This is a genomic window from Ectopseudomonas composti (genome assembly GCF_900115475.1).
Taxonomy (GTDB): domain Bacteria; phylum Pseudomonadota; class Gammaproteobacteria; order Pseudomonadales; family Pseudomonadaceae; genus Aquipseudomonas; species Aquipseudomonas composti.
The window spans coordinates 55,836-169,482 of sequence record NZ_FOWP01000010.1; the positions used below are offsets into that span (position 1 = coordinate 55,836).

The 113,647-nt window shown below is 62.6% G+C and carries 110 protein-coding genes (2 of these 110 only partly in view); 63 read left to right on the forward strand and 47 right to left on the reverse strand.

From position 1 onward, the window contains the following. The 4 genes in view from BM059_RS17565 to rpoE are tightly spaced (at most 30 nt apart) and all read right to left on the reverse strand, a layout consistent with a single transcriptional unit that may run on beyond the window. Positions 1–197 carry the start of a SoxR reducing system RseC family protein gene (locus BM059_RS17565; RefSeq protein ID WP_037001379.1) on the reverse strand. It extends 259 nt beyond the left edge of the window, so the window shows 197 of its 456 coding nt (coding positions 1–197); its start codon is at positions 195–197; the stop codon falls past the left edge of the window. After that, the gene (locus BM059_RS17570) at positions 194–1,141 is read right to left on the reverse strand and encodes a MucB/RseB C-terminal domain-containing protein (RefSeq protein WP_074940547.1); all 948 of its coding nucleotides are present in this window, start codon (positions 1,139–1,141) and stop codon (positions 194–196) included. Before BM059_RS17570 ends, BM059_RS17565 begins: the two co-directional genes overlap by 4 nt. 15 nt (positions 1,142–1,156) lie before the next feature. Continuing rightward, positions 1,157–1,729 (reverse strand): sigma-E factor negative regulatory protein, encoded by a 573-nt coding sequence (locus BM059_RS17575; protein ID WP_037001377.1) that lies wholly within the window; start codon positions 1,727–1,729, stop codon positions 1,157–1,159. Between the two features lie 30 nt (positions 1,730–1,759). Then, a complete protein-coding gene (gene rpoE, locus BM059_RS17580) occupies positions 1,760–2,341 on the reverse strand; it encodes an RNA polymerase sigma factor RpoE/AlgU (protein ID WP_037001376.1) in 582 nt (193 codons plus the stop codon). Between the two features lie 506 nt (positions 2,342–2,847). Here rpoE and nadB point away from each other — a divergent pair. After that, a complete protein-coding gene (gene nadB / locus BM059_RS17585; RefSeq protein WP_074940550.1) occupies positions 2,848–4,479 on the forward strand; it encodes an L-aspartate oxidase in 1,632 nt (543 codons plus the stop codon). Here the strand turns inward: nadB and BM059_RS17590 are convergent. Both BM059_RS17590 and BM059_RS17595 read right to left on the reverse strand, forming a co-directional pair. Continuing rightward, positions 4,433–4,900 carry a protein YgfX gene (locus tag BM059_RS17590; RefSeq protein ID WP_074940552.1) on the reverse strand — a complete coding sequence of 156 codons (468 nt, stop codon included), beginning with the start codon at positions 4,898–4,900 and terminating at the stop codon, positions 4,433–4,435. The two genes, nadB and BM059_RS17590, sit on opposite strands and share 47 nt — an antisense overlap. Next, positions 4,884–5,138: an FAD assembly factor SdhE gene (locus BM059_RS17595; RefSeq protein WP_017677771.1), complete on the reverse strand. Its 255-nt coding sequence runs from the start codon at positions 5,136–5,138 to the stop codon at positions 4,884–4,886. The genes BM059_RS17590 and BM059_RS17595 overlap by 17 nt, the downstream gene beginning before the upstream one ends. A gap of 145 nt (positions 5,139–5,283) precedes the next feature. On the opposite strand from BM059_RS17595, the gene ygfZ reads away from it, so the two are divergent. The 3 genes from ygfZ to BM059_RS17610 all read left to right on the forward strand — a co-directional run bounded on the left by ygfZ (position 5,284) and on the right by BM059_RS17610 (position 7,929). Then, positions 5,284–6,225 (forward strand): CAF17-like 4Fe-4S cluster assembly/insertion protein YgfZ, encoded by a 942-nt coding sequence (ygfZ, locus tag BM059_RS17600; protein ID WP_074940555.1) that lies wholly within the window; start codon positions 5,284–5,286, stop codon positions 6,223–6,225. Positions 6,226–6,271: 46 nt separating this feature from the next. After that, positions 6,272–7,108 carry an HDOD domain-containing protein gene (locus BM059_RS17605; protein ID WP_037001372.1) on the forward strand — a complete coding sequence of 279 codons (837 nt, stop codon included), beginning with the start codon at positions 6,272–6,274 and terminating at the stop codon, positions 7,106–7,108. A 65-nt stretch (positions 7,109–7,173) separates the two neighbouring features. Then, the gene (locus tag BM059_RS17610) at positions 7,174–7,929 is read left to right on the forward strand and encodes a substrate-binding periplasmic protein (RefSeq protein ID WP_074940558.1); all 756 of its coding nucleotides are present in this window, start codon (positions 7,174–7,176) and stop codon (positions 7,927–7,929) included. Here BM059_RS17610 and BM059_RS17615 read toward each other — a convergent pair. Continuing rightward, entirely contained in the window at positions 7,912–9,309 is a 1,398-nt protein-coding gene (locus BM059_RS17615; protein ID WP_074940561.1) for a sensor histidine kinase, read from the reverse strand. The genes BM059_RS17610 and BM059_RS17615 overlap by 18 nt on opposite strands. Next, the gene (locus tag BM059_RS17620) at positions 9,306–9,998 is read right to left on the reverse strand and encodes a response regulator (RefSeq protein ID WP_218880014.1); all 693 of its coding nucleotides are present in this window, start codon (positions 9,996–9,998) and stop codon (positions 9,306–9,308) included. The genes BM059_RS17615 and BM059_RS17620 overlap by 4 nt, the downstream gene beginning before the upstream one ends. Positions 9,999–10,245: 247 nt before the next feature. Between BM059_RS17620 and BM059_RS17625 the strand changes: the two genes are divergently transcribed. The 9 genes from BM059_RS17625 to BM059_RS17665 all read left to right on the forward strand — a co-directional run bounded on the left by BM059_RS17625 (position 10,246) and on the right by BM059_RS17665 (position 20,449). Then, positions 10,246–11,511 carry an OprD family porin gene (locus BM059_RS17625; RefSeq protein ID WP_074940790.1) on the forward strand — a complete coding sequence of 422 codons (1,266 nt, stop codon included), beginning with the start codon at positions 10,246–10,248 and terminating at the stop codon, positions 11,509–11,511. Positions 11,512–11,543: 32 nt separating this feature from the next. Continuing rightward, positions 11,544–12,524, forward strand: coding sequence for a Bug family tripartite tricarboxylate transporter substrate binding protein (locus BM059_RS17630; RefSeq protein WP_074940563.1), 981 nt, complete (start codon positions 11,544–11,546; stop codon positions 12,522–12,524). Between the two features lie 90 nt (positions 12,525–12,614). Next, on the forward strand, positions 12,615–13,058 hold the full coding sequence (locus BM059_RS17635) for a tripartite tricarboxylate transporter TctB family protein (protein WP_037001366.1): 444 nt from the start codon (positions 12,615–12,617) through the stop codon (positions 13,056–13,058). A gap of 1 nt (position 13,059) precedes the next feature. Beyond that, positions 13,060–14,580 (forward strand): tripartite tricarboxylate transporter permease, encoded by a 1,521-nt coding sequence (locus BM059_RS17640; RefSeq protein ID WP_037001365.1) that lies wholly within the window; start codon positions 13,060–13,062, stop codon positions 14,578–14,580. After that, complete coding sequence (locus tag BM059_RS17645; protein ID WP_037001363.1) at positions 14,564–15,586, forward strand: AbrB family transcriptional regulator; 1,023 nt, start codon at positions 14,564–14,566, stop codon at positions 15,584–15,586. The genes BM059_RS17640 and BM059_RS17645 overlap by 17 nt, the downstream gene beginning before the upstream one ends. Positions 15,587–15,675: 89 nt before the next feature. Next, complete coding sequence (locus BM059_RS17650; RefSeq protein ID WP_074940566.1) at positions 15,676–16,611, forward strand: LysR family transcriptional regulator; 936 nt, start codon at positions 15,676–15,678, stop codon at positions 16,609–16,611. Between the two features lie 133 nt (positions 16,612–16,744). Further along, positions 16,745–18,199, forward strand: a complete 1,455-nt coding sequence (tcuA, locus tag BM059_RS17655) for an FAD-dependent tricarballylate dehydrogenase TcuA (protein ID WP_074940569.1) — start codon at positions 16,745–16,747, stop codon at positions 18,197–18,199. After that, complete coding sequence (gene tcuB, locus BM059_RS17660) at positions 18,186–19,370, forward strand: tricarballylate utilization 4Fe-4S protein TcuB (RefSeq protein ID WP_279626477.1); 1,185 nt, start codon at positions 18,186–18,188, stop codon at positions 19,368–19,370. The genes tcuA and tcuB overlap by 14 nt, the downstream gene beginning before the upstream one ends. A gap of 104 nt (positions 19,371–19,474) precedes the next feature. Then, positions 19,475–20,449 (forward strand): Bug family tripartite tricarboxylate transporter substrate binding protein, encoded by a 975-nt coding sequence (locus tag BM059_RS17665; protein ID WP_074940571.1) that lies wholly within the window; start codon positions 19,475–19,477, stop codon positions 20,447–20,449. Positions 20,450–20,517: 68 nt separating this feature from the next. On the opposite strand, the gene BM059_RS17670 is transcribed toward BM059_RS17665, so the two are convergent. Further along, positions 20,518–21,399: an RluA family pseudouridine synthase gene (locus BM059_RS17670; RefSeq protein WP_074940574.1), complete on the reverse strand. Its 882-nt coding sequence runs from the start codon at positions 21,397–21,399 to the stop codon at positions 20,518–20,520. Positions 21,400–21,525: 126 nt separating this feature from the next. Here BM059_RS17670 and BM059_RS17675 point away from each other — a divergent pair, with 126 nt between their 5' ends. After that, positions 21,526–22,185: a COG3650 family protein gene (locus BM059_RS17675; RefSeq protein WP_074940577.1), complete on the forward strand. Its 660-nt coding sequence runs from the start codon at positions 21,526–21,528 to the stop codon at positions 22,183–22,185. A gap of 64 nt (positions 22,186–22,249) precedes the next feature. Here BM059_RS17675 and BM059_RS17680 read toward each other — a convergent pair whose 3' ends face one another. Continuing rightward, positions 22,250–23,179, reverse strand: a complete 930-nt coding sequence (locus tag BM059_RS17680; RefSeq protein WP_074940580.1) for a LysR family transcriptional regulator — start codon at positions 23,177–23,179, stop codon at positions 22,250–22,252. Positions 23,180–23,295: 116 nt separating this feature from the next. Here BM059_RS17680 and BM059_RS17685 point away from each other — a divergent pair, with 116 nt between their 5' ends. The 4 genes from BM059_RS17685 (at position 23,296) to BM059_RS17700 (ending at position 27,748) form a co-directional block, all read left to right on the forward strand. Beyond that, positions 23,296–24,060 (forward strand): 3-oxoacyl-ACP reductase family protein, encoded by a 765-nt coding sequence (locus tag BM059_RS17685; protein ID WP_074940583.1) that lies wholly within the window; start codon positions 23,296–23,298, stop codon positions 24,058–24,060. A gap of 78 nt (positions 24,061–24,138) precedes the next feature. Beyond that, on the forward strand, positions 24,139–24,741 hold the full coding sequence (locus BM059_RS17690) for an NADPH-dependent F420 reductase (protein WP_074940794.1): 603 nt from the start codon (positions 24,139–24,141) through the stop codon (positions 24,739–24,741). Between the two features lie 32 nt (positions 24,742–24,773). After that, positions 24,774–25,970: an MFS transporter gene (locus BM059_RS17695; RefSeq protein ID WP_244154424.1), complete on the forward strand. Its 1,197-nt coding sequence runs from the start codon at positions 24,774–24,776 to the stop codon at positions 25,968–25,970. A 164-nt stretch (positions 25,971–26,134) separates the two neighbouring features. After that, positions 26,135–27,748, forward strand: coding sequence for an NAD(P)/FAD-dependent oxidoreductase (locus BM059_RS17700; protein ID WP_074940585.1), 1,614 nt, complete (start codon positions 26,135–26,137; stop codon positions 27,746–27,748). Here the strand turns inward: BM059_RS17700 and BM059_RS17705 are convergent. From BM059_RS17705 to BM059_RS17780, 16 genes are all read right to left on the reverse strand, one after another. Next, entirely contained in the window at positions 27,745–28,137 is a 393-nt protein-coding gene (locus BM059_RS17705; RefSeq protein ID WP_244154425.1) for a hypothetical protein, read from the reverse strand. The two genes, BM059_RS17700 and BM059_RS17705, sit on opposite strands and share 4 nt — an antisense overlap. A 17-nt stretch (positions 28,138–28,154) precedes the next feature. After that, complete coding sequence (locus BM059_RS17710; protein ID WP_037001352.1) at positions 28,155–28,667, reverse strand: GNAT family N-acetyltransferase; 513 nt, start codon at positions 28,665–28,667, stop codon at positions 28,155–28,157. A gap of 176 nt (positions 28,668–28,843) precedes the next feature. Beyond that, positions 28,844–29,182, reverse strand: coding sequence for a Na+/H+ antiporter subunit G (locus BM059_RS17715; RefSeq protein ID WP_037001384.1), 339 nt, complete (start codon positions 29,180–29,182; stop codon positions 28,844–28,846). 12 nt (positions 29,183–29,194) lie between these two features. Next, positions 29,195–29,464: a K+/H+ antiporter subunit F gene (locus BM059_RS17720; RefSeq protein WP_074940588.1), complete on the reverse strand. Its 270-nt coding sequence runs from the start codon at positions 29,462–29,464 to the stop codon at positions 29,195–29,197. Next, a complete protein-coding gene (locus tag BM059_RS17725; RefSeq protein WP_074940591.1) occupies positions 29,449–29,946 on the reverse strand; it encodes a Na+/H+ antiporter subunit E in 498 nt (165 codons plus the stop codon). Before BM059_RS17725 ends, BM059_RS17720 begins: the two co-directional genes overlap by 16 nt. Next, positions 29,943–31,454: a monovalent cation/H+ antiporter subunit D gene (locus BM059_RS17730; RefSeq protein WP_074940594.1), complete on the reverse strand. Its 1,512-nt coding sequence runs from the start codon at positions 31,452–31,454 to the stop codon at positions 29,943–29,945. Before BM059_RS17730 ends, BM059_RS17725 begins: the two co-directional genes overlap by 4 nt. Beyond that, on the reverse strand, positions 31,451–31,780 hold the full coding sequence (locus BM059_RS17735) for a Na+/H+ antiporter subunit C (protein WP_037001348.1): 330 nt from the start codon (positions 31,778–31,780) through the stop codon (positions 31,451–31,453). The genes BM059_RS17730 and BM059_RS17735 overlap by 4 nt, the downstream gene beginning before the upstream one ends. A gap of 1 nt (position 31,781) precedes the next feature. Next, positions 31,782–34,574, reverse strand: coding sequence for a monovalent cation/H+ antiporter subunit A (locus tag BM059_RS17740; RefSeq protein WP_074940596.1), 2,793 nt, complete (start codon positions 34,572–34,574; stop codon positions 31,782–31,784). A 296-nt stretch (positions 34,575–34,870) separates the two neighbouring features. Next, the gene (locus BM059_RS17745; protein ID WP_037001346.1) at positions 34,871–35,332 is read right to left on the reverse strand and encodes an outer membrane lipoprotein; all 462 of its coding nucleotides are present in this window, start codon (positions 35,330–35,332) and stop codon (positions 34,871–34,873) included. A gap of 113 nt (positions 35,333–35,445) precedes the next feature. Then, positions 35,446–36,579, reverse strand: coding sequence for a glycerate kinase (locus BM059_RS17750; RefSeq protein ID WP_074940599.1), 1,134 nt, complete (start codon positions 36,577–36,579; stop codon positions 35,446–35,448). A 229-nt stretch (positions 36,580–36,808) separates the two neighbouring features. Further along, entirely contained in the window at positions 36,809–38,176 is a 1,368-nt protein-coding gene (locus BM059_RS17755) for a GntP family permease (RefSeq protein ID WP_074940600.1), read from the reverse strand. A 185-nt stretch (positions 38,177–38,361) separates the two neighbouring features. Beyond that, positions 38,362–39,489 (reverse strand): sugar diacid recognition domain-containing protein, encoded by a 1,128-nt coding sequence (locus BM059_RS17760; protein WP_074940603.1) that lies wholly within the window; start codon positions 39,487–39,489, stop codon positions 38,362–38,364. Positions 39,490–39,704: 215 nt separating this feature from the next. Continuing rightward, positions 39,705–40,232: a ProQ/FinO family protein gene (locus BM059_RS17765; protein ID WP_074940605.1), complete on the reverse strand. Its 528-nt coding sequence runs from the start codon at positions 40,230–40,232 to the stop codon at positions 39,705–39,707. A gap of 142 nt (positions 40,233–40,374) precedes the next feature. Further along, the gene (gene pdxH, locus BM059_RS17770; RefSeq protein ID WP_037001341.1) at positions 40,375–41,022 is read right to left on the reverse strand and encodes a pyridoxamine 5'-phosphate oxidase; all 648 of its coding nucleotides are present in this window, start codon (positions 41,020–41,022) and stop codon (positions 40,375–40,377) included. Positions 41,023–41,103: 81 nt separating this feature from the next. Then, entirely contained in the window at positions 41,104–41,757 is a 654-nt protein-coding gene (locus BM059_RS17775) for an OmpA family protein (RefSeq protein WP_037001340.1), read from the reverse strand. A gap of 82 nt (positions 41,758–41,839) precedes the next feature. Continuing rightward, complete coding sequence (locus BM059_RS17780; RefSeq protein WP_074940608.1) at positions 41,840–42,985, reverse strand: serine hydrolase domain-containing protein; 1,146 nt, start codon at positions 42,983–42,985, stop codon at positions 41,840–41,842. 239 nt (positions 42,986–43,224) lie between these two features. Here BM059_RS17780 and mbhE point away from each other — a divergent pair, with 239 nt between their 5' ends. Genes mbhE through mnhG form a run of 6 tightly spaced genes read left to right on the forward strand, consistent with a single transcriptional unit; the run spans position 43,225 to position 48,985 of the window. After that, a complete protein-coding gene (gene mbhE / locus BM059_RS17785) occupies positions 43,225–45,945 on the forward strand; it encodes a hydrogen gas-evolving membrane-bound hydrogenase subunit E (RefSeq protein ID WP_074940610.1) in 2,721 nt (906 codons plus the stop codon). Further along, positions 45,945–46,349 carry a sodium:proton antiporter gene (locus BM059_RS17790; protein WP_074940613.1) on the forward strand — a complete coding sequence of 135 codons (405 nt, stop codon included), beginning with the start codon at positions 45,945–45,947 and terminating at the stop codon, positions 46,347–46,349. Before mbhE ends, BM059_RS17790 begins: the two co-directional genes overlap by 1 nt. Continuing rightward, positions 46,346–47,842, forward strand: a complete 1,497-nt coding sequence (locus BM059_RS17795) for a proton-conducting transporter transmembrane domain-containing protein (protein WP_037001332.1) — start codon at positions 46,346–46,348, stop codon at positions 47,840–47,842. Before BM059_RS17790 ends, BM059_RS17795 begins: the two co-directional genes overlap by 4 nt. After that, complete coding sequence (locus BM059_RS17800; protein ID WP_074940616.1) at positions 47,842–48,339, forward strand: Na+/H+ antiporter subunit E; 498 nt, start codon at positions 47,842–47,844, stop codon at positions 48,337–48,339. Before BM059_RS17795 ends, BM059_RS17800 begins: the two co-directional genes overlap by 1 nt. Continuing rightward, the gene (locus BM059_RS17805) at positions 48,336–48,647 is read left to right on the forward strand and encodes a monovalent cation/H+ antiporter complex subunit F (protein ID WP_017361651.1); all 312 of its coding nucleotides are present in this window, start codon (positions 48,336–48,338) and stop codon (positions 48,645–48,647) included. Before BM059_RS17800 ends, BM059_RS17805 begins: the two co-directional genes overlap by 4 nt. Next, positions 48,644–48,985, forward strand: coding sequence for a monovalent cation/H(+) antiporter subunit G (gene mnhG, locus BM059_RS17810; protein WP_037001328.1), 342 nt, complete (start codon positions 48,644–48,646; stop codon positions 48,983–48,985). Before BM059_RS17805 ends, mnhG begins: the two co-directional genes overlap by 4 nt. 1 nt (position 48,986) lies before the next feature. Here mnhG and dinG read toward each other — a convergent pair whose 3' ends face one another. Then, positions 48,987–51,131: an ATP-dependent DNA helicase DinG gene (gene dinG, locus BM059_RS17815; RefSeq protein WP_074940620.1), complete on the reverse strand. Its 2,145-nt coding sequence runs from the start codon at positions 51,129–51,131 to the stop codon at positions 48,987–48,989. A 138-nt stretch (positions 51,132–51,269) separates the two neighbouring features. On the opposite strand from dinG, the gene BM059_RS17820 reads away from it, so the two are divergent. Continuing rightward, complete coding sequence (locus BM059_RS17820) at positions 51,270–51,734, forward strand: CopD family protein (RefSeq protein ID WP_074940623.1); 465 nt, start codon at positions 51,270–51,272, stop codon at positions 51,732–51,734. 49 nt (positions 51,735–51,783) lie between these two features. On the opposite strand, the gene BM059_RS17825 is transcribed toward BM059_RS17820, so the two are convergent. From BM059_RS17825 to BM059_RS25850, 4 genes are all read right to left on the reverse strand, one after another. Beyond that, the gene (locus BM059_RS17825) at positions 51,784–52,545 is read right to left on the reverse strand and encodes a hypothetical protein (protein ID WP_037001324.1); all 762 of its coding nucleotides are present in this window, start codon (positions 52,543–52,545) and stop codon (positions 51,784–51,786) included. Then, entirely contained in the window at positions 52,538–52,837 is a 300-nt protein-coding gene (locus BM059_RS17830) for a DUF1145 domain-containing protein (protein ID WP_074940625.1), read from the reverse strand. The genes BM059_RS17825 and BM059_RS17830 overlap by 8 nt, the downstream gene beginning before the upstream one ends. A gap of 151 nt (positions 52,838–52,988) precedes the next feature. Beyond that, positions 52,989–53,723, reverse strand: a complete 735-nt coding sequence (locus BM059_RS17835; RefSeq protein ID WP_074940627.1) for a PA1041 family peptidoglycan-binding anchor lipoprotein — start codon at positions 53,721–53,723, stop codon at positions 52,989–52,991. Between the two features lie 141 nt (positions 53,724–53,864). Further along, positions 53,865–54,497: an OmpA family protein gene (locus tag BM059_RS25850; RefSeq protein ID WP_037001321.1), complete on the reverse strand. Its 633-nt coding sequence runs from the start codon at positions 54,495–54,497 to the stop codon at positions 53,865–53,867. Between the two features lie 163 nt (positions 54,498–54,660). On the opposite strand from BM059_RS25850, the gene BM059_RS17845 reads away from it, so the two are divergent. The 3 genes from BM059_RS17845 (at position 54,661) to BM059_RS17855 (ending at position 56,828) form a co-directional block, all read left to right on the forward strand. Further along, a complete protein-coding gene (locus BM059_RS17845; RefSeq protein WP_037001320.1) occupies positions 54,661–55,158 on the forward strand; it encodes a DUF6231 family protein in 498 nt (165 codons plus the stop codon). Positions 55,159–55,162: 4 nt separating this feature from the next. Then, positions 55,163–55,645, forward strand: a complete 483-nt coding sequence (locus BM059_RS17850) for a YchJ family protein (protein ID WP_074940630.1) — start codon at positions 55,163–55,165, stop codon at positions 55,643–55,645. Between the two features lie 67 nt (positions 55,646–55,712). After that, entirely contained in the window at positions 55,713–56,828 is a 1,116-nt protein-coding gene (locus BM059_RS17855) for a hypothetical protein (RefSeq protein ID WP_074940633.1), read from the forward strand. 70 nt (positions 56,829–56,898) lie between these two features. On the opposite strand, the gene BM059_RS17860 is transcribed toward BM059_RS17855, so the two are convergent. Beyond that, a complete protein-coding gene (locus tag BM059_RS17860) occupies positions 56,899–57,453 on the reverse strand; it encodes a hypothetical protein (RefSeq protein WP_074940636.1) in 555 nt (184 codons plus the stop codon). A 192-nt stretch (positions 57,454–57,645) separates the two neighbouring features. On the opposite strand from BM059_RS17860, the gene BM059_RS17865 reads away from it, so the two are divergent. The 4 genes from BM059_RS17865 (at position 57,646) to BM059_RS17880 (ending at position 61,585) form a co-directional block, all read left to right on the forward strand. Further along, positions 57,646–58,143, forward strand: coding sequence for an LEA/WHy family protein (locus BM059_RS17865; RefSeq protein ID WP_122950736.1), 498 nt, complete (start codon positions 57,646–57,648; stop codon positions 58,141–58,143). A gap of 17 nt (positions 58,144–58,160) precedes the next feature. Continuing rightward, positions 58,161–58,355 (forward strand): SEC-C metal-binding domain-containing protein, encoded by a 195-nt coding sequence (locus BM059_RS17870; RefSeq protein WP_037001315.1) that lies wholly within the window; start codon positions 58,161–58,163, stop codon positions 58,353–58,355. A gap of 7 nt (positions 58,356–58,362) precedes the next feature. Then, positions 58,363–58,827, forward strand: a complete 465-nt coding sequence (locus BM059_RS17875; protein ID WP_074940639.1) for a DUF2489 domain-containing protein — start codon at positions 58,363–58,365, stop codon at positions 58,825–58,827. Between the two features lie 244 nt (positions 58,828–59,071). Further along, entirely contained in the window at positions 59,072–61,585 is a 2,514-nt protein-coding gene (locus BM059_RS17880; RefSeq protein ID WP_074940642.1) for a penicillin acylase family protein, read from the forward strand. A gap of 320 nt (positions 61,586–61,905) precedes the next feature. Here BM059_RS17880 and BM059_RS17885 read toward each other — a convergent pair whose 3' ends face one another. Next, positions 61,906–62,598, reverse strand: a complete 693-nt coding sequence (locus BM059_RS17885) for an NUDIX hydrolase (RefSeq protein ID WP_074940645.1) — start codon at positions 62,596–62,598, stop codon at positions 61,906–61,908. Positions 62,599–62,739: 141 nt separating this feature from the next. Here BM059_RS17885 and BM059_RS17890 point away from each other — a divergent pair, with 141 nt between their 5' ends. The 3 genes from BM059_RS17890 to nadE are packed head-to-tail and all read left to right on the forward strand — an operon-like array spanning position 62,740 to position 65,418. Beyond that, positions 62,740–63,384: a nicotinamidase gene (locus BM059_RS17890; protein ID WP_074940648.1), complete on the forward strand. Its 645-nt coding sequence runs from the start codon at positions 62,740–62,742 to the stop codon at positions 63,382–63,384. Continuing rightward, complete coding sequence (gene pncB, locus BM059_RS17895; protein ID WP_074940651.1) at positions 63,381–64,580, forward strand: nicotinate phosphoribosyltransferase; 1,200 nt, start codon at positions 63,381–63,383, stop codon at positions 64,578–64,580. The genes BM059_RS17890 and pncB overlap by 4 nt, the downstream gene beginning before the upstream one ends. Before the next feature lie 10 nt (positions 64,581–64,590). Further along, a complete protein-coding gene (nadE, locus tag BM059_RS17900; RefSeq protein ID WP_074940654.1) occupies positions 64,591–65,418 on the forward strand; it encodes an ammonia-dependent NAD(+) synthetase in 828 nt (275 codons plus the stop codon). Between the two features lie 125 nt (positions 65,419–65,543). On the opposite strand, the gene BM059_RS25430 is transcribed toward nadE, so the two are convergent. The 3 genes from BM059_RS25430 to dcd form a co-directional block, all read right to left on the reverse strand. Further along, positions 65,544–65,720: a hypothetical protein gene (locus BM059_RS25430; protein WP_167364584.1), complete on the reverse strand. Its 177-nt coding sequence runs from the start codon at positions 65,718–65,720 to the stop codon at positions 65,544–65,546. 75 nt (positions 65,721–65,795) lie between these two features. Further along, positions 65,796–66,350 (reverse strand): hypothetical protein, encoded by a 555-nt coding sequence (locus BM059_RS17905; RefSeq protein ID WP_244154426.1) that lies wholly within the window; start codon positions 66,348–66,350, stop codon positions 65,796–65,798. A 70-nt stretch (positions 66,351–66,420) separates the two neighbouring features. Beyond that, positions 66,421–66,987 (reverse strand): dCTP deaminase, encoded by a 567-nt coding sequence (gene dcd / locus BM059_RS17910; RefSeq protein ID WP_004423764.1) that lies wholly within the window; start codon positions 66,985–66,987, stop codon positions 66,421–66,423. Positions 66,988–67,288: 301 nt separating this feature from the next. On the opposite strand from dcd, the gene BM059_RS17915 reads away from it, so the two are divergent. Then, complete coding sequence (locus BM059_RS17915; RefSeq protein ID WP_004423761.1) at positions 67,289–67,498, forward strand: cold-shock protein; 210 nt, start codon at positions 67,289–67,291, stop codon at positions 67,496–67,498. A 329-nt stretch (positions 67,499–67,827) separates the two neighbouring features. Here BM059_RS17915 and apbC read toward each other — a convergent pair whose 3' ends face one another. After that, entirely contained in the window at positions 67,828–68,916 is a 1,089-nt protein-coding gene (gene apbC, locus BM059_RS17920) for an iron-sulfur cluster carrier protein ApbC (RefSeq protein ID WP_074940657.1), read from the reverse strand. A 161-nt stretch (positions 68,917–69,077) separates the two neighbouring features. On the opposite strand from apbC, the gene metG reads away from it, so the two are divergent. The 10 genes from metG (at position 69,078) to BM059_RS17970 (ending at position 79,234) form a co-directional block, all read left to right on the forward strand. Beyond that, entirely contained in the window at positions 69,078–71,114 is a 2,037-nt protein-coding gene (metG, locus tag BM059_RS17925) for a methionine--tRNA ligase (protein WP_074940660.1), read from the forward strand. A gap of 21 nt (positions 71,115–71,135) precedes the next feature. Next, entirely contained in the window at positions 71,136–71,903 is a 768-nt protein-coding gene (locus tag BM059_RS17930) for a DUF4349 domain-containing protein (RefSeq protein WP_074940663.1), read from the forward strand. Positions 71,904–72,036: 133 nt separating this feature from the next. After that, positions 72,037–72,621, forward strand: coding sequence for an electron transport complex subunit RsxA (gene rsxA / locus BM059_RS17935; RefSeq protein ID WP_037001303.1), 585 nt, complete (start codon positions 72,037–72,039; stop codon positions 72,619–72,621). Continuing rightward, positions 72,618–73,193, forward strand: a complete 576-nt coding sequence (rsxB, locus tag BM059_RS17940) for an electron transport complex subunit RsxB (protein ID WP_037001301.1) — start codon at positions 72,618–72,620, stop codon at positions 73,191–73,193. The genes rsxA and rsxB overlap by 4 nt, the downstream gene beginning before the upstream one ends. Next, a complete protein-coding gene (gene rsxC, locus BM059_RS17945; protein ID WP_394328012.1) occupies positions 73,190–75,679 on the forward strand; it encodes an electron transport complex subunit RsxC in 2,490 nt (829 codons plus the stop codon). Before rsxB ends, rsxC begins: the two co-directional genes overlap by 4 nt. A gap of 150 nt (positions 75,680–75,829) precedes the next feature. Beyond that, entirely contained in the window at positions 75,830–76,861 is a 1,032-nt protein-coding gene (locus BM059_RS17950) for an RnfABCDGE type electron transport complex subunit D (RefSeq protein ID WP_074940666.1), read from the forward strand. 2 nt (positions 76,862–76,863) lie between these two features. Next, positions 76,864–77,499: an electron transport complex subunit RsxG gene (gene rsxG / locus BM059_RS17955; RefSeq protein ID WP_074940669.1), complete on the forward strand. Its 636-nt coding sequence runs from the start codon at positions 76,864–76,866 to the stop codon at positions 77,497–77,499. Next, on the forward strand, positions 77,496–78,203 hold the full coding sequence (locus tag BM059_RS17960) for an electron transport complex subunit E (RefSeq protein WP_074940672.1): 708 nt from the start codon (positions 77,496–77,498) through the stop codon (positions 78,201–78,203). The genes rsxG and BM059_RS17960 overlap by 4 nt, the downstream gene beginning before the upstream one ends. Before the next feature lie 101 nt (positions 78,204–78,304). Continuing rightward, on the forward strand, positions 78,305–78,943 hold the full coding sequence (gene nth, locus BM059_RS17965) for an endonuclease III (protein ID WP_037001297.1): 639 nt from the start codon (positions 78,305–78,307) through the stop codon (positions 78,941–78,943). Between the two features lie 111 nt (positions 78,944–79,054). After that, positions 79,055–79,234 (forward strand): PA3496 family putative envelope integrity protein, encoded by a 180-nt coding sequence (locus BM059_RS17970; RefSeq protein ID WP_017677837.1) that lies wholly within the window; start codon positions 79,055–79,057, stop codon positions 79,232–79,234. Positions 79,235–79,291: 57 nt separating this feature from the next. Here BM059_RS17970 and gloA read toward each other — a convergent pair whose 3' ends face one another. The 3 genes from gloA to BM059_RS17985 form a co-directional block, all read right to left on the reverse strand. Further along, positions 79,292–79,684 carry a lactoylglutathione lyase gene (gloA, locus tag BM059_RS17975; protein ID WP_074940675.1) on the reverse strand — a complete coding sequence of 131 codons (393 nt, stop codon included), beginning with the start codon at positions 79,682–79,684 and terminating at the stop codon, positions 79,292–79,294. 68 nt (positions 79,685–79,752) lie between these two features. Continuing rightward, positions 79,753–80,970 carry an argininosuccinate synthase gene (locus BM059_RS17980; protein ID WP_037001295.1) on the reverse strand — a complete coding sequence of 406 codons (1,218 nt, stop codon included), beginning with the start codon at positions 80,968–80,970 and terminating at the stop codon, positions 79,753–79,755. A gap of 117 nt (positions 80,971–81,087) precedes the next feature. Then, positions 81,088–82,035, reverse strand: a complete 948-nt coding sequence (locus BM059_RS17985) for a flagellar protein MotY (RefSeq protein ID WP_074940678.1) — start codon at positions 82,033–82,035, stop codon at positions 81,088–81,090. Between the two features lie 152 nt (positions 82,036–82,187). On the opposite strand from BM059_RS17985, the gene pyrC reads away from it, so the two are divergent. The 3 genes from pyrC to BM059_RS18000 all read left to right on the forward strand — a co-directional run bounded on the left by pyrC (position 82,188) and on the right by BM059_RS18000 (position 85,072). Beyond that, a complete protein-coding gene (gene pyrC / locus BM059_RS17990) occupies positions 82,188–83,234 on the forward strand; it encodes a dihydroorotase (protein ID WP_074940680.1) in 1,047 nt (348 codons plus the stop codon). Beyond that, complete coding sequence (rnt, locus tag BM059_RS17995) at positions 83,231–83,905, forward strand: ribonuclease T (RefSeq protein WP_037001291.1); 675 nt, start codon at positions 83,231–83,233, stop codon at positions 83,903–83,905. Before pyrC ends, rnt begins: the two co-directional genes overlap by 4 nt. A gap of 948 nt (positions 83,906–84,853) precedes the next feature. Next, positions 84,854–85,072 carry a bacterioferritin-associated ferredoxin gene (locus tag BM059_RS18000; protein ID WP_036998964.1) on the forward strand — a complete coding sequence of 73 codons (219 nt, stop codon included), beginning with the start codon at positions 84,854–84,856 and terminating at the stop codon, positions 85,070–85,072. Between the two features lie 80 nt (positions 85,073–85,152). Here the strand turns inward: BM059_RS18000 and BM059_RS18005 are convergent, their stop codons facing one another. Both BM059_RS18005 and BM059_RS18010 read right to left on the reverse strand, forming a co-directional pair. Beyond that, positions 85,153–85,521 carry a DUF5064 family protein gene (locus BM059_RS18005; protein WP_074940683.1) on the reverse strand — a complete coding sequence of 123 codons (369 nt, stop codon included), beginning with the start codon at positions 85,519–85,521 and terminating at the stop codon, positions 85,153–85,155. A 96-nt stretch (positions 85,522–85,617) separates the two neighbouring features. Beyond that, positions 85,618–85,935: a DUF2288 domain-containing protein gene (locus BM059_RS18010; RefSeq protein ID WP_074940686.1), complete on the reverse strand. Its 318-nt coding sequence runs from the start codon at positions 85,933–85,935 to the stop codon at positions 85,618–85,620. Positions 85,936–86,230: 295 nt separating this feature from the next. On the opposite strand from BM059_RS18010, the gene BM059_RS18015 reads away from it, so the two are divergent. The 6 genes from BM059_RS18015 to BM059_RS18040 all read left to right on the forward strand — a co-directional run bounded on the left by BM059_RS18015 (position 86,231) and on the right by BM059_RS18040 (position 92,236). Next, positions 86,231–87,352, forward strand: a complete 1,122-nt coding sequence (locus BM059_RS18015; RefSeq protein WP_036998959.1) for a branched-chain amino acid ABC transporter substrate-binding protein — start codon at positions 86,231–86,233, stop codon at positions 87,350–87,352. A gap of 119 nt (positions 87,353–87,471) precedes the next feature. Then, positions 87,472–88,395, forward strand: coding sequence for a high-affinity branched-chain amino acid ABC transporter permease LivH (gene livH, locus BM059_RS18020; protein WP_036998957.1), 924 nt, complete (start codon positions 87,472–87,474; stop codon positions 88,393–88,395). 8 nt (positions 88,396–88,403) lie between these two features. Next, positions 88,404–89,663, forward strand: coding sequence for a high-affinity branched-chain amino acid ABC transporter permease LivM (locus tag BM059_RS18025; RefSeq protein ID WP_036998966.1), 1,260 nt, complete (start codon positions 88,404–88,406; stop codon positions 89,661–89,663). Next, on the forward strand, positions 89,660–90,427 hold the full coding sequence (livG, locus tag BM059_RS18030; protein ID WP_074940689.1) for a high-affinity branched-chain amino acid ABC transporter ATP-binding protein LivG: 768 nt from the start codon (positions 89,660–89,662) through the stop codon (positions 90,425–90,427). Before BM059_RS18025 ends, livG begins: the two co-directional genes overlap by 4 nt. 3 nt (positions 90,428–90,430) lie before the next feature. Further along, positions 90,431–91,132 carry an ABC transporter ATP-binding protein gene (locus BM059_RS18035; protein WP_036998952.1) on the forward strand — a complete coding sequence of 234 codons (702 nt, stop codon included), beginning with the start codon at positions 90,431–90,433 and terminating at the stop codon, positions 91,130–91,132. A 243-nt stretch (positions 91,133–91,375) separates the two neighbouring features. Then, positions 91,376–92,236 (forward strand): DUF6279 family lipoprotein, encoded by an 861-nt coding sequence (locus tag BM059_RS18040; RefSeq protein WP_074940693.1) that lies wholly within the window; start codon positions 91,376–91,378, stop codon positions 92,234–92,236. A gap of 94 nt (positions 92,237–92,330) precedes the next feature. Here BM059_RS18040 and ung read toward each other — a convergent pair whose 3' ends face one another. Then, positions 92,331–93,020, reverse strand: a complete 690-nt coding sequence (gene ung, locus BM059_RS18045) for a uracil-DNA glycosylase (RefSeq protein ID WP_074940696.1) — start codon at positions 93,018–93,020, stop codon at positions 92,331–92,333. Between the two features lie 147 nt (positions 93,021–93,167). On the opposite strand from ung, the gene BM059_RS18050 reads away from it, so the two are divergent. Continuing rightward, entirely contained in the window at positions 93,168–93,983 is an 816-nt protein-coding gene (locus BM059_RS18050; RefSeq protein WP_074940699.1) for an HDOD domain-containing protein, read from the forward strand. A 114-nt stretch (positions 93,984–94,097) separates the two neighbouring features. Here the strand turns inward: BM059_RS18050 and BM059_RS18055 are convergent, their stop codons facing one another. Next, positions 94,098–94,973: an AraC family transcriptional regulator gene (locus BM059_RS18055; RefSeq protein ID WP_036998945.1), complete on the reverse strand. Its 876-nt coding sequence runs from the start codon at positions 94,971–94,973 to the stop codon at positions 94,098–94,100. A 131-nt stretch (positions 94,974–95,104) separates the two neighbouring features. Between BM059_RS18055 and BM059_RS18060 the strand changes: the two genes are divergently transcribed. The 6 genes from BM059_RS18060 (at position 95,105) to mmsB (ending at position 102,268) form a co-directional block, all read left to right on the forward strand. Next, positions 95,105–96,601: a CoA-acylating methylmalonate-semialdehyde dehydrogenase gene (locus BM059_RS18060; RefSeq protein WP_074940702.1), complete on the forward strand. Its 1,497-nt coding sequence runs from the start codon at positions 95,105–95,107 to the stop codon at positions 96,599–96,601. Positions 96,602–96,698: 97 nt separating this feature from the next. Beyond that, positions 96,699–97,946 (forward strand): ABC transporter substrate-binding protein, encoded by a 1,248-nt coding sequence (locus BM059_RS18065; RefSeq protein ID WP_074940705.1) that lies wholly within the window; start codon positions 96,699–96,701, stop codon positions 97,944–97,946. A gap of 6 nt (positions 97,947–97,952) precedes the next feature. Then, the gene (locus BM059_RS18070; protein ID WP_074940708.1) at positions 97,953–99,116 is read left to right on the forward strand and encodes an acyl-CoA dehydrogenase family protein; all 1,164 of its coding nucleotides are present in this window, start codon (positions 97,953–97,955) and stop codon (positions 99,114–99,116) included. A gap of 56 nt (positions 99,117–99,172) precedes the next feature. Then, positions 99,173–99,991, forward strand: a complete 819-nt coding sequence (locus tag BM059_RS18075; protein ID WP_036998939.1) for an enoyl-CoA hydratase — start codon at positions 99,173–99,175, stop codon at positions 99,989–99,991. A 159-nt stretch (positions 99,992–100,150) separates the two neighbouring features. Further along, positions 100,151–101,254: an enoyl-CoA hydratase/isomerase family protein gene (locus tag BM059_RS18080; protein ID WP_074940711.1), complete on the forward strand. Its 1,104-nt coding sequence runs from the start codon at positions 100,151–100,153 to the stop codon at positions 101,252–101,254. 132 nt (positions 101,255–101,386) lie between these two features. Further along, complete coding sequence (gene mmsB, locus BM059_RS18085) at positions 101,387–102,268, forward strand: 3-hydroxyisobutyrate dehydrogenase (RefSeq protein WP_074940713.1); 882 nt, start codon at positions 101,387–101,389, stop codon at positions 102,266–102,268. A gap of 33 nt (positions 102,269–102,301) precedes the next feature. Here the strand turns inward: mmsB and BM059_RS18090 are convergent, their stop codons facing one another. From BM059_RS18090 to BM059_RS18100, 3 genes are all read right to left on the reverse strand, one after another. Beyond that, a complete protein-coding gene (locus BM059_RS18090; protein ID WP_139220761.1) occupies positions 102,302–103,639 on the reverse strand; it encodes an HlyD family type I secretion periplasmic adaptor subunit in 1,338 nt (445 codons plus the stop codon). Between the two features lie 10 nt (positions 103,640–103,649). Beyond that, complete coding sequence (locus tag BM059_RS18095) at positions 103,650–105,806, reverse strand: type I secretion system permease/ATPase (protein WP_074940719.1); 2,157 nt, start codon at positions 105,804–105,806, stop codon at positions 103,650–103,652. Between the two features lie 111 nt (positions 105,807–105,917). Continuing rightward, on the reverse strand, positions 105,918–107,270 hold the full coding sequence (locus BM059_RS18100; protein ID WP_036998930.1) for a TolC family outer membrane protein: 1,353 nt from the start codon (positions 107,268–107,270) through the stop codon (positions 105,918–105,920). A gap of 335 nt (positions 107,271–107,605) precedes the next feature. Between BM059_RS18100 and BM059_RS18105 the strand changes: the two genes are divergently transcribed. Further along, the coding region annotated (locus tag BM059_RS18105) for a retention module-containing protein (RefSeq protein WP_139220764.1) crosses the window boundary (this coding region is incomplete at its 3' end): on the forward strand, positions 107,606–113,647 show 6,042 of its 8,037 nt. 1,995 nt of the annotated region lie beyond the right edge of the window.

Sequence of the window (113,647 nt, forward strand, 5' to 3'; positions counted from 1 at the left end):
ACGGTGTCACCAACTGCCAGCGGCGCTTGACTGAGGGCGCGAACGTAACCACGCTGCCGACCGACACCCAGGCGATCCATCAGCCCTTGGCCACAGGCCGCATTGGCCGAGCAGCTCGAGCAGGTGCTCTTGCGCAGCGTTTCGACCCAGACGGCGCCTGACTCGAGCGCCACTACACGCCCCTGCTCTTCGATCATTTGCTCGCCTGTTCAGGCACTCCAGCACGCATGGACAGAGCAATGCGCTCGGCAGTACCCAGAGGAATTTCACCCACCACGGTGACCATTACATCACCAGAATCGGTACTCATCCGCCGCGAAACAGCAACGGTCGGCCCCAACTGACTGCGCGCGTCTTCAACGACGCTGCCGTTTAGGGGTTCGAGGAAAACCGAGAATCGCGCCAGACCATCGTCATACATCAGGTAAGTGACAGAATCATCGGCAGAGCTCCCCCGACGCAGCTGTGCGGTCGTCAGGGTGAAACCCGGCGGCAGCCAGTCCGACCGCCAACTGCCTTCGGCCATGCTATCAGCAGTGCGCAAACGCACTGGACGACAGCCAGAACTCGGCTGGATGGCGGTTTCTCCGGGCGCAGAAGTGTCCAACTGGGCGAACTGGAACCGCTCCAGAAGCTGGCCACGCTCGTTCAACAGCAGGGATTTCAGCGGCAGACCGGTTTCCCGATCAAGATGCAGCTCGAAGCCGTAGCGATGCTGATCCTTGGGCGCCAGCACCAGAACGTCTGCAGCTCGATTGGCGATGCGCGACTGACCTGCGACACGAATGTCATACCAGTTGCTCAGTTGCTCGGCGTCCAGCTGACGAGCAGGCCAGGCTTGCCCTTCGCTGACCTGATCGGCAAGCACACCACTGACGCACTGGGCCAGACCATCGACCTTCAGTACTTCATGGGCAGGACCATCGAGCTGCAGAAGGCGCTCGCGAACTTCGCCCCCCTCCTCTATCCGATGCCAAACGGCATGGGTAGAGAAACTCCCGTTGCGCTCATAGATGAACGTACCCTGGAAGCTTTGCTGACGCTCTGCCGCAGCGAGGCGACCGAGCAAGTCTTGCACCTCGGAGGCCTGAACTGGCAACGCCAGCAGACCCCCGAGAAGATAGAGGGGAATCGCGCGCATGTGACTCCTTAGCGCTTAGCGGTTTTCCAAACTAGCAGCCCGGGCATAGGGCAGTGCAGTTTCACCGGTACCCATGACGGCTTCCTGCGCATGCTGGCGCAGGTAGTTCGGCAGGCGTTGCTCATGCCAGCTGGCAGTGCCAGCCTCGGCAGGCTCGCCGACTTCCTCGCTGCTGTTGTAACCGGCCAGCAGTGCAGGACCCTGCACCTGCGGTACCGAGAGTACCGGAGAAGCATCCTGCTGGGCGACTTGAGCGCCAGTCAGGTCGTCCTGATTGTAAAAGCGCACACCCGCCAGCACTGCAACAGTCACCGATGCAGCCACGGCCACACGCCCAACGCTACGCCAGATTGGCGCCTTGCGTGCTGGAGTGGCCTCGTCGGCCAGCGCCGCGGAAACCGCAGATGCGATGTCCAGCTGCGGCACCAGCAACTCACGGTGCATGGCTGCACGGGCGACTTGGTAACGCGACCAGGTGCCACGCAGTTCGCCATCCTCGCTGGCTGCAAGCACGCGCCGCAATTCCAGTTGGTCCGCTTCGTTATCCATCACCGCGGACAGCGATTCCTGCAGGGTTTCACGACTCATGGTGTTCCTCTCTTGGCTGTCGCCGCTGCCTTAGGCATCCTGCAACAGAGGTTGCAGGGACTTATCAATTGCCTCACGTGCGCGGAAAATCCGCGACCGTACCGTACCTACCGGACACTGCATGACGCTGGCAATGTCCTCGTAGCTCAGACCTTCAAACTCACGCAAAGTCAGAGCAGTGCGTAAATCATCCGGCAGCTGGGCGATGGTTCGATGCACGGTGGCTTCGATCTCGTCGCGCAGCAATGCCCGCTCCGGTGACTCGATGTCCTTGAGGGCATGGTCGCCATCGTAGAACTCCGCGTCATCGCTACTGACATCACTATCTGGCGGCCGCCGACCGCGGGATACCAGATAGTTTTTCGCCGTGTTGATGGCGATGCGGTACAGCCATGTATAGAACGCGCTGTCACCGCGAAAGTTTCCAAGCGCTCGGTAAGCTTTTACAAACGCTTCCTGAGCAACATCCTGAGCCTCGTGGGTGTCGTGCACGAATCGCACGATCAAACCGAGGATCTTGTGCTGATACTTCAGCACCAACAGATCGAAGGCACGCTTGTCACCACGCTGCACTCGCTCGACCAGCTGCTGATCATCTTCCTGGGTTAGCATGCACTCTCCTCATGAGGCTTGGAGGAGGCTTGCGCCCAAAAGCGAATCAGCTTGCCAAGATAGACTCGGGCCTTACGCAAAAGTTCTCCCCTCCAAGCAAGCTTCCCGCAGAGATTTCTTTTCTCTGCCTGGAATGGCGCAAGCGAAACCTTTTCCGCTTGCGCAAATAATCTTATCGCCGCTCATTTCCACACCCTCCGCTTACTTCAGATGCAGGCACGCGCGAGCGCTCTCCCTTATATGGGCGACCGTCTATGGAACCTTAAAGACTAAAAAAGTTCCTGAGCACCACGGTCGGTCATAAGAGCCGCCTCGGTATTCGCGAGCTAGAGCACTGCAGAGCTAAGACAAGCGCGGACGCGAAATTTACAGCTGTAAATGAGCAGTCCGAGCTGGCTTCAACGCAGCAGGGCCGACACGTAGCAAATACTGATGTGACTCTGGCCGGCTATTGTGCCGCTGCCCCTCTCTATATACTAGGGCTCGCTTTCACGCGGAACTCGGACATGAGCCAACACTTCCAGCACGACGTTCTGGTTATCGGCAGCGGCGCCGCCGGCCTGACCCTCGCCCTCACCCTCCCTACCCATCTGCGCATCGCGGTCTTGAGCAAAGGCAACCTGGCCAATGGCTCGACCTACTGGGCGCAAGGTGGCGTAGCAGCCGTGCTGGACGATACCGACACGGTCGAATCCCACGTTGCCGACACCCTCGATGCAGGCGCCGGTCTGTGCCGTGAGGATGCCGTGCGTTTCACGGTAGAACACAGCCGCGAAGCCATCCAGTGGCTGATCGACCAGGGCGTGCCTTTTACCCGTGACGATGAAACCGCACGTGAAGATGGCGGCTTCGAGTTCCACCTGACCCGCGAAGGCGGCCACAGCCATCGACGCATCATTCACGCTGCCGACGCCACCGGCGCGGCCATTTTCAACACGCTGCTGGAGCAGGCCCGGCAACGCCCGAATGTCGAACTGCTGGAACAGCGCGTTGCCGTCGACCTGATCACCGAACGCAAGCTCGGCCTGGACGGTGAACGCTGCCTGGGCGCTTACGTGCTGGACCGTGCCCGTGGCGAAGTGGATACCTTCAGCGCACGCTTCGTGATTCTCGCCACCGGCGGCGCCGCCAAGGTCTACCTCTATACCAGTAACCCGGACGGCGCCTGTGGCGATGGTATCGCCATGGCCTGGCGCGCCGGCTGCCGCGTCGGCAACCTGGAATTCAATCAATTCCACCCCACCTGCCTATACCACCCGCAGGCCAAGAGTTTCCTGGTGACCGAAGCCGTGCGTGGCGAAGGCGGCCTGCTCAAGCTGCCCAACGGTGAACGCTTCATGCAGCGCTTCGATGAGCGCGCCGAACTGGCGCCACGCGATATCGTCGCTCGCGCCATCGACCATGAAATGAAGCGCTTAGGTATCGACTGCGTCTACCTGGACATCAGCCACAAGCCGGCCGACTTCATCAAGAGTCACTTCCCCACTGTTTATGAACGCTGCCTGGGGTTCGGCATCGACATCACCAAACAGGCCATTCCCGTCGTACCAGCCGCGCACTACACCTGCGGTGGCGTAGTCGTCGATCAACATGGACGCACCGACGTTCCCGGCCTGTACGCCATTGGCGAAACCAGCTTCACCGGCCTGCATGGCGCCAATCGCATGGCCAGCAACTCACTGCTCGAATGCTTCGTCTATGCGCGCTCAGCCTGCGCCGACATCGCTCAGCAACTGGCCGCCATCGACATGCCCAGCGACCTGCCGGACTGGGACGCCAGCCAAGTGACCGACTCGGACGAGGACGTGATCATCGCCCACAACTGGGATGAGCTGCGCCGCTTCATGTGGGACTACGTCGGCATCGTGCGCACCAACAAACGCCTGCAGCGCGCGCAGCATCGCGTACGCCTGCTGCAGGACGAGATCGATGAGTTCTACTCGAACTACAAGGTCAGTCGCGACCTGATCGAGCTGCGCAACCTCGCTCTGGTCGCCGAGCTGATGATCAGCTCAGCCATGCAGCGCCATGAAAGCCGCGGGCTGCATTACACCCTCGACTACCCGGAGCAACTGGCCGAAGCTCGCGATACTATTCTGACGCCACTGCCCCAGGCTCAGCCCAGCGTCGCCTGCTGAACTTCAGACGCAAACGCAGGCGCCGATGCTGCTCAGGTGCCAATGCATCACGCGGAATGCACACCCCGCGACTTAGGCGCTGACCCGGCAAGCGGTAACGCAGCACGACGGCCAGTGGCAAGGCCAGGCTGTCAGGGCGTAGCTGCACCGCCTGCCAACCTGCTGCGGTGCTGTACAAATGCCAGCCAGATGCATCACGACGCAAACCCGTGACCGCCCGTGGCGCAGTCAGCAGCACATGCCGCGGCAACACCCAGGCCGCATGCGCCAGGCACACCGCGAGCGACAGCAGTTTCGACCAGAGGGGAACGTCGGCCAGCCAGGGCGCCAGCAGGGCGAGCACCATGACCGACAGATAGAGCGTCAGCAGCCTGCGAGAGGGCTGCCAACGGCACTCGAAGGCCTCACTTGGGTTGGACACGATCCAGAATCATGCGCACGATGTGGCGCAGATCGGCGTCCTCGGGCTCGCCACGCTGCATGAACCAGCCAAACATGTCCTGATCCTCGCACTCCAGCAGCTTGCGATAGCGCGCCTGGTTCTCGGCATCCAGGCTCGGGTACACCTCCTTGACGAAAGGCACCAGCAGTACGTCCAGCTCCAGCATGCCACGACGGCTATGCCAGAACAGGCGATTCAGTTCACTTTGCTCAACCATGCAACGGACTCCTCGAACAAGGGCGGCAGTATAACGGCGAATTGCCTAACTGTTCACCGCACCGCTGCGCAATTGCGCTGACAAGGCCCTACCACGCCCACTATGATGATGCCCCTGACCTTTATTCAGCGATTCGATTTGCATCATGGCCGATAGCGCTTACTTCACTCTCCTTGATCACGAAGGCCTGCTCGCAGTACGCGGCGCGGACGCAGCCAAGTTTCTGCAGGGCCAAGTGACCTGCAACCTCAATTACCTGAGTGCCAGCCAGTCCAGCCTTGGAGCCCGCTGCACGCCCAAGGGACGCATGTTGTCGAGCTTTCGCATCGTACCGGTGGAAGACGGCTACCTGCTGGCCATGGCACGCGAGCTGATCGAGTCGCAGCAAGCCGACCTGCAGAAATATGCGGTGTTCTCCAAATCCAAGCTCAGCGACGAAAGTACCGCCTGGGTCCGCTTCGGTCTGGCCGGCGGCGATGCTGTCCTGAGCGAACTTGGCCTGCAGTTGGGCGCCGCCAGTGATTCTCTGGCCAGCAGCGGTCAGTTGCTCGCCGTGCGCCTCAGCGATGGCCGCGCCGAGCTGTGGGCACCATCTGCCGACGCCGAAAGCCTGCAAAGCCTCCTGGCCGCCCAGCTGCCGCAGGCACCGTTGAACGACTGGCTGCTGGCTCAGATTCGTGCCGGCGTGGGCCAGGTGTTCGGCGCCACCCGTGAGCTGTTCATCCCGCAGATGATCAACCTGCAAGCCCTGGGCGGCGTGAGCTTCAAGAAAGGCTGCTACACCGGCCAGGAAATCGTCGCGCGCATGCAGTACCTGGGCAAGCTCAAGCGCCGCCTGCAGCGCCTGCGTCTGGTCGGCTCTGCGCTGCCGGCCGTCGGCGCCGAATTGTTCTCCCCGGTGCATGGCTCCAGCGTTGGCGAAGTGGTGCTGGCAGCCCAAGCCGGCGACGCCCTCGAGCTGCTCGCCGTGTTGCAGGAAGACGCCGTGAACGATGGCCGCATTCATCTCGGCAGCAGTGAAGGGCAGACGCTAACCCTGCTCGACCTGCCTTATCAGCTGGATGCCGACCAGGAAATCCAGCGCTGACTAAACTTCCCTGGCGCCGTATTGGATCGCCTAAGAGAGCCACTTCATGAGCAAGCTTGCCGAAAAAGTCCTACAGGAACTTATCCACGCCATCGAGAACGATGAGCTGGTGCTGCCCACCCTGCCCGAGGTGGCGCTGAAGGTTCGCGAAGCCGCGGAAGATCCCGACGTGGGCATCCCGCAGATCAGCAAGGTAATCGGTAACGACGCCGCCCTCACCGCGCGCATCATCAAGGTGGTCAACAGTCCTCTGCTGCGCAGCAACAAGGAAATCACCGACCTGCAGATGGCCGTCAGCCGTCTGGGCATCAACTACACCTGCAACCTGGCCACGGGTCTGGCCATGGAGCAGATGTTCCAGGCCACCAGCGACGTGGTCGACCGCAAGATGCGCGAGGTGTGGAACAAGAGCACCGAGATCGCCGGTATCTGTCACGTACTGTGCCGTCACTACACCCGCCTGATGCCGGACCAAGCCACCCTCGCCGGCCTGGTGCACCAGATCGGCGTGCTGCCAATTCTCACCTACGCCGAAGAACACAACGAGCTGCTGGCCGACTCCATCAGCCTCAACCACGTGATCGAGCAGATTCACCCGATCATCGGCGACAAGATCCTGCGGACCTGGGAGTTTCCCGAGCCCATCGCCATCGTGCCAAGCCAGTACCTGGATTTCACGCGCGACTCGGCCAAGGTCGATTATGTCGATATCGTCCAGGTCGCCACGCTGCAGAGCTACCTGGGCAGCGAGCACCCCTACACCCAGCTGGACTGGAGCAAGGTACCGGCGTTCGCCAAGCTTGGCCTTGACCCGCAGGTCGACATGCAGGCCGACGAAGACCTCTCCGCCGCCATGGAAGCGGCCATGAGCATGCTGCAATAAAAGCACCTCGCCACGGATGGCAAAATGCCTCTACACTCGAGCCATTCGCCTGAGGAAGTAGAGCCATGCGTTACGCATTCGTCCTGCTCGTCCTGTTGTTCGGCAGCACCCAGGCTGCCGAACAGGTTCGCCTGACCAACGGCGAATGGCCGCCCTACCTCGGTGAAACCCTGCCTCATCATGGCGTGGCCTCACGTATCGTCGCCGAGGCGTTTGCGCTGCAGGGAGTCGAGGTGCGGTGGGAATTTCACCCCTGGGCACGCTCACTGAAGATGGCCGAGCAGGGCCAGCGTGACGGCAGCGCCGTCTGGCTTACCAACCCCGAACGCGAGCAGCGCTTTCATATCAGCGAACCAGTGGTCGAAAGCGGCTACTACCTGTTTCATCGCAAAGCTCATGCATTTGATTGGAACACCGTCGAAGACCTGCGCGGTCTGCGTATTGCCGCCACACGCGGTTATGACTACGGCGAGGACTTTCAACGTGCTGAAGCTGCAGGTGAACTTGAGGTCGTGCGCCTGACCGGTGATGAGCAGGGTCTCCGCCAGTTGCTGGCCGGACGCATCGACCTGTTCCCGGTGGACAAGGTGGTGGGCTTCGATCTGCTGTATCAGAAATTCAGCGCGGCAGAGCGCCAGCGCCTGAGCTTTCATCGCAAGCCCCTGCGCAGCGACAGCCTGCATCTGCTGCTGTCGCGAGAGGTACCGGGCAACGCAGAGCTGATGCAGCGCTTCAATCGCGGCCTGAGCCAGTTACGCGACAGCGGCAAGGTGTCCCGCTACCTGCTGGAGATTCAGCAGCCGTTAAGCCTCAACCACTGAAGGCGGAAACTCGACACAAACCCGCAGGCCATGCGGCTGCGCCTGATGCAGGCTGATTCGAGCCTGATGGGCGCGACAGATTTCGCCAACGATGGCCAGCCCCAGCCCCGCACCACTACCCAGATTGCTACGTCGATAAAAACGCTCGAAGACCTTCTCGCACTCAGCTTCGGGGATTCCGGGGCCATCGTCCTCTACCTCCAGCACTGCCGAGGTCAAGACGCGAATGATCAAATTGCCGCCGGCCGGTGTGTGCGCCAACGCATTGTCCAACAGGTTGTTCAGCAGCTCATTGAGCAGCGTCGGCTCACCGTCGATCCACACCGGCTGCTGAGCCTCCAGCGCCAGCGCGACACCACGGGCATGAGCCAGCGGGGCCATGGCCAAACCCAGCTCGCGCGCCAGTGAGCTGAGGTCGATACGCTGCGCGCCCCCCTCGGTGATGGCCCGCGCACCACTCTCGATACGCGCCAGGGACAGCAACTGATTGGCCAACGAAGTCAGACGATCGCCTTGCTGCGCCACCTGCTCCAGAGTGCTGCGCCATTCCTCGGGCTGATCGGCGCGTAAGCCCAGGGTGATACGTGCCTTGAGCGCCGCCAGCGGCGTACGCAACTCATGCGCCGCATCGGCAATGAACTGTGACTGTCGCTCGAACAGCCCCTGCAAGCGCTCATTGAACTGGTTCAGCGTTTCCACCAGCGGCAGCACCTCGCGCGGCAACCCCCCATCTGGCAGCGGCCGCAGGTCGTCGCTGGCGCGCTCGGCCACTTCACGGCGCAGCGCTTCGAGTGGGCGCAAGGCCAGATTGACGGCCAACCACACCAGCAGCAGCGCGCTGATCGACAGCAACCCCATGCGCCACAAGGTGCCAATCAACAGCTCGCGGGCCATGCGCTCGCGTGCGCCCTGGGTTTCCGCCACGCGGATTTCAGCAATACCGTTGAGCTGCGGCTCACTGACCGGCTGCAGAAAGCTGACCACGCGCACGCCCTGATTGCGGTACTCGGCATCGTAGAAGTGCGCCAGCGCCGGGTAATCATCGGTGCGCGGCGTACCCGCTGGTGGCGGCGGCAGATCCTCGTAACCGGAAACCTGATTGCCTTGCAAGTCGAGCACCTGGTAGTAGATGCGCCCAGCACTATCGTAGGCGAAGGTATCCAGTGCCACATAGGGAATATTGGCGCGCAGCCGGCCGTCCTCGGCATAGAGACCATCGGCGACCGCCCGCGCCGATGCCAACAGCGTGCGGTCATAAGCAGTGTCAGCAGCGCGGCGTGCACTCCAGTAGGCACTGAAGCTGCTCAGCAGCAGGATCAGCGACAACAGCAGCGCCAGGCGCCGCAGCAGGCGCCCGCGCAAGCTGACGCCACGGCTCATGCCTCGACTGCCTCCAGCAGGTAACCCAGCCCGCGAAAGGTGACGATACGTACGGCGCTGCCCTCGAGTTTCTTGCGCAGGCGGTGAATGTAGATCTCGATGGCATCCGGGCTGGCATCCTCGTCCAGACCGAACACCTGCGAGGCCAACTGCTCCTTGCTCATCACCCTACCCGGCCTGGCGATCATCGCCTCCAGCACGGCCTGCTCACGCGCAGTCAGGCTGAGCGCTTCGTCTTTGAGACTGAAACGGCGCGCGCCAATGTCGTAGACCAGCTCGCCGCAGCGCTGCAACTGCTCGCCACCGAGCACGCTGCGCCGTAACAACGCCTTGACCCGCGCTTCCAGCTCGGTCAGCTCGAAAGGCTTGGCCAGGTAGTCGTCGGCCCCGAGATTGAGCCCATGCACGCGGTCCTTCACTTCACCACGCGCAGTCAGCATCAGCACTGGCAGGGTCTGGCCGCGGTCGCGCAAGCGCGACAGCACCGCGAAACCGTCCAGGCGTGGCAGGCCGATATCGAGAATCGCCAGGGCATACTCTTCGCTGCAAAGCGCAAGGTCAGCGGCAACGCCATCGTGCAGCACGTCCACGGTCCAGCCAGCGCCTTTCAGCGCCTGGGCCACGCTTTCCGCCAATTGCGGATGGTCTTCGACCAGCAGAATCCGCACCGCCACCTCCAACTGCAGCATCGTTAAAGGCGCGCAGTGTAGCGCCGCCACGGCTGCTGTGAATTGCTCAAATGCCAGAGCAGCATCTGTTTGTTGCCTCGCGTGACCTGCCCGAACGCAACAACACACCGCCATAAAAATCTTTCGTTCATGAAAGCCTAGTGAAAGCTTGCGCTCATAGCATCGCTGCAAGGTGGCTCGATCCACCTGCTCAAGCGACCTGGCAGTGGTGCCAGGTGGCGACAAAAACAAAAACGGAGACCACATGATGCTCGCAGCCTCACGCCAGGCCCTGCCGCCTGTCCGCCTGCTCTGCCTGGCCATCGCCGCTACCGGCGCTGCCCCACTCGCCAACGCCGCCTTCATCGAAGACAGCACCGCCAGCCTCACTGCCACCAATATCTACCTGAATCGCGATTTCCGCGAAGATTCGGGACAGAACAAACGTGAAGAATGGGGACAGGGCTTTCGTCTCGACCTGCAATCGGGCTTCACCGAAGGTACCGTCGGCTTCGGTGTCGACGCCATGGGCCTGCTCGGCATCAAGCTCGACTCTGGCCGCGGCCGCACCGGCACCGATCTGCTGCCCGTACACGACGATGATCGCTCTGCCGACGAGTTCAGCCGCTTGGGCCTGACCGCCAAGGTCAAGGTCTCCGCCACCGAGTTCCGCTATGGCTCGCATGTTCCCGAGCTGCCGGTGGTCAAGGCCAGCGACAGCCGCCTGCTGCCGCAAGTGTTCGAAGGCGGCCTGCTGACCTCTTCCGAACTCGAAGGGCTGACCTTCACGGGCGGCCGCCTGGACAAGGTCATCGACCGCGCCTCGACCGACGAAGAGGACATGGTGCTCAACAGCAAGAACCGCCGCTTTGCCGGTGGCGTCAGCGCTGATCATCTGGACCTGGCCGGCGTCGACTACAAATTTACCCCCGGTATCACCGGCCGCTACTACTTCGCCGACCTCGACGACATCTATCGCCAGCACTTCCTTGGCCTGCTCACCAGCCACAAGATCGGCCCTGGTACCCTGAGCAGTGACCTGCGCCTGATCTACAGTAGCGACAGCGGCGCCGCCAAGGCCGGCAAGGTCGATAACCGCGCCATCAACGGCATGGTCAGCTACGGTCTGGGTGCACACAAATTCGGCCTGGGCTTCCAGGACATGAGCGGCGACACCGGCTTTGCCTACATCGATGGCGGCGATCCGTTCCTGGTCAACTTCGTGCAGATCAACGACTTCGCCAACGCCGACGAGCGTTCCTGGCAGGCGCGCTACGATTACAACTTCGCCAGCATCGGGGTTCCCGGTCTGACCTTCATGACCCGCTACATCCGTGGTGACGATGCCCGCATCGCCGGCTCCGATGACCGTGGCGGCGAATGGGAACGCGACATCGAGTTCAAATACGTGGTGCAGACCGGCCCGCTCAAGGACCTCTACGTACGTGTGCGCAACGCCAGCTTCCGTTCCGACTTCGCCCGCGACGCGGACGAGAACCGCGTCATCGTCGGCTACACCCTGCCGATCTGGTAAACAACAACAAGACTCACGAGGAATCATTCATCATGAAATCCGTCCTGACCCGTGCCGCACTGGCAACTGCCTGCCTGGCTTTCGCCAGCCAACTGCTGGCTGCCGAGCCCAAGCGCCCCGAATGCATCGCCCCGGCCAAGCCCGGCGGTGGTTTTGACCTAACCTGCAAACTGGCCCAGAGCGGCCTCAAGGATGAAGGTCTGCTCAAGGCGCCGATGCGCGTCACTTACATGCCCGGCGGCGTCGGTGCCGTAGCCTATAACGCCGTGGTCGCCCAGCGCGCCAAGGACCCAGGCACCATCACCGCCTTCTCCAGCGGCTCGCTGCTGAATCTGGCCCAGGGCAAGTTCGGTCGCTATGACGAGAACGCCGTGCGCTGGCTGGCTGCGGTCGGTACCGACTACGGCGCGATCACCGTGCGTGCCGACTCTCCGTACAAGAACCTCGATGATCTGGTCCAGGCTTTGAAGAAAGACCCGTCCAGCATCGTCTTCGGCGCGGGTGCCACCATCGGTGGACAGGACTGGATGCAGACCGCCCTGATCGCCCGCCTGGCCGGGATCGATCCGAAAAACCTGCGTTATGTCGCCTTCGAAGGCGGCGGCGAGACCCTCACCGCGATGCTTGGCGGCCACGTGCAGGTCACTAGCAGCGGCCTGGGTGAAGTCACCCCGCAGCTGGAAGCGAAAAAAGTGCGCATCCTCGCGGTGCTGTCCGATGAGCGTCTGCCTGGCAAACTGGCCGAAATCCCCACCGCCAAGGAGCAGGGCTACGACATCACCTGGCCGGTGATCCGCGGCTTCTACATGGGCCCAGAAGTCAGCGACGAGCAGTTCAACTGGTGGAAACAGCAGTTCGATACCCTGCTGGCCAGCGAAGACTTCGCCAAGCTGCGCGAACAACGTGACCTGCTGCCGCTGTCGGTCACGGGCGATGAACTCAAGGCCCTGGTGTTCAAACAGGTCGCTGAGTACAAGACCCTGGCCGGTGAATTCGGCCTGATGCAGGAATAAGTGCATCGGCAGGTTCGGCGTCCCCCGATGCCGAACCTGCAGTTGAGTGGTTCGCCGCTCGATCCTGTCCCAACGCAAGAGACCACTGCTATGTATGTTCGCCTGTTCGCTGTGATCTGGCTGCTTTTGTGCGCCTTTCTCGCAGTCATCGCCTGGGGTTTCCAGGCACCCTTCGCCTACGACCCTGTTGGCCCAAGGGCCTATCCGCTGCTGCTGCTGGTACTGATGGCTGCTGGTGCAGCCTGGCTGGTATTCAAGCCGGGTCCGCAGACCGAGGCGCTCAGCCGTCACGCGCTGCAGCGTGCAGGCTTGTGCATCCTCACCCTGCTGGCCTATGCCCTGCTGTTCGAGCCGCTGGGTTTCGTCCTGAGCACGGCCGTTGCGGTTTTCGTACTGGGCCTGCTGTTCACGGGTCGTGTGCTGCCGTGCCTGATTAGTGGCGTCCTGATGGGCGTGCTGCTGTATGCATTGTTCGATTATGCGCTAGACGTTCCGCTGCCACTGGGCGTGTTCGAAGCGTTGGTGGAGAGCTGAGATGGAAACATTACATTTTCTGATGCAGGGATTTGACGTCGCCACCCGGCCGACCAACCTGCTGGTTGCACTGTTCGGCGCCTTCGTGGGTACCATCGTCGGCCTGCTGCCGGGCCTGGGCCCGATCAACGGTGTCGCCCTGCTGCTGCCGCTGGCCTTCGCCCTTGGCCTGCCGCCGGAGACCGCACTGATTCTGCTCGCCGCCGTGTACCTGGGTTGCGAGTACGGCGGCCGTATTTCCGCCATCCTGCTCAACGTACCGGGCGATGCTGCCGCCGTAATGACCACCCTCGACGGCTACCCGCTGGCGCGTCAGGGCAAGGCCGGTATCGCGCTGTCGCTGTCGGCAGTGAGTTCCTTCACCGGCAGCATGATCGCCACCTGCGGCGTGGTGCTGTTCGCGCCGATCCTGGCGAAGTGGGCAGTGGCCTTCGGCCCGGCCGAGTACTTCGTGCTGATGATCTTCGCGATTGCCTGCCTCGGCGGCATGGTCGGCGACAAACCGGTCAAGACCCTGCTATCGGCACTGATCGGCTTGGCCCTGGCCACGGTCGGGGTCGACTCCACGACCGGGGTCTATCGCTTCACCTTCGACAGCGTCAGCCTGTCCGACGGCATCCAGTTCGTCATCGTGGTGATCGGTTTCTTCAGTGTCAGCGAAATTCTGCTGATGCTGGAAAACACCCACAACGGTCAGAAAGCCGTGAAAGCCAGCGGCCGTGTGCTGTTCAACTTCAAGGAATACTGCTTCACCTTCTGGACCATGATTCGCAGCTCGGTCGCTGGTTTCGTCATTGGTGTACTGCCGGGTGCCGGTGCGACCATCGCCAGTGCCATGACCTACATGACCGAAAAACGCCTGGCCGGTGACAACGGCAAATTCGGCGAGGGCGATCTGCGCGGCCTGGCAGCTCCCGAGTCGGCCAATAACGCCTCGGCCTGCGGCTCGCTGATCCCGATGCTGACCCTTGGCGTACCTGGTTCGGGCACTACCGCGGTGATGATCGGTGCGCTGACCCTGTACAACATCACGCCCGGCCCGCTGCTGTTCGAGCAGCAGCCAGACGTGGTCTGGGGCCTGATCGCCTCGCTGTTCATCGGCAACGTCATCCTGCTGGTGATGAACATCCCGCTGGTCGGCCTGTTCTCGCGCATGCTCAGCGTGCCGAACTGGGTGCTGGTGCCCGCCATCACCGTGATCAGCATGGTCGGTGTCTATGCCGTGCACAGCACCACCTTTGACCTGGTGCTGATGATTGCCCTGGGTGTATTCGGCTACATCCTGCGCAAGCTGGACTTCCCACTCTCGGCGGTGATCCTCGGCTTCGTACTGGGTGAAATGATGGAGGACAACCTGCGTCGCGCCCTGTCGATCTCCGCTGGCGACCTGGGCATCCTCTGGGGTAGCCCGATCACCCTGGTACTGTGGGCACTTGTCGTACTGATGCTGGCCCTGCCGGGCATACGCTGGATGCGTCGACGCAAGCAGATCAAGGCTCAGGCTGATGCATCTGCCGCGTGATCTATGGGTAACGCCGCTGACCGGAGCGGTCGGCGGTTACCTGGCCAGCCTTGCCGGCTGGCCTTTGCCGTGGATGGTCGGATCCTTGCTGGCGGTAATCGCCGTACGCTGCCTGGCCAATCGCGCCTTCAGTGAGTTGCCGGGCGGGCGCAAGACCGGCCAATGGCTGGTGGCCAGCGGCATCGGCCTGCACTTCACCAGCGATGTGCTGGAACAGGTACTCAGCCATTTGCCCGTGATCGTGATGGGCGCTATCGGCACCCTCCTGCTCAGCCTGATCGGCATCGCCATTCTGCGCCGCGCCGGAGTCGACCGCGCCACGGCATTCTTCGCCAGCATGCCCGGCGGCGCCAGCGAGATGGTCAACCTGGCCCTGCGCCACAATGCTCAACCCGCACTCGTGGCGGCGGCTCACAGCCTGCGCTTGCTGCTGGTGGTGCTGCTGATTCCGGCGCTGTTCACCTGGGGTCTACCCGACGCCGACGCACCGGCTCGTGCGCCAGTGGACTGGACCTGGCTGATCGTCCTGCTCGCCGCTGGCGCCGTGCTAGCGATGTTCTGGGGACGCCTGAAACAACCCAACCCCTGGATGCTCGGCCCACTGACCGTCTGCGCTGTGGCCAGTGCCGGTTTCGACCTGCATCTGGGCTTGCCACAAGGCCTTGGCCAGTTCGGCCAATGGCTGATTGGCTGCGCCCTGGGCTGCCACTTCGACCGCGCCTTCTTCCGCAGCGCACCGCGCTTTCTCGCCCGCGTGCTGCTGTTCACCCTGCTGGCGATGCTCGTCGCTGCCGCACTGGGCGAAGTGCTCGGCTGGCTGGCCGGCGAAGACCACTTGTCACTGATGCTGGGCATGATGCCCGGCGGTATCACCGAGCTGTGCCTGACCGCCGAAGCGCTACAGCTATCGGTCGCCCTGGTCACGGCCTTGCAAGTGCTCAGACTGTTTCTGGTGATGTTCCTCGCCGAACCCTTATTCAAGCTCTGGTGCAAGAGCCACGTTTAGCCCGCCTTGTGCGGGCTTTTTTTACCCTCGCCTTTTCTTCTTGGGCCAGGTCACTATCCTCGACACACCCCTCCGATGACGGAAAGACGATGGAACTGAGACAACTGCGCTACTTTCTCAAGGTCGTCGAGCATGGCAGCCTCGGCCGTGCGGCTCTGGAGCTGAACGTGGGGACCTCGGCTCTGAGCCAGCAGATCAGCAAGCTGGAAAACGAACTCAGCACCCGGCTGCTGACGCGCAGCAGCACCGGCGTGTCCCCCACGCCCGCCGGCATAGCGTTCCAGCATCACGCCCAGCTCACCCTGCGCCAGGCGGAAAACGCCGCTCAGGCCGCGCAAAGAGAACGCATGAGCGGTTACGTGAGCCTGGGCTTTGCGCCCAGCACCTCCTCCGTGCTTGCCCTGCCCCTGATCGCGGTGATGCGTCAGCGCTACCCGAACATCCAGTTGCATCTGGTAGAGATGTTGTCCGGCTATCTGACCAGTCAGCTGTATGCCCGCCAACTCGACCTGGCGATCCTCTTTCACAGCGACCCGGGCAGGCGTTGCCGCGTCAGGCCGCTGCTCGATGAAAAGCTGTTTCTGATCTCGGCTGCCAGCCTGCAAGGTGTACCTGCGGGTGAACACGTCAGGCTCGAGCAACTGACACAGGTGCCGCTGGTGCTGCCCAGCGGGCAGCACGGGCTGCGCAGCACCATCAACAATGCCTTCGCCCAGTCACGCTGCGAGCCCAACGTAGTGATGAATGTCGACGGCCTGGCGTTGCTGATGGATACGGTCAAGGCCGGTTACGCTGCGACCATCCAGCCAGGCGCAGTGGCGGCCAGAGCCGGCGAACAGGGCCTGAACGTGGTGCAGATCGCCGATGCCCACGCCGGTCGGCGCAACCTGCTGGTGTCGCTGCCTGACGATGAATTGTCCCCTGCAGCGCTGGCCGCACGTGTGGCCATCCTGGATACGACGCGCGAACTGGTCGCCAGCGCTCGCTGGCCAGGCGCCCAACTCTTGGACGAACACGCTATCTGACACGTCCCTGGGTGTTTAGAAATACTGAATACCCCCCGGCATTCCTGGTCTTTCGAGCCCCACAAGCGCCTCTTAAAGTCTCCATCCACAGGGGAGCTATCAGCTAGTGCTCCTCTGCAAACGAGGAGACGAGATGATCGATGTTCTGGTTATAGGCGGCGGCAACGCAGCCTTGTGCGCAGCCCTGATGGCCCGTGAAGCAGGCGCCAGTGTGCTGCTGCTGGAGGGCGCTCCCCGCAAGTGGCGTGGTGGCAATTCCCAGCACACCCGCAACTTGCGCTGCATGCATGAAGCCCCGCAGGACGTCCTCATCGACGCCTACCCCGAAGAAGAGTTCTGGCAAGACCTGCTCAAGGTCACGGGCGGGCAGACCGACGAGCACCTGGCGCGCCTGGTCATTCGCGCCTCATCGTCATGTCGTGATTGGATGCGCAGCCACGGCGTGCACTTCCAGCCGCCTTTGTCGGGCGCCCTGCACGTGGCACGCACCAACGCCTTTTTCATGGGTGGCGGCAAAGCCCTGGTCAACGCCTACTACCGCAGCGCCGAACGCCTGGGGGTGCAGGTCCGCTACGACGCGCCGGTCGACGACATCGAGCTGGACGGCGACCGCTTCGTCGCAGCGCACATCCCCGCGCGGCAGATCGATGGCAAGCAGCATCCGGCCGAGCGCATCGAAGCGCGCACCTGCGTGCTGGCAGCCGGTGGCTTCGAATCCAATCGTGAATGGCTGCGCGAAGCCTGGGGCGTCAACGAACGCGGTGAATGGCCGGCGGACAACTTCCTGATTCGCGGCACGCGCTTCAACAACGGCGTGCTGCTGCGCAAACTGATCGATGCCGGCGCCGACACCATTGGCGACCCGACCCAGGCGCACATGGTCGCGATCGACGCTCGCGCCCCGCTCTACGACGGCGGCATCTGCACCCGCATCGACTGCGTATCGCTCGGCGTAGTGGTCAACTGCGAGGGTGAACGCTTCTACGACGAGGGCGAGGACTTCTGGCCCAAGCGCTACGCCATCTGGGGGCGACTGGTCGCACAGCAACCTCGGCAGACAGGCTTCTCGATCATCGATCAGAAGGCCATCGGGCGTTTCATGCCGCCGGTGTTTCCCGGGACCACGGCCAACAGCCTGGAGGAGCTCGCCGGCAAACTCGGCCTACCGCTCGAAACCTTCGTGAAGACTCTGCACGCCTACAACAGCGCCTGCGTGGGCGGCGACTTCGACCATACCAGCCTCGACGGCTGTCGCACCGAAGGCGTGACGCCCGCCAAGACCAACTGGGCGCGCCCCATCGATACCCCGCCCTTCTATGGCTACCCGCTCAAGCCAGGCGTGACCTTCACCTACCTTGGCCTGAAGACCAACGACACCGCCGCCGTCCACTTCGCCGACAAGCCCAGCGCGAACCTGTTCGTCGCCGGGGAAATGATGGCAGGCAACGTCCTCGGCAAGGGCTATACGGCCGGCGTCGGCATGTCCATCGGCACGGCCTTCGGCCGCATCGCCGGTACTCAGGCTGCCGCGGCAGCCGGTCATGGCCCCACCACAACAAGCGCTGGAGAGTCCCGTGCAATCGCCTGAAATCATACACGCCGCCTCTCCAAGCCAGAGCGCGGCGCAGCAAGACCTGATTCCCCTGCTGAACGTGCATGAAGCCGAAGTCGATCGGCAGATGCATATCTGCAACGCCTGCCGTTACTGCGAGGGGTTCTGCGCAGTCTTCCCGGCCATGACCCGCCGACTGGACTTCGCCAAGGCCGACGTGCATTACCTGGCCAACCTCTGCCATAACTGCGGGGCCTGCCTGCATGCTTGCCAGTACGCCGCGCCGCATGAGTTCGCCGTGAACGTGCCGCAGGCCATGGCCAAGGTTCGTCTCAATACCTATGTCGAGTACGCCTGGCCAGGCAGGCTCGGCAAACTCTACGAACGTAACGGCCTGACCCTGTCGCTCGCCCTGGCAGCCTCGCTGGCACTGTTCCTGCTGCTGACCCTGCTGGTCAAAGGCACGCTATTTCCCGGCCCGCTGGCCGGTAACTTCTACGCGATATTCCCGCACAACACGCTGGCGCTGATGTTCGGCGGCGCCTTCGGTTTCGCCATCCTGGCGTTGGCCATCGGTGTCACCCGCTTCTGGCGGGCGATCAGCCCCGCCGATGCACAAGCGCTGGCCAGCGGGGTCGCCATTGCGGAGGCCTCCGGGGCGGTGCTCAAGCTCAAGTACCTCGACGGTGGTCATGGCGAAGGCTGCAACAACGAGAGTGACCGTTTCACGCTCTGGCGTCGTCGCTTCCACCACTTCACCTTCTACGGCTTCATGCTGTGCCTCGCCTCCACCAGCGTGGCCACGCTTTACCACTACCTGCTCGGTCTGCAGGCGCCCTATCCGCTGCTCAGCCTGCCGGTGGTGCTCGGCACACTGGGCGGTATTGGTCTGCTGATCGGGCCGGCGGGGCTGCTGTGGCTCAACTATCGCCGTGACCCGGAACATGGTGATCGCGCTCAGGCCCCCATGGATCGTGGCTTCATCGTGCTGCTTTTCTTGATCAGCCTGACCGGCCTGGCCTTGCTGGCCTGGCGCGATAGCGGCGCGATGGCCCTGCTGCTGGCGGTCCATCTCGGCACGGTGATGGCCTTCTTCCTGACCATGCCTTACGGCAAGTTCGCCCACGGCATCTTCCGCAGCGCGGCGCTGCTCAAGCACGCAATCGAGAAGCGCCAGCCGGACAACCTCAAGCTCGGCAGTGACTGAACCACCCCAAAACAGGCGGGATGCACAGTGCGTCCCGCTCGTTGCCGTCGACGCCGCCAGCGGTGTCTCAGCCTGAACCACAATAAAACTCCACAGGAGAACACATGAACAATCGCCTCACCTACGCAGCGCTGCTGACCTCAGGCCTGCTTGCAGCCGGCATGGCACTTGCCGAACCCAAACGCCCCGAATGCATCGCGCCGGCAAAGCCCGGCGGTGGCTTCGACATCACCTGCAAGCTCGCGCAGGGCGGCCTGAAGGATGCAGGCCTGCTCAAGGCTCCAATGCGCGTCACCTATATGCCCGGCGGCATCGGTGCCGTCGCGTACAACGCGGTGGTCGCTTTACGCCCCAAAGCACCAGGCGTTATCACTGCTTGGTCAAGCGGCTCGCTATTGAATCTGGCGCAAGGTAAGTTTGGTCGCTACGACGAAAAAGCCGTTCGCTGGCTGGCCGCCATCGGCACGGATTACGGTGCCGTTATCGTTCATCGTGACTCCCCCCTGCAGACCTTCGATGAGCTGATTACACGACTCAAACAGGCGCCTTCGGAGCTGGTGATAGGCGCAGGCGGCACCGTCGGCAGCCAGGATTGGATGCAGGCCGCGCTGATCGCACGCAGTGCCGGCATCAAGCCAGAGAAGCTGAGGTATGTAGCCTTCGAAGGAGGCGGCGAACCGATGACAGCACTGTTCGGCGGACATGTTCAGGCGATCGTGAGCGGCTTCGGCGAGGCGACTGCGCAGCTCGATGCCGGCAATGTTCGTATTCTCGCGGTGCTGTCCGAAGAGCGGCTGCCTGGAAAGATGGCCAATATTCCCACGGCCAAGGAACAAGGTTATGACGTTGTCTGGCCTATCGTCAGAGGCTTTTACATGGGCCCTGAAGTCAGTGATGAAAACTTCAAATGGTGGCAGGAGCGCTTCGAAACGCTACTCGTTGATGACGGCTTCAACGCCAAGCGCGAGCAGTTCGATCTGCTGCCACTCTCGAAGACCGGGGCGGAGCTGGAACAGTTCGTCTATGAACAGGTAGCCGAGTACAGAAAACTGGCTGATGAATTCGGACTGATTCAGTAGCACTGATGCTGAAACTTGGCCCGCCTTGTGCGGGCTTTTTTACAACCGCTTTCAGGTGCGCGCCGCTGCTACCACTGCAACTGCAGCTGACTGGCGAACTCACGTGCCTGTCCACTGAGCGGGTCGACGAAGCGCAGGCTGCGCGCCAGCAGTTTGAGTGGTTTGCTGTAGTCATCCGGCTGGTTGCGCGACTCCAGCAGGTGCGGATAGAAATCGTCGCCAACGATTGGCGCGCCGAGCCCGGCCAGATGCACGCGCAGCTGATGCTTGCGCCCGGTCACCGGCGACAGCCCATAGCGCCACAGCTCGGCGCGGCGCTCCAGCACGTCGATGCGCGTTTCGCTGTTGGCTTCACCCGACACCTCCTGCATGCGGAAGAACGGCTCGCCCTCGACCATGCGCGACCGATGCAAGTAGGGAAACCGCAGCTGCGCCAACGCCGGGGCGATGGCCTCGTAGCACTTCTCCACCGCACGCTGACGAAACAGCGCCTGGTATTGGCCACGGCTGGCCGGATCGACCGAGAACAGCACCAGGCCGGCGGTCAAACGGTCGATACGGTGGATCGGCACCAGATCGGGATTGCCGGTGCGCTTGATCAGGCGCGCCAGCAGCGTCTGCTCGACGTACTCACCGGCCGGCATCACCGGCAGAAAATGCGGCTTGTCCGCGACCAGCAGATGCGCGTCCTGCCACAGCACCTGCTCGTCGAAGGGGATTGGTGTCTCGTTCGGCACCTCACGGAAATAGCGCACCTTGAGACCGACTCGATAGGGATGCTCTGCACCGATGGGCTCACCCTCAGCACCCAGCACGCGACCGCGTGCCATGCGCTGCAACCATATGCCGCGATCGATGGCGGGAAAGTGATCGCACAGGCAATCGAGCACCGTCGCCCAGTCGCCCTGGGGCAAATGAAGCGTGCTGGGGCGCATGACAGGGCTGGGCATTGCAGAAAGTGCTCGATAGGTGATGGACGGGCGAATTAGGCCGCACTCGCGCGGCTCAGTCAAAGCAAACGGCTTGAGCCAAGGTCGCGCTGTGGCTATGGTGGCCGCTCGTATCTGGAGAGACTCATGTCCATCACCCGCTCCCTGCTTACCAGCGTCGCCCTGCTCCCACTGCTGGCCGCCTGCCAGGTCTACACCGGCAAGCCGGAAGGCCCACCACCGGCAACCCGCCTACAAGGACAGGTACAGGTCGAAAATGGCCAGTTGGTCTTCACCCCTTGCCAGGAGCAGCGCCGTTTCGTGCTGGTTGATGGCGATAACACCGGTATCGAGCGCGAAGCCAGTCAACTCGGTAGCGACCTGTTCGCCGATCTGGCTGGGCGCCTGGGCGGCAGCCAGGGCAAAGGCAGCGATGGCCGCTTCGAGGTCAGCAAGATCTATCGCCTGCAGAGCGAAGGCCATGGCTGCGAGGATCTCAACTTCAAGCGTCTGACCCTCCGCGCCAGCGGCAACGAGCCGTTCTGGCAACTGGAAGTCGGCAGCAAGGGCCTGGTACTCAACCGCCCCGAGCAGGAGCCGCTGGCCCTGCCCTATCTGGAAGAACAGCTGCCAGATGGTCGCCTCAACTTCAGCAGCGAAGCCAACGGCCAGCACCTTGATCTGTGGGTAGCACCGCAGCGCTGCGTCGATGGTATGAGCGGCACGGTCAATCACCTCAGCGCCGAACTGCGCCTCGACGGCCAGGTGCTGCGTGGCTGTGCGCATTTCGGCGCCATGCGTAATTGACCATCAGCCATGCCGGTGACGCTGAGTGGCGTCACCGGCACGAAACGTTCGACGGCACGGAGCGCTAGCCCAAACTCCCGGCAAAACGCCGTGCATAGTCTTCACGCTGGAAGGTCTCGACCACGAAGTCGATGAAACTGCGCGTCTTGCCCGGCATCAACTGACGGCTGGGGTAATACAGTGACAACGCGCCGGCATCCGCCCACCAGCGCGGCAGCAGCCGCACCAGCTCACCCGACTCCAGCCAGGGCAGTACATCGGGTACGGCAAGCATCGCTACCCCCAGGCCTAATCGCGCGGCCTCTCGCACAGCAGTTGGATCGTTGACCACCACGGTCTCACGCATCGTCGCGATCACTTCATCGCCCTGTGCGTTGCGCATGTTCCAGGTACGGATACGACCCGACGACAACGAGCGCATGACGATGCAGTCCAGCTCGATCAAGCCTGATGGATCGGCTGGCAACCTGTGCCGAGCCAGATAAGCGGGAGAGGCAAAGGCAACAACGTGCAGTGGCGCCAGTGTACGGGCGACCACGCCGCTGGCCAGCTCGAAACCACCGCCGATGGCGGCATCGTAGCCCTCGGATATCAGGTCGACCGTACGGTTCTCGAAATGCCACTCAGGGCGAACGCGCGGATAACGCTGCAGGAACTCGGGCAACAAAGGCAGTAGGTAACCGGTTCCGAAGGATGGCGCCACGCTGATCTTGAGCACACCGGCCGGCTGGCCATCATCGGCTGATACGGCGGCGATGGCGTTCTGCAGGGACTCCAGGTTGTCGCCAATAGCATTGAGGAACGTCTCTCCGGCCTCGGTCAGCGTCAGCTTGCGAGTCGAGCGCTGGAATAGCCGTACACCCAGGTTGCGCTCCAGCATAGCGACGTTGCGGCTCACCGCTGCCGGCGTCAGAGCGAGGCGGCGTGCGGCTGCCGAGAAGCTGCCGGTCTCGGCGCTGCGCACGAAGGATTCAAGATTGGTGAGCGTTTCCATGGCGATATCTTAAATAAATACTTGAAGATAATCCAAATGATTAACCGCTAATCAAAGAGCAATAAAAACACGATAGTCACTCCACCGAATGTCTCGGCAATCAAACGGAGTGAACCATGAGCAACGTAATCTCTTCCCACCCCCTTCCTCTGGCCAGCAAAACGGCTCTCGTAACAGGCGGCTCTCGCTCCATCGGCGCAGCTATCGCCAAACGCCTGGCCGCCGACGGCGCCCAGGTGGCCTTCACCTACAATGGCTCGCCCCAACAGGCCAAAGAAACTGCAGCGGCCATCGAGTCGGCAGGCGGTCGCGTGCTGGCGATCCAGGCCGACGCAGCCGATCCCGAGGCCGTGCGTACCGCCGTCGCGCAGACGGTAGAAGCGTTCGGCGGCCTCGACATTCTGGTGAATAACGCCGGTATCGGCGTGTTCAGTCAGTTCGAAGAAACCAGCTTCGAGGATTATCAGAAGATGCTCGCGGTCAACGTGACCGGTGTGTTCGTCGCCACCCAGGAAGCGGTAAGGCATATGCAGGCAGGCGGCCGCGTCATCCACATAGCCAGCTCGGTCACCAAGTACGCCGGTGTGCCCGGACTTGCCGCATACAGCCTGACCAAAGGCGCCGTCGCCGGTTTCAACCGCAGCCTGGCACATGATCTGGGACCACGCGGGATCACGGTCAACAGCATCCACCCAGGGCCAGTGAACACCGACATGAACCCGGCCGATAGCGAGGTTGCCCAGCTCCTGACACCTCGCATGGCAGTGGGTCGCTATGGAGAGCCACACGAAATTGCCAGCCTCGTGGCATTCATTGCCAGCCCGCAAGCCTCGTTTATCACCGGTGCGGACATCCTCGCTGACGGCGGGTTGACCTCCTGAGTACGCCGGGGCAGGTCAGTCAGCCTGCCCCATGGTTTTCCGCCACCTCAGGTCTCAAGGAGTCCCAGCATGAGCAAGTTGCTCTCCATCGGCATCATCGGTGCCGGTCATATCGGCGCGGCCTTTGCTCGCGCTCTGGCGCGTCGGAACATTCCGGCAATCCTCGCCAACAGCCGCGGGCCAGAGAGCCTGCAAGCCCTGGTACAATCCATCGGCCCAAGCATCCGTGCCGGCACCCGCGAGCAGGCGGCAGCGCAGTCCATCGTGCTGGTCGCGGTGAACTGGTCGAAGCTGCCAGCCGCGCTGTCCGGGCTTGCCGACTTCGCCGGGCGTGTCGTCATCGACAGCAACAACCCGATCGAAGCGCCGCTGTTCAATCCCATCGATCTGCATGGCCGCACCTCAAGCGAGGTGTTTGCCGACCTGGTACCGGGCGCCCATGTAGTGAAGGCGTTCAATCATCTGCACCCCACACTGCTCATCGCCGATCCCGCCGAGCGCGGCGGCCGGCGTGTGCTGTTCCTGGCAGGTGATGACAACCGCGCGAAAAGCCAGGTCAGCGCACTGATCGATGAACTGGGCTTCGCTGCTATCGACCTTGGCGCGCTGACCGAAGGTGGGCGCCTGACGCAATTCCCCGGTGGATCGTTGCCCTCGCTCGAACTGGTGCAGTTCGGCTGAGCTACCGGGAGACAAAAATGAAGGATTCCATCATGCCCCATACCGATTCATCTGCTGCTGACACCCGATCCATGTCTGCTGCGTGGTGGGCCGTCATCTCTCTTGCCCTGGGCGCCTTCGGCCTGGTCACGGCGGAATTCCTGCCGATCAGCCTGCTGACGCCGATGGCCGCCGACCTGGGCGTATCCAACGGTGCGGTGGGCCAGGCCATCACCGCCACCGCCGTGGTCGCTGCATTCGCCGGGCCGCTGGTGGTGCTGTTCTCGGGCCGCCTGGATCGGCAGAAGATCGTCTGGGGGTTGATGGGCATGCTGGTGTTCTCCTGCATCCTTTCGGCCTATGCCTCAAACATCACGGTGTTGCTGATCGCGCGCGGGCTGCTGGGCTTCGCCCTCGGCAGCTTCTGGGCCATGATGGCAGCGCTTGCCCTGCGCCTGGTGCCCCCGGACAAGGTGCCGCGTGCCATTTCGATAATCATGATGGGCATTTCGCTCGCAACCATCTTCGCTGCCCCGCTGGGTGCCTATCTGGGAGAACTGTGGGGCTGGCAGGCAACTTTCCTGGCCGCGTCCGGTATTGGCGTGGTGGCGCTGGTGATTCAGATGCTGACCCTGCCCAAACTGCCGGCCACAGCAGCGCCAGGCCTGGCCTCCTTCAAGACAGCGTTGACGCGGCGTGCGGTCGTCGTCGGCATCTGCACTGGGCTTCTGGTCATTTCCGGGCACTTCGCCGCTCTGACCTTCATTCGCCCCTTCCTCGAAGAGGTTCCCCGCCTGGATGTCGAGACCGTCTCGCTTGCCTTGCTGGCCTTCGGTGTCAGCGGTTTTTTCGGCAACCTTGCCGGCGGCGCCGTCGCCGCGCGCAGTCCAGCCTGGGCAGTCAGCAGTTGCTCGTTCCTGATCGCTGCCGTTGCACTCACGCTGATCCTGTCCGGCACACAAGCTGACGTTGCCTTCGTCGCGATTGCGCTATGGGGCTTCGCCTTCGGCGCATTCCCGGTATCGATCTCGATCTGGAACGCGCGCGCCGCCGCCGATCACGCGGAAAGCGCTGGCGCCCTGCTCTCATCGACCTTCCAGGTCGCCATTGCCGCAGGTGCGGTTCTAGGGGGACTGATCATCGACAGCCTCGACTCGCAAGCTGTGATTGCCTATGCCGCGACAGCAGCCTTCGCGGGCGCTGCCCTGATGTTCATTCGGGGGCGCGCGATCGAACGCCAGCGTGGCTGAGCCCGTACTCGCGCAGCGTTGAAGACATCGTTCACCTACGCTCAACGGAGCAAAGCCGTCAGTCGTTCGAGAATGCCGGCCTCCTCCATCCGGGCAGCGAATCCCGTACAATCGCGGCCCTCTTCACGCTGCCGGATCACCACCGGCCAACCAGGACACTGCCCATGCTTCGCCTGACCGAACTGAAACTGCCCCTCGACCACCCCGAGGAAGCGCTGCGCCCGGCCATCGTCCAGCGCCTGGGCATCGCCGACAGCGACCTGCTGGCCTTCAGCGTGTTTAAGCGCAGCTACGATGCGCGCAAGAAGTTCGGCGACATGCCGTTCATCTATACGATCGATTGCGAGGTAAAGGACGAAGCGGCGCTGCTCGCTCGCCTGAACGGTGACAAGCATATCGGCCCGTCACCGGACATCACCTACAAGCCAGTCGGCAAGGCCCAAACGCCGTTGGACGAACGCCCCATCGTCGTCGGTTTCGGCCCTTGCGGCATCTTCGCCGCATTGATCCTGGCCCAGGCTGGCCTGCGCCCCATCGTGCTGGAACGCGGCAAGGAAGTGCGCCAGCGCACCAAGGACACTTGGGGCCTGTGGCGCAAGAACGTGCTCGACCCCACGTCCAACGTACAGTTCGGCGAAGGCGGCGCCGGCACCTTCTCCGACGGCAAGCTGTACAGCCAGATCAAGGACCCCAACCATTACGGACGCAAGGTGCTGGAAGAGTTCGTCAAGGCCGGTGCGCCGGACGAAATTCTCTACGTCAGCAAGCCGCATATCGGCACCTTCCGCCTGACCGGCGTGGTCGCCACCATGCGCGAAGAGATCAAGGCCCTGGGCGGCGAAGTGCGCTTCCAGGAACGCGTCAGCGACCTGCTGATCGAAGACGGCCAACTCACCGGCGTGGTGCTGGAGAACGGCGAACAGCTGCTCAGCCACCATGTGGTGCTGGCCCTCGGTCACAGTTCGCGGGACACCTTCCGCATGCTGCATACCCGTGGCGTGTACCTGGAAGCCAAGCCCTTCTCGGTCGGTTTCCGCATCGAACACCCGCAATCGCTGATCGACCGCGCGCGCCTGGGCAAGTACGCCGGCCACCCAAAACTCGGCGCTGCCGACTACAAACTGGTACACCACGCCAGCAACGGCCGCTCGGTCTACAGCTTCTGCATGTGCCCAGGCGGCACCGTGGTCGCGGCCACTTCTGAACCAGAGCGCGTGGTGACCAATGGCATGAGCCAGTACTCGCGTAACGAGCGCAATGCCAACGCCGGCATCGTCGTCGGCATCACCCCCGAGCAGGACTATCCGGGCGGCCCATTGGCCGGCGTGGAACTGCAGGAGCGCCTGGAGTCGCATGCCTACGTGCTCGGCGGGCGTAACTACGAAGCACCTGGGCAACTGGTCGGTGACTTCATCAAGGGCACCCCATCCACCGCTCTGGGCGAGGTGCAGCCATCCTACAAGCCGGGGGTGAAGTTGGGTGATCTGGCGCCGTCGCTGCCGGACTTTGCCATCGAAGCCATCCGCGAGGCGCTGCCGGCCTTCGGCAAGCAGATCAAGGGGTTCGACCTGGCCGACGCAGTACTGACCGGCATCGAGACGCGCACCTCCTCACCGGTACGCATCACCCGTGGTGACGACCTGCAGAGCCTCAATCTCAAAGGCCTGTACCCGGCGGGTGAAGGCGCAGGCTACGCTGGCGGCATTCTCTCTGCTGGCGTCGACGGAGTTCGCGTGGCAGAGGCTGTGGCGAAGAATATGCTGGGGTTGAATCGCTAAGCAGCGCTGCCCGGCCGGACGTCATCGACTAGACCCGGCCCTCTGAAGCGAAGCAACAACACCAGTAGCGGCATCGTCAACACCAACGTACCGACCCCGACCACCAGCAGGCTGCGATACGGCATGCTGGCGAAGGTATTGGCCCAGAATGCCGTCCAGAACAGCAGGCAGATGCCAAAACCGATCAGACCGCTACGCCGGCTACGGCAACTGAGCAGCCAGGCAGCGTTGCCCAGCGCAAGAGCGCCGAAGAGATACAACGAGTGGTTTAGCTGCAGGCCATAACTGATATCGCGGCGAACGCTGCCGAACATCCGTCGATAGGCCTCGAAAGCGCTGTGGTAAAGCACAAACGCCAGCAGAATCTGCACGCCGGCCAGCAAAGCCATGGCCAGCAGTCGCTGGATTATTGCCTGGCCCGCAGGCAGCACAGCGTCGAACGCCCTGAGCCATTGGGGCGCCGGGCTGGATCGGCATAAGTCAGCAGCTCGGCGAAACCGGCCTTGCGCATCATGCCTGCCGACGCAGCGTTCTCTTCATGGCGATCGATATAGATGTCGTACACGCCCAGGCGCCAGAAGTCCTGCACCGCCTCGTCCAGCAGGCGAGCCCCCAGCCCGCGCCCCGCGCAGTCGCGGTGCACCACGGCCTCACAGATGTAGCCATGCTGGTGCCTGGCGCGTGCAACCGGTTGGTGGGCAGCGAAATGTTTGGTCAGGCGATAGCTGACGAACCCCTGCTGGGTTCCATTCTCCTCGGCCACGACCGCCAGGGTCGTACCTGCGGCTATCCCGTTCAGGTGCTCGCGCACCTCGGCTTCAGGCAGATGATTCCAGGGGTTGGGGCCGTGTTCGAGAATCAGCGCGCAAAGCGCTTCGATATCCTCATCACGGGCCTGGCGAATGACCAGCTGACTCATTTCCTGACGCTCTCCTCAATCCATGGATGTTGCTTGGCAGTAACGCCGAGAAGGAGCGAAGTGATGGGAGCTGCCACCAGCAACCGCTTCTCGCCTGACGAACGAAGGAACAGTCTACCGGGGGGCAGCTACCTGAGGACAGCTACAGTCAGGCTCGAGAAACGCCTGGCAGTGCGTCAGTGATCATCTTCCCAGGGCTGTCCACGGGTTTGCTCGGTCAACTGCACCTTCTGCTGCATCGCTGCCTTGGACAGGATGTGCGCACTGACCGGCGCCGTCAGGAACAGGAACAGGGTGATCAGCAGCTCATGCAGACTGAGGCTGCCGGTGTGGTGGGCGAAGAACAGCATCGAGGCGATCAGCGTACCGCCGACCCCCAGCGTCGTGGCCTTGGTCGGGCCATGCAGACGCGTGAAGAAGTCCGGCAGGCGATACAGCCCGATGGCACCGACCAGGGCGAACAGACTGCCCAGAATCAGGCAGGCGCAAATCAACAGTTCCAGCCAGAACGGCATGGTCATTCCCCCTTAATCGATGATGTCGCCGTGCAGCAGGTGCTTACCTACCGCGACCGTGCCGACGAAACCCATCACCGCGATCAGCAGCGCGGCTTCGAAGAACAGATCCGATGCCAGCCAGATGCCGAACAATACGATCAGCGCCAATGCGTTGATGTACAGGGTATCCAGCGCCAGCACGCGGTCGACCATGCTCGGCCCTTCGACCAGACGCGCGACATTGAGCAGCATGGCCAGTGTGATGATGCCCATGCACAGAAAGACTACGTTCTCGAGCATTCGAAAATCTCCAGCAGCGGCGTTTCGTAACGGTTCTTGACCGTGGCGATCAGCTCGTCGTGATCCGGCACGTCGAGCCCGTGCAGCAACAGGGTCTTGTGGTCGGAGCTGAGCCCCGCGGAAACGGTACCGGGGGTCAGCGAAATGATGCAGGCCAGAGTCGACAGGACGAACTCATCCTCGATCTCGACTGGCACCTCGACGAATGCCGGATTGAGCCGTGACTTCGGCCCCAGCACCAGCTTCACCACCTGCAGATTGGCCACCACGATGTCGTAGAACACCTTGCCGATGAACAGCAGCAGCCCCAAGGGTTTGCGCACCTTCGGCACGGTCAGCAGGAAAGTGCCGCAGAGGTGCACGATTGCCCAGCCCAGGAACAGCCCGAGCAGGATGTGGCCAAGGTTCAAGGTGTTGACCAGGAGCAACCAGAGCACCGCCAACAGCAACGTCATCCGCGGGTGTGGGAAAAAACGCTTCATGCCGCACCTCCGGTGATGATCGACAGGTAGGGTTGCAGATCGAGCAACTGCGCCGCGGCAGCCTCCAGATACGCCATTATCGGAGCGGCAGCGATCATCAGCAGCGGGCTGGCCAGCAACAGGCCCAGCGCAGCCAGGAGGCTCACCCGCTCAGCCGGCTCGGCAGTCGAAGGTTTGCCATCTGCCTGCTGACCCAGCCAGAACAGGCTGGTACCGGCGCGGCTCAGAGCCACCAGCGTCAGCAGACCGCCGATCAGTACCACAGGCCACAGGCTCCAGGCCTGCCAGCCCGGCTCTGCCGCGCGCAGCAGCAGCATCTTGCCGAGGAACCCGGAGAACGGCGGCAGACCCGCCACGGAAATCGAGGCGAAGAAGAACATGCAACCCAGCACCAGTGGCTGGCGCAGCACGCGCTCCTGCTGCAGATCACCTCCGGCGCTGTCACGCTGGGCAACCACCAGGCCCGCCAGCAGGAACAGCGCGGCGCTGATCAGCGTGCTGTGCAACATGTAGTAAAGCGCGGCGCTCAAAGCCGCCGGGCTACCGATGGCGAAACCAGCCATCAGCGTGCCCACCGAGACCAGCACCAGATACGCCAGCAACGCCTGCAACTGACGCGCACCCAGGGCACCGATCACACCAAAAGCAATGGTCGGCAGTGCCAGCCACCAGAGCAGCTCATGGCCAAGATTGGCCAGCGGCCCAGCCTGCTCGCCGAACACCAGGGTGAACACGCGCACGATGGCGTAGAAGCCTACCTTGGTCATGATCGCGAACAGCGCCGCCACCGAAGCAGGCGCCGCGGCGTAGGCACGCGGCAACCAGAAGCACAGCGGCAGCACGGCGGCCTTGAGACCGAAGACGATCAGCAGCAGATAGGCGGCGGCCTTGAGCAGCGGCGCGTCAGCGACATTGGCGCTGGCCACGCGCGCAGCCAGGTCCGGCATGTTCAGGGTGCCGGTCAGGCCATACAGCAGGCTGACGCCGATCAGGAAGAATGACGAACCCAGCAGGTTGAGCACCACGTAATGCACGCCAGCCTTGACCTGGCTGGCGCGGTTGCCATGCAGCAGCAGCGCGTAGGACGAGATCAGCAGTATCTCGAAGAACACGAACAGGTTGAACAGGTCGGCGGTGAGGAACGCACCGTTGATGCCCAGCAGTTGAAACTGGAACAACGCATGGAAGTTCGGCCCACGCTCGTCCTCGCCACGGCAGGCGTAGATCAGGGCGAAGCCGGCCAGCACCGAAGTCAGCAGCAGCAGCGCCGCATTGAAGCGGTCGAGCAGCAGCATGATGCCGAACGGCGGCGCCCAGTTGCCCAGGGCATAAACCTGCAGTTGCCCGGTCCCGGCCAGTTGCACCAGGTACAGACAGACCGGCAGCAACGCCAGGCAACCGACCAGGGAGATACCCCGCTTGACCTCGCGCGACCAGCTGTGACCGACCAGCAACAGCGCACCGAAGAACATCGGCAGCAGGATGGGGAGGATGATGGCGTGACTCATGCGCGCGGCTCCTCGCCATCGACGTGATCGGTTTTCAGCTCACCCATGCCACGTAGCGCCAGCACCACCACGAACGCTGTCATGGCAAAGCCAATGACGATCGCAGTCAGCACCAGAGCCTGCGGCAGTGGGTCACCGTACTCGGCGCTCTTGCCGATCACGGCCGGCACGCCTGTACCGAGGCGGCCCATGGAGAAGATGAACAGGTTGACCGCGTAGGAGATCAGGGTCAGCCCCATCACCACCGGAAAAATACGCGCCCGCAGCAACAGGTAGACGCCGCTGGCGGTCAGTACCCCAAGGGTGATTGCGAATACAGCCTCCATATCAGATGACCTCCTTGCACGACTCGTCCTGACTGACATGGCCGAGGTTGGAAAGAATCAGCAAGGTGGCGCCGACGACGGCCAGGTACACCCCGAGATCGAAGAGGATGGCGGTGGCCAGTTCGATTTCACCGATCAGCGGGATATGGAAATGACCGAACGCCGACGTCAGGAACGGCGAGCCGAAGGCCCAGCTGCCCAGACCGGTCAAACCGGCGATCAGCACACCCCAACCGGCGGTGGCGTGATAGCTGAACTTGAGGCGTTCCTGAGTCCAGGTCACGCCGTGGGAGATGTACTGCAGAATCAGCGCCACCGAGGTGATCAGGCCGGCAATGAAGCCGCCACCCGGCAGATTGTGGCCACGCAGGAAAATGAACGCCGAAATCAGCAGCGCCATCGGCAACATGGCACGCGCCAGGTTGTCGAGGATCATCGGGTGCGCATCGGTGGACCACGGGCGACCATTCTTGTCGTGGGTCGGATGCGGCAGGTGCAGGCCATGCAGCAGCGCGTAGATGCCGATGCCAGCGATTGCCAGCACGGTGATCTCGCCCAGGGTATCGAAACCGCGGAAGTCCACCAGGATCACGTTGACCACGTTGGTACCGCCGCCCCCGGAGACGCTGTTCTCGAGAAAGTACGAGGAGATGCTCTCGTAGGGACGCGTCAGCACGGCGTAGGTCAGCATGGAGACCATGGTGCCGCTGCCCAGCGCCAGGACCATATCTCGCAGGCCGCGCAGGCTGCTGGACTCTGCCGGTGTACGATCGGTCATGAAATACAGCGTGAGCATCAGCAGGATAATGGTCACCACTTCGACCGACAGCTGAGTCAGCGCCAGGTCCGGAGCGGAGAAACGGGCGAAGGCCAGCGCCACCATCAGGCCGGCGCCGCTGAGGATCATCAACGCGACCAGGCGACGGCGATGGAAGACCACGGTCAGCACCGCTGTCACCATCAGAATCAGCATGCCAACCGTTGTCAGCGGATCGATCGGCGTCATCTCCACGCTACCGGTCAACTGCTCGAGAGGCGACAGCGCGATCACCACCAGGGTCAGAGCACTGCCGAGCATCCAGGCCAGGTAGCGCTGCAGCGAACCGCACTCCAGAAACGCGGTGATGCGTACGGACAGACGCGTCGTGTAGCGCACCACCTGGTCGAAGGCGTCCTTGGCATCGAGGTTGGGCAAACCTTCATACCAGCGGAACAGCGGCTTGCGACAGGCGTAGACGATGATCCCACCAAACAGAGCGACGAAACTCATCAGTAGCGGTAGGTTGAGTCCGTGCCACACCGCCAGACTGTACTCGGGCAGCTCACCGCCGAGGGTCGAAGACGCGGCGGCAGCCAGTAGTGGTGCCACCGTGTAGGCTGGAACCACGCCCACCAGCAGGCAGAGGAATACCAGCACCTCGACCGGCACCTTCATGTAGCGCGGCGGCTCATGCGGCGGGTACTTGGGCAAATCGATCGGCTCGCCGTTGAAGAACACGTCGTGGATGAAGCGCAGCGAATAGGCCACCGAGAACACCCCGGCCAGGGTCGCAGCGGCAGGAATCACCCAGTTGAAACCGCCCAGCAGGTGCTGGTGCAAGGTTTCTGTGAAGAACATTTCCTTGCTCAGGAAGCCGTTGAGCAGCGGTACACCGGCCATGGCCGAAGCCGCGACCATTGCCAACACTGCCGTATGCGGCATGTACTTCCACAAACCGTTTATTCGTCGCATGTCGCGGCTGCCGGTTTCGTGGTCGATGATGCCGGCCGCCATGAACAGCGAGGCCTTGAAGGTCGCATGGTTGATGATGTGGAACACCGCTGCGACCGCGGCCAGTTGGGTATCCAGGCCGAACAGCAGGGTGATCAGGCCCAGGTGACTGATGGTCGAATAGGCCAGCAGCCCCTTGAGGTCGTGCTGGAACAGCGCCATGCACGCCCCCACCAGCAGCGTGGTCAGGCCGGTCAGGCTGACCATGTAGAACCACCACTCGGAACCAGCCAGCGCCGGGTACAGACGCGCCAGCAGGAATACCCCGGCCTTGACCATGGTCGCCGAGTGCAGATAGGCCGATACCGGGGTCGGCGCGGCCATGGCGTGCGGCAGCCAGAAATGGAACGGGAACTGCGCCGACTTGGTGAACACGCCCAGCAGCACCAGCACCAGCGCCACTGGATACAGCTCATGCGCGCGGATCGCGTAGCCAGCGGCCAGTACCTGAGACAGCTCGAAGCTACCGGCGATGTGGCCGATCAGCAGGATACCGGCGAGCAGCGCCAGACCACCGCCGCCAGTGATCGCCAGCGCCATGCGCGCGCCCTTGCGAGCATCGGAGCGCGAGCCCCAGAAACCGATGAGCAGGAACGACGAGAGACTGGTCAGCTCCCAGAACATCAGCATCAGCAGCAGATTTTCCGACAGCACCACGCCGAGCATGGCGCCCATGAACAGCAGCAGGAAGGCGAAGAAACGCCCCATTGGCTCGGTTTTGGCCAGGTAATAACGAGCGTAGAGAATCACCAGCAAGCCGATGCCGAGAATCAGCAGGGCGAACAGGAAGCCCAGACCATCGAGGCGTAGACTGAGATTCAGGCCCAGATGCGGCAGCCACTCCAGTTTGACTCGCAGCACCTCACCCGCGAACACCGCTGATTGATGATTGAACAGCAGCACCAGCGCCAAGATGGGCGCTATAGCCGCAGCAGCGGCGCAGGCAGAGCGTCCGAGCCGGTCGGCCAGCACCGGCAGAAACAACCCAAGAAATGGCAAGGCGACAATCAGCGCAAGCGCCATCGGCAAAACCCCTTATGCAGGCACGTCGGGCTTGCAGACCCAACGACGAGAATTGGAGTCGCAACTCCCTGACGGTGATATTCCATGCACCACAACGGATCAGCTAAGTCGTTGTCGGCACAAGCATAACGGCCGATTATCCATAACTATCAACGCAACGTCATGCATTGAACTAGCGTAAAACACACTTGGTAACATGCGAACAGCCCGGAGTGCCTCCGGCAACCGTCCATCACTATAGCGATGGCCACAAAAAAGCCGGAGCAACCCAAGCTGCTCCGGCCTGCTTGCATCGATCAGTGAGTAACGCGGCTGGTACCGTTGACGGTCATGATGCGCACGCGCTCACCGACGCGGAATACCTGATTCGGCTCGACTTCCTGCACGTAGGCACGCATGGTGCCATCGTCTTCGCGTACGGTGATTTCCACGCCCTGGGTACGGGTCAGGCCTTCTTCAGCGGCGGCGCCGAGCAGACCACCGGCGACGGCGCCGACTACCGCCAGAACCGCGCTACCACGGCCGCCACCGAGACCACTGCCACCGATACCGCCGACCACAGCACCGGCACCGGCACCGATTGGCGTCTTGGTACCTTCGATCTTCACTGGACGCAGTGACTCGATGGTACCCATGCGCACCGTTTGCACCGCTCGGGCCTCGTCGCGGCTGTAGGTGTCGCCGGTCAGGCTGGACTGGCAACCGCCAAGGGCCAGTAATGCGGCCAGCGAGGTGATGAGCAGAGTGGGTTTACGCATAGCAATTCCTCCAGAGGTATCTCGATCCATTAGACGCCGGGGACGAGCAACTGTCACGACCGAGTCTGAACAATAATAGTTTCAGACAGACCGAGTTCAGCTAGGTTCGTCCATCAGGCCCGCGCGAGGCGCCAGAGTCGAGCGATATCCGTGGTACGTGCCTGCAGCTCGCCCGCTGCGCCAGCCATGGCCTGCTCCAGCGACAGCGGCCCGGGGGCCAGGCTGAATGCAGCCTCGATACCGGCCTCGTACAGCGCCTGATAGTTGTCGCCCAGACTACCGGATAACGCGATGACCGGCACCCCGGCGGCGCGCGCAACGCGCGCCACACCGACCGGCGTTTTGCCATGCAGGGTCTGGGCATCCATGCGCCCTTCCCCGGTGATGACCAGGTCGGCGCCTTCGACGGCGGCAGCAAGGCCGGAGAGCTCGGCCACCAACTCGATACCTGGGCGGAAGCTCGCCTTGAGGAAGGCGCGAGCGGCGAAGCCAAGGCCGCCAGCGGCGCCAGCGCCCGGAAACTCGGCATGATCCTCGCCCAGTGTCGCCGCAACGATACGAGCGAAGCGACCGAGGGCCGTGTCGAGCTGCGCGACATGCTCAGGCGTCGCGCCCTTCTGCGGACCGAACACAGCGGAGGCGCCGCGCGGCCCACACAAGGGGTTGTCGACGTCAGCAGCCACCTCGACCTGCACGTTGAGCAGGCGCGCATCGAGATCACCCAGATCGAGCTGATCGAGATCGGCAAGAGCGGCGCCCCCCGGCGCCAGCTCACACCCTTGAGTGTCGAGAAAACGTATCCCCAACGCCTGCAGCAGGCCCATGCCAGCGTCGTTGGTGGCACTGCCGCCCAACCCAAGGATGATACGTGTAGCACCGGCGTCCAGCGCCTCGCGGATCAGCTCGCCCGTGCCGAAGCTGCTGGCCAGGCGCGCATCACGCTGCTCATGCGGGACCCAGTGCAGGCCGCTGGCAGCCGCCATCTCGATCACTGCAGTGCCCTGCCCCAACCAGCCCCAATGCGCCTTGACCGGCTCACCCATAGGGCCACACACCTCACACTCGCGGCGCTCGCCGCCGACGGCAGCCAGTAGCGCATCGACCGTACCCTCGCCGCCATCGGCCATTGGCCGCAGCAGGCACTCGGCCTCGGGAAACACCTGCTGCCAACCGCGTGCGATGGCAGCGGCCACATCGGGCGCGCTAAGGCTCTCCTTGAAGGAGTCGGGAGCGATGACGATTTTCATGATAGGAACCTCGAAAGGAGGCAGGCGACCTTCTGGTCGCCTGCGGTTACAGACCGTTGAAAAACGTAGGCGAGGCAGTCAGTGCAATACCGATGGCGGCCCCGCAAAAACAGGCGAAAAACGGTCGGAGTCGCGCTCGACTTTACGAGCGGTAAATGAGCATTTTGAGCCTGTTTTTAACGTAGCAATGGCAACGCAGGTAGTTTTTGAACGGTCTGTTAAAGCGGGATTACAGCAAAACCAGGCTCAGCAGCCACACAGCGGCCATACCGGCAATACCCTGGATCAGGGTCGCCATGGTCTGGGCACGGTAAGCGGTCGCCACCTTCATGCGGCTGAACTGGGTCACCACCCAGAAGAAGCTGTCGTTGGCGTGGGAAACGGTCATGGCGCCTGCACCAATGGCCATGACCGTCAGCACGCGGCCCATCTCGCTATCGAGCCCCAGGTTGCCGAGCAGCGGCGCGACCATCGCCGAGGTAGTGACCAGCGCGACGGTGGAAGACCCCTGAGCACTCTTCAGCGCAGCAGCTACCAGGAACGGCATGAACAAGCCGATGCCCAGGGCAGACAGGGTGTCACCCAGATAACCAGTCAGTGCGGTGGCCTTGAGGATGGCCCCGAAGGCACCACCGGCACCGGTGATCAGCAGGATCGGCGCCGCCTCTTTCAGGCCATGAGCCACGTGATCATGGAACTGCTGACGCTTGCCCTCGCCCTTGAGCAGCGAGCACGCCAGCACCAGGCCGACCAGCAGCGCGGCAACCGGCTGACCGAGGAAACTCAGCACATCGAAGAAAACACCAGTACCGAAAGGTTTACTCGGGAAAGCCGCGACCGAACCGAGGCAGATCAGGATGATCGGCACGAAGATCGGCGAGAACGCCTGCCAGGCGCTGGGCAGCTTGCCGTAGCGAGCACGCAGCGCATCGAAGTCGACGTTGTCGGCCAGCAGTTCGCTCGGCGCCTCTTCCAGCAGTTCGTGATCGTTCTGTTTGAGGAAACAGTTGGCCCACAGCATGCCGGCAAACGCGGTGACAGCTGCGACCAGCAGACCGACCAGGATTACCAGGCCCAGCGAAGTCTCCAGTCCCAGGTTACCTGCAGCGGCAATCGGCCCTGGAGTCGGAGGAACGAAGGTGTGGGTGGCGTACAGGCCAGTCGCCAAGGCAACGCTCATGGCCACCACGGACACCTTCATGCGCGCAGCCAGGGCATTTTTCAGCGAGTTGAGAATTACGTAGCCGGAGTCGCAGAACACCGGAATCGATACCAGATAGCCGATGATCGACATGGTCAGCGTGGGGAAACGCTGTCCCAGCAGACGAATGACCGTTTCAGCCATGGTGATGGCAGCGCCACTGCGCTCGAGGATCACCCCGATGATGGTGCCGAGAACGATGACGATGCCGATGTAACCGAGAATGCCGCCGAAGCCGGCAGTCATGGTCTTGATGATTTCGCCGCTGGGCAGCTGGTAGACGAAGCCAGCAATCAGCGCAGCGGCCAGCAATGCCAGGAAGGGGTGCAATTTCAAACGGGTAGTGGACAGCACGATGAATGCAATCAGTGCCACCAGGATCAGGACCAGGCCCATGACCAGTCTCCTCATTGTTGTTATGGCGGGCGCGTGGCCCGGATTGGAATGCCGACAGGCGCCACATTGTGGCTCAGCCCGTCGCGCCTAGCCCTGTGCACCAGCACCAAAATAACCAGCACCAAGCAAAGCAGCCTGTGCAGCCGCACAAAGCCTTATTTCCACCTGGTTCAGCCTGACAAGCCTCACCGAGTACTCGACGGCACGACCTCGGGCTCGAGCAGGCCCAGGCCCAAGGATAGCTGCAGACGCTGATCCAGCCGATTGAGGTCCAGGCCACTGAGTTCGGCTATGCGTTCCAGACGGTAGCGCAGGGTATTGCGATGAATGCCCAACGCCTGGGCACAGGTCTGTACCTGGCCGTCGTGGGCGCACCAGGCCTCCAGGGTCGCACGCAGCGTGCCTTGCGGGTCCTGCGCCAGCACCTGGCGCAAGGGTGCCAGCCAGCCCTGCAGCAGCCAGCTATGGCGCTGAGCGTAGAGCAACGTCGGCAAACGCAACTCATCCAGGCGCAACAGGCGACGCTCGGGAAAGCGTGCCTGGCCATAGGCCTGCAGATCACGCAGGACCAGGCTGGCCTGCCGCAGCTCGGTCAGATCATGCAGCCGATCACTGAGCGCCAGCGAGCGCACGCCCCACTCGCGCTCGTCGGCCTGCTGCAACCAGGCGCGATCATCGCGCGTGACGCTGTAGGGCCGGCACCAAAGCAGCTCGTGGCGTCCGAGTGGTGCGATCAGGTGCTCGCTCTTGCCACCCAACGCCGCCAGCAGGCGGGCCTGGCGTGGCAGTGGGTCGCCCTCAGCGCTCAGTTGCAGCAGACATATCTGGCGCGGCCAGGTGAGCTGCAGACCCAGGCGCTCGGCATCGGCCTCGAGACTGGACAGACGCAACTGCGAGTCGAGCAGTTGGCGCAACCAGGCCTCCTGCTGATGCCGCTGCCAATGCCGCTCGGCCTGCAACACGCGGTGCTCGACCAGCATTTCGGCGGCCATGCGCACCAACTCCGCATAGGGGCGCACGATTTCAGGATCACCGGTGATGCCGAGCACGCCGATCAGGCGCTCGGCATGCAGCAACGGCAGGTTGACGCCAGGCTTGACCCCACGCAGGCAAGCCGCCGCCTGCGCGTCGATCTCCACGACGCGACGGTTGGCCAGCACCAGTTGCGCGCCTTCATGACGGGTGTGCAAACGGCTGGGGTCGCCGCTGCCGATGATCATGCCCTGCGCATCCATCACGTTTATGTTGTGCGGCAGAATGGCCATGGCGCGGTCGACGATATGCTGCGCCAGGGTGGAGTCGAGTTCGAGCATCGGAAGCGGCCTCGCGGATGAGGCCGCTATTGTAGGCGTGTCAGCGGCGCCTCACGAAGTACCCTTCGCGGCGCCGACGAAACCTTCGGGCAACCAGAGAAACGCTGAAAAACCGTCATTCCCGCACCAGGCAATAATCCAGAGCCGGCAAATCACCTGGGCTCCCGCCTTCGTGGGAGTGACGATAAATGGCTTCTTCAGGACATCCCTGGGATTTACTCCGCAGCAGGCGCTGCAGCGCTCTCGGCGGCCTTGTCGTCTGCCGGCGCTTTCGCCTTGGCCTGGTTACGCCGCGCTTCCATGCGATGCCGCCTGGCCTGCTGCTTGGCATGCAATGCCTGAGCCGCCGTCACCGCGCCAACCGGTTGGCCTTGCAGGTCCAGGCGCGGTGCATTCTCGGTCATCGCCGACCAATAACGCCCGCCCCGGCACCAGGCAGCAATGCCCAGTTTGAGCTGCTCGAGGTTGATACCCAGCAGCGACAGATGCTGCTCGGCGTCCTTGAGAATGCCCTCCTTCAAGGGCACCTTGGGTGCCGGATTGACCGGGAAAGCCAAGGGGAAGTGCTTCTGCAACCTCCAGATCGCCTCGACGGCTGGATCCTGCTCGCGCAGCTTGGCTTTGGGCGCTTGCTTGCGCTTTTGCGGCTTCGCGCTTTCGGTTTTTACCTGCTGTACCTGCTCTACCTGCTTTTTCTCGGCCCGCAGGCGGTCACGTAGCTCGGCTAATTGTTCAAAACCCATCGTTCGGTTCGCAGCGTCCTGGTTGGTTCGTGGCGCAAGGTTATCTTATGTGCTCGTTTCGTACAGCCCCATCGGCTGCTGACATGTTCGGTGGCAGGTGATGGACAAGCCGTGAAAACAGTCCCGTCAAGACGTTTGCCCATTAAGGCGCCAGACGTTCGCGAAGCCAGGCCTCGCCCTGCAGGCGATAGTTGAGGCGGTCATGCAGACGGCTCGGTCGTCCCTGCCAGAATTCGATGCGCTCCGGCAGCAGGCGGTACCCCCCCCAATGCGGCGGGCAATGTGGTGTCTGGTTGAGGAAGCGTTTTTCGGTCTCGGCAAGCAGGCCTTCGAGCTCGGCGCGATCACGAATCACCTTGCTCTGCGGCGAAGCCCAGGCACCGATACGGCTGCCCAAAGGACGCACCTGGTAGTAACCATCGGATTCGGCAGCCGTCACGCGCTCGATGCGGCCTTCGATGCGCACCTGACGCTCCAGACTGGGCCAGAAGAAGGTCATCGCGGCAAAGGGACGAGCCGTCATCTGGCGACCCTTGGCACTGTCGTAGTTGCTGAAGAAGGTGAAGCCTCGCTCATCGAGGCCCTTGAGCAACAGCACACGGCAATGAGGGCGGCCCTGTTCATCGACAGTAGCCAGGCTCATGGCGTTGGGTTCGACCGGCAGTTGCTCGGTCTTGACCGCGTCATCGAACCACTGACGAAACAGGGCAAAGGGCTCCAGCGGGGCCTGGGCTTCGCTCAGGCCGTCACGGGTGTAGTCGCGGCGCATATCGGCCAGGGTTTGGGTCATGGCAATTCCTCAGGGCAGAGCAAGAAACCAATCCGTACGGTTTCTAGTGCCTGCCCGCGCAGGGTGGAAATGCCCGCAAGCTTACTCCGACTTGCCCTGCTTTCCTTGATCTACAGCAGCTACCTTGGGCGCGTCTTTCAGCTCTGCCTTGGCCGGCTGACTGTATTTGGCGATCAGCCCCTGCATGGTGTCACGCGAGGTCAGGAGGATTTCCACGCGGCGGTTGAGCGCACGACCGGCAGCACTGTCATTGGCGGCGCGTGGTGCGTCAGACCCCAGGCCCATGACCTGTAGGCGGTTCTGCTTGAGACCACTGAGACGGAAAATCGAGGTCACGGCTCGTGCACGCTGCTGGCTGAGTTCGCGGTTCTTCCCGTCGTCGCCGCTGCTGTCGGCATGACCGAGCACGACCACGGCGATGTCCTGGTCGGTTTCCAGCAGTTTGGCCACGCGAGTGATCGGGCCCAAGCTGACCGGCAACAGCATCTGCGGACGATCCGGGTTGAAGGAACCCTGCACTGGCGCAGTGACGACCAGCAGGTTCTCGCGGCGCTCGAACTCGAAATGGCTGCCCTTCACGGCCTCACGCAGCTTCGGCTCGTACTCGTCAAGCCAGGCGCGGGTTACCTGGGGCGGTGGCATGACTGCCGGCTTGGCGACTTCCTTCTTTTCCGAGCCGGCGCAGCCCGCGATCAGCAGGCAGCAGGTAAAGGCAAAAATCTTGTTGGCACGCATGTAGCCCCCGGGGTCACACAAATCTAATGGTCGGTTCGTTATGGTTGATACTGAACGGCTGGCGCAAGTTTAGCCGTTTCAATCAGATACAGTCCGCAATCTGTCGTGCAAGTTTCTGCGCGCGGGGGTCCATCAAGACGAACGGTCCTAGATTGTTGGTAACGAAACCGAATGCGAGGTCCCGTTCCGGGTCGGCAAAACCACTGGAACCACCGGCACCGGGGTGCCCGAAGGCCTTTGCCCCCATGCCGTAGGTGGCATTGGCCACATCGGACTGGTCGAGCATGCAGCCCAGGCCGAAACGCGTGCGGGTCAGCAGGGTCTTGTCATCCCCTAAACTGTGCTCACGGGTCATTTCACCGAGCAAGTCGGCATCGAGCAGGCTGCCGTCGAGCAAACCGGCGTAAAAACCCGCCAGGCTACGCGCGTTGCCATGACCGTTGGCGGCAGGCTGCTGCATACGCCGCCATTCCGGCTTGTTGGTGCTGGTCATGATCGATGGCGGGTTGGTGAACGAGCGCGTGCTCATGGCGCTGGCATCGCTCATCATCACCTTGAGCAGGCGTTGCGCTGCCGCATCGCCGAGATTGCCCTTGCCGCGAGCGATATGGGCAACGCGATCAAATTCGCTATCGGCCAGGCCGACATGGAAATCCAGCTGCAACGGTTTGGCGATGCGTGCGGCGATACTATCCCCCGGCCCGCGCTGTTCCACGCGGCGAATCAGCTCACCGATCAGCCAGCCATAGGTGATGGGCGCATAACCATGGCCATCGCCCAGCGGCCACCAGGGTGCTTCGGCCGCCAGTGCGCGGGTCATGATCTGCCAGTCGTACAGCGCTTCGGCGGGCAGCGCCTGACGCAACGCCGGCAACCCGGCCTGATGGCACAGCAGGTGACGCACGCTGATGCGCCCCTTGCCGGCCGCCGCGAACTCGGGCCAGTAGCGTGCTACCGGCGCATCCAGGTCGAGCTTGCCCTCGCCCACCAGTTGCAAAGCCACCACCGCAGCAAAGGGTTTGGTGCAGGAGAACAGGTTGGCGATAGTGTCGCTGTGCCAGGTCTGCTGGCCATCCTTGTCCATCACACCGGCCCACAGGTCGATCACGGTTTCACCGCCGACCTTCACGCACAGGGCCGCGCCGCGCTCCTGCTTATCGTCGAACAGAGCGGCGAACGCATCTCTTACCGCCTCGAAGCGCAAGTCGAAATAGCCCTGAATCTGCACGTTGTTCTCCCGTTTCGCTGCTTGACCGAAGGCTGCCCATGCTGGCAGCCGCCTATCATGCAATGTTCTGAAACTTCATAAAATAGCGGCCTTCGATTGGTTTTTTCTATGCTGAAAAAAGCGCGGCCTGATATGACCTATACGCCATGCATCCCGTTTCAGCGCGGAATACGCCAGCTGTAGCTGAGCACAAGGTCTATCGGCAGCCCTAGATCCGATGCTCGGCACAGGAGAAGCGAGTGTTTTACCTACTGTCCCTGATTGCCCTGGCTGCCATCATGGCTCCCGGCCTGACACGTCTATTGGGCGCTCGCACCGGCTGGCTGCTGATGCTGGCGCCACTGGCAGCGTTCATCTGGTTCGTGCTGCAGGTTCCGCTGATCGCCGACGGCGATTCGATCATGCAAAGCGTGAGCTGGATTCCGGCGCTGGATATCAACCTGAGCCTGCGCCTGGACGGTCTCTCGTTGCTGTTCGCCCTTCTGATCAGCGGCATCGGCAGCCTGATCGTGCTGTACGCCGGCAGTTATCTGTCCAGCCACGCCCACCTCGGTCGTTTCCACGCCTATCTGCTGGTGTTCATGCTGGCCATGCTCGGCCTGGTGCTGGCCGACGATCTGGTGGCGATGTTCGTGTTCTGGGAGCTGACCAGCATCGCCTCCTTCCTGCTGATCAGCTTCCAACACGAAAAAGCGGTATCGCGTCGTGCGGCGCTACAGGCGCTGCTGATCACCGGCGGTGGCGGCCTGGCACTGTTGGCAGGGCTGATCCTGCTCGGCGGCGCTACCGGCAACTGGCAGTTTTCCGATCTCAGTGCCGAGCAGATCGAAGGCCACGTGCTGCTGCCAGCGATCATCGGACTGGTGCTGCTGGGCTGCTTCACCAAATCGGCGCAGGTGCCCTTCCATCTCTGGCTGCCCAACGCGATGAACGCGCCAACACCGGTTTCGGCCTACCTGCACTCGGCGACCATGGTCAAAGCCGGTATCTATCTGCTGGCCCGCCTCAACCCGGTACTCGGCGGCTCCGTCGGCTGGGGCACGCTGCTGATTACTTTCGGTGCAGCCACTGCTGTACTGGGCGCCTTCCTCGCCTTCCGCCAGACCGACCTCAAGCGTCTGCTGGCCTACACCACGGTCACCGTGCTCGGGCAACTGACCATGCTGATCGGCACTAACACCAGCTACGGCCTGCAGGCATTCGTGCTCTATCTGGTGGCGCACTCCCTCTATAAAGGCGCGCTGTTCATGGCCGTCGGCGCCATCGACCACGCCACCGGCACCCGTGAACTGGCGCGCCTGGGTGGCTTGATCCGCTTCATGCCGCTGACCGGTGCGGCCGTGGCCCTGGCGGCATTCTCCAACGCGGGTCTGCCGCCGTTCTTCGGTTTCATCGCCAAGGAATTCAAGTACACCGGCCTGATCGAGATGGGCCATATCGGCTGGGCGGTGACGCTGGTGATGATTCTCACCAATGCCCTGCTGTTCGCCGCGGCCGGCCTGGTGTTCGTGCAGACCTTCCTCGGCAAGCGTGGCGACTATCCGCGCACGCCGCATGAAGTCGGCCTGCCGATGTGGCTGGGGCCGATGCTGCTGGCCATTGGCGGCTTCCTTCTCGGCGCCTGGAATGCCTGGCCGGAAACCTGGCTAGTGAACAATGCGGTGCAAGCCGTGGCACGCGGCCCGGTGGATGTGAACCTCTACCTCTGGGGCGGTATCACGCCGGCGCTGCTGGCCAGCCTGCTGACAGTTTCCCTGGGGGTGCTGTTCTACCTGATGCGCGACCGGGTCAGACGCCTGCTCGACCGCGCCAACGCGGCGTGGAACGTCAGTGGCGACCTGATCTGGGATCGTCTGCTCAAGCGCGTATTCCACGTCGCCGGGATGCTCGCCGCGCGCTTCCAGCATGGTTCCTTGCGTCAGCATCTGGTACTGCTGGCACTGGCAGTCGGTGGCCTGCTCGCCTTTGGTCTGCTACCGGCTCTGCCACAGGTCCTGCAGGGCAGCTACAGCCCCATCTCGCCGCTGGGCCTGGCCGGCTGTCTGCTGGCGCTGGCAGGCGGTGTGGCGGCGGCCTTCCTGCCCGGCCGCCTTACCCTGCTGGCGGCGCTCGGCGCATGCGGCCTGGGGTTGGCGCTGGTGTTCGTCTCGGTCAACGCACCGGACGTGGCGATGACCCAGTTGATGGTGGAAACCCTCAGCCTGATCTTCCTCGCCCTGGTGTTCCGCAAGATGCCCACGGTTCCGGCCAGCGGCGCGCGTACGCCGTGGAAGCGCCGCCTGCACGCCAGCGTGGCGATCCTCTTCGGCATCAGCGTGACCGGCGCGTTGCTACTGGCGGTAAGCCTGCCGCTGCCGGGCGAAATCGCTCAGTGGTATCAGGCCAACAGCTTGCCGGGCGGGCATGGCCATAACGTGGTCAACGTGATCCTGGTGGACTTCCGCGCCTTCGATACCCTCGGCGAAATCCTCGTAGTAGCCCTCTCTGCCCTCGCCGCGGCCAGCCTGCTGGGCACCGGGCGGCGCTTCGGCAATGAACACAGCGGTGAAGATGCCTTCACCTCCCCTCTGCTACGACAGGGCCTGCGCCCATTGGCCTGGCTGATGCTGGCCACTTCCCTGCTACTGCTGTGGCGCGGCCACAACCTGCCGGGCGGCGGTTTCATCGGCGGCCTGGTGGCGGCCTGCGGCCTGATCCTGCTGGTGCTGACCTATGGCCATGGGCAGATTCGCCGCGTGCTGCCGGTCGCGCCTGCACAACTGATCGGTATCGGCCTGGGCTGCGCAGCGGTCGCCGGCATGCTTGGCCTGATCGCCGGTCGCGCCTTTCTCACCGGTCTCTGGACCTTCCCCGGCGGGCTGCCGCTGGGCACGCCCTTACTCTTCGACATTGGCGTGTTCCTCACCGTGTTCGGCTCCGCCCTGCACATGATCGACAAGCTCACGGGAGTTCGCCACTGATGGAATGGCTAGCTGCAATCACCACCGGATGCCTGGCAGGCCTGGGCCTGTGGATGCTTCTGGATCGCAACCTCAAACGCGTCGTGCTGGGCGTGGTGGTACTGGGCAATGCCATCAACCTGGGGGTTCTCACCGCCGGGCGCTTCTTCGGTGAACGCCCGGCCTTCGTCGAGGCAGGCAACGCGGTCAGTACCGCCAACCCGTTGCCGCAGGCGCTGGTGCTGACCGCCATCGTCATCGGTTTCAGCCTGTTCATCTTCGCCCTGGCGCTGCTCAAGCGCACCCGTGAACTGCATGGCGACAAGACCACCGACTCGGTCAGCGCGATCACCGAGCAACCCGCGCCGGACTGGCACGATGGCGAACATGAACGCGACGCCAACGCTGCGGAGGCGCGCCGATGAATCACGCGTTACTCGTCGCGCCAATCCTCGTCCCCCTGTGCAGCCTGCTGCTAGCGATCATCCTGCGCCGCCACCTGCTGGCCGTGCGCGTGCTCAGCCTGAGCGGCGCCGCCCTGCTTCTGGCCGTCGGCCTGGTGTTGGTGTGGCAGGCCGCACAGGGCGTGGTGCTCAGCGGGCAGGTCGGCAGTTGGCAGGCGCCGTTCGGCATCAGCCTGGTGATCGACCGGCTGTCGGCGGTGATGATCGCCATCAGCGCCCTGGTCGCGTTGGTCACCCTGCTCTACGGCGTCGCCAAGGACAGCGACAGCAAGGTCGGCCGCGACTTTCACCTGTTCATCCAGGGCCTGCTGACCGGTATCTGCGGCGCCTTCATCACTGCCGACATCTTCAACCTCTACGTCTGGTTCGAGGTGCTGCTGATCGCCTCCTTCGCCCTGATGGCCCTCGGCGGTGGCAGCCGCCGGCTGGCCGGCAGCATGACCTACGTGGCCCTGAACCTGTTCGCTACGTTGATCTTTCTGCTCGCCGCCGGCCTGGTCTACGGTGCCAGCGGCACGCTGAACATGGGCGAACTGGCGGTGATCATGCGCAGCGGTGAGGCGCCAGCGGGTGTGACACCGGCGCTGCTGCTGATGCTGCTGTCGTTCGCCATCAAGGCCGCGCTGTTCCCGGTGTTTGGCTGGCTGCCGGCCACCTACCACGTCGCCCTGACGGCGGTTTCGGCGATGTTCGCAGGGCTCTTGACCAAGGTCGGCGTGTACGCGCTGATCCGCCTGGTGACTCTGCTCTGGCCAGACTACGGCCTGCCGCATCAACTGCTGTTGTGGGTCGCCTGCGCCACCATGTTGGTTGGCGTGCTCGGCGCCGCGGCGCAGACCGAAGTACGGCGCATCCTGTCGTTCCACATCGTCAGCCAGGTCGGTTACATGATCCTCGGCCTGGCGCTGGCCACGCCGTTGGCGCTGGCTGGAGCGGTGTTCTACCTGATCCACCACATCGTGGTGAAAGCCAACCTGTTCTTCATCGGCGGTGTGGCCGCGCGCATCTGTGGTTCCGAGCGCCTGGCCGACATGGGCGGGCTCTACCGGCGCATGCCCTGGCTGGCGCTGCTGTTCGCCATTCCGGCATTGTCGCTGGCGGGCATTCCGCCGTTGTCCGGTTTCTGGGCCAAGTTCCTGCTAGTCAAGGCCAGCCTGGATGCTGCCGCCTGGTGGGCAGCCGGCATCGCGCTGCTGACCGGCGTATTCACCCTGCTGTCGATGAACAAGATCTGGAACGAGGCATTCCTCAAACCTCACCCACAGGGTGAAGAGGCGCTTCAGCCGATCAGCGGCATGCGTGCGGCCTGGCTGGGCATGAGCGCGCTGGCGCTGATGACCGTGCTGATCGGCCTGGGCGCCGGCCCGCTGATCGACTATGCCGTTGCAGCTGCCGCGCAGCTCGCCGATCCGCAGGCCTATCTGCAACCCTTCATCGGCGCCGGAGGTAACTGATGCTGTTTCTCATCCATCTGCTGGCCAGCGCAGGCCTGGCCTGGCGCCTGGACGCAGGTCACCTGGGTGGAGGCCTACTGGCTTTCGCTTCACTCTACCTATTGGCCCGCCTGCTCGGGCTGGCAATTCCGCGCCTGTGCCGTTACTCACGCAGCCTGGAGCATGGGGTCAGTTTTTGCCTGTGGTTCATCGCCCAGGTCTTTCTCGCGACTTACCACGTCGCCACCCTGGTACTGGCGCGTCGAGTCGAGGTGAAGCCGGCAATCCTGGCGTACCCGGTAACCCGCCGGGACTTGAACAAGGTCACTCTGCTCGGCACGCTGCTGACCCTGACTCCCGGCACCCTTGCCCTAGATTACGACGAGGAACAAGGCCTGCTCTATATCCACGCACTCGATGCTCGCCGCCGCAAGGACGTGACCGATACGCTGGTCGAGCTGGAGCGCCGCCTACTGGCCTGGCTCGACGCCGGCAACGCCGAAGGAGTAACGCCATGACCCTGCACCTGGCTGGCGCCGCCTGGGTATTGCCCCTGGCTGCCGCCCTGCTGGCCCTGAGCGGCCTGATCACCCTGTATCGCCTGTTACGCGGGCCGAGCCGCCCGGATCGCGCGGTCGCCATCGACGCCCTTACTCTGCTGGCGGTCGCCGCCATGGCCCTGCTGTGCCTGATACGCGGCGAAGCGCTGTTCCTCGACGTCGCCGTGCTGTTGGCGCTGGTGTCGTTTCTCGGCACGGCGGCCTTTGCCTTCCTGTTCGACGACGCACATAGCCAGATGCCGGAGAAACGCGAGGAGCGCCCATGAACGAAGTACAAGCCTGGCTGGCGTCGCTGCTGGTACTGAGTGGTGCAGTGATTTCTCTGCTCGGCGCAATTGGTGTGCTGCGCCTGCCCGATAGCTACAGCCGCATGCACGCAGCAAGCAAGGCCGGCGTGCTCGGAGCAGTCCTGCTACTTGGCGCCGTGGCCTTGGCCAGCAGCGGCGAACTCGCCTTGGAAGCCTTCCTCGGTTTGCTGATCCTGCTGGCCAGTGCTCCACTGGCGGCTCACGCCATCGCCCGCGCCGCTCACCGCGCCGGCATTCGGCCTACGCTGGGGCATCTGGGCGATGAGCTGGAACAGCGCAACAGGGGTGGTGAATAGATCAGTCGATCTGCCGACGGAACGGCGGCAAGGCATTGAGAATGGCCTTGCCATAGCGCTGGGTGACCACACGCCGATCAAGCAAGGTAATGGTGCCGCGGTCAGCCTCGGTACGCAGCAGGCGACCGCAAGCTTGCACCAGGCGCAGTGAGGCATCCGGCACGGCGATTTCCATGAAGGGGTTGCCGCCACGCGCCTCGATCCATTCGGCCAGCGCCGCCTCCACCGGGTCGTCCGGCACGGCGAAGGGGATCTTGGCGATCACCACATGCTCGCAATAGGCGCCAGGCAGGTCGACACCCTCGGCAAAACTGGCCAAGCCGAACAGCACGCTTTCTTCACCGGAGTCGACGCGCGCCTTGTGCTTGTTCAGGGTTTCCTGCTTGGACAGGTTGCCCTGGATGAACACGCGCTTGCGCCAGTCGCGATCCAGGCCGTCGAACACGTCCTGCATCTGCTTGCGTGAGGAGAACAACACCAGCGTGCCGCGACTACCTGCTACCAAACCTGGCAGCTCACGGATAATCGCCGCCGTATGCACTGCTGCCTCACGAGGGTCGGCCTTCAGGTCCGGCACACGTAGCACGCCAGCATCGGCATGATGGAAGGGGCTCGGCACGATGGCTGCGACCGCTACCTTGGGCAGCCCTGCGCGCATGCGATAACGGTCAAACGTGCCCAGTGCGGTCAGTGTCGCGGATGTCACCAGGCAGCCGTGGGCGACGTTCCACAGGTTGCGGCGCAAGGTCTCGGCTGCCAGGATCGGGCTCGCGTTGACCTCGATATCGAACAACGCGCCGCTCTCGGCCAGGGTCAACCAACGCGCCATTGGCGGGCTTTCCTCCGGGTCTTCGGCGGTGAAGGCCAGCCACAATTCCCAGTTGCCCTTGGCGCGCGCCATCAGGCTGCCGAACAACGGGTACCACTCTTCGGCCTGGTGACTGGCGATGCCCACGGCGCCCTCGCCGTCCATCGCTTCCTTGAGCAACTCGGTCACGCCAGTGAACAGGTCATTGAGCTTGGAGAAACCCTTCTTCAGCTCCAGCCCCAGCTCGGTCAGGTGCTCCGGCACCACGCCGCCCACGAAGCGGTGACGCGGGCGCTCACGACCTTCCATGTCCTCACCGGCCTTGAAGTCGGCGATCTGCTCGCAGGCAGCAAACATGAACTGCTGTTGGGTCTTCAGCTCACGCGCCAGCTCCGGTACCTGTTCGATCAGACGGCCGAGATCACCCGGCAGCGGGTTCTGCGACAGCAGCTTGGTCAGGTTCTTGTCGATCTGCGTCAGCCAGTCGGCAGTGGAGCGCAGGCGAGTGAAGTGAGCGAAGTGGCCGATGGCCTTGTCCGGCAGGTGATGGCCTTCGTCGAATACGTAGATGGTTTCGCGCGGGTCGGGCAGTACCGCACCGCCGCCAAGCGCGAGGTCCGCCAGGACCATGTCGTGGTTGGTGACGATCACGTCGACCTTGCCCATGCCCTCGCGCGCTTTGTAAAAAGCACACTGCTGGAAGTTCGGACAGTGACGATTGGTGCACTGGCTGTGGTCGGTGGTCAGTTGCGCCCAACGGCTGTCTTCCAGCTCTTCGGGCCAGCTGTCGCGGTCACCATCCCATTTGTTGCCAGCGAGCTTCTCGATCATCGTGGTGAACAGCTTCTGACCCTGCTCATCGACATCGATACGAAAACCTTCTTCCTCGAACAGCTGCGCGGTGGCGCTCTGCGCAGCGCCGTCCTGCAGCAGGTGATCGAGCTTGGACAGGCACAGGTAACGCCCGCGCCCTTTCGCCAAGGCAAAGCTGAAGTTCAGGCCGCTGTTGCGCAGCAGATCCGGCAGATCCTTGTGCACGATCTGCTCCTGCAGCGCCACGGTGGCAGTGGCGATCACCAGCCGTTTACCGGCAGCCTTGGCCGTGGGAATGGTGGCCAGGCTGTAGGCCACCGTCTTGCCCGTGCCGGTCCCCGCCTCAACCGCCACCACGGCGGGATCGCCCAACCGTTTGCCTTCATCGTCGCTCTTGATGGTGCCGAGCACCTTGGCGATCTCGGCAATCATCAGGCGCTGGCCATAGCGGGGCTTAAGCGACTTGGCCTCGAGAAAGCGCGAATAGGCGCCCTGAATCTGGGACTTGAGTTCGGTACTGAGCATGGATTCTGAAACGAAAAAGGCTGGATAAATTTTCAGTATTCGCGGAGCGGCCGCTATCATAGCGCGCCTGTCGATCTGGCGCTGACCCACGTGCCAATCGAATGAAATTAGCTGCCAAATGGACCAATGGAGATACCCATGACGCCCTACGCCCCGCTCTACGCACTCCACCTGCTGGCCGCCGTCATCTGGGTCGGCGGCATGTTCTTCGCCTGGATGATCCTGCGCCCTGCGGCGGTCGATACCCTGGAGCCCCCCGCGCGACTGCGCCTGTGGCTGAGTGTGTTCAAGCGCTTCTTCGTCTGGGTCTGGCTGGCCGTACTGGTCTTGCTGGTGACCGGCATGGGCATGCTGCACATGGGCTACAGCGGCTTCGAAGCAGCGCCGCGCTATGTGCACATCATGATGGGCTTGTACCTGGTGATGCTCGCCCTGTTCCTGCGCATTCAGGCACTGCAACTGCCGGAACTGCGGCGCGCCGTGGAGAGCGAGAACTGGCCGGCAGGCGGTGAGGTACTGGGGCGAATTCGCAGGGTCGTAGGCAGCAACCTGTTGATCGGCCTGGCGCTGATGACTCTGGTGGCCATGCGCCCATCATTCTGATCGAAGACACCGCCCTCGTTGGCCAAGCGCGAACGAGGGTGGCTAAGGGTTAGAAACGGAACACTTGCACGGCGCCACTGCGGCCGGCGGCACCTTCGCGTCCAGGTTGACCGGGCTTGCCATCCGCCGCACCGTCGACACCATAGACCAGGCAGCCCTTGGCAGCGCCGCCGCGCCCGGGGCGACCGGCCGAACCTGCGACACCACCAGCACCACCGTCGAGCAACACCTGCATGCGTTCGACCTCGACATAGTGCGGCACCTCGAGCGTCACCTTGCCGCCAGCAGCGCCTTCATGGCCATCGGTGCCATCCTGCCCATCGTAGCCCGCACTGGCCTGCCCCCAGGTGCAACCACCCGGCTGGCCATGTGCACCATCCAGCCCGGCATAACCCGGTCTGCCCTGGCCGCCTCGCACATCCACCGTCAACGACTCGAACGTCAGCTTGTGCAACTTGAGGTTGATCTCCCGCCCAGGGGTAGCCGGCCGGGTGTAGGTTCCGGCCGCGCCCTTGGCGCTGATCCAGGCACCCGCACCGATATCGGCATCCTCAACGACGAGCTTCAATGGCTGATCGCTCGGAGCGACACCGATGCGCGCATCACGGCCCATCAGTAGTTCGCCGATGCGCAGCTCGGTCACAGCTGCCGGAATCATCAGAGTGGCCTGATCCGCCACTTCCAGGCGTTCGAGCTGCAGGCTGCTGCTGGCGACGGGCAAGCGCATCAGGGTATTGGATGGCACCTTGACCTGCGTTGCAGCCATCGACGTACTGGCGCACAGACAGAACAACAAAGCGAGACTACGCATGAGCAGCTTCCTCGATCACTGCCGCAGCCTCTGGCTGTTGCTCAGCCTTCAACGGGTACAAATGAAAAATGCCGAACAGCAAGACCTGTGCACGATCCAGCCAAGGGCTGCCACGCCCGGAAAGGAGGTCGGAGAACAGCCACAGTTGCGCGCCATGCAGAAGCGCAAGAAAGCCGGCCATCAGATAGATCATTTGCTCGAATGGAGCACCGAAGCGCTTGGCCAGCGCGGCCCCGAATACCAGCCAGAAGGCCAAAGCCAGTGCCTTGCCCGCAATCAACAATACGTTCATCCCCGCCCTCGCGTGCAGCTACTTTCTAATAGCGCAGCACGTTAACCGCTCCCAGCGCGGACCACCAGAGCGACGGGTGTTTTTCCCTGACTTCGTGCATCAGCAGCAGCCCAATGCTCCCGGCGAAACCTGCCGGGAGCACAACGCGGCATCAGCGGGAAACGTACAACTCTACTCGGCGATTTTCCGCACGCCCGGCTTCCGAGGCGTTGTCCGCGACCGGCTGACTCTCGCCACGCCCCTCGGTACTGAGTTTGCCTGCGGACACGCCTTGAGCAATGAGGAAGTCGGCAACACTACGCGCCCGACGCTCGGATAGGGCCTGGTTGTAGGCATCAGAGCCCACGCTGTCGGTATGCCCGACAACCTTGACCGCCACCAGACTGGCGCCAGTCAGGCGCGTACTGACATCGGCAAGCAAGCGCCGCGCATCGCCGGTCAACTCGGCAGAGTCGAAGGCAAACAGCACATTTCCCAGATCGCTAAGAACAATGACCTCATCCTGCGGCAGCGGCTCTACCGCGGGTTCGACAGCGACGCTGGCAGGGTACTGCGGCAATGGACAGCCGTTGTGCCCAACAGCAGTGTCCGCTGGTGTACCAGGGCAACGATCACGGCGATCAAACACACCGTCGCTGTCCTCATCGCCGTCCTGCGCGTAACAGATGATGGTGCCCAGCAGAGCGCCAGCCACGGCGCCGCCTGCTGCCCAGGTAGAACTCTCGATTGCACCCAGGCCGCCACCGGCCAGGGCTCCAATCGCACTGCACAGGGGCCAGTTCCCCTGGTTGAGCGGCGCGTCTCCCGTACTGGAAGTCGTGGCACAACCGGAAAGAACACTGCTGACCAGGAGAAAGGATAAAACCCTCGAAAGCTGGATTCTCATGGCGGTGTCTCCTGTGATACCGGCATGTTGCCGGTATCACAGGAGTAAAGACGGCGGCAGGATTTCACACAAGAAAAGGCCCGACCGATGGAAATCGGCCGGGCCTTTGCGGGTGACGCCTTGAGTAGCTGAAAGCGCGCCTTACGGCTGAGCTTCAACCTCGGCTTCAACGCGACGGTTGATGGCACGGCCATCGGCAGTGGCGTTGTCAGCTACCGGGCGGCTCTCGCCATAGCCCACAGCCTGCACACGACCGGACTCGACGCCGTACTGGTTGACCAGAACGTCACGAACGGCACTGGCGCGGCGCTCGGACAGACCCTGGTTGTACGTATCGCTGCCCACGGAGTCAGTGTGGCCTTCAACCACGGTGCTGGTCTGCGGGTACTGTTTCATGAAGTCGGCCAGGGCTTTGATGTCGCCATAGCTTTCCTGCTTGACCTGAGCCTTGTCGAAGTCGAACTTGACGTCCAACTCGACGCGAACGGCTTCGGCCGGCTCGGCAACGGCAACTTCCTCGACCATGACCTCCTCTTCAACAACGGCAACCTGCTGCGCGTCGGCACCATGTACCCAGCAATAGGCGGCTGCCATACCAGCACCTACTACCGCACCGCCGCCTGCCCAGGTGGAGCTTTCAATTGCCCCGAGCGCAGCACCACCTACGCCACCTACAGCTGCGCAGGTGGGCCAGTCGGTTTTCTGCAGGCCGGCACAGCCGGTCAGCAGGGTACTAGCCAGAATCAGGGGTACTGCGTTCCTTGTGATACTCATACTTTAGGTCTCCAATGTTCATCGGCCCATAACCGACTCAATAGTAGTAAAGACAGGAGTTGTACAATCCGCCAGCTATAGCAGCTTCTGCGGATAATTTTCTCTCACTCTAGGCCTGATACCGACACCACGTTAGTCTTTGCAGACTTTTCGAGGAAGTTCGATGACCGCCAGCCTTAGCACCCGTACTCCACAGCAGGCCATTGCGGCACTGCTCGCCCGCTATACGCCCGAGAAACTACTGCTACTCGGCGCAAGCGAACTGCCCGCAGTCAGCGCCTTTCAAGGCGCCCACCCACAGTGTCAGGTCACCACCGCACCTGCCGCTCCCCTGGCGCCTGAACTGGCCGCACAGCGCTTCGACCTGGCAATTCTGGTCGACTGCCTGGAGCACTTACCCAAACGCGATGGACTGCAACTACTTGGCGGTATCCGCAACCTCAATGCCAGTCGGGTCGCGGTGTTGGTCGACCTGAAGGCATGCGGTTGGCAGGAAACCGACTTTTTCGCCCTGGCCCTGCAAGCCAGTGAACAATTCCAGCGCGAGGGACAGACCCTGCATCTGTTCACCTATGATCTGCTTGATTACAAGCAAGTTCCCGACTGGTTGAACGCAAAATTCTGGGCTAATCCACAAAATTTCGGGAAATACTGGTGGTAGAGCGATGACTCCTCTCGTTCCCAATTGCCCCTGTGGCAGCGGCAATCCGCTGAGCCAGTGCTGCGGGCACTACCATGCAGGCCCCCATGCCCCCAGCGCAGAACTGTTGATGCGCTCACGCTACACCGCGTATGTACTGGGCCTGGTGGACTACTTGGTAACCACCACCCTGCCCGCCCAGCAACAAGCGCTCGACCGCGACGCCATGGCAACCTGGAGTGCCCAGAGCACCTGGCTCGGCCTGGAGGTCGAGGGCAGCGAAGTGTTCGGCGGCAAGCCGGAGCACGCCCAGGTCACCTTCGTGGCCCGCTGGCATGACGAGCATGGTGAGCACTGTCACCGCGAATGCTCCGCTTTCGTTCAGGTAGACGGGCGCTGGTTCTTCCTCGACCCGACCGTGCCGCTCAAGGCCGGCCGTAACGACCCCTGCCCGTGCCACGGCGGGCAGAAATTCAAGAAATGCTGTGGCTCGTACCTGAATAACTGACTGGCGTTAATACAGCTTTCTGCTTGAGTTGAAACGTCCCGTGAGGACACTCAACAAGGAGAAAGCCATGCACAAGAAAAGTGGTATCGCTCTTATCCTGGCCAGCCTGCTCGTGGGCTGCGCCAACCAGCCCGGTGGGCTGCAAGGGGAAACACTGGATCTGGGAGACAGCCAGCGCGTCAGCCGCCTGTTCGCCTATCCCAACAACTGCAGCGTGATCTGCTACCGCGACTGGACGCTGGAGCAGACGGTCGAACATTACCTGCAACAAAGCCTGACTCGCGACGGCTACCCGCAGGCCAACGTTCGTGTCACCCGTAACGGCGCGCGCATTCACGCGCATTTCGAAGGCGCTCCGACCGATTACGGCAAGCCCCTGCTGCAATTGCTCGACACCGGCGACCTGGCCTATCAGGGTGCCAGCCAGCTGAATCGTGACGGCAAATGGCAGTACAACTGGTACTTCTTCCTGCCCTTGGGCATGGCCCTGGATAATCGCAAGAGCGTCGAACTACTGCACTTCCCACCGGACTACTCACTGACCCAGGCCCAGGATTACCTGCGCTCGAGTACCACTGATCGTTGGGCAGCGCTGCTCAGCTACAACGGCGTTCGGCCTGAGCAGACGCCCGCCTACCAGACCATCGTCGATATCGCTCCCATTGCCGCGCCAGCCAATGCCGGTAGCGCACTGGAGGGTGTGTACGGTTACTTCACCAGCTATCAACGGCGCATGGTCGACGAGCTGAGCGTCGGCGCGGGCAATGCCAGCCTGCCGATGGTCGCCTTCGGCAGCCCGGTGCGTAGCTGGATCCAGCAGCAATATGGTGTGAATCTTCCCGTGCTGGGCCTTGGCCAGATCGATGCTGCTCCCGGGCGACAGGCCTCCGTACTCGGTGCCAACCATCCCAGCTATATCTGGTACGCCGCTGACCCGGCCAACAATCACGGCAGCGAAGATGCCGCCAACGCAGCCGGAATCAAGGTCATGGGGCAAGACCTGAGCGCCGCCTGCTGGCAGGCCGGCATGGGCCAGCAGCCGACAGGCAATCCGCAGCAAACACTCAATGCCTGTTCAGAAAAATGGCAGGTGACGGAGAAAGTACGAACCTGCGAGCTGTTCTTCACCAGCGTACGCAACCTCAAACCTGAAGAGGCCGCAGCCAAGTGCAAAGCGGGTTAACTGCCTCGAACGCAACAACGCCGTGACTGCTTGCGCAGATCACGGCGTTTAGAGCGAAGTGACCGAGTGCTCAGTTCTGCAGTTTCAGATGCGAGGTATCCGGTGCCGGCGCTGGCGGGGGCGACTTGGCTTGTCCCATATCACTGCCCACGGGCGCCAGACTGAACTGCGACAGGTCGACCTGCGGCGCCTGCGCATCTGGCCTGGCATCCTGCAGGTCACTGCCTACCGGCGCGATACCAAAATCCGGTGCATCCACATCACTGAATGCAGCCATGTATTCATCACGCGGCGCGACATGCAAGCGGCCCGAACTGTTCGCAACAGGCGTGGCTAGCGGAGCCGATACCGGCTCGGCTGGCGGAGGTGGTGCCAGTTCCACCTCCTCGATCAGCATATCCATGTCGACAACCTCGACCCGAGCACCGGCGCGCTCCAGGGTCGTTCGGTATTTCTCCGCTGCCGCAGCATCAAGGTTGTTCTTGATCACGATGCGGCGCCCGGAGAACAACTGGGCGATGCGCTGTGCATCGGCTTGGAACAGCTTGGCCATGTTGGCCTTGACCAACTCCGGCTGGGCGCCCGGCACCAGTTGCCCGGAGAAGGCGATCTCGTAGCGACTCATGGTCACACTCCTGTCCTATTCGCTGCTCAGTATGGCGCAGGTTCCTTTGCCCTGACACTGCAGGCTTCTCATCCATGCCATCGCGATCACCAGCGCCCCGAAAGCTTCACGCTATCGCATTGAAAATAATGACGGTCCCCCCGTTGCAGCCAAGCGCTTGCTTGTTACACTGAGCCGCAATGGGGGTATGAAATGTTTTCTCAGGCGCAAATGATAAGAATTATCAGCCTATTGATGTTTTTCGGCCTGCTTTCAGGCCTGACAGGATGCTCCACCTGGATGACAGGTGGCTTCAAGGACCCGGACGTCCAACTCATCAAAGTTGATGTGATCAAGGCCAGGCTGCTCGAACAGGAGTTCCGCCTGCGCTTTCGAATCGACAATCCCAACGGCGTCAGCCTGCCGGTGCGCGGGTTGGACTACAACGTCCAGCTCAACGGCATTCAACTGGCCGAGGGCTACTCCAACGAGTGGTTCACCGTTCCCGCCCATGGCCATCACACCTTCGAAGTGCCCGTGCGCACCAACCTCTGGCGCCATGTCCGGCAGATCGTCAAGGCACTGGAAAAACCGGACGTACCGATTCGCTACAGCCTCAAGGGCGAGGTAAAAACTGGCATGTTGTTCGGTCGCAGCGTGCACATGGCGCGCAATGGCGAGATAATTCCCGGCGATTTCATCCCCGAATAACCTGCACGAGTAACATCATGAGCAACCAACCCCACGTCCACGGCCCTGACTGCAACCATGACCACGATCATCACGATCACGGCCATGTCCACGGCCCGCACTGCAATCACGGCCATCAGGAGCCGGTACGCAACACGCTGAAGGATGTCGGCCGCAACGATCCCTGCCCATGCGGCAGCCTGAAGAAGTTCAAGAAGTGCCACGGCGCCTGAGCCGCGCATGGATGCACTGACCCTCACCCTCCTGCTCACCAGCCTGCTGCTTATCGCCGCCCTGGCCGCCTATGCCTGGCACCTCTGGCGCCGCGTATGGGCGAACCAGCGAGCCCAGCAGCATGCACAGCAGGAGCGCCAGCAGCGCATCGGCGGCGATCTGAACATCCTTGCCAGCAGCCTGCTCGACGAGCAGCTGCCGCTGATCGAAGGCGCCATTCGCATCAAGGTGCTGCTCGATAACTACGACAGCACCCTGAGCAACGACAGTCGCTGCCAGGTATTCCACGTGCTTTTCGAGGCCACCGCCAATGTGCCCACTCACGCAGCCTGGAAGGTATTGGACAAGGCCGAACGGCGGCGTTTCGAAAAACGCTTCAACGAGCTGGAGCTGCAGCACAAGGCCGCGGCACGAATCGCCGCTCGCTGGTTGCTGGATGAAGGGCTGAAGAGGCCTCTGGTAAACACCTGAGAACCTGCTCAACACCTTGAGAACGGGAGCAAGCCAAGGCGACAGCGGTTCACGCACTTTCAATCGGCATTTGACCGGGCTGGCGTTCCAGCCCGCTGTCAACGCCACATTGCCGATGCGCAGCAGAATTTTGAGCGGGCTCTGAGACCTCTTGCCAGGCTCCACCAGCCTCATTACCTTGGCGCCTTTGTGGCCGGTCACTACAGGACCGGTCGCGACCGTCCGCACACCAAGGAAATTCGCCATGCGCACGCTGGCCTACCTGACTCTCGCCGCCTCACTGACCAGCCTCGCTGGCTGCCAGTCTTTGCTCAATAGCCGTTATGCCGACAGCGTGCCGCCCACTCGCGGCGTCGAGCGCATTCAGGGCGTGGGCGAAAGCGCATCGGTGCGCCGCAACGCGCTTGGCATGCCGCTGATCGAATCGAGCACCTTCCACGACGCCCTCTTTACCCTGGGCTACGTGCATGCCGGTGATCGCCTCAGTCAGATGGTCGGCATGCGCTTGCTGGCTCAGGGCCGACTGGCCGAGATGGCAGGGCCCGGCGCGCTGGAAATGGACCGTTTCATGCGGGCGGTCAATCTGAAAAAGAGTGCGCAAGTTCTCTACGCCGACGCCTCGCCGCGCCTGAAGCGCTTCTTCGAAGTCTATTCACGCGGCGTCAACGCCTACCTATTCCGCTACCGTGATCGCCTGCCGATGGATCTGGCCGAGGCCGGCTACCGCCCCGAGTACTGGAAGCCCGAGGATTCGGTGCTGCTGTTCTGCCTGCTCAATTTCGGCCTGGCAGTGAACCTGCAGGAAGAGATCGCCGCGCTGACCATGGCTCAGCAGGTGGGCGTCGACAAACTGCCCTGGCTGCTGCCGATCTACCCGGACGAACCACTGCCCTTCGCCGAGGCAGAAAAACTCGCCGGCCTTGACCTCAAGGGCCAGTTGCCAGGCCTGCAGGCGATTTCCCGCACCGCGGCGCAGATCGCCGAACAGCATATGCTCGGCGTCGCCGCCTCGAACAACTGGGCCATCGCCCCGCAGCGCAGCCTTGGCGGCAAGAGCCTGCTGGCCAATGACACCCACCTGCCACTGAGCATGCCCTCGCTGTGGAATTTCGTGCAGATCCGCTCGCCCAAGTATCAAGCCGCGGGCATTTCTCTGGCCGGCGTACCGGCAGTAGTCGCCGGCTATAACGGCAAACTGGCCTGGGGCATGACCATGGTCATGGGCGACAACCAGGACATCTACCTGGAGCGCATCAAACGTGAAGGCAACCGCCTGATGTACCAGGCCGATGGCAAGTGGCTGCCGGTCAGCGAACGCCAGGAGACCTTCTTCATCCGCGGCCAGCGCCCGATTCGCGAAACGCTCTACGAGACCCGCAACGGTCCACTGCTCAACTCGGTGCTCGGCGAGCGCAAGCATATGCTGCAGCCCTTGCCACTGCAGAGTGGTTATGGCCTGGCCCTGAAAACCACTCAGCTCGAACGTGACAAGAGCCTCGACGCCTTCTTCGATCTGTCGCGCGCGCAGTCGGTCGACCAGGCCTTCGAAGCAGCGCGAGAAATCCGCGCCATGCCGCTGAACATCGTCTTCGCCGACGCCCAGCACATCGGCTGGCAGGTTACCGGTCGCTACCCGAACCGCCGCGAAGGCCGCGGCCTGCTGCCCTCGCCCGGCTGGGACGAGCGCTACGCCTGGGATGGCTTTGCCGATCCGATGCTGCACCCCTACGATCAGGACCCGCCACAGGGCTGGCTCGGCACTGCCAACGACCGCAGCGTACCGCCCGGTTACGGCATGCAGCTGTCCAGTTCCTGGTACTACCCGGAACGCGCTGAGCGCATCGCCGAACTGGCCGGCAACGGCCGTCACGATGGCCGCAGTATGATCGCCATGCAGTACGACCAAACCTCGCCCTTCGTCGCCAAACTGCAGGCCATGTTCAACGACCCGGCCATGCACGACTCACTGCGCCAAGCCATCGCCGCCCTGCCCGCAGGCCAGCGCGCACGTGCCGATGAAGCACTGAAGCGTCTGCTGGCATTCGACGGCAAACTTGCCGCCAACTCGGCCGACGCTGCCATCTACGGCGCCTTCCTGCATGAAAGCGCCCGGCAGACCTTCCTCGACGAACTGGGCCCGGAGGACAGTCCGGCCTGGAAGGCGCTGGTGGAAACCGCCAACACCTCCTATTCGGCGCAGGCCGATCACCTGCTTGGCCGTGCCGACAGCCCATTCTGGAATGACATCCGCACGCCGCAGCAGGAAGACAAACCAACCATCCTGGCCCGCAGCCTGGCGGCGAGTATCGAGTTGCTGGAAAGTCGATTGGGTATGGAGCGGCGCAACTGGCAATGGGGCAAGCTGCATACCTATGAGTGGGTGACGGACACCACGCGCATGGCGCCATACATGAGCGCCAGCCAGCGCACCAGCATCAACGCACTGAAGAGCTACCTGGATCGCGGCCCCTACCCGGCAGGTGGCGATCACAGCACGCTGAACGTAGCGGCCTATGCCTGGGGTCAGGACTTCAATACCTTCCTGATCCCCGCCATGCGCATCGTGGTGGATTTTGCCGCCGACGAACCGCTGGTCGGCGTCAACAGCTCGGGCCAGTCCGGCAACCCGGCCAGCCCGCACTATGCCGACGGCATCGAGTCATGGCTCAAGGGGGGCTACATGAGTTTCCCGTTCAAGGCGGAGAACCTGGACAAGGTCTACGGCAACCAGCGCCTGCTGCTGATGCCGGCGAAGTGATGACCGTTCGTCGGGCGGCGCTGAACCTTTACCTCAGCGCCCCACTCTGAATAATCGACTTACTCCATAGATCATCGTTTTAAGGCGCCCTTGGCGCCTTTTCTTTTGCCTGCAGAAAAAGATGGCTTTTTTCCATCATCGGACGGAACTTCCCGAACAGAGCAGGCTCAGAGACTATGCATCGATTGAAATGCTCCCCTGGCGCCTCTGGCGCCTATTTTTTTGCCTGCAATTCAGGGAGCGCCCGCTAGGGATGATCTGAAATAGTCGTCATCCCCGCCTTCGCGGGAGTGACGGTGTAGGGCTTTTTCAGAGTTTCCCTAAGCCAGGAGACTACGGTCGAAAATGAAGGCCTCTCCCGCGTGCGGGCGATGCTCCAGCAGATTCTGCGGTCGCCCCATCTTCGGATAATTCTTCTCGCCGGTATCACTGATCCAGCCCTGCGCCTTCATCCGCTCCAGCCTCCCGCGCAGGGTGGTGTGCTGCACCGGCTCGCCCAGACACCCCTGAAACGCCATCAACGCTTCGGTCACGGTGAATCGCGATGCCAACAGGTACAGCGGCAGTGAGCTGTAAACCGACTTGCCGCGCAGCCGCTCGGCCGCCAGACGCACCAGTTGCGCGTGGTCGAACGGCAATGCTTGCGCCCCTGCGATAACGCCCGACAATTCGGCGAATCGCAGGTTTTCATCCTGTGGCTCGACATCAGGCCCCAGCAGCGCCAGATAGCAGGTGCTCAGCGACCAGCCACGCGGATCACGCACACCATTACCAACCGTCGCCACCTGCTCCAGGTATTGCGGTTGCAGGCGCGCCTTGTCCACCAGCGCACGGGCTGCCGCGGCATCCAGACTGGTATCGGCGCAACGGCCGTTGACCAGCACGCCCGGCAGCGCCCATTGCCCCGCGTAGGGTTCGCGCTGGCGACGCAGCAGGAGCACCTGCAACGCCCCCTCCTCGCTCAGGCGCAGGGCAACGATATCCACCCCAGCCAGCACCTCCACTGCACTCATCCTGTCGCTTGCTCCTTCATGTACTTATTTCATCTTGACCAATAACTCGTTCTTTTTCACGAAGGATTTGATAAAAACGCTTGACTACATATTTCATCAGATGAAATATGTAGTCACTCACCCACGAGAAGGAGGCGCACCATGAAGATCGCCAGCTTCGACGTCGACGCCCAGAAGGGCTTCACCCCACTGTGCCCCAACGAGCTGCCGGTTCCCGAAGGCGACGCCATCGTTCCGGCGCTGAACCAACTGGCTGCACGCACCCAACTGCGCATCGGCAGCAAGGACGCCCACAGCCCCCAGGCGGCCTGGGTCGTCGACAGACACGATGAGATGCTGCGCCCCCTGCCGCTGGCCAATGCAGACCTGACCTGGGTCAGCCACTGCGTGCCCGGTACGCCCGGCTTCGAACTGCTCGACGGCCTGCCGGCGCCGCTGGATTACGACTATTTCGTGTGGAAAGGCGTCGAGCCAGACCTGCATCCCTACGGTGCCTGCTATCACGACCTGGCCGAGAAGCGCAGCACGGGCGTGATCGAGTTTCTCCGGCAAAATGACGTCGAGCTGGTACTGGTCGGCGGCCTGGCCCTGGACTACTGCGTCAAGACCACTGCCCTGCAGCTGCGCCGCGCCGGCTTCGAAGTGATCGTCTACCTGCCAGCCTGCCGCGCTATTGCCAGCGAAACGGCCGAAACCGCCTGCATCGCCATGCGCGAACAGGGCATAACACTGGCCACCAGCCTGGAACAGCTGGATGGCGCCCTAGCCAAGGAGAACCTGCGATGAGCGAGAGCATCTTCGCCGAGCGCACCGTACAGAACTTGCTGGACACCGACTTCTACAAGCTGACCATGATGCAGGCGGTGCTGCACAACTACCCCAATGCCGAGGTGGAATGGGAGTTCCGCTGCCGCAGCAGCGAAGACCTGACGCCCTACCTGGCCGAAATTCGTTACCAGATCGAACGTCTCAGCGAGCTGAGCCTGAGTGTCGACCAGCTCGCATTTCTCGATAGCATTCCCTTCATCAAACCTGACTTCATCCGCTTTCTGAGTTTGTTCCGCTTCAACCTGCGCTACGTGCATACCAGCATCGAAGACGGCCAGTTGAACATCCGCCTGCGCGGCCCCTGGCTGCACGTGATCCTCTTCGAAGTGCCGCTGCTGGCCATCGTCAGCGAAGTGCGCAACCGCTATCGCTACCGCGAAGTGTTACTGGAACAGGCGGCTGAGCGCTTGTACGAGAAGCTCGACTGGCTCAAGGCCGAAGCCTCACCGAGCGAGCTGGCCGACTTCCAGCTGGCCGATTTCGGCACCCGCAGGCGCTTCTCCTACCGCGTGCAGGAGCAGGCGGTGCACATCCTCAAACGTGACTTTCCCGGGCGTTTCGTCGGCACCAGCAACGTGCACCTGGCACGCGAGTTCGACCTCAAGCCTATTGGCACCATGGCCCACGAATGGCTGATGGCGCACCAGCAACTCGGCCCGCGGCTGATCGACAGCCAGATTGCCGCGCTCGACTGTTGGGTGCGCGAATACCGTGGCTTGCTTGGCATCGCCCTGACCGACTGCATCACCATGGATGCCTTCCTCGCCGATTTCGATCTGTACTTCGCCAAGCTCTTCGACGGCCTGCGTCATGACTCCGGTGACCCATTGGTGTGGGCAGAGAAGGCCATTGCCCACTACGAGAAACTCGGTATCGACCCCAGAAACAAGACCCTGGTGTTCTCCGACGGGCTCGACCTGCCCAAGTCGCTACAGCTCTACCGTGCACTTTCCGGGCGAATCCACGTAAGCTTCGGCATCGGCACCAACCTGACCTGCGACATCCCCGGCGTTACACCCATGAACATCGTGATCAAGATGATCGCCTGTAACGGTCAGCCAGTGGCGAAGATCTCCGATACCCCCGGCAAGACGCAGTGCCGCGACGAGAATTTCGTCAGTTACCTGAAACACGTCTTTCGCGTGACCCAGTGAGGACCCAGACATGAGCAACCGCCAAGCCGAAATCGCCGCCGCCCTCGACGTGGTGCCGCCGTTCGCCGATGAGGCAGCGCTGAGCGCAGAGATAGAGCGGCGCAAGACGTTCATCAAGCACACCCTGAAGAACTCCGGGCTCAAAGTGCTGGTATTGGGGATCAGCGGCGGCGTCGACTCACTGACCGCCGGACGCCTGGCCCAGCTCTCAGTAGAGGAGTTGCGCGCCGAAACGGGCGATACGGCTTACCGTTTCATCGCCGTGCGCCTGCCGCACAACGCCCAGCACGACGAACATGACGCCCAGGACTCGCTGAAATTCATCCGTGCCGATGAAGAAGACACGGTCAATATCGCTGGCAGCGTGAGCGGCCTCGGCGAGCAGGTCAGCCACCTGCAGAAACTGACCGACGCCCGCCGCGATTTCGTCGTCGGCAATATCAAGGCGCGCATCCGCATGGTCGCCCAGTTCGCCATCGCCAACGCCAACAATGGTCTGGTGATCGGCACCGATCACGCCGCCGAGGCGGTGATGGGCTTTTTCACCAAGTTTGGCGACGGCGCTTGCGACCTCGCCCCGCTTTCCGGTCTGGTGAAGAATCAGGTACGTGCCATCGCCAAGCAACTGGGCGCGCCGCAGCACCTGGTGATGAAGACGCCGACCGCCGACCTGGAAGAGCTGCGCCCGGGCAAACCGGACGAGGAGTCGCATGGCGTCACCTACGCCGAGATCGATGCCTTCCTGCATGGCGAGAAAGTCAGCGACGAAGCCTACGCCACCATCGTGCGCACCTACGACAACACGCGGCACAAGCGCGAACTGCCGCTGGTGCCCTGATAGTCGCAGGCATAAAAAGAAGCCGGGCAATCGCCCGGCTTCTTCGTATTCGGCATTTGCATGAAGCGCCCCTCAGAGCCGTCCGTTGACCACTCGCGCGGGCAAGCACTGCACTCGCAGATGTCTCAAGGGCGGCAACCGGCGACCGGCGCAGGAGGTGGCTGATCCGGCAAGGTCGGCTCACCCGGCTCCTGCGGCGGCACGGTCTTGCCGGGCTGATCGGGAATATCAGGTTCCGGCTGGCCAGGAATATCGCCAACCCGAATCCCGCAGGAGATCAAGGTAAAGGCTGAAATGGACATGGTTCTACCCTCGTTCAGAGTGGCTTGCAGAGGGTAGAGTGCTCCAGCAGATACTAATTCCAACTTTCAGCAGGCCTACTGCGCGTCGAAATGCACGGTGAGTGAGACCAGCACCTGCGGCTCGCCGCCCTCGGTCTGACCATGATTGTCGGCACTGCCGAAGCCCAGCCAGATCGGCTGGCCATGCTTGATCGCCACCGCCGAGTGCTGGTCGGCCGAACCCTCCAGCCCTGCCAGCGCCGACTCCGCCTCTTCACGCGACATGCCAAGGCGCAGCCGATCATCCAGTACGAAGCCTTCCAGCCCGGCGCGAGCACGCACCTCCTGCAACCAGCCCAAATAGAGATCAGCGGTGAAACGCGGCACCAACCAGCAACGCACTTCCCGCAAGCGGTCACCATCGAACACCAGCATCAGGCTGTTGCCATACAGCAGACCACGGCGCCCACCGTGCAGCGGCAGCTCCGCAGTGGGCTCGCCAAGGGTCATGGCAAAATCCGCTGGCGACGCCGTGGGCACGAGGCCAAACACATTACTGCCCGAATACACCTGCAGCTCGGCGCGAGCTGACAGGCAGCCGAACAGCAGGATGCAGAATACGACTCGCTTCGATATCGTGCTGATGGTCATCTTCCCTGACTCCGATTCTCGCTCATGAAAAAGCCGGGCGTTGCCCGGCTTCTACTGCCCGCCTGATTGATCAGGCTTTCGGCAGGGTCACACCGGTCTGTCCCTGATACTTGCCACCGCGATCACGGTACGACACCTCACAGGCCTCGTCGGACTGCAGGAACAGCATCTGCGCCACGCCTTCGTTGGCGTAGATCTTCGCCGGCAGGTTGGTGGTGTTGGAAAACTCCAGCGTCACATGGCCTTCCCATTCCGGTTCCAGCGGCGTGACGTTGACGATGATGCCGCAGCGCGCGTAGGTGCTCTTGCCCAGGCAGATGGTCAGCACATCACGCGGAATGCGGAAGTACTCGACGGTGCGAGCCAGGGCGAAGGAGTTCGGCGGAATGATGCAGACATCGCTCTTGATGTCGACGAAGCTCTTCTCATCGAAATTCTTCGGGTCGACGATGGCCGAGTGGATGTTGGTGAACACCTTGAATTCATCGGCGCAGCGTACGTCGTAGCCATAGCTGGAAACACCGTAGGAGATCACGCGACTGTCGTCGGCACCACGCACCTGGCGCTCGACGTAAGGCTCGATCATCCCGTGTTCCTGGGCCATGCGGCGAATCCATTTATCCGATTTGATGCTCATGGCGGGGGAATCCTGAGTTGGGCTATTGCGAAAAAGTGAGCGCATCTTACCGAGGCCAGCGCCACGCTTCAAAGACTGCGGCACTCAGCCCTGAGGATTATTTGCAAAAAAGCTGCATCGAGCATTCGCACTTGGCGATAAAAACACGTATGGTGTCCCCACTGTGCTGCATGTGTCACCGCGAATCGCTACTTGATGCCTAGATCTCGATCCAAACATCGTCCGACTCCTAGTACTCGTTGCACTCAGTCCCGGCCTGGGCTTTTCCAGGGCTGCTATTACTTTTGTTAGGAGACATCACATGTCCAATCGTCAGACTGGCACCGTTAAGTGGTTCAACGATGAGAAAGGCTACGGCTTCATCACCCCGCAATCCGGTGACGACCTCTTCGTACACTTCAAAGCCATTCAGAGCGATGGTTTCAAGAGCCTGAAAGAAGGCCAGCAAGTGACTTTCGTGGCCACCCGTGGTCAGAAAGGCATGCAAGCTGAGGAAGTTCAGGTTGTCTAACCTGAGCTGACCTGCTTGAAAAAGAGCCCCGCCTAGTGCGGGGCTTTTTTATGGCTGTCTACATTGTAGGAGCGGATTTATCCGCGAAATTCGCGGCTTAAGCCGCTCCTACAGAAGCGGGCTCGGAGTATCGATTACGTAACGCTGTCGCCGCACTTCGGCGCTAGGTGCTTTTGCAGAGTGGTGGAACGCTGCAGCTTGCACACACCGAAGGGCGATGGGAGATTCGCCAGGCCAGAACCGAGTCGTCTGCCTCCCCTCTCCCGCCCTTCGGGCACCCTCTCCGGCAAGCGGGAGAGGGTCATCAGAAGGCCGCTGCGCGGCCGCTCTTAGTCCTCACTGATCTCGATACTGGGCATGACCGGCTTGCCCGCCAGGGCGATGCGCGCGCCGACCTTGCGCGCCAGGTCCTGATAGATCATGGCGATCTGGCTTTCTGGATCGGCAATGGTGGTGGGCTTGCCGTCATCGGCCTGCATGCGGATGGCCATCGACAGCGGCAGCGAGGCCAGCAGCTCGACGCCATATTGCGCAGCCAGCTTCTCACCGCCGCCCTCGCCAAACAGGTGTTCGGCATGGCCGCAGTTGGAGCAGATGTGCACGGCCATGTTTTCCACCACGCCCAACACCGGGATGTGCACCTTGCGGAACATCTCCACGCCCTTCTTGGCATCGAGCAGCGCCAGGTCCTGCGGCGTGGTGACGATCACGCTGCCAGCCACCGGCACCTTCTGCGCCAGGGTCAGCTGGATATCGCCGGTGCCCGGCGGCATGTCCACCACCAGATAATCGAGATCGTTCCAGGCGGTCTGCGTGATCAATTGCAGCAGCGCACCGCTGACCATCGGCCCGCGCCAGACCATCGGCGTGTTGTCGTCGGTGAGAAAGGCCATGGACATCACCTGCACGCCGTGGGCCTCGAGCGGCACGAACCATTTCTGATCCTTCACCTGCGGGCGCGTGCCTTCGGCGATGCCGAACATGATGCCCTGGCTGGGGCCGTAGATATCGGCATCGAGAATGCCGACCCGCGCGCCTTCACGCGCCAGCGCCAACGCCAGGTTGGCTGCGGTGGTGGACTTGCCCACCCCACCCTTGCCTGACGCCACGGCGATCACGTTCTTCACACCGGCCAGGGCCGGCACCTGCGCCTGGCCCTGGTGCGAGTCGATCACGCAGTCGACCTGCACCCGCGCGCTGTCGACAGCATCGAGATTCTCCAGCGCCATCTGCAGCATCTGCGCCCAACCGTTCTTGAACAAACCGGCGGCATAGCCCAGTTCCAGACGTACGGAAACACGCGCGCCCTGGATGTCGACCTCACGCAGGCAACCAGCACTGACCGGGTCCTGATCGAGATGAGGGTCGGTGAACTGACGCAGACAGGCTTCGACCGCTTCGCGGGTGACGGCACTCATGCATGAACTCCAGAAGGCAGCAGAAAACAGGCCGGCATCATAGCAGCAGCGCCGTGCCATGCGCGGCACATCGAGCATGCTTGCCTGCCGCAGGTGGCTTGCAGCCTGCCGCTGCTTTATAGTTGCCGACTTCCCTCGTTTTACCAGTGCAGCCGATCACCATGACCGAAGCCCGCAAGATTCTCGTTACCAGCGCCCTCCCCTACGCCAACGGTTCGATCCACCTTGGCCACATGCTCGAGTACGTGCAGACCGACATGTGGGTGCGCTACCAGAAACTGCGTGGCAACCAGACCATCTATGTATGCGCGGACGATGCACACGGCTCGGCCATCATGCTGCGCGCAGAAAAGGAAGGCATCACGCCCGAGCAGTTGATCGATGGTGTACGTGCCGAGCACATGGCCGACTTCGCCGATTTCGGTGTGGACTTCGACAATTACCACTCGACCCACTCCGACGAGAACCGCGAGCTGTCGGCGGCCATCTACCTGGCGCTGCGCGACAAGGGGCATATCGCCACCCGCGCCGTGACCCAGTATTTCGACCCCGAGAAAGGCATGTTCCTCGCCGACCGTTTCATCAAGGGTACCTGCCCGAAATGCGGTACCGAGGATCAGTACGGCGACAACTGCGAGAAATGCGGTGCCACCTATTCGCCGACCGAACTGAAGAACCCGCGCTCGGCCATCTCCGGCGCGGTGCCGGTGCTCAAGGAGTCGCAGCACTTCTTCTTCAAGCTGCCGAACTTCGAAGCCATGCTCAAGCAGTGGACGCGCTCCGGCGCGCTGCAGGAAGCGGTGGCCAACAAGATCGCCGAGTGGCTCGACGGCGGCCTGCAGGAGTGGGACATCTCCCGCGACGCCCCCTACTTCGGCTTCGAGATTCCGGACGAGCCGGGCAAGTACTTCTACGTCTGGCTGGACGCGCCGATCGGCTACATGGCCAGTTTCAAGAACCTCTGCAGCAAACGCCCGGAGCTGGATTTCAGCGCGTTCTGGGGCAAGGACTCGACCGCCGAGCTGTATCACTTCATCGGCAAGGACATCGTCAACTTCCACGCCCTGTTCTGGCCGGCCATGCTCGAAGGCGCCGGCTATCGCAAGCCAACCGCAGTCAACGTGCATGGCTACCTGACCGTCAACGGCCAGAAAATGTCCAAGTCGCGCGGCACCTTCATCAAGGCGCGCACCTACCTGGACCATCTGAACCCGGAATACCTGCGCTACTACTACGCCAGCAAGCTGGGCCGTGGCGTCGATGACCTCGACCTGAACCTCGAGGACTTCGTACAGAAGGTCAACTCGGATCTGGTCGGCAAAGTGGTCAATATCGCCAGCCGCTGCGCGGGCTTCATCCACAAGGGCAACGCCGGCCTGTTGGTCGCCGCCAACCCGGAACCCGAGCTGTGGGATGCATTCCAGGCCGCCGCGCCGAGCATCGCCGATGCCTACGAGGCGCGTGATTTCTCCCGTGCCATGCGCGAAATCATGGCGCTGGCCGACCGCGCCAACGCCTGGATCGCCGACAAGGCGCCCTGGTCACTGAACAAGGTCGAAGGTAAACAAGCCGAGGTGCAGCAGATCTGCGCCCTGGGCATCAACCTGTTCCGCCAACTGGTGATCATGCTCAAGCCAGTGCTGCCGAAGCTGGCCGCCGAGGCAGAAGCCTTCCTCAATGTGAAGCCTCAGTCCTGGGCCGACCTGGCACTGCCGCTGGCCAACCACCAGCTCAACCCATTCAGCCCGCTGCTGACCCGCATCGAGCTCCCGAAAATCGAAGCCATGGTCGAAGCCTCCAAGGAAGACCTGGCCGCCGAAGCGCCCAAACCTCAGGGTAATGGCGAACTGGCCAAAGACCCGCTGGCAGCCGAGATCAACTTCGACGCCTTCGCCGCCGTCGACCTGCGCATCGCGCTGATCGAGAAGTGCGAATTCGTCGAAGGTGCCGACAAGCTGCTGCGTCTGTCGCTGGATATCGGCGACGAGAAACGCAACGTGTTCTCCGGCATCAAGTCCGCCTATCCGGACCCAAGCAAGCTGGAAGGTCGCCTGACCCTCTACGTCGCCAACCTGGCGCCACGCAAAATGAAGTTCGGCATCAGCGAAGGCATGGTGCTGGCCGCCGGCCCCGGCGGTGAGGAAATCTACCTGCTCAGCCCGGACAGCGGCGCCAAGCCAGGGCAGCGCGTCAAGTAACTCCAGCGCCAGGAGGCAATGATGAAACCATGGATGGTTGTACCCTTTCTGCTGAGCCTGATTGGTTGCTCCGACCAATCAGGCGCGCCACTTGGCGACGCCCTTCACGGCGAACGCAACAAGGCTGGCAACTACCTGGCCTACGAACACCATGTCGGTATCGAACTGACCGCCGAACAAATCGGCGAACGCATCGCGGCCACCCGCGAAGCCTGCATGAGCGAACGCTTCGGCGCCTGCAGCTTGATCGCTGCGCAACAAAGCAGTGGCCGCGCCCCACGCGGCGAGCTGACCCTGCGCATCATTCCGGACGGCGTCGAGGCCATTACTCGTCTCGCCAGCGAAGGCGGCGAGCTGACCAACCGTACCACCCGCGCCGAAGATCTGGCCCAGGCCGTGAGCGACAACCGTCGCCAGAATGAGCAGTTGCTGCGCCAGCAACAAACCCTGCAGCAATTCGAGAAGCGCGATGGTCTGGCCGTGTCCGACCTGCTGGCCCTTGCTCGTGAACAGGCCGCCCTGGAAGTGCAACTGCAGGCACTGGCGCAAGAAGCTGCCCAACAGCAGCGCCGCCTGGATACCAACCTGCTGACACTGAACTTCAGTAGCCCCTACGAAAGCTCGCCTTTGGGCCGCATCGGCGATGCGTTCTCGCGCCTTACGGACAACCTCGCCGAAGGCACCGCCAACCTGATCGAATTCATTGGCTACAGCCTGCCCTTCCTGATTGTGCTGTTCCCTGTGGCACTGGGTTTGCGCAAGCTGTGGAGGCGCCTCGCCAGCCGCTAAAAAGAGCCATACTGCACGTGACGCAAGGTCGCCGAGGGCAGGCAATTCGCCGCATCCGGCTTGTATGGCCGGAGCAGCTTCCCGATAATAGGCGCCCTTTTCCTATGGCCTTTGCGCATTCGACGGCAACCCGATGACCGAACTCGTCCTGATCATGGTCAGCGCCATCCTGGTCAACAATTTCGTGCTGGTGCAGTTTCTCGGCCTGTGCCCGTTCATGGGCGTGTCGAAGAAGATCGAAACCGCGATCGGCCTGTCCCTGGCCACCACCTTCGTGCTGACCCTGGCGGCCATGTGCAGCTACCTGGTGCAGCAGTACGTACTCAAACCGCTGGACCTGGAGTTTCTGCGCACCATCAGCTTCATCCTGGTGATCGCCGTGGTGGTGCAGTTCACCGAGATGGTGGTGAACAAGACCAGCCCGCTGCTCTATCGCGTGCTGGGCATTTTCCTGCCGCTGATCACCACCAACTGCATCGTCCTTGGCGTGGCTCTGCTCAACGCCAACAAGGCCGAGTTCACCTTCATCACCGCCACCGCCAACGGCTTCGCCGCCGGCCTGGGCTTTTCCCTGGTGCTGGTGCTGTTCGCCGCCATGCGTGAACGTATCGCCATCGCCGACGTGCCGAAATCCTTCCAGGGCGCGGCCATCGGCATGATCACCGCCGGGCTGATGTCGCTGGCATTCATGGGTTTCTCCGGGCTGATCAAGCTATGAGCCTGGTTCTGGTAGCCGTCCTCGCCCTGCTCGCGCTGTGCCTGATCGCCGGCGCCATCCTTGGCTTTGCCGCCGTACGCTTCAAGGTCGAGGGCGACCCCATCGCCGAGCAGATCAACGCCCTGCTGCCACAAACCCAGTGCGGCCAGTGCGGCTACCCCGGCTGCAAACCCTACGCCGAGGCGATTGCTGGCGGCGACAAGATCAACAAGTGCCCACCCGGCGGCGAAGCGACCATTGCCGCCTTGGCCGACCTGCTCGACGTCGAGGCGGAACCGCTGGATGCGGTGGAAGGCGAAAAGCCGCAGATGGTCGCCTACATCCGCGAGGCCGAGTGCATCGGCTGCACCAAGTGCATTCAGGCCTGCCCGGTGGATGCCATCGTTGGTGCGGCGCGGCAGATGCACACGGTGATCGTCAGCGAATGCACCGGCTGCGACCTGTGCGTCGAACCCTGCCCGGTGGACTGCATCGACATGATCGAAGTCGGTAGCAGCGTGCAAAGCTGGAAGTGGGACAAACCACTGACGCCCGGCCAGTTGATTGCCAGTGACCGGGAGCAGGCGGCATGAGCGTCATGTCGAAGGAGAACATGGACGCAGCACGGGCAAGCCACGCTGACGCTATGAAGATCTGGGACATTCCCGGCGGCATTCACCCGGCCGAGCACAAGGAGCTGTCCAACCGCACGCCGATCCAACCAGCGCCGCTGCCCAAGCGCCTGGTGTTGCCGCTCGGCCAGCATATCGGTGCCGCCGCAGAGCCCTGCGTGGTCGTTGGTCAGCGCGTGCGCAAGGGCGAGAAGATCGCCAATGCCAACGGCGTCGTCAGCGTGCCGCTGCACGCACCGACCTCCGGCACTATCGCCTTCATCGGTGAGCAGCCTTATCCACACGCCTCCGGCATGCTGGCGCCGGCCATCGTCATCGGCAGCGACGGCCAGGATGAATGGATCGAACTGACGCCGCCAGCCGATTACCGCAGCCTGGAACCCAGTGAGCTGCTGACACTGATCCGCGAGGCCGGTATCAATGGCCTGGGCGGCGCCGGCTTCCCCACGGCAGTCAAGCTCACCGCACGGCCAACGCAGAAGATCCACACGCTGATCATCAACGGCACCGAGTGCGAGCCCTATATCACCGCCGATGACCTGCTGATGCGCGAACGCGCCGTCGAGCTGGTCGCCGGTATCGAGGTGCTGACCCACCTGATCCAGCCGCAGCAGGTACTGATCGGCATCGAGGACAACAAGCCCGAGGCCATCGCCGCTGTGCGCGCTGCCTGCGTCGGCTACGACTATCAGGTGCAGGTGTTCCCCACCAAGTACCCGTCCGGTGGCGAGAAACAGCTGATCCAGATTCTCACCGGCGTCGAGGTACCGAGCGGCGGCCTGCCCGCCGATATCGGCATGCTCTGCCAGAACGTCGGCACCTGCGTCGCCATCCATGACGCCGTGCTGCTGGGCAAACCGCTGATCTCGCGTATCACCACCCTGACCGGCGCAGCGCTGGCCCGCCCCGGCAATGTCGAGGCACTGATCGGTACGCCTGTGGGCGAGCTACTGGCCTTCGCCGGACTCGATCAGGGCACGCTCAATCGCCTGGTCATGGGCGGCCCGATGATGGGTTTCACCCTGCCCTCGCTGGACGTGCCGCTGATCAAGACCAGCAACTGCCTGCTCGCCAGCACGGCCGTCGAGCTGCCACCACCACCGCCGGCCATGCCCTGCATCCGTTGCGGCGAATGCGCCGAAGCCTGCCCGGCCAGCCTGCTGCCGCAGCAGCTGCACTTCTTCGCCCTGGGCCAGGAGCACGAACAGCTCAAGGCACACAACCTGTTCGACTGCATCGAATGCGGCGCCTGCGCCTATGTCTGCCCGTCGAGCATCCCGCTGGTGCAGTACTACCGTGTGGCCAAGGCGGAAATCCGCGAACTGGAACAGAAGCAACTCAAGGCCGAACACTCCAAGCAGCGTTTCGAGCAGCGCCAGGAACGCTTGCGCCGCGTCGAGGAACAGAAGGAAGCCGAGCGCAAGGCTCGCGCCGAGAAAGCAGCGCGCGCCAAGGCCGCGCAGGCCGACGCGCCAGCTGCAGCGGTAGCCGCGCCAGCTGATGAAGCGCTGAAAAAGCTCAAGATCGAAGCCAGCATGGCCCAGGTCGCGCTGAAGAAGGCGGAGAAACAACTGGCCGCCCACGACACGCCAGAGCTGCAAGCCCAGGTCAATGAGCTACGCACCGCTGCCGAGTCCGCGCAAAAGGCGCTGGCCGAAGCCCAGGCTACAGCGCCTGCGCCAGCGCCCAAACCCGCCGGCGACGAGGCCCTGAAGAAAGCCAAGATCGAAGCCGCCATGCTCAAGGCCCAGTTGCGCAAGCTGGAGAAGATCGAAGCCCCGGACGACGAGCAACAAGCCGAGATCGCCCGTGTGCGCCAGCAACTCGAAGCTGCCGAGAAAGCCCTGACCGACCTGCAAGCACAGACGCCCGCCCCGGCTGCCAAGCCCGCCGGTGACGAAGCCCTGAAGAAAGCCAAGATCGATGCCGCCATGCTCAAGGCGCAGCTACGCAAGCTGGAAAAGATCGAAACACCGCACGACGACCAACAAGCCGAAATCGCCCAAGTGCGCCAGCAACTGGAAGCCGCCGAGAAAGCGCTGGCCGATCTGGCAAGCCAGACTCCTGTACCAACCGCCAAACCCGCCGGCGACGAAGCCTTGAAGAAAGCCAAGATCGAATTGGCGATGAAGCGAGCCGAACTGAAGAAGGCCGAGAAGTCGGGCGCTGATGAAGCCTCCTTGCAGCCACTTCGCGATGCCCTGACCGCCGCTGAACAAGCCCTGCACGCCGCCGAGGCAGCCTCAGGCAAACCGGCGCCGGAGCTGGTGCGCACCGAACGCCCTGGCGTGGATGCCGAACTGAAAGCCTTGAAAACCGAAGTCGCCTTCGCCCGCGCCGACCTGCGCAAGCTGGAGCGTGACGACAATACCGCCGCCGACGCACTGGAACAGGCCCGTACGCGCCTGGCCGAGGCCGAACGCGAGCTGGCCGAGCGCCAGCCGTAACAATCATCCCGGATTGCATCCGGGCTACAAAAGATGCCCCGTCGCGCCGAAGCATCCGAGCGGCACAGACAACCGTAGCCCGGATGCAATCCGGGGAATGAACAGCACTGCGATCACGACGAACGCAGTAACAGAACCACCGGAGCGCCGATGGCCCTGCCCCGCATCACATCGCCCCACGCCACGGGCAGCAATCGTACCCAGCAGGTCATGCTGCAGGTACTGCTGGCCACGGTGCCGGGCATTCTTGCCCTGACCTGGCTGTTCGGCATCGGCACCCTGTTCAACCTGGTCTGGGCCAGCCTCTGCGCGCTGGGCTTCGAGGCCGCGCTGCTGGCTGCGCGCAAACGCCCGCTGGCGTTCTTCCTAAAGGACTACAGCGCCCTGGTCACCGCCGTGCTGCTGGCCTTGGCGCTGCCGCCTTATTCGCCCTGGTGGCTGACACTGATCGCCTGCGGCTTCGCCATCGGTTTCGGCAAGCAGCTCTATGGCGGTCTCGGGCAGAACCCGTTCAACCCGGCCATGGTCGGCTACGTGGTGGTGCTGATCTCCTTCCCCGTCGACATGACCAGTTGGCCCGCGCCGCACGGCGTCGCCGCGCTGGACGGCCTCAAGCACATACTCGGTATCGCCAGCCTGCCCGATGGCTGGGCCCAGGCCACCGCACTGGACGCCCTGAAGGTGAACAAGAGCCTGACCATCGAAGAGCTGCGCGCCGCCAATCCGGCCTTCGGCCACTTCGGCGGCGCCGGTAGCGAGGCGGTCAACCTGGCCTTCCTCGCCGGCGGCTTGTACCTGCTGCACAAACGCCTGATCACCTGGCATGCGCCGCTGGGCATGCTCGCCGCGCTGTTCGTCATGAGCCTGCTGTTTTGGAATGGCAGCGGCTCGGATTCCAACGGCTCACCGCTGTTCCACCTGCTCACCGGCGCCAGCATGCTCGGCGCCTTCTTCATCGTCACCGACCCGGTGTCCGGCGCTACCAGCAATCGCGGGCGCCTGGTGTTCGGCATCGGCGTTGGCGTGCTGGTCTACGTGATCCGCACTTGGGGCGGCTACCCGGACGCGGTGGCCTTCGCCGTGCTGCTGATGAACCTGGCGGCGCCGACCATCGACTACTACACCCGGCCGCGCAGCTACGGCCACCGTAAGCCCAACAGCGGCTTCAAGCTGGGAGAATGAGCATGCTGCCGGAAATCAGCCGCTCGATGCTGAAGAACGCCCTGGTGCTCGGCCTGTTCGCCATCGGCACAGTCGGCACCGTTGCCCTGCTGCAGCAGGGTACTGCCGAGCGCATCGCCGCCGCCGAGCGCGAAGCCCAGGTGCGCGCTCTGGCGGAAATCCTGCCGGCCGGCAGCTACGACAATCACCTGCTGGACAACCGCATCGAGCTCAACGCCCCCGAGCTGGGCCACCGCAGCCCACAGTCGGCCTATCTGGCGCTCAAGAGCGGTCAGCCCAGCGCGCTGATCCTGCCGGTGACCGCGCCGGATGGTTACAGCGGCGCCATCCACCTGCTGGTGGGCATTTTCGCCGACGGCCGCCTCGCTGGCGTGCGCGTGCTCAGCCACAAGGAAACACCCGGCCTGGGCGACAAGATCGAGCTGGCCAAGAGCGACTGGATCCTCGGTTTCGCCGGCAAATCCCTGAACAATCCCGGTGAAGATGGCTGGGCCGTGAAAAAGGATCGCGGCGACTTCGACCAGTTCGCCGGCGCCACCATCACCCCGCGCGCCGTGGTCAAGGCCGTGCACGGCGCCCTGCGCTACTTCGATACGCACCGCGTCCAGTTACTGGGCCTGGCGGAGGACGAACGATGACCAGCTATCGCGACATCACCCTCAATGGCATGTGGAAGAACAACCCGGCACTGGTGCAACTGCTCGGCCTCTGTCCGCTGCTGGGAGTGAGCAACTCCACGGTCAACGCTCTCGGCCTAGCACTGGCCAGTGCGGTGGTGCTGGTGTGCTCGAACACCGCCGTGTCGCTGGTGCGCGGCGTGGTCAACACTGCCGTGCGCCTGCCCGCCTTCGTCATGATCATCGCCGCACTGACCACCTGCATCGAACTGCTGATGCAGGCCTACACCTACGAGCTGTACCAGATTCTCGGCATCTTCATCCCGCTGATCACCACCAACTGCGTGATCCTCGGCCGCGCCGACGGCTTCGCCGCCAAGCACGACCCGGCACGCGCCGCCTACGACGGTCTGATGATGGGCCTGGGCTTCGGCAGCGTACTGGTGCTGATCGGCGCCGTTCGCGAACTGCTCGGCACCGGCGCCCTGTTCGCCAACATGCACCTGCTGTTCGGCCCCGTGGCCGCCGATTGGAAACTCACACTGATCCACGACTACCGGGGCTTCCTGCTAGCGATCCTGCCGCCGGGCGCCTTCATCGTCCTGGGCCTGCTGATCGCTGGCAAGAACCGCATCGACCAGATCGCCGCCGAGCGCGCCAAGGCCGCTGCCCCTGAGCTGCCTGCGCAAAGCCGTCGCGTACGCGTCACCGGAGTCATCGAATGACAACGGCAAACTGAGCGACAAACCGTAGCCCGGATGCAATCCGGGAATGCCGAAACCACACGCCCCGGATTGCATCCGGGCTACGCCTGAAGTCCAACGCCATGAATGCTACAAAACGCCTGGAAATCTTCCGCCGCCTGCACGAGGACAACCCGGAACCGAAGACCGAGCTGGCCTACAGCACCCCCTTCGAGCTGCTGGTGGCGGTGACGCTATCGGCCCAGGCCACCGACGTCAGCGTCAACAAGGCCACGGCCAAGCTGTTTCCGGTAGCCAATACACCGGAAGCCATCTACGCCCTGGGCGTCGAGGGTTTAAGCGAGTACATCAAGACCATTGGCCTGTACAACAGCAAGGCGAAGAACGTCATCGAAGCGTGCCGCATCCTCATCGAGAAACACGGCAGTGTGGTGCCGGACAACCGCGAGGACCTCGAAGCCCTGCCCGGCGTTGGCCGCAAGACCGCCAACGTGGTGCTCAACACCGCCTTCCGCCAACTGGCCATGGCCGTGGACACGCACATCTTCCGCGTCAGTAACCGCACCGGCATCGCGCCGGGCAAGAACGTGGTCGAGGTGGAGAAGAAGCTGCTCAAGTTCGTGCCCAAGGATTATCTGCTCGACGCCCACCACTGGCTGATCCTCCACGGACGCTACGTTTGCATCGCGCGCAAACCGCGTTGTGGCGCCTGCCGCATCGAAGACCTGTGCGAGTACAAGGCCAAGACTTCCGACGATTGATCGACCATAGAATCCGACGATCTCCTGATTGAAAAAATCTTTTTTACCCGCTCAATTTTTGTCGCTATAAGGTGCGCAAATGGCCCCAGTAAGTGGCCTGGAGTGGAATAGATGAGCACTGACAAAGAAGACCTCGAACTGGACGAAGACTTTGTCGCAGAAGAATCGGACGATGCCGAGCCTGCGGTGGAAGTCGCCAAGACCAACCTGACCAAGCGCCGCATCATCGACAACTTCCTCGAAGAGCGACGCCTGCACAAACAGTTGGCCGAATACGACTTCGATATCTGAGTGTCGAGCTGCACAGAAAGAGCCCCGCCGATGCGGGGCTTTTCATTGTTTGTTCGCTCAGTCGCGACGAGACGGCGAGAGCAACTCGATCTTGTACCCGTCCGGATCCTCGACGAAGGCTAGGACACTGGTGCCATGCTTCATCGGGCCAGGCTCGCGGGTGATCTTGCCGCCACGGCTACGGATGTCCTCGCAGGCCTTGTACACGTCATCGACTTCCAGAGCGATGTGGCCATAACCCGTGCCGAGTTCGTAGCGCTCGACGCCCCAATTATGAGTCAGCTCGATCACGCTGTTATGCGCCTCGTCACCGTAGCCGACGAACGCCAGGGTGAACTGGCCGTCCGGGTAATCCTTGCGCCGCAGCAAGGTCATGCCCAGCACTTCGGTGTAGAAGGCGATGGACTTGCCCAGGTCGCCGACGCGCAGCATGGTGTGCAGCAGTCTCATCAGGTTGTACTCCTAAAAAGCAGAACCCCGACACATGGCCGGGGTCCTTGTGGCGCAGGAGGCTCAGCTTAGACCAGCTTGCGGCCCTTGCCAGCGGCAATACGCATGCGCAGGGCGTTGAGCTTGATGAAGCCCGCCGCGTCCTGCTGGTTGTAGGCGCCGCCATCTTCCTCGAAGGTCGCGATGTTGGCATCGAACAGCGAATCGTCGGACTTGCGGCCGGTGACGATGACGTTGCCCTTGTACAGCTTCAGACGGACCACGCCGTTCACGTTGGTCTGCGACGCGTCGATCATCTGTTGCAGCATCAGACGCTCCGGGCTCCACCAGAAACCGTTATAGATCAGGCTGGCGTATTTCGGCATCAGCTCGTCTTTCAGGTGAGCCACTTCGCGGTCGAGGGTGATTGACTCGATGGCGCGGTGCGCCTTGAGCATGATGGTGCCGCCGGGGGTTTCGTAGCAGCCGCGAGACTTCATGCCGACGAAACGGTTCTCGACGATGTCCAGACGGCCGATGCCGTTCTCGCCACCAATACGGTTCAGCTCGGCCAGCACGGTAGCCGGGCTCAGCTCCTTGCCGTCGATGGCGACGATGTCACCGTTGCGGTAGGTCAGCTCGATATAGGTCGGAGTGTCCGGCGCCGCTTCCGGCGACTTGGTCCAACGCCACATGTCTTCTTCGTGCTCGGTCCAGGTGTCTTCCAGCACGCCGCCCTCGTAGGAGATGTGCAGCAGGTTGGCGTCCATGGAGTACGGCGACTTCTTCTTGCCGTGGCGCTCGATCGGGATGGCGTGCTTCTCGGCGTAGTCCATCAGCTTCTCGCGCGACAGCAGGTCCCACTCGCGCCAAGGGGCGATGACTTTCACACCCGGCTTGAGCGCATAGGCACCCAGTTCGAAACGCACCTGGTCATTGCCCTTGCCGGTGGCGCCGTGGGAGATGGCGTCAGCGCCAGTCTCGTTGGCGATTTCGATCAGGCGCTTGGCGATCAGCGGGCGGGCGATGGAGGTACCCAGCAGGTACTCACCTTCATAGACGGTGTTGGCGCGGAACATCGGGAACACGAAATCACGCACGAATTCTTCGCGCAGGTCGTCGATGTAGATTTCCTTGACGCCCATCGCCTGGGCCTTGGCGCGGGCCGGCTCGACCTCTTCGCCCTGACCAAGGTCAGCGGTGAAGGTCACCACTTCACAGTTATAGGTATCTTGCAGCCACTTGAGGATCACCGAGGTGTCCAGGCCACCGGAATAGGCCAGAACTACCTTTTTGACGTCCGCCATGCCATCACTCCACGGGTTGTACGGTAAAACCGGTGATTCTACTGACCCTGCGGGCCAATTTACAGGGGCGCGACAGCTTGTGACGACGAAGCGACGGCAAGAATCAGCGTTTTTTGCTCAGGAGGGCGTGCTTCCGACCGGGTCGGCCGGGGCACTCGAAGGAGCGGCCTGCGGCGCGCTCTGGGCTGGTGCTTGCGGTGCAGGGACACGATCCAGGCGCAGGGTCGCACGACGATTCTTGGCGCGATTGGCATCGTTGTTGTTCGGCACCAACGGGTAACGCTCGCCATGAAAACGCATGGTGATCTGCTCGACCGGTACGCCGCCGGCCACCAGATACTCTTGCACGGCCAGGGCACGACGGCGTGACAGGTCGCGATTGGTCAGGCGATTGCCGCTGTTGTCGGCATGCCCGTCGATCTGGAAGCTGTTGATGGTGGGGTCGGCCTTGACGAAGTCGAGGATGATGTCGAGCTTGGCCTTGGCCATCGGGTCGAGGTCGACACCGCCACCAGGAAAGCCGAGCTGCGCCTGGCGAATCTGCTCGAAATTGACCGGCAGCAGCTTGGCTGTACAGGCCTGGTAATCGTCATAGGCCTTGTGAAACTTCACGGGTAGCAAACGCACTTCCAGATTTTCGCCGCCGTTGGGGGTGCGGTGGCGCACCACCGGGCTACGCCCGTCGAGCAGGCCGGTAAGCAAGCGCGCGCCCTGTTCCTGCGAGCTGTTGAACGGCACCTCGCCATTGCCGACACTGACCACACCCAGATTGATATCGCCGCGACCGGGCTGCCAGGGCGCGGCGGCGGCCAGCAAGGTCGCCGAACCGGCGCCCATCCAGCGCTCACGGGCCTTGAGACGAAAGGTGACCTGCTCGCCAGCACGGCGCACGAACTCGCCACTGCCAAAATTGCTGATTGTCTGACTCAGGCGGCATTCGAACTGGTCGCCCTCGACAGTCCACTCCACCTTTTCCAGCCGTGTCTGGAAGCTGATGGCATGCGCTGGCAGGCACAAGGGCATGCCAGCCAGCAAGCTGATCAGGAGCAAATTGGGCACACGCACGGTCGACTCCACGGCGGTTCACGGCATTCTCACGGGGTATCGGTCAGGCGCGCGGAAACTTGACCCCTGCGTGCGATTGTCGCGGTGGCGCGAGCGCGAACTGGCGCTTTTCAGTTAACATGCGGCCACGTTTTACCCGCCTGGAAGCCTCCATGTCCGACCGCCTGACTCTCCTGCGTCCCGATGACTGGCACATTCACCTGCGCGACGGCGCGGTGCTGCCGCACACCGTCGGCGATGCCGCGCGCGCTTTCGGCCGCGCCATCATCATGCCCAACCTGGTACCGCCGGTACGCAATGCCGCCGAAGCCGACGCATATCGCCAGCGCATCCTCGCTGCGCGCCCGGCCGGCAGCCGCTTCGAACCGCTGATGGTGCTCTACCTCACCGACAACACCAGCCCCGAAGACGTGCGAGCAGCCAAGGCCAGCGGCTTCGTGCATGCCGCCAAGCTCTACCCGGCCGGCGCCACCACCAACTCCGACTCGGGCGTGACCAGCATCGACAAGATCTTCCCGGCCCTCGAAGCCATGGCCGAAGTCGGCATGCTGCTGCTGGTACATGGCGAAGTGACCCGCGCCGAGATCGACGTGTTCGACCGTGAGAAAGCCTTCATCGACGAGCACCTCACCCGTGTGGTCGAACGCTTCCCGACACTGAAAGTAGTGTTCGAGCACATCACCACCCGTGATGCGGTGCAGTTCGTCGAGGCGACCTCGGCCAACGTCGGCGCCACCATCACCGCGCACCACCTGCTGTACAACCGCAACCACATGTTGGTAGGCGGTATTCGCCCGCACTTCTATTGCCTGCCGATCCTCAAGCGCAACGTGCACCAGGAAGCCCTGCTCGATGCCGCCACCAGCGGCAACGCCAAGTTCTTCCTCGGTACCGACTCGGCGCCGCACGTCAAGCACGCCAAGGAAGCCGCCTGCGGCTGCGCCGGCTGCTACACCGCCTATGCAGCCATCGAGCTGTACGCCGAGGCCTTCGAACAACGCAATGAGCTGGACAAGCTGGAAGCCTTCGCCAGCTTCCATGGCCCGGACTTCTACGGCATGCCGCGCAACATCGACAGCATCACCCTGGTGCGCGAGGAATGGACCGTGCCTGCCACCCTGCCGCTGGGCGACAACAGCGTCGTACCGCTGCGCGCCGGCGAAACCCTGCGCTGGAAATTGCTGGAGGCTCAGGCGTGAGCGAAGACAACTACGACGACGAACTGGAACCGAGCCTGCCTTCCGGCCCACGCACCCCCATGGCCGCGCGCTTTCGCGGCTATCTGCCGGTAGTGGTGGACGTGGAAACCGGCGGTTTCAACAGCGCCACCGATGCCCTGCTGGAAATTGCCGCGACCACCATCGCCATGGATGAGAGCGGCTTCCTCTACCCGGATCACACCCACTTCTTCCGCGTCGAGCCCTTCGAGGGCGCCAATATCGAAGCGGCGGCACTGGAGTTCACCGGCATCAAGCTCGACCACCCGCTGCGCATGGCCGTCAGCGAGGAGCATGCGCTGGGGGAAATCTTCAAGGGCCTGCGCAAGTCGATCAAATCGGCTGGCTGCAAGCGCGCGATCCTGGTCGGCCATAACAGCAGTTTCGACCTGGGCTTCCTCAATGCCGCGGTGGCGCGTTGCGGCATCAAGCGCAATCCGTTCCATCCCTTTTCCAGCTTCGATACCGCCACCCTGGCCGGCCTCGCCTATGGTCAGACCGTACTGGCCAAGGCCTGCCAGACCGCTGGCATCGAGTTCGACGGCAAGGAGGCACACTCGGCGCGCTACGACACCGAGAAGACCGCCGAGCTGTTCTGCGGCATCGTCAATCGCTGGAAGGAAATGGGCGGTTGGGACGAGTTCGATCAGTGAGTCTCTGAGCGGTGATCGATCCCCATGAAAAAACCGGCGTCTGCCGGTTTTTTTAGGCTCTTCGCATAGTTTGGGAAAGTGCAGATTGGCAGCGGACTGGCAATTACGTGTTAGCTGTCGATGACTTGGCACTATCCATTAGCACGCCGTCTGACCTAATGGGTTTCGCCCCTTACGGGCGACTCACTTTCTTTGCTTGTGCAAAGAAAGTAAGCAAAGAAACACACCCCTGCATCCGGCCCCGGCTGCGCCGCGGTTCCCTCGCTCCATCACCGCTCCAGGGGCCCGCTGCGAAAGGCCATCCCTGGCCCATCACGGTTCTCGCGACATCCATGTCGCTCAACCCCTTACACGGCGATTCCACTCAGCCTCCTGAAGGGGACTTGGGCGTCGCTCGTGAGATCGCGCTTTCAAAGCAAAGGCAAAAAGCACAGTCGCCGCGAAGGTAAATTTTGCGGAGCTTTTGCAAACTCGCGACCCGGCCCCCTTCAGGAGGCCGAGTGGAGGCGTTGCGTAGGGGAGCGAGCCGCATGGATGCGGCGAGAGGCTTAATGGGCCAGGGATGGCCCATGTAAGCCGGCACCCGAGCGGCGCCGGAGCGAGGGAAGTTTCGCGTAGCGAAACCCGGATGTCGGGGTGCCCTTCTTTGGCACACCTTTCTTGGGCAAGCAAGAAAGGTGTGGCGCCCGTAAGGGGCGCAACCCAAACGCTCAGCGCACGCGGTAGTAGATAGTGCTAAGTCAGCAAGCAAGGCGCACACAAACTTGCCAGTCCAGTGCCAAACATATCCTCCCCGCGAAAACGCAAAGACCTTTCTCTGCCCGAACCCTGCCGGCGACTGCACCGTTCGTCAGGAGATGCGAGCATTCGCAACCGATCTTTGACAAGCATTCTCATTAACATTAGTATCCGATCCATCGAACAGAACCACCAAGACGAGCCTTGCTTATGTACGTCTGCCTCTGTGAAGGTGTCACCGATACTCAGATCCGCGATGCGGTCTACGAAGGCTGCTGCAGCTACCGTGAAGTGCGCGGCACGCTCGGCATCGCCAGCCAGTGCGGCAAGTGCGCGTGCCTGGCCAAGCAGGTCGTTCGCGAAGCCATCACCGAAGTGCAGAGCAGCCAGGCGTCGCTCGCTTACCCAGCAGGGTTCGTCGCAGCCTGATGCATGGCTCGAAAACAAAAACCGGATTTCACAAACCGGTTTTTTTTCGCCCTCGCTCAGGCATCGAGCCGCCTCCCACCCTACAGACCGTCACGCTCCAAGTGATCGAAGTCCACCGTCTCCCCCGGTTTGGCGTGCAGCTTGGCGCGAATGTCCTCGAAGATCGCATCGTATTCGGCATGCGCTCGCATGATCGGGCTATGGTTGGGCGGCAAGCCATGCTTGGCCACCAGCCGCGAAATCACACTGGCAAAGTTGAACGCGGTGTCGCGGTGCATTTCGAAGACTTCCTCGAATGCCTTGCCCTCGATCTCTCCTACCAGACGCCCGTGCAGCATGGCCCCCTCTTGCGGGTCCTGACGCACCTCGTAATAGAAATCGACGCTGTAGCCGGGCTGCCCGCCCAGGGCTGGCAGGTTGCTGCGATGCAGGTGACCAGGTTCGAACATGGGGCTCACTCCTTTGCCATAACGCTGCGATAACGCTCCTCAAAAGGAGCGTGCGAAGAGTCTAGCCCGCCACTTGCAGCCCTGCAGCGCGCCATTTCAGTGCGGGGTCGAATCCCCTGCCCTTTCCTGCACCAGTACCCAGGGCGCGACAACCACCGCCCACAACTGCGGGTCACGCGTGAGCAGATCTTCTGCCCGTACGTCTTCGAACTTGCAGAGGTGGCCCTGGTTCATGCACTGCGCAACCCGCGCTTGATCGTTCTCGGCCACGGCCTGCGCAATCGCCACCAGATCCTGACTGCCCTCGACCCAGAGCAGCGCACCGCGAGCGAAGAACGGCTGCAGTTCCTGCCAGCGAATCGGCGCTGTCTCACCGAGCAGCTTGGCATAGAGGGTGCTAGATTGATCCGTCATGGTGTGTCCCGTGTCGATGGCGTTGAATGCAGGCGCGCAATGATAGCGCCAGCAAAAGCCCTGGCAAACGCACGACGCTCGCCAGCCGACCCAGGCCACGCCGTTTTTCTATACATTCCTTGCAATTTAGCGACAACCCCACGTTTCGCCTCCAGCTGCCGGCTTTTCAAGGCGCAAATCCGCGCTCTACACTGTTCCGGTACAGTTGCCGGGGGCATGACCGGGGTCACTGACCCGGTTCTGCAGCTTCGGCCGCAAGAACTACAACAACGAAAAACATAAGAGTGGAGCACTCATGAACAAGGCTACTAAGCAGATTTCCAAGTTGTTCGCGGCAATGGCGCTGGCAGGGGCGGCCAGCTATTCGATGGCAGCCGACAACATCAAGATCGGCCTGGCCGGTCCGGTGACCGGTGCCGTCGCTCAGTACGGTGAAATGCAATTCATCGGCGCCAAGATGGCCATCGAGCAGATCAACAAAGCCGGCGGCGTGAACGGCGCCCAGCTCGAAGGCGTGGTCTACGACGACGCGTGCGATCCGAAACAAGCCGTTGCCGTTGCCAACAAAATCGTCAACGACGGTGTCAAGTTCGTGGTTGGCCACCTGTGCTCCAGCTCCACTCAGCCGGCTTCGGACATCTACGAAGACGAAGGCATCCTGATGATCACCGCGGCTTCCACCAGCCCGGACATCACCGCTCGTGGCTACGAGCTGGTCTTCCGCACCATCGGCCTGGACAGCCTGCAAGGCCCGACCGCCGGTAACTTCATCGCCGACCACATCAAACCGAAAAACGTTGCCGTCATCCACGACAAGCAGCAGTACGGTGAAGGCATCGCCACCGCGGTCAAGCAGACCCTGGAAGGCAAAGGCGTGAAAGTCTCCATGTTCGAAGGCATCAACGCCGGCGACAAGGACTTCTCCGCGCTGATCGCCAAACTGAACCAGGCAGGCGTCGACTTCGTCTACTACGGCGGTTACCACCCGGAACTGGGCCTGCTGCTGCGCCAGACCAAAGAGCGCGGCCTGAACGTCACGTTCATGGGCCCGGAAGGCGTGGGTAACAAGGAAATCTCGGCCATCGCTGGCCCGGCCTCCGAAGGTCTGCTGGTCACCCTGCCGAAGTCCTTCGACCAGGATCCGAAGAACCAGGCGCTGGTCGAGGCCTTCAAGGCCAAGAACGAAGACCCGAGCGGTCCGTTCGTGTTCCCGGCCTACGCTGCCGTTCAGGTCATCGCTGAAGGCATCGAGAAAGCCGGCGACACCGATACCGCCAAGGTAGCGGCTGCGCTGCGCTCCAACAGCTTCGACACCCCCACTGGCACCCTGGCCTTCGACGAGAAGGGCGACCTGAAAGACTTCAGCTTCGTGGTGTACGAGTGGCACCAGGACGGCACCAAGTCCGAAGCCAAGTAAGTTTCCTGTCTGAACTCAAAGCCCACTGCGCCCTCGCAGTGGGCTTTGTCTATTAGAAGAATTCCGGCCTCGCGCTGCGCCACAAGCGCCGCTTTACGCAAGCGCCCAGGAGTTAGGCAATGCCTGATCTTTATCACTACCTACAACAGCTGATCAATGGCCTGACCATTGGCAGTACCTATGCCCTGATCGCCATCGGCTACACCATGGTCTACGGCATCATCGGCATGATCAACTTCGCCCACGGCGAGGTTTACATGATTGGCTCGTACGTAGCCTTCACCGTTATCGTCGGCCTCGCCATGTTCGGCCTGGAGGCCGTGCCCTTCGTGATGATCGCGGCCTTCGCCGCCACCATGATCGTCACCAGTGCCTACGGTTACAGCATCGAGCGGGTGGCCTACCGCCCCCTGCGTGGCGGCAATCGTCTCATCCCGCTGATCTCTGCGATCGGTATGTCGATCTTCCTGCAGAACGCGATATTGCTCTCGCAGGATTCCAAGGACAAAGCTATCCCCAACCTGTTGCCCGGCAATTTCATTCTCGGTGAAAGCGCGGCCAACGGCGTGGTGGTGTCCTACATGCAGGTATTGATCTTCATCGTCACCTTCATCACCATGATCGGCCTCACTCTGTTCATCTCCCGCTCTCGCCTTGGCCGCGCCTGCCGCGCCTGTGCCGAAGACCTGAAGATGGCCAACCTGCTCGGCATCAACACCAACAACATCATCGCCCTGACCTTCGTCATCGGCGCGGCGCTGGCCGCCATCGCCTCGGTACTGCTGGGCATGAACTACGGCGTGATCAACCCGCACCTGGGCTTCCTCGCCGGCATCAAAGCCTTCACCGCTGCGGTACTCGGCGGTATCGGCAGCATCCCTGGCGCCGTACTCGGTGGCCTGCTGCTGGGCGTGGCCGAAGCCTTCGGCGCCGATATCTTCGGTGATCAATACAAGGACGTAGTGGCGTTCAGCCTGCTGGTGCTGGTGCTGTTGTTCCGCCCGACCGGCATCCTCGGCCGTCCTGAGGTGGAAAAAGTATGAGCACCGCCATTACCAAGAATCTCAAATCGGCGATTTTCGGTGCCCTGCTGGTACTGATCATCTCGTACCCGGTGCTGGGTCTGAAACTCTCCACCGTTGGCATCAGCCTGCGCGTGGAAGGCGCCACTGCCTTCGAACTCTGGTGTATCGGCGGCGCCGCTACGCTGATCTTCCTCTGGCAATTGCTGCGTGATCACATCACCCCGGCCTGGGCCAAGCGCCCGAGTCTGCCCGACGGTTCCGGCCAACTCGGCAACTTCCTCACCCTGCCCTCCACCCAGCGCTGGATCATTCTGGCGATGGTCATGGTGGCGCTGGTGTGGCCGTTCTTTGCCAGTCGCGGTTCGGTGGATATCGCCACGCTGATCCTGATCTACGTGATGCTTGGCCTTGGCCTGAACATCGTCGTCGGCCTTGCCGGCCTGCTCGATCTGGGTTACGTCGGTTTCTACGCCGTCGGCGCCTACAGCTACGCGATCCTCTCGCACTACTTCGGCCTGAGTTTCTGGATGTGCCTGCCGATCGCCGGGATGATGGCTGCGCTGTTCGGCTTCCTGCTGGGTTTTCCGGTGCTGCGTCTACGTGGCGATTACCTGGCCATCGTGACCCTGGGCTTCGGCGAGATCATCCGTATCTTGCTGCGCAACATGACCGAGCTGACAGGCGGCCCCAACGGTCTGAGCATCGCCAACGAGAACAAGCCGACCTTGTTCGGTCTGTCCTTCGAGCGTCGTGTGCCAGCCGATATGCCGACCTTCCACGGCTACTTCGAAATCGCCTACAACTCGCAGTACAAGGTGATCTTCCTCTACCTGATCGCCCTGCTGCTGGTGCTGCTGACGCTGTTTTTGGTCAACCGCCTGCTGCGCATGCCGATTGGTCGTGCCTGGGAAGCGCTGCGCGAAGACGAGATCGCCTGCCGTGCGCTGGGCCTGAACCCCACCGTGATCAAGCTTTCTGCCTTCACCATCGGCGCCAGCCTGGCCGGTTTCGCCGGCAGCTTCTTCGCCGCGCGCCAGGGCCTGGTGACACCGGAGTCGTTCACCTTCATCGAGTCAGCGATGATCCTCGCCATCGTCGTGCTGGGTGGTATGGGCTCGCAGCTGGGCGTGATCCTCGCCGCCATCGTCATGGTGCTGCTGCAGGAGATGCGTGAGCTGAGCGAATACCGCATGCTGATCTTCGGCCTGGTCATGATCTTCATGATGATCTGGCGCCCGCAAGGGTTGCTGCCGATGCAACGTCCCCACCTGGAGCTGAAGCGATGAGCCGCACGATTCTCGAAGTAAGCGGCCTGTCCATGCGTTTCGGCGGCCTGTTGGCCGTCAACGGGGTGGGCCTGAACGTCAAGGAAAAGCAGGTGGTCTCGATGATCGGCCCAAACGGCGCCGGCAAGACCACCGTCTTCAACTGCCTGACCGGCTTCTATCAGCCGAGCTCCGGCAGCATCCGCCTGAACGGCGAGGCGATCGAAGGCCTGCCCGGCCACAAGATCGCCCGCAAGGGCGTGGTGCGGACCTTCCAGAACGTGCGTCTGTTCAAGGACATGACGGCGGTGGAAAACCTGCTGATCGCCCAACATCGCCATCTCAACACCAGCTACCTGGCCGGTCTGTTCAAGACCTCGGCATTCCGCCGCAGTGAGCGCGAGGCCATGGACTACGCCGCCCACTGGTTGGAACAGGTCGACCTGGTGGACTTCGCCAACCGTGAGGCAGGCACGCTGGCCTACGGTCAGCAGCGTCGCCTGGAAATCGCCCGCTGCATGATGACCCGTCCGAGCATCCTGATGCTCGATGAGCCGGCCGCCGGCCTCAACCCACGCGAAACCGAAGACCTGAAAGCGCTGATCGGCGTGCTGCGTGACCAGCACAATGTCACCGTGCTGCTGATCGAGCACGACATGAAGCTGGTGATGAGCATTTCCGACCACATCTATGTGATCAACCAGGGCACTCCCCTGGCCGACGGCACGCCGGACGACATCCGCAACAACCCGGACGTGATCAAAGCCTATCTGGGGGAGGCGTAATCCATGCTGAGTTTCAACAACGTATCCACCTTCTACGGCAAGATCCAGGCTCTGCACGACGTCAGCATCGAAGTGCAGAAAGGCGAGATCGTCACCCTGATTGGCGCCAACGGCGCCGGCAAATCGACTCTGCTGATGACCCTGTGCGGCAACCCGCGTGCCACCAGTGGCAGCATTCGCTACCTGGGTGAAGAGCTGGTGGGCATGGACACCCCGGAGATCATGCGCAAGAGCATCGCCATCGTGCCGGAAGGCCGTCGCGTGTTCGCCCGCCTTACCGTCGAGGAAAACCTGGCCATGGGCGGCTTCTTCGGCAACAAGGCGGACAACCAGGAGCAACTGGACAAGGTGCTGCACCTGTTCCCGCGCCTGAAGGAACGCTTCGCCCAGCGCGCCGGCACCATGAGCGGCGGCGAGCAGCAAATGCTCGCCATCGGTCGTGCACTGATGAGCAAGCCCAACCTGCTGCTGCTCGACGAGCCGTCGCTGGGTCTGGCGCCGATCATCATCCAGCAGATCTTCGACATCATCGAGCAACTGCGTAAAGACGGCGTGACCGTGTTCCTGGTCGAGCAGAACGCCAACCAAGCGCTGAAGCTGGCGGATCGTGGCTACGTGCTGGAGAACGGCCATATCGTCATGCAGGGCAGCGGTGAAGAGCTGCTCAACGATCCCAAGGTGCGCGATGCCTACCTCGGCGGCTAAGCGCAACCTGCACCATCGGAACCGCCCTTCGGGGCGGTTTCTTTTTATCTGCGGGAGCGCAACGGTCCACATTGGATCGCCCGCAAGCGGGCTCCTACAAACAATAAGACCGCCGCTTCCTGTAGGAGCCGGCTTGCCGGCGATCATGGCCGGATGGCGAAGTCTTAAGCGAATATTTCCGCCCTCTTGCGTCAGACTCGACGAGTATTAGTCTCAACAGCTCTACTCTCGCGAGTCCCGCTCATGCGCAAGCCTCTGCTCCTGCTACTGGCCATCACCCTGCTGCTGAGCGCCTGCAGCCGCGTCGGCCTGGCCTATCGCAACCTCGATTGGCTGATCCCGTGGAAGCTGGGCGACTACGTGGCGCTGACCAGCGAGCAGAGCGCCTGGCTCAAACCCCAACTGCAGGAACACCTGGCCTGGCACTGCAGCGTCGAGCTGCCGCGTTATCTCGACTGGCTGCAACGCAGTCAGCAGGCGCTGAGCAGCCGTGACAGCGAGCTGATGGCCAGCCAGTTGGCCGACTTCGAGCGAGCCATGCAGCGCATCGCCGTGGAGATCACACCCAGCGCCATCGAACTGCTGCGCGGCCTCAGCCCGCGTCAGGTCGATCAGCTATTGGCGGCAATGGACGAGCAAAACGCCAAGCTGCGTGAAGAGTTTCTCGAGCCGCCCGTGCAGGAGCAGATCAGCCGGCGCGCCGAGCGCATGGAAGAGCGCCTGCAGCCCTGGTTTGGCACGCTGAACGCCGGACAGCGCGAGCGGGTGCAGAGCTGGGCACAGGGCCTGGGCGAACAGAACAAGATCTGGCTGGAAAACCGCATGGTCTGGCAACAGGCTCTGCGTAAGGCATTGGAAGTACGCCGTGGCGATGATTTCACTGCGCGCATGACCGCCCTGCTGCAACAACGCGAGCGCTTCTATACCAGCGCCTATCAGGCCAGCTATGAAAGCAACCGTCAGGCCATGGCCGAGATGATTGTCGATCTGGTCGAGCAGGCAGACTCACGCCAGATGGAGCGCGCTGACAAACGCCTGCAAAGCCTTCATGCCGACCTGGCTGCGCAGCAGTGCCAGGGGGGCGAGTCAGTAGTCAGTCGTTGAAACAACGGCAGCCGATAGACTCAGTCGTGAGGCTACCCAGGCCGTACGCACCAGGTAAGCCGGTGCGCACGGCGCACCCTACGACGCGATCTCGCTATAGCGCCGGCAAGCGCCAGTCGATGGGGCTCATGCCGTTCTGGCTGAGGAACTGGTTGCAGCGACTGAAATGACCATTGCCGATGAAGCCACGATGCGCCGACAGCGGTGACGGATGCGGCGAGCGCAGCACCAGGTGCTTGGTCGGGTCGATCAGGCGCTGCTTGCTCTGCGCGTGGCTACCCCAGAGCAGGAACACCAGCTTGGGCTGATGTTCGCTGACCACCTCGATCACCCGGTCGGTGAAGAACTGCCACCCCTTGCCGGCATGCGAGCCGGCGTTGGCGCGCTCGACGGTCAGCGACGTGTTGAGCAGCAATACGCCCTGATCAGCCCAGCTCTGCAGGTAGCCATGCGCTGGAATGTCGATGTTCAGGTCGCGCTTGAGCTCCTTGTAGATATTCACCAGCGACGGCGGCGTCTGCACGCCCGGCTGCACGGAGAAGCACAGGCCATGGGCCTGACCAGGACCGTGGTACGGGTCCTGGCCGATGATCACCACCTTGACCTGATCCAGCGGCGTGGAATTGAGCGCATTGAAGATCAGTGGGCCTGGCGGATAGATTTCCTTGCCGGCCGCCTTCTCCGCCTGCAGGAACGCACGCAGCTCGCTCATGTAAGGCTTGTCGAACTCCTCACGCAGCGCGTGTTTCCAGCTGGCTTCGAGCTTGATGCGATCGTCGGTCATGCGGTTTTCCTGCAGGGTCAAAACAAGTGCAGGCACGCTAGTGAAGGGGGCCGGGCAAGTCAAGGCAACAGCTGTGCATCGGCTTTAGGCCAAGGCTCTGCTAGCATCTCAATACGCCGCTGCGGTTCCACGGAAGCCCCCGCCACCATGTCGCTGTCCCCCGAAGCCATCCGCTTCGCCCTGCTCACCCGCTTTCTCAAAGGTCAGGCCAAAGTACCGCAAATGCCGGAAGCGGCCATGCGCATTCGCCAACTGCTGGACGACCCACGCACCTCGCTGGAACAACTGGCACGGGTGATCAACAGTGATCCGCCGCTGGCAGCCTATCTCATGCAGTTCGCCGAAAGCCCGCTGATTCGTGGTGCGCGGCCGTGTGTGTCGATGCGCGACCTGCTCGCCCGAATCGGCACTCGCCAACTCGGCACCCTGGTACTGGGATTCACCGCGCGCAATCTCTTCGCCAGCAACGAGAAAGCCCTGCAACAGGCCTTTCGTCAGCGTTGGCGCAAGGCTCGTGAACGCGCCGCGTTCTGTGCTGCCCTGGCACAGCGTTGTAACCTGCCGCTCGATGAAGCCATGCTCGCCGGCCTGCTGCAGGATATTGGCAGCCTGCCACTGCTGGTGGAGCTGGAGCACTGGCCAGACTTCTCGCGCGATGCAGGGTCACTCGATGGTCTGTGCGACTACCTGTCCGGCGATATCGGCGCCCTGGTACTGACACGCTGGCAGGTGCCAACCACGCTGATCGAGTGCGCTCGCCAGCGCAACAAATGGCAGCACGAGCCTGGTGGCGCCGCCGATCTGGTCGACCTGGTGCTGCTGGCCAGCGCTCTGCAGCTGCAGCCATCGAACCTGCCAGAGCCTCTGCCCGCACAGCGCCGACTGGGGTTTGAACAACCATTGGCCAACCTGCGCGAAGAGTTGCTGGCCGAGCAACAGCTGTGGCTGCGTATGCTGGCTTGAATGCCTCCGATCGATGTACCGCGCATGTCCTTTGCGCGCAGCCACAACAAGCGGGACCGAACAGGCGGTGCGTACGGCGCCCCCTACCGCGGGCGAGATATGCCGGGTCCTCCCCTACCCCAGATGCAGCGCCCGGTAATGACTGGGCGCCATGCCCACCACCTTGCGAAACAGCCGTGAGAAGTAATAGGGATCGTCGTAGCCCAGTTGCTCGGCGACCTGGCGCACTTCGGCATCGCCACGGTCGAGCAGACGGCAGGCCAGGGCCATCTTCAACTGGATGAAGTCCTGGATCGGCGCATGACCGGTCAGCGCGCGGTAGGTCTTGGCGAAATGAAAGCGCGACAGCTTGAACTGCGCAGCCAGCTCGTCGAGGTTGAGGCTGCCGTGCAGATGCTCGCGCATCACCGCCTGCACTGCCTCGATATCCAGCACGCGACCAGACTTGAGGTTGACCCGCGCCGGCAGCACGGCCAGCGAGCTGAGCATCGCCTGCAAACGGTGCGCAGCGTGGATGAAGGGCAATACGTTGAGGCCCTGGCGCTGCAAACCCAACAACGCCTCGAAATCGCCGATCAACCTGGGCTGAACGCCGATGCGCCGCAACGTTTGCGCGCCCAGCAGATGCAGGAAGTCTTCGCCTAAGCTGCCGTCGAAATGCACCCAGTAGATCGTCCAGGGACTTTGCTCGTCGGCACCATAAGCATGCGCCGCAGCCTTGGGTAGCAGTAAAAGATCACCTGCAACGATATCGAATCGTCCATCCGCGGTTTCCAGCCAGCCTTTGCCTGAGCGGCAATAGATCAGCAGATGGTCATCTGGCTGCGTGCGACGCATCTGGTGGCCCACCGCATCAGGGTAGAAACCGATGGCCAATGGATAGCATCCAGTGCTTAAAGGATGGCGTGCCAGCAGGCGACGCAGGCGCGGTGGCGTGATGAAGCGCTGCCCACCGACGGGTAACGGCCAATTGGAGGTTTCCACCCGCATCCCCACTGCATCACCCCTTGCTATTCAAATCCGAATGACAAGATCGTCCATCCCAAGCCCAAGATCGTCAATCCACAAACGGCTATCCAGTGGATATAAAAGACCTCAGACAAGAACAACAGGAGGCCAGCATGCCCCGCACACTGCCGCAACTGATCGATGGCCAATGGCAAACCAGTCAGGCTCAGGAGCTGATCGAGGTCACCGATCCGACCACGCAGGACGTGATCGCCCTCGCCCCCAAGGCCACCGCCGAGGAAATCGAGGCCGCAGTGACCAGCGCGCAGAGGGCATTCCTTGCCTGGCGCGAAGTGCCGGTATCGGAGCGTGCGCGCCTGATGCTGCGTTACCAACACCTGCTCAAGGAGCACCACGACGAGCTGGCTGAGATTCTCGCCCAGGAAACCGGCAAGACCTTCGCCGATGCCAAGGGTGACGTCTGGCGCGGCATCGAAGTGGCCGAACATGCCGCCAATATCGCCAGCCTGATGATGGGCGAGACGGTGGAGAACGTCGCCCGCGAGATCGACACCGCCAGCTGGATCCAGCCGCTGGGCGTATGCGTCGGTATCACTCCGTTCAACTTCCCGGCGATGATCCCGCTGTGGATGTTTCCGCTGGCCATCGCCTGCGGTAACACCTTCATCCTGAAACCGTCCGAACAGGACCCGATGACGCCCAATCGTCTGGCCGAACTCTTTATCGAAGCCGGCGCGCCGGCCGGCGTGCTGCAGGTGCTGCATGGCGGGCGCGAGCAGGTCGATGCGCTGCTGGTGCATCCGCAGGTGCGCGCAGTGTCCTTCGTCGGTTCGGTGACAGTGGGCCAGCATGTCTACCGCACCGGTACCCAGCACCTGAAGCGTGTGCAAGCCTTTGCCGGCGCCAAGAACCATATGGTGATCATGCCCGACGCGCCCAAGGACCAGGTGATCAGTAACCTGCTCGGCGCCAGTTGCGGCGCGGCCGGACAACGTTGCATGGCGATCAGCGTGGCGGTGTTCGTCGGCGAGTCGAAGCAGTGGATCGACGAGCTGGCCGAGCAGATGGCCGCATTGCGCCCAGGCCACTGGCAAGACAGTGGCGCCGCCTACGGCCCGCTGATCAGCCCGCAGGCACGCCAGCGCGTGCTGCACCTGATCGAGCAAGGCAAGGCCGAAGGCGCCGACTGCCTGCTCGATGGTTCGCAGTGCAGCGTGGAGGGGTATCCGAATGGCAATTGGATCGGCCCGACGCTGTTCCGTGGCGTGACCACGAAGATGAGCCTGTACCGCGAGGAAATCTTCGGCCCGGTGCTCGTGTGCATGGAGGTTGCGACCCTGGAAGAAGCCATCGAACTGGTCAACGCCAGCCCCTATGGCAACGGCACCAGCCTGTTCACCCGCTCGGGCGGCGCCGCGCGACACTTCCAGCACGCAGTGGAGGTTGGCCAGGTGGGCATCAACGTACCGATCCCGGTACCGCTGCCGTTCTTTTCCTTTACCGGCTGGAAGGGGTCGTTCTACGGCGATCTGCACGCCTATGGCAAACAGGCGGTGCGCTTCTATACCGAGACCAAGACGGTTACCAGCCGCTGGTTCGATGACACACCACTGGGAGACGGGCCGAATATGACCATTTCACTGAAATGAGAACGGGGTAACGCACCCTTAGACCAATAGACGATCACTCGATCTGGACAAGCGGCGTAAAAAGACTCCTTGCAGAACAAAAACAAGGAGAACTGCAATGCGCCAACTGTCCGCCATGCTGGCCCTGTGGGCCGCAATCACCGCCTGTGCGCAGGCTGCCGAGCCCATCAGTCTCGGGCTCAACTACCCGCGCACCGGACCATATAAGGAGGAGGGATTGGCGCAGATGCGTGGAGCCCTGCTGGCCATCGATGAAATCAACGCCGCCGGCGGCGTGCTGGGGCGGCCTCTGCGCCTGTCGAGCAAAGACACCGCCTCGCGGCCGGCCAAGGCGGAGAAGAACGTCGACAAGCTCGCTGCCGAGGGCGTGGCGATGCTGTTCGGTGGCTCCTCCAGCGCAGTCGCCATCGCCGCCAGTAAGCGCGCCAAGCAGCACGGCCTGCTGTACTTCGGCACGCTCACCTACTCCAACGACACCACCGGCAAGGATGGCCATCGCTACATGTTTCGCGAGTGCAACAACGCCTGGATGAGCGCCAAGGTACTCGGTCAATACCTGAGCAAGACCCTGCCGAACAAGCGCTACTTCTACGTCACTGCCGATTACACCTGGGGCCATACCAGCGAGGCATCGCTGCGCCAGGCCACCGCCACCGACAATGCCGCCCAGCACGCCAGCGTACGCATCCCCTTCCCAGGTGCGCGCCTGGCCGACTATCAAGACGCGCTGACCCAGGCCGCCGCCAGCAACGCCGACATTCTCGCCCTGGTACTGTTCGGCGAGGACCTGGTGCGCGCCATGCGCGTCGCCAAGGACCTGGGCCTGACCGAACGTATGCAGATCGTCGCGCCCAACCTGACCCAGAGCATGGTCGAGCAGGCCGGTCCCAATCTGATGCAGGGTGTGATCGGCACCGAACCCTGGACCTGGCGCGTGCCGGCGCTGGAAAAATCCGCCCGCGGCGAAGCCTTCGTCGAAGCCTTCAAGAGCCGCTACGACATGTACCCTTCCAGCTCCGCCGCGTCGGCCTACAGCATCGTCCAGCAGTGGGCCGATGCCGCTAAGCGTGCCAATAGCCTCGATAGCGAAGCACTGATCAAGGCACTGGAAGGTCATCGCTACACCCTACTCAAGGACGAACAGCAATGGCGCGCCTTCGACCACCAGAACCTGCAGACGGTGTACGCGGTGAAGGTGAAGCCCCGTGACGAGGTGCTCAAGGACCCGCTGAAACAGGACTATTTCGAAATCGTCGACCGCCTCGATGCCAACAGTGCGTTACCTAGCCTCGCCGAATGGCAGGCCGAGCGCCGCGCCGGCGGCCAACCCCTGACCCTGCAATGAGATGCCATGGACTTCGAACTCAGTGATGAACAACGCCTGCTCACCGACAGCGCCCGTGCCTTCGCCGCGCGGGAGCTGACGCCCCACGCCGCCGAGTGGGATCGTGAGCAGCACTTCCCTGTCGAGGTGATTCGCCGGGCCGCAGAACAGGGCTACCTGGCCCTCTACATCGCCGAGGAAGACGGCGGCCTGGGCCTGTCCAGGCTGTCCAGCTCACTGATTTTCGAGCAGTTGGCCGCCGGCTGCGTCGCCACCACCGCCTACCTGACCATCCACAACATGGCCACCTGGATGCTCGCCAGCTTCGCCGACCAGACGCTGAAGGACGCCTGGTTGCCGGGGCTGATCAACGGCCAGACGCTGGCCTCCTACTGCCTGACCGAGCCGGACGCCGGCTCCGACGCAGCCCATTTGCGCACGCGTGCGCGGCTCGACGGCGACGACTATGTGATCGACGGCAGCAAGTGCTTTATCTCCGGTGCAGGAAGCACGCAGGTGCTGATCGTCATGGCACGTACCGGCGAGGATGGCGCCAAGGGTATCTCCTGCTTTCTGGTGCCGGCCGATGCGCCGGGTGTGCGCTACGGGCGCAACGAGGACAAGATGGGCTGGAAGGCGCAGCCGACCCGCACCATCACCTTCGAAGGTGTGCGCATCCCTTCCAGCCACCGCATTGGCCCGGAGGGCGAAGGCTTCGTCTACGCCATGAAAGGCCTCGATGGTGGCCGCCTGAATATCGCCAGTTGTTCGCTCGGTGCTGCCCAAGCAGCGCTGCAGCAAAGTCTGCGCTACGTAGAAGAACGCAAGCAGTTCGGCAAGGCGCTCAGCGAGTTCCAGGCCCTGCAATTCAAGCTGGCCGACATGTTCACCGCTCTGACCGCCAGCCGGCAGATGGTGCGCCTGGCCGCGCACAAGCTCGACCATGGCCACGGTGAAGCCAGCCTGTATTGCGCCATGGCCAAGCGCTTCTCCACCGACCAGTGCTTCGACGTGTGCAACGAAGCCCTGCAACTGCATGGCGGCTATGGCTATCTGAATGACTATCCGCTGGAACGCTGGGTACGCGACGCCCGCGTGCACCAGATCCTGGAAGGCACCAACGAAATCATGCGGGTGATCATTGCCCGCCGTCTGCTCCTGCAGGGCGGCATGCTCGATCGCCTGCTGTAAGCGCTTTATACCCCCTTCCATCAATGGGAGAGGGGCAGTCATTGATGAGGATCGTTATGAGCACTGCACTGGAAACCTACAAACCCGGCATCTTTGACCTGACCCACAAACTCACCGTGGAAAAGCACGGCCACACCGCGCTGATCACCATCAACCATCCACCGGCCAACACCTGGGACCGCGACTCGCTGATCGGCCTAAAGCAGGTGATCGAACACCTCAACCGTGACGACGAGGTGTATGCCCTGGTGGTGACCGGCCAGGGGCCGAAGTTCTTCAGCGCCGGCGCCGACCTGAACATGTTCGCCGATGGCGACAAGGCCCGCGCCCGCGAGATGGCGCGACGCTTCGGCGAAGCCTTCGAGACCCTGCGTGATTTCCGCGGCGTGTCCATCGCGGCGATCAACGGCTACGCCATGGGTGGCGGCCTGGAGTGTGCCCTGGCCTGCGATATCCGTATCGCCGAACGCCAGGCGCAAATGGCCCTGCCGGAAGCCTCCGTGGGCCTGTTGCCGTGCGCCGGCGGCACCCAAGCCCTGCCCTGGCTGGTGGGTGAAGGCTGGGCCAAGCGCATGATCCTCTGCGGCGAACGCATCGACGCAGACACCGCCCTGCGCATTGGCCTGGTGGAGCAGGTGGTGGACACCGGCGAAGCACGCGGCACCGCCCTGCTGCTGGCATCCAAGGTCGCACGGCAGAGCCCAGTGGCAGTGCGCACCATCAAGCCGCTGATCCAGGGTGCACGCGAGCGTGGCTCCAACACCTGGCTGCCGGAGGAGCGCGAGCGTTTCGTCGACCTGTTCGATGCTGACGACACCCGCGAAGGGGTCAACGCCTTTCTGGAAAAACGCGACCCGCAGTGGCGCAACAAATAAACCGTGGGAGCGAGCCCTGCTCGCGAATCAGACGACGCCATCTTTTCGCGAGCAGAGCTCGCTCCTACAGCCCCGTAGGGTGGACGTCGCCTTTTGCATCCAACATGAAACCGTAAGGTGGATGGATAAAGCGCCATCCACCTTACGTAGGAAACCCCTATGAACCTGCAATTCGAAGAACGTCCCAGCCTGCACAGCTACCGCATCGGCATCGCCAGCCTCGACGCCGAGAAGAGCCTCAACGCCCTCTCCCTGCCGATGATCGAAGCACTCGACGAACGCCTCAAGGCCTGGGCCGACGATCCGACCATCGCCTGCGTGCTACTGCGCGGCAACGGCCCCAAGGCCTTCTGCGCCGGCGGCGACGTGGTGCAACTGGTCAATCAGTGTCGTGAGCAACCAGGCGAAGTACCGGCTCTGGCCCGGCGCTTCTTCGCCGATGAATACCGCCTCGACCATCGCATCCATACCTACCCCAAACCCTTCATCTGCTGGGCCCATGGCCATGTGCTGGGCGGCGGTATGGGCCTTATGCAGGGCGCCGGTATCCGCATCGTCACGCCAAGCAGCCGCCTGGGTATGCCGGAAATCAACATCGGCTTGTATCCGGATGTCGGCGGCAGCTGGTTCCTCGCCCGCCTGCCGGGGCGCCTGGGCCTGTTCCTCGGCCTCACCGCCGCCAGCATCAATGCCCGCGATGCACTGGATCTGAACCTGGCCGACCGCTTTCTGCGCGACGACCAGCAGGACGCGCTGCTAAGCGGCCTGGTGCAACTGAACTGGCGTGAGCAACCCACCGCCCAACTGCACAGCCTGCTGCGCGCGCTGGAAAACGAGGCCCGTGCGGAGCTGCCTGCAGCGCAATGGCTGCCACGCCGCGAGCGCATCGATGCGCTGCTCGACGTTGCCGATCTGCCTGCGGCAGTGCAGGCGCTGGTCGCCATGCAGCAGGATGACGACGCCCTGCTCGCCCGCGCCGCCAAGACCCTGGCCCAGGGCTGCCCACTGACTGCGCACCTGGTCTGGCAGCAGATAGGCCGCGCGCGTCATCTGTCGCTGGCCGAAGTTTTCCGCATGGAATACGCCATGAGCCTGAACTGCTGCCGCCACCCTGAGTTTCCCGAAGGCGTCCGTGCCCGCCTGATCGACAAGGACCAGACACCGAAATGGCACTGGCCGGATGTAGCTGCAATTCCGGCGGCGGTGATCGACGCGCACTTTGCCCCGGCCTGGGATGGTGAGCATCCATTGGCGGATCTGTAGGAAGTTGCGCCGAATCGGTGCGCACGGCGCACCCTACACATGCAGCCCGGATACACGTCGGGACCACCCAACAGCAATCCTCGAACAATGACAATCGGCACGCACCGCGCGCCAACAGAAAGGAGAGCCGTCATGACCCAAATCGCCTTTATCGGCCTCGGCCACATGGGTCTACCCATGGCCCGCAACCTGCTCAAGGCGGGCTACCCGCTGAAAGTGTTCGACCTGGTGCGCAGCGCCGTCGACACCCTGGCTGGCGAAGGCGCTCTGGCAGCTGACAGCGCTGCCGACGCCATCGATCAGGCGCAGGTGGTGATCAGCATGCTGCCCGCCAGCCGCCATGTTGAGAGCCTTTATCTGGGTGAGGACGGCCTGCTCAATCGACTCGCGGCCGGAACCTTGGTGATCGAGTGTTCGACCATCGCCCCGGAGTCCGCACGCAAGGTGCACGCCGCCGCTCGCGAGCGCGGCATCGCCCTACTCGATGCACCGGTATCTGGCGGTACCGGCGGTGCGGCGGCCGGTACCCTGACCTTCATGGTCGGCGGCGATGCCCAGACACTGGAAAAAGCCCAGCCACTGCTCGCTGCCATGGGCAAGAACATCTTCCACGCCGGCCCGGATGGCGCCGGCCAGGTCGCCAAGGTGTGCAACAACCAGGTGCTCGCGGTGCAGATGATCGCCACCGCCGAGGCCATGGCCATGGGCGTGGCCAACGGCCTGGAGCCAGCGGTGCTGGCCGAAATCATGCGGCAGAGTTCGGGCGGCAATTGGACGTTGGAAAAGTACAACCCCTGGCCTGGGGTGATGGAGAACGCACCGGCATCGAAGGGCTACAGCGGCGGGTTCATGGCCGAGCTGATGGCCAAGGACCTCGGCCTGGCCCAGGAAACCGCCAGCCATAACGGCAATAGCGCCCCCATGGGCGCTCTGGCACTGCAGCTCTACCGCCTGCTGCTCAAACAGGGCAAGGGCAAGCAGGACTTCTCGGTAGTGCAGCAGCTGTTCGTCTGAATGGGGTAGCGAGCAGCGCTCGCCACCCACACCTCAACGCTCGCGCAAGGCCTCGGCGCGAGCGCGGATGATCGGTTTGAGCAAGTAGCTGAGGATGCTCTTCTTGCCGGTCATGATGTCGACCGAGGCCACCATGCCGGGAATGATCAACAACGGATTCTCTTCGCTACCCAGGTGACTTTGGCGGGTACGCAACTTGATCAGGTAAAAGCTGTTGCCATCCTCGTCGGTGACGGTGTCGGCACCGATCTGTTCAAGGTCGGCCTCCAGGCCACCATAGATGGTGAAGTCGTAAGCGGTAAACTTGACCATGGCCTTCTGGCCCGGATGCAGGAAGGCAATGTCCTGCGGGCGAATGCGCGCCTCGACCAGCAGGGTATCGTCCAGCGGTACGATTTCCACCAGGTCGCTGCCAGGCTGGATCACGCCGCCGATGGTATTGACCAGCAACTGTTTGACGATGCCACGCACCGGCGAAGTGACCAACGTACGCTTGACCCGATCCTCCAGCGCCTTGCCGGTGGCGTTGGCCTTCTTGAGCTCAGTACGCGCCTCGTTCAACTGCCCCAGTGCCTCACTGCGAAAACGCGAGCGAGCCTCGGCGATCTTGTTCTCCGCTTCCTTGATCGCCGACTCAGCGCGAGGAATGGCCAGCGAAGTGGCATCCAGCTGGCCACGAGTCTCGACCTCGGCACGACGTAAACGTAGTACCTCCACACGAGAGATGGCACCTTCGGCGACCAGAGGCTCGGAGATGGAGATTTCCTGACGCAGCAACTGCAGGCTATTGCGGAACTGTGCCTGCTTGGAGATGAACTCCTGCAGTTCCTGACGCCGCTGCACCATCTGTTGCTCCAGACCACCCAGTTCATCGTTCAACTGCTGGCGACGACTAAGGAACAATGCCTCCTCGCTGGCGGCCTGTTCAGGCGCCAGCGCGCGCAGCTCCTCAGGAATCATCAACGGGCGATCATCCACTTCGGCGCTGAGGCGCTCTACCCGAAGCTGCATGGCGGTGCGGTCAGCCTCGGTTTCACCGACATTGGACTGGAAGCGGGTGGGATCCAGACGCAGCAACGGCGAACCGATCTCCACCACTTGTCCCTCGTGGATGAACAGCTCGGAAATGATCCCACCCTCCAGGTTCTGCACCTTCTGCAACTTGGATGACGGGATGGCCTTGCCCTCGCCTCGCGTTACCTCGTCGATCTCGGCAAAGTGAGCCCAGAACCCTAGGAAGATGACGAAACCCAGCAGCGTCCAGATCGTCAGACGCACCACACGGGGCGCATCTTCCACCAACGCCTTGTCCACCTCTGGCAGCGGTTCGCCAGATAACTGCTCACCGCCCTGGAAATACTGACGCAACATCGCGAATGCCTTAAGCGACACTGATCTGCCCCTTCTTCAGCGCTTCCATGACCGACTCCTTGGGACCGTCGGCGATGATGCGGCCACGGTCGACAATCAACAGACGGTCGACCAGTGACAACATCGAGGCACGGTGAGTGACCAAAAGCAGCGTCTTGTTGGCGAGCACCGCGCCGATGCGCTCCTTCAGTCGCTCTTCGCCTGGGTTATCCATCGAGCTGGTGGGTTCATCGAGCAGCAGGATCGGCGGATCAAGCAACAGCGCTCGCGCCAACGCAACATTCTGCCGCTGACCGCCGGAGAGATTCTGCCCACGCTCGCCAACCTGCAATTCATAGCCCTGTGGATGCAAGCGGGCAAACTCGTGCACACCGGAAAGCTCCGACGCTTGCAGCACCAACTCGTCTTCCACGTAGCGCGCGCCGGCCATCAGGTTGTCGCGCAGGGTACCGCTGAAGAGCTGGATATCCTGCGGCACGTAACCCACGTTGTGGCGCAGCTCGCTTACATCAAGCTGACGGATATCGGTACCGTCGATCAGCAGGCTGCCGGAGTCAGCCTGGTACAGCCCGACAATGAGCTTGGCAAGCGAACTCTTGCCCGAACCGCTACGGCCGATGATGCCGATCTTCTCCCCAGGCCGGACGATCAAATTGATCTCACTGAGCGCAAGCGTCTGCTGATGCGGATAGGTGAAGCTGACCTGACGCAACTCCAGACTGCCTTGCAGCTTGGAACGCACCAGCGGCTGCTCGCCCTCGTGACGCTCCTGCGGCAAATCCATCATCTGGTCGACGTTGATCATGGTCAGGCGGGCTTGCTGGTAACGGGTGAACAAGCCGGAAAGCTGACTCAGCGGACCAAGCGCGCGGCCGTTGAGCATGTAGCAGGCAATCAGGCCGCCCATGCTCAAATCTCCTGCCATGATCAGGTAGACACCAGCGACAATCATGATCACGCCGGCCAACTGCTGGATCAGCATGGTGAGATTCATTGCCAGACTCGACAGCATCTTCACCCGCAGTTCCAGACGGCCCAGGGTGCCGATAGTCTGTTCCCACAGGTACTGACGGTCGCTCTCGGCATTATTCACCTTGACCGCATCGAGGCCCGTGAGGGTCTCGATCAGGCTCGACTGACGCTCGGCAGCCAAGGCCATGGTGCGGTCCATAGTAGCTACCAGTGGCTTCTGCAGCAGCCAGCTGATCCCCATCGCCAGCGGGAAAGCCAGCAGCGGAATCCACACCAGTTGCCCACCGAGCAGGCCGATCACCAGCAGGATCAGCAGGGTGAACGGCAGGTCAATGACACTGGTCAACGTCAGCGAGGCAAGAAAGTCACGCAGCGTCTGAAACTCATGGATGTTCTGGGCAAAACTGCCGACGCGCTGCGGACGAAACTTCACTGCCATACCGACGATGCGCTCGAACAGCGTGGCGGAAATGATCAGATCGGTTTTCTTGCCAGCCAGATCAAGACAAAGGCCACGCATGGTCTTGAGCAGCAAGTCGAAGATATAGGCACCGGAAATACCGATGGCCAACACCCAAAGCGTGGCTGCAGCCTGGTTGGGTACCACGCGGTCGTAGACGTTCATCACGAACAGTGGCGCACCGAGGCCGATCAGGTTGATCAGCAAGCTGGCCGCTATCGCATCCATGTAGAGCCAGCGCGAGCGCTTGAGAGTATCGCGGAACCAGGACTGGGTACGCGGAATCAGGCTGCCCTGATCCAGGTCATATTTGTGCTGAGGTTGGGCGAAGAACACCTGGCCACTGAAGTCTTCCTGCAAGAGGTCTCGGGCGATCTTGATCTCGCCGCCATCGCTCTCACTGAGAAGCAGGCGCGCTTCGCCCTGCTCGCTCCAGCCCAGCAACACCGCACAACGACCTTCCTTGAGCAGCAACAGGGCCGGGAGTGCGATCCTGGGAATCTGCTCGAGGCTTCTGCGCAGCAAGCGCCCCTGCAATCCCGCCCGCGCAGCCGCACGAGGCAGTAGCTCTGCCGTCAGCCGTTGCTTGGGCAGTGGCAAACCGCTGGTGAGCATGGCCCGATTGGCCGGTTTGCGATGCAGTACGCAGAGGGAAAGGAGCGAGTCCAACAACGGATCGTCGTGCTGCCCGCGCGGATCGGAATTGCTTTCAACACGACTGGCTTGTGGATCCACACCAGGACTCTCTTCAATGATTCTTCGGGTACGACTTCATATCCCATAAACGGGAACGCCCGCAAAGGATAGACGCATCCTCGGCGGGCGATCCACGTTCAGGTAGCTCGATCAGTTCAGGCTGGGCAGAGTCGCCTTGGGCTTGAGATCGGCCTGAACAACAGTCGCCATCGGAGCCACAACGCCCTGGCTCCTCAGCAGCTCACCCATGGTCGCCTTGATTCGGTACTGAGTAAACAGCTCGCTGTAACGCAGGTCGGTCAGGCGGCGTGCGGCAGTGAACAACTCGTTCTCACTGTCGAGCAGGTCCAGCAGAGTACGCTCACCAATGCTGAACTGCTTCTGGTACGACTCACGCACCCGCGTGCTGTATTCCACGTATTCACGAGCGATTGGCAGTTGCTCGCGGGCATTTTTCAATGCGTTCCAGGACAGGCCGAGGTCTTCGTTCAATACACGCAGGGCATTGTTGCGGATGTCCAGCGCCTGGTTCACCTGGTAGGACTTGGATTCCAGATCGGCCTTGTTGCTACCGCCGGCGAACAGGTTGTAGCGCATGCGCAGCATCGCCTGCCATTCGTTGGAGTGGCCGTCCACGCCGTCGATGTTGCTGTCGGCATTACGCGACAGCTCTGCATCGAAACGCGGATAGAACAGCGACTTCGCTGCTTCGTACTGTTTCTCCGTTGCCGCAACGTCGGACTCGGCGGAGCGCAGGATCGGGCTGTTGGCCACCAACGCCTGACGCGCGTCCTGCAGCGATTCCGGCAGCTGCCCCGGCAGGCCGGACGGCTCTACCAGCTCAGCCGGATCGAGGCCGACGACGCTATAGAAATTGGTACGAGCGTCGGCCAGGTTGGTCTGCTCGGTGATCAGGTTGTTGCGCGCCTGAGCCAGGCGGGCTTCGGCTTGATCCTGGTCAGCCAGACGACCGACACCACGCTGACTGCGCAGACTGATCTGATCATAGATGCGCTCGTGGCTGCGCAGGTTGTCTTCGGCCAGGCGCACCATCTCTTGGCGGCGCAGTACATCTATATAGACTTCAGCGACATCCAGCGCAGTGCGCTCGGAAGTTCCCAGCAGTGCATAGGCCCGGGAATTGACAGTGGCCTGCTGACGGCCAACTTCATTTTGGGTGGCGAAGCCATCGAACACCATTTGACTCAGACGCAGACTAGACTCACCGCGGGTCAGGGTCTCGTAACTGTGACGGCCGCTGGCACGGGTCGAAGTGTTGTCAGTGCCCTCACGGCCATAGCCAGCCAGCAGATCCACCGAGGGCAGATAGCCGCCTCGAGCGGCATCAAGCTGTTTGTCGGCGGCTAGGCGACCATTGACGCCTGCCTGGATTTCCGGGTGTACGCCCATTGCATGCTGCATGGCTTCTGGGAGGGTCTGGGAGTAAGCAGGCAGGCTAATTGCCAAGGCAAGCGGCAGAACGAGGGGCAGGCGCAAACGCATAAACTGAGCTTCCTCAACAGGGGATGTGGGCGTCCTAGAGCGCCCGGACAAAACCAGTCGCCAAGAGCACCTATTTATGTGACTCAGATCACATTGAAAAACACCAGACGAAGAGCGAATATCAAAGTGACATCAACGCGGCGATTGTTTAGGATGCCGCCGAATAGGTCAATACTCTGACGAAAAACAATGCGTCAAAAATATTTAGCCAAAAAATTGACCATCTTGTTTCAATACCTTTACATACTTATTTTGCCAGCCTAGCGCCAGGCCCAGAATCGAGACGGCCCGAACGACGAAAGGCACGTTGAGAACCATCTCAGGAGAGTCACACGATGAGCAGTGTCATTGCGACCGTCCAAAGCATTGTTGGCCAGGTCTTCGCCGTTTCTCCAGATGGCTCTCGTCGCCTTCTGGTAGAAGGTGACCGTCTCTTCAAGGGCGAGGAGGTTCTCACTGGCGACAGTGGCATGGTCGCTCTGGTACTGGCCGACGGGCGCACCCTGGATCTGGGGCGTGACAGCCAGTGGAGCGAATCCGAGACCAGCGTGGCGGCGCAGAACGCTCAGCCTGCTCAGCAGGCCGTAAGCCCCGGCGACGAAGTCGCGCAACTGCAACAGGCCATCGAGGCCGGCATGGATCCGACCGAGGCCCTCGAGGCTACGGCAGCAGGCCCAAGCTCGGCCGGTGGCGGCACGGGCGGCGCTGGAGGTGGCCACAGCTTCGTGCTGCTCGATGCAACCGGTGAAGTGGTAGAAGCCACGATCGGCTTTGAAACCACTGGACTGGGCGACTTCGCCCGCGCCGACGAACAGTTCCAGGAAGCCCTGCCGAACCAGGCACCCGAGTTTCTCGACGGCAACGGCGCGGCGCAAGGCCCTCTGAACCTGCAGACGGCCGAAGACACGCCGATCAGCGGCGTCTTCACCACCCGTGATGCGAATGGCGATCTGGTCACGCTGAGCATCACCCGCGCGCCGAGCAATGGCACGCTGGTGCTCAATCCCAACGGCACCTGGACCTACACCCCGGCGCAGGACTACAACGGCGGCGACAGCTTCGAAGTGACCGCCACCGATGGTCGCGGCGCCTCCACACCGCTGACGGTCAATCTGACCGTCACCCCGGTCAATGATGCACCGGTCGCCACCGGTACCTACGATGCCACTGTCGATGACAGCACCGCTGCCGATACCTTCGCCGATATCAAGGGCCAACTGGCCGCCACCGACGTCGACGACACCGTATTGACCTGGAGCGGCAGCGCCACGGGCGCCTATGGCGAACTGACGGTCAACCCTGACGGCAGCTACACCTATGTCGTGGACGCCAAGGCCGTGAACGGCCTGCAGGATGGCGAAAAAGTCAGCGACAGCTTCGTGGTGACGGTCAAAGACCCATCCGGGGCCAGCGATACCCGCGTCATCACCATCAATTTCAATGGTGCCAATGACACGCCCATCGCCACCGCCAGCAGCGCCGAAGTCACCGAAGACCAGAGCGTCAACGGCACACTGCAGGCCAGCGATGCCGACAACGGCGCCGTGCTCAGCTACAGCGTGACCGGCACTGCACCGGCTGGCTTCACCCTGAACCCGCAGACCGGTGCCTGGACGCTGGATGCCGGTAACGCCGCCTATCAGTCCCTGGCCGAGGGCCAGAAACTGACCCTAAGCGTGCCTTTCGAAGTCAGCGATCAATTCGGTGCCACCACCACCAGCACCCTGACCATCACCGTCACCGGCGTGAACGATGCAGCCATTCTGGGCAGCGCCGACGTACAGCTGACCGAGACCGATGCCCCGCTGAGCACCAGCGGCACCCTGTCTATCAGCGATGTCGACAGCCCGGAAACCTTCGTCGCCCAGAGCAACGTGGCCGGTAGTTACGGTAGCTTCAGCATCGACGCAGCCGGCAATTGGACCTTCGTCGCCAACTCCGCCTTCAATGAGTTGAACGTTGGCCAGTCCTACAGCGAATCCTTCAAGGTCAGCAGTGCCGACGGTACCGAGAGCAGCGTCACCGTCACCATCAATGGCACCAACGATGCGGCAGTACTCAGCAGCGCCAACGTACAGCTGACTGAAACCAACGCACCGCTGACCGCTACTGGCACCCTGACCATCAGCGATGTCGACAGCCCGGAAACCTTCGTCGCCCAGAGCAATATTGCCGGTACTTACGGCAGCTTCAGCATCGACGCGACCGGCAACTGGACCTTCGTCGCCAACTCCGCCTTCAATGAGTTGAACGTCGGCCAGTCCTACAGCGAAACCTTCGAAGTCGCTTCTGCCGACGGCACCAAGAGCAGCGTCACCGTCACCATCAACGGCAGCAACGACAGGCCTGTGGGCGTGGCCGACAGCATCACCCTGGACGAAGACACCACCGCCACCGGCAACGTGCTGAGCAACGACACCGATGTCGACAATGCCAGCCTCAGCGTCACCAAGTTCAGCCTGACCAACCTGCCTTTCGTCAGCGCCAACGCGGGTCAGACCCTGGATCTGGTCATCGGCAAGCTGACCATCCAGGCCAACGGCGACTTCACCTTCGTTCCGGCCAAGGACTACAACGGCCCAGTACCGTCCGTTACCTACACCCTGAGCGATGGCAGCCTCACCAGCACCACCAACCTCACCTTCACGATCAACCCGGTCAACGATGCTCCGGTCAACACCGCGCCAGGTGCTCAAACCCTGGCCGAAGATGGCAGCAAGACCTTCAGCCTGCTCAATGGCAACAGCATCGCCGTCAGCGACGTCGACGGTGATCGCCTGACCACCACCCTCTCCGTCGAGCACGGTGTGCTGACCCTCGGCCCGCTGAAAGGCGGCGTGACCTTCAGTGGCAATGGCACCGGCAGCATCATCTTGTCCGGCTCCCAGGCCGCCATCAACCTTGCGCTGCAAGGCCTGAAATACGTACCGGGCAAGGACTACAACGGCCAGGACACCCTGACCATCAACACCACCGACGGCAAGCTGAGCGACAGCGATAGCGTCACCCTCAACATCACTCCGGTGAACGACGCCCCGGTCGCCACACCGACCAGCGAAGCGACTTTCGAGGATGCTCCGATCATCGGCGGCCAACTGGCCGCCAGCGATGTCGACGGCGACGCTCTCACCTACAGCGCTCAGGGCACCCTGCCCGCTGGTTTCACCCTGAACAGCGACGGTAGCTGGACGCTCGACCCCAGCAACGCGGCCTACCAGCACCTGGCCGAAGGTAAGTCCACCACGCTGACCATCAACTTCACCGCTACCGACGGCACGCTGTCGAGCAGCAGCACGCTGACCATCACCGTCACCGGGGTCAACGACACGCCGGTGGTTACCGCTGCCACGGCCCAAGCCAATGAAGGCGATGGCGTTATCGGCGGCCAGATCGACGCCAGTGACGTAGACGACGGCGCCGTGCTCGACTTCAGCACCAGCGCCAACATCGCCGGCCTGACCTTGAGCAGCGACGGTCAATGGACCTTCGACGCCAGCAACAGCGCCTACGATTACCTCAAGGCCAACGAGCAGCTGGTTCTCGAGATTCCGGTCACCGTGACCGATGAACATGGCGCCAGCGCCGACAGCACCCTGACCATCACCCTGACCGGCACTAACGACGCTCCGGTGGCCAACGCCGTGAGCGCATCAGGCAATGAAGATCAGGCTGCACGCATTCAGGTGAACCTGTCCGGTAGCGATGTCGACGGCAGCGTTACCGGCTTCACCCTCGGCTCCATACCAGCCAATGGCACCCTGTACGCCAGCGCTAACGGTGGTACCGCCCTGCAGGCAGGCGACAGCGTCAGCGGCCCGGTTTATTTCGTCCCGAACAAGGACTGGAACGGCACCACCACCTTCGACTACAGCGCTGTGGACAACGACGGCGCCACTTCCGTCGATAAAGCCACTGCAACCATCACCGTCGCTCCGGTCAACGACCGCCCGGTTGGCGTCAACGACTCGATTACCCTCGACGAAGACAGCACAGCCACCGGTAATGTGTTGAGCAACGACCGAGACGTGGATGGCGATGCCCTGAGCGTCACCAAATTCAGCCTGACCAACCTGCCCTTCGTCAGCGCCAATGCCGGCGAAACCCTTAACCTCGGCATCGGCAAACTGACCATCCAGGCCAACGGTGACTTCACCTTCGTTCCGTCCAAGGACTACAACGGCCCAGTACCGTCCGTTACCTACACCCTGAGCGATGGCAGCCTCACCAACACCGCCAACCTCACCTTCACTATCACCCCGGTCAACGATGCCCCGGTCAACACCGCGCCAGGTGCTCAAACCCTGGCCGAAGATGGCAGCAAGACCTTCAGCCTGCTCAATGGCAACAGCATTGCCGTCAGCGATGTCGACGGCGACCGTCTGACCACCACCCTCTCCGTCGAGCACGGCGTACTGACTCTCGGCCCGCTGCAAGGCGGCGTGACCTTCAGCGGCAACGGCACAGGCAGCATCACCCTGTCCGGCTCCCAGGCCGCCATCAGCGCCGCCCTGCAAGGCCTGAAGTACGTGCCGGCGCCCAACTACAATGGCCAGGACACCCTGACCATCAACACCACTGACGGCAAGCTGAGCGACAGCGACAACGTCACCCTCAACATCACCCCGGTGAACGACGCCCCGATTGCAGCCCCCACCAGTGCTGACACTTTCGAGGATGCGCCGGCCATCGGCGGTCAACTCGCCGCTACCGACGTTGACGGCGACAGCCTGAGTTTCAGCCTGAACAATCCTGCTCCAGCCGGCTTCAGCCTGAACCCGGACGGCAGCTGGACGTTCGACCCCAGCAATGCCGCCTACCAGGCTCTCGGGGAAGGTGAAGAACTGGTCATTCAGGTGCCCTTCACGACTACCGACGGCGCGCTGTCGAGCAGCAGCACCCTGACCATAACCGTCACCGGCGTGAACGACGTGCCCGTGGTGACCGGCGCCATCAGTCTCGGCACCGACGAAGACGCTGCCGGTCAGGTGATCAACCTGCTGGCCAACGCCAGCGACGCCGATGCCAAGGATGTGCTCAGCGTCGTCAACCTCAGTGAAACCAGTGGCAACGATGCCTCCGGCGTCAGCCTGCAAGGCAACACCCTGGTAGTCGACCCGTCCCGCTACAACTACCTGGCCGTCGGCGAGAGCGTCACCCTCGTCTACCAGTACCAGGTCAGCGATGGTCAGGGTGGTCTGGTCGACACCAGCGCCACCATCACCATCGACGGCGTCAACGACGCACCAGTGGTCAGCAGCGCCATCAGCCAGAGCAGCAATGAAGACGCCAACGCCTTCGCCGTCGACTTGCTGGAAAATGCCAGCGATGTCGACGCCAGCGACGTTCTGGACATCGCCAATCTGCAGGAGACATCCGGTTCAAACGCCAACGGTGTGACCCTGGTGGGCAACAGCCTGCAGGTGAACCCGAACGCCTACAATTACCTCGCCGTCGGCGAGAAAGTGGTGCTCACCTACAGCTACGACGTGATCGACGGCAATGGCGGTGTCACCCCCACCACGGCCACGATCACCATCGAAGGCCGTAACGACGCCCCTGTGCTCGACAGCAGCGTGCAGAGCGCAACCCTGGCCGAACGCGCCGATGGCGTACCGGGCGAGAACACCGGCAGCCTGACCGCCAGCGGCAATATCGGCTTCAGCGATGCCGACCTGAGCAACACGCACAGCGTCACCACCCAACTGGTCAGCGCCAAAGACGGCAACGACAACAATGTCAGCGCCCTTGGCAATCTTAGCGCCCTGATCAGCGATACCGCCACGGGCGATGGCCAGGGTAACGTGCAATGGAACTACAGCGTCGCTGCCGGTGCACTGGACTACCTCGGCGCAGGCGAGACCGTCACTCTGACCTACCGCGTCACCGTCACCGACAGCAGCGGCGCGGAAACTTCCCGCGACGTCAGCATCACCCTGACCGGCAGCAACGATGCGCCGATCGTCAGCGGCGCGCTCAGCTCGCTGACCCACGAGGATGCCTCGGCCTACAGCCTTGACCTGCTGCAGAACGCCAGCGACGAAGATGCCAACGACGTACTCAGCGTCGCCAACCTGCAACTGGTGGGCGGAGGCAACGATGCAGGCGTCACCTTCGACGCAGCCAGCAACAGCCTGAAGATCGACCCGTCCCAATACGACTATCTGGCCGTCGGCGAGAAAGTCGTCCTCAACTACAGCTACGACGTCAGCGACGGCAACGGCGGCGTCGTCAGCACCAGCGCCTCGCTGACCATCGAAGGCCGCAATGACGCGCCAGTGGTCACCAATACCAGCGTTACCGTCGCCGAGGAAAGCGTCGGCACCCCGCTGAATATCGCCGCACCGACCGATGCCGACAGCAGCGACGTGCTGACCATC

Bases quoted from the DNA above. Each gene is read 5' to 3' on its own strand.
- BM059_RS17570 (WP_074940547.1), bottom strand. From the start codon at position 1,141: ATGCGCGCGATTCCCCTCTATCTTCTCGGGGGTCTGCTGGCGTTGCCA.
- BM059_RS17575 (WP_037001377.1), bottom strand. From the start codon at position 1,729: ATGAGTCGTGAAACCCTGCAGGAATCGCTGTCCGCGGTGATGGATAAC.
- rpoE (WP_037001376.1), bottom strand. From the start codon at position 2,341: ATGCTAACCCAGGAAGATGATCAGCAGCTGGTCGAGCGAGTGCAGCGT.
- nadB (WP_074940550.1), top strand. From the start codon at position 2,848: ATGAGCCAACACTTCCAGCACGACGTTCTGGTTATCGGCAGCGGCGCC.
- BM059_RS17595 (WP_017677771.1), bottom strand. From the start codon at position 5,138: ATGGTTGAGCAAAGTGAACTGAATCGCCTGTTCTGGCATAGCCGTCGT.
- ygfZ (WP_074940555.1), top strand. From the start codon at position 5,284: ATGGCCGATAGCGCTTACTTCACTCTCCTTGATCACGAAGGCCTGCTC.
- BM059_RS17605 (WP_037001372.1), top strand. From the start codon at position 6,272: ATGAGCAAGCTTGCCGAAAAAGTCCTACAGGAACTTATCCACGCCATC.
- BM059_RS17610 (WP_074940558.1), top strand. From the start codon at position 7,174: ATGCGTTACGCATTCGTCCTGCTCGTCCTGTTGTTCGGCAGCACCCAG.
- BM059_RS17615 (WP_074940561.1), bottom strand. From the start codon at position 9,309: ATGAGCCGTGGCGTCAGCTTGCGCGGGCGCCTGCTGCGGCGCCTGGCG.
- BM059_RS17620 (WP_218880014.1), bottom strand. From the start codon at position 9,998: ATGCTGCAGTTGGAGGTGGCGGTGCGGATTCTGCTGGTCGAAGACCAT.
- BM059_RS17625 (WP_074940790.1), top strand. From the start codon at position 10,246: ATGCTCGCAGCCTCACGCCAGGCCCTGCCGCCTGTCCGCCTGCTCTGC.
- BM059_RS17630 (WP_074940563.1), top strand. From the start codon at position 11,544: ATGAAATCCGTCCTGACCCGTGCCGCACTGGCAACTGCCTGCCTGGCT.
- BM059_RS17635 (WP_037001366.1), top strand. From the start codon at position 12,615: ATGTATGTTCGCCTGTTCGCTGTGATCTGGCTGCTTTTGTGCGCCTTT.
- BM059_RS17640 (WP_037001365.1), top strand. From the start codon at position 13,060: ATGGAAACATTACATTTTCTGATGCAGGGATTTGACGTCGCCACCCGG.
- BM059_RS17645 (WP_037001363.1), top strand. From the start codon at position 14,564: ATGCATCTGCCGCGTGATCTATGGGTAACGCCGCTGACCGGAGCGGTC.
- BM059_RS17650 (WP_074940566.1), top strand. From the start codon at position 15,676: ATGGAACTGAGACAACTGCGCTACTTTCTCAAGGTCGTCGAGCATGGC.
- tcuA (WP_074940569.1), top strand. From the start codon at position 16,745: ATGATCGATGTTCTGGTTATAGGCGGCGGCAACGCAGCCTTGTGCGCA.
- BM059_RS17665 (WP_074940571.1), top strand. From the start codon at position 19,475: ATGAACAATCGCCTCACCTACGCAGCGCTGCTGACCTCAGGCCTGCTT.
- BM059_RS17670 (WP_074940574.1), bottom strand. From the start codon at position 21,399: ATGCCCAGCCCTGTCATGCGCCCCAGCACGCTTCATTTGCCCCAGGGC.
- BM059_RS17675 (WP_074940577.1), top strand. From the start codon at position 21,526: ATGTCCATCACCCGCTCCCTGCTTACCAGCGTCGCCCTGCTCCCACTG.
- BM059_RS17680 (WP_074940580.1), bottom strand. From the start codon at position 23,179: ATGGAAACGCTCACCAATCTTGAATCCTTCGTGCGCAGCGCCGAGACC.
- BM059_RS17685 (WP_074940583.1), top strand. From the start codon at position 23,296: ATGAGCAACGTAATCTCTTCCCACCCCCTTCCTCTGGCCAGCAAAACG.
- BM059_RS17695 (WP_244154424.1), top strand. From the start codon at position 24,774: ATGCCCCATACCGATTCATCTGCTGCTGACACCCGATCCATGTCTGCT.
- BM059_RS17700 (WP_074940585.1), top strand. From the start codon at position 26,135: ATGCTTCGCCTGACCGAACTGAAACTGCCCCTCGACCACCCCGAGGAA.
- BM059_RS17705 (WP_244154425.1), bottom strand. From the start codon at position 28,137: ATGGCTTTGCTGGCCGGCGTGCAGATTCTGCTGGCGTTTGTGCTTTAC.
- BM059_RS17710 (WP_037001352.1), bottom strand. From the start codon at position 28,667: ATGAGTCAGCTGGTCATTCGCCAGGCCCGTGATGAGGATATCGAAGCG.
- BM059_RS17715 (WP_037001384.1), bottom strand. From the start codon at position 29,182: ATGCCGTTCTGGCTGGAACTGTTGATTTGCGCCTGCCTGATTCTGGGC.
- BM059_RS17720 (WP_074940588.1), bottom strand. From the start codon at position 29,464: ATGCTCGAGAACGTAGTCTTTCTGTGCATGGGCATCATCACACTGGCC.
- BM059_RS17725 (WP_074940591.1), bottom strand. From the start codon at position 29,946: ATGAAGCGTTTTTTCCCACACCCGCGGATGACGTTGCTGTTGGCGGTG.
- BM059_RS17730 (WP_074940594.1), bottom strand. From the start codon at position 31,454: ATGAGTCACGCCATCATCCTCCCCATCCTGCTGCCGATGTTCTTCGGT.
- BM059_RS17735 (WP_037001348.1), bottom strand. From the start codon at position 31,780: ATGGAGGCTGTATTCGCAATCACCCTTGGGGTACTGACCGCCAGCGGC.
- BM059_RS17740 (WP_074940596.1), bottom strand. From the start codon at position 34,574: ATGGCGCTTGCGCTGATTGTCGCCTTGCCATTTCTTGGGTTGTTTCTG.
- BM059_RS17745 (WP_037001346.1), bottom strand. From the start codon at position 35,332: ATGCGTAAACCCACTCTGCTCATCACCTCGCTGGCCGCATTACTGGCC.
- BM059_RS17750 (WP_074940599.1), bottom strand. From the start codon at position 36,579: ATGAAAATCGTCATCGCTCCCGACTCCTTCAAGGAGAGCCTTAGCGCG.
- BM059_RS17755 (WP_074940600.1), bottom strand. From the start codon at position 38,176: ATGGGCCTGGTCCTGATCCTGGTGGCACTGATTGCATTCATCGTGCTG.
- BM059_RS17760 (WP_074940603.1), bottom strand. From the start codon at position 39,489: ATGCTCGAACTCGACTCCACCCTGGCGCAGCATATCGTCGACCGCGCC.
- BM059_RS17765 (WP_074940605.1), bottom strand. From the start codon at position 40,232: ATGGGTTTTGAACAATTAGCCGAGCTACGTGACCGCCTGCGGGCCGAG.
- pdxH (WP_037001341.1), bottom strand. From the start codon at position 41,022: ATGACCCAAACCCTGGCCGATATGCGCCGCGACTACACCCGTGACGGC.
- BM059_RS17775 (WP_037001340.1), bottom strand. From the start codon at position 41,757: ATGCGTGCCAACAAGATTTTTGCCTTTACCTGCTGCCTGCTGATCGCG.
- BM059_RS17790 (WP_074940613.1), top strand. From the start codon at position 45,945: ATGGAATGGCTAGCTGCAATCACCACCGGATGCCTGGCAGGCCTGGGC.
- BM059_RS17795 (WP_037001332.1), top strand. From the start codon at position 46,346: ATGAATCACGCGTTACTCGTCGCGCCAATCCTCGTCCCCCTGTGCAGC.
- BM059_RS17800 (WP_074940616.1), top strand. From the start codon at position 47,842: ATGCTGTTTCTCATCCATCTGCTGGCCAGCGCAGGCCTGGCCTGGCGC.
- BM059_RS17805 (WP_017361651.1), top strand. From the start codon at position 48,336: ATGACCCTGCACCTGGCTGGCGCCGCCTGGGTATTGCCCCTGGCTGCC.
- mnhG (WP_037001328.1), top strand. From the start codon at position 48,644: ATGAACGAAGTACAAGCCTGGCTGGCGTCGCTGCTGGTACTGAGTGGT.
- dinG (WP_074940620.1), bottom strand. From the start codon at position 51,131: ATGCTCAGTACCGAACTCAAGTCCCAGATTCAGGGCGCCTATTCGCGC.
- BM059_RS17820 (WP_074940623.1), top strand. From the start codon at position 51,270: ATGACGCCCTACGCCCCGCTCTACGCACTCCACCTGCTGGCCGCCGTC.
- BM059_RS17825 (WP_037001324.1), bottom strand. From the start codon at position 52,545: ATGCGTAGTCTCGCTTTGTTGTTCTGTCTGTGCGCCAGTACGTCGATG.
- BM059_RS17830 (WP_074940625.1), bottom strand. From the start codon at position 52,837: ATGAACGTATTGTTGATTGCGGGCAAGGCACTGGCTTTGGCCTTCTGG.
- BM059_RS17835 (WP_074940627.1), bottom strand. From the start codon at position 53,723: ATGAGAATCCAGCTTTCGAGGGTTTTATCCTTTCTCCTGGTCAGCAGT.
- BM059_RS25850 (WP_037001321.1), bottom strand. From the start codon at position 54,497: ATGAGTATCACAAGGAACGCAGTACCCCTGATTCTGGCTAGTACCCTG.
- BM059_RS17845 (WP_037001320.1), top strand. From the start codon at position 54,661: ATGACCGCCAGCCTTAGCACCCGTACTCCACAGCAGGCCATTGCGGCA.
- BM059_RS17850 (WP_074940630.1), top strand. From the start codon at position 55,163: ATGACTCCTCTCGTTCCCAATTGCCCCTGTGGCAGCGGCAATCCGCTG.
- BM059_RS17855 (WP_074940633.1), top strand. From the start codon at position 55,713: ATGCACAAGAAAAGTGGTATCGCTCTTATCCTGGCCAGCCTGCTCGTG.
- BM059_RS17860 (WP_074940636.1), bottom strand. From the start codon at position 57,453: ATGAGTCGCTACGAGATCGCCTTCTCCGGGCAACTGGTGCCGGGCGCC.
- BM059_RS17865 (WP_122950736.1), top strand. From the start codon at position 57,646: ATGTTTTCTCAGGCGCAAATGATAAGAATTATCAGCCTATTGATGTTT.
- BM059_RS17870 (WP_037001315.1), top strand. From the start codon at position 58,161: ATGAGCAACCAACCCCACGTCCACGGCCCTGACTGCAACCATGACCAC.
- BM059_RS17875 (WP_074940639.1), top strand. From the start codon at position 58,363: ATGGATGCACTGACCCTCACCCTCCTGCTCACCAGCCTGCTGCTTATC.
- BM059_RS17880 (WP_074940642.1), top strand. From the start codon at position 59,072: ATGCGCACGCTGGCCTACCTGACTCTCGCCGCCTCACTGACCAGCCTC.
- BM059_RS17885 (WP_074940645.1), bottom strand. From the start codon at position 62,598: ATGAGTGCAGTGGAGGTGCTGGCTGGGGTGGATATCGTTGCCCTGCGC.
- BM059_RS17890 (WP_074940648.1), top strand. From the start codon at position 62,740: ATGAAGATCGCCAGCTTCGACGTCGACGCCCAGAAGGGCTTCACCCCA.
- pncB (WP_074940651.1), top strand. From the start codon at position 63,381: ATGAGCGAGAGCATCTTCGCCGAGCGCACCGTACAGAACTTGCTGGAC.
- nadE (WP_074940654.1), top strand. From the start codon at position 64,591: ATGAGCAACCGCCAAGCCGAAATCGCCGCCGCCCTCGACGTGGTGCCG.
- BM059_RS25430 (WP_167364584.1), bottom strand. From the start codon at position 65,720: ATGTCCATTTCAGCCTTTACCTTGATCTCCTGCGGGATTCGGGTTGGC.
- BM059_RS17905 (WP_244154426.1), bottom strand. From the start codon at position 66,350: ATGACCATCAGCACGATATCGAAGCGAGTCGTATTCTGCATCCTGCTG.
- dcd (WP_004423764.1), bottom strand. From the start codon at position 66,987: ATGAGCATCAAATCGGATAAATGGATTCGCCGCATGGCCCAGGAACAC.
- BM059_RS17915 (WP_004423761.1), top strand. From the start codon at position 67,289: ATGTCCAATCGTCAGACTGGCACCGTTAAGTGGTTCAACGATGAGAAA.
- apbC (WP_074940657.1), bottom strand. From the start codon at position 68,916: ATGAGTGCCGTCACCCGCGAAGCGGTCGAAGCCTGTCTGCGTCAGTTC.
- metG (WP_074940660.1), top strand. From the start codon at position 69,078: ATGACCGAAGCCCGCAAGATTCTCGTTACCAGCGCCCTCCCCTACGCC.
- BM059_RS17930 (WP_074940663.1), top strand. From the start codon at position 71,136: ATGAAACCATGGATGGTTGTACCCTTTCTGCTGAGCCTGATTGGTTGC.
- rsxA (WP_037001303.1), top strand. From the start codon at position 72,037: ATGACCGAACTCGTCCTGATCATGGTCAGCGCCATCCTGGTCAACAAT.
- rsxB (WP_037001301.1), top strand. From the start codon at position 72,618: ATGAGCCTGGTTCTGGTAGCCGTCCTCGCCCTGCTCGCGCTGTGCCTG.
- rsxC (WP_394328012.1), top strand. From the start codon at position 73,190: ATGAGCGTCATGTCGAAGGAGAACATGGACGCAGCACGGGCAAGCCAC.
- BM059_RS17950 (WP_074940666.1), top strand. From the start codon at position 75,830: ATGGCCCTGCCCCGCATCACATCGCCCCACGCCACGGGCAGCAATCGT.
- rsxG (WP_074940669.1), top strand. From the start codon at position 76,864: ATGCTGCCGGAAATCAGCCGCTCGATGCTGAAGAACGCCCTGGTGCTC.
- BM059_RS17960 (WP_074940672.1), top strand. From the start codon at position 77,496: ATGACCAGCTATCGCGACATCACCCTCAATGGCATGTGGAAGAACAAC.
- nth (WP_037001297.1), top strand. From the start codon at position 78,305: ATGAATGCTACAAAACGCCTGGAAATCTTCCGCCGCCTGCACGAGGAC.
- BM059_RS17970 (WP_017677837.1), top strand. From the start codon at position 79,055: ATGAGCACTGACAAAGAAGACCTCGAACTGGACGAAGACTTTGTCGCA.
- gloA (WP_074940675.1), bottom strand. From the start codon at position 79,684: ATGAGACTGCTGCACACCATGCTGCGCGTCGGCGACCTGGGCAAGTCC.
- BM059_RS17980 (WP_037001295.1), bottom strand. From the start codon at position 80,970: ATGGCGGACGTCAAAAAGGTAGTTCTGGCCTATTCCGGTGGCCTGGAC.
- pyrC (WP_074940680.1), top strand. From the start codon at position 82,188: ATGTCCGACCGCCTGACTCTCCTGCGTCCCGATGACTGGCACATTCAC.
- BM059_RS18000 (WP_036998964.1), top strand. From the start codon at position 84,854: ATGTACGTCTGCCTCTGTGAAGGTGTCACCGATACTCAGATCCGCGAT.
- BM059_RS18005 (WP_074940683.1), bottom strand. From the start codon at position 85,521: ATGTTCGAACCTGGTCACCTGCATCGCAGCAACCTGCCAGCCCTGGGC.
- BM059_RS18010 (WP_074940686.1), bottom strand. From the start codon at position 85,935: ATGACGGATCAATCTAGCACCCTCTATGCCAAGCTGCTCGGTGAGACA.
- BM059_RS18015 (WP_036998959.1), top strand. From the start codon at position 86,231: ATGAACAAGGCTACTAAGCAGATTTCCAAGTTGTTCGCGGCAATGGCG.
- livH (WP_036998957.1), top strand. From the start codon at position 87,472: ATGCCTGATCTTTATCACTACCTACAACAGCTGATCAATGGCCTGACC.
- livG (WP_074940689.1), top strand. From the start codon at position 89,660: ATGAGCCGCACGATTCTCGAAGTAAGCGGCCTGTCCATGCGTTTCGGC.
- BM059_RS18035 (WP_036998952.1), top strand. From the start codon at position 90,431: ATGCTGAGTTTCAACAACGTATCCACCTTCTACGGCAAGATCCAGGCT.
- BM059_RS18040 (WP_074940693.1), top strand. From the start codon at position 91,376: ATGCGCAAGCCTCTGCTCCTGCTACTGGCCATCACCCTGCTGCTGAGC.
- ung (WP_074940696.1), bottom strand. From the start codon at position 93,020: ATGACCGACGATCGCATCAAGCTCGAAGCCAGCTGGAAACACGCGCTG.
- BM059_RS18050 (WP_074940699.1), top strand. From the start codon at position 93,168: ATGTCGCTGTCCCCCGAAGCCATCCGCTTCGCCCTGCTCACCCGCTTT.
- BM059_RS18055 (WP_036998945.1), bottom strand. From the start codon at position 94,973: ATGCGGGTGGAAACCTCCAATTGGCCGTTACCCGTCGGTGGGCAGCGC.
- BM059_RS18060 (WP_074940702.1), top strand. From the start codon at position 95,105: ATGCCCCGCACACTGCCGCAACTGATCGATGGCCAATGGCAAACCAGT.
- BM059_RS18065 (WP_074940705.1), top strand. From the start codon at position 96,699: ATGCGCCAACTGTCCGCCATGCTGGCCCTGTGGGCCGCAATCACCGCC.
- BM059_RS18070 (WP_074940708.1), top strand. From the start codon at position 97,953: ATGGACTTCGAACTCAGTGATGAACAACGCCTGCTCACCGACAGCGCC.
- BM059_RS18075 (WP_036998939.1), top strand. From the start codon at position 99,173: ATGAGCACTGCACTGGAAACCTACAAACCCGGCATCTTTGACCTGACC.
- BM059_RS18080 (WP_074940711.1), top strand. From the start codon at position 100,151: ATGAACCTGCAATTCGAAGAACGTCCCAGCCTGCACAGCTACCGCATC.
- mmsB (WP_074940713.1), top strand. From the start codon at position 101,387: ATGACCCAAATCGCCTTTATCGGCCTCGGCCACATGGGTCTACCCATG.
- BM059_RS18090 (WP_139220761.1), bottom strand. From the start codon at position 103,639: ATGTTGCGTCAGTATTTCCAGGGCGGTGAGCAGTTATCTGGCGAACCG.
- BM059_RS18100 (WP_036998930.1), bottom strand. From the start codon at position 107,270: ATGCGTTTGCGCCTGCCCCTCGTTCTGCCGCTTGCCTTGGCAATTAGC.